Annotated in this window: 114 protein-coding genes and 1 tRNA gene (1 of these 115 cut by a window edge); 51 read left to right on the top strand and 64 right to left on the bottom strand. The window is 64.3% G+C overall.

Annotation, left to right across the window (positions count from 1 at the left end; genetic code table 11):
* Positions 1-31: 31 nt before the first annotated feature.
* The 3 genes from ACWAT4_RS15870 to ACWAT4_RS15860 form a co-directional block, all read right to left on the bottom strand.
* Positions 32-1,009 carry an NADPH:quinone oxidoreductase family protein gene (locus ACWAT4_RS15870; RefSeq protein ID WP_449730883.1) on the bottom strand — a complete coding sequence of 326 codons (978 nt, stop codon included), beginning with the start codon at positions 1,007-1,009 and terminating at the stop codon, positions 32-34.
* Entirely contained in the window at positions 1,009-1,617 is a 609-nt protein-coding gene (locus ACWAT4_RS15865) for a 2-hydroxychromene-2-carboxylate isomerase (RefSeq protein ID WP_449730882.1), read from the bottom strand. The genes ACWAT4_RS15870 and ACWAT4_RS15865 overlap by 1 nt, the downstream gene beginning before the upstream one ends.
* Positions 1,618-1,745: 128 nt before the next feature.
* Positions 1,746-2,447: a glutathione binding-like protein gene (locus ACWAT4_RS15860; protein ID WP_212301782.1), complete on the bottom strand. Its 702-nt coding sequence runs from the start codon at positions 2,445-2,447 to the stop codon at positions 1,746-1,748.
* Positions 2,448-2,593: 146 nt separating this feature from the next.
* Here ACWAT4_RS15860 and ACWAT4_RS15855 point away from each other — a divergent pair, with 146 nt between their 5' ends.
* Positions 2,594-3,616: a methionine synthase gene (locus tag ACWAT4_RS15855; RefSeq protein WP_212425210.1), complete on the top strand. Its 1,023-nt coding sequence runs from the start codon at positions 2,594-2,596 to the stop codon at positions 3,614-3,616.
* A 16-nt stretch (positions 3,617-3,632) separates the two neighbouring features.
* Here ACWAT4_RS15855 and ACWAT4_RS15850 read toward each other — a convergent pair whose 3' ends face one another.
* The 4 genes from ACWAT4_RS15850 to ACWAT4_RS15835 all read right to left on the bottom strand — a co-directional run bounded on the left by ACWAT4_RS15850 (position 3,633) and on the right by ACWAT4_RS15835 (position 6,366).
* Positions 3,633-4,250 (bottom strand): hypothetical protein, encoded by a 618-nt coding sequence (locus ACWAT4_RS15850; RefSeq protein WP_449730881.1) that lies wholly within the window; start codon positions 4,248-4,250, stop codon positions 3,633-3,635.
* Positions 4,250-4,918 (bottom strand): class II aldolase/adducin family protein, encoded by a 669-nt coding sequence (locus ACWAT4_RS15845; RefSeq protein WP_449731213.1) that lies wholly within the window; start codon positions 4,916-4,918, stop codon positions 4,250-4,252. Before ACWAT4_RS15845 ends, ACWAT4_RS15850 begins: the two co-directional genes overlap by 1 nt.
* Before the next feature lie 144 nt (positions 4,919-5,062).
* Positions 5,063-5,590 (bottom strand): xanthine phosphoribosyltransferase, encoded by a 528-nt coding sequence (gene gpt, locus ACWAT4_RS15840; RefSeq protein WP_212301785.1) that lies wholly within the window; start codon positions 5,588-5,590, stop codon positions 5,063-5,065.
* A gap of 38 nt (positions 5,591-5,628) precedes the next feature.
* The gene (locus tag ACWAT4_RS15835; protein ID WP_212425213.1) at positions 5,629-6,366 is read right to left on the bottom strand and encodes a competence/damage-inducible protein A; all 738 of its coding nucleotides are present in this window, start codon (positions 6,364-6,366) and stop codon (positions 5,629-5,631) included.
* A 280-nt stretch (positions 6,367-6,646) separates the two neighbouring features.
* Between ACWAT4_RS15835 and ACWAT4_RS15830 the strand changes: the two genes are divergently transcribed.
* From ACWAT4_RS15830 to ACWAT4_RS15810, 5 genes are all read left to right on the top strand, one after another.
* Complete coding sequence (locus ACWAT4_RS15830; RefSeq protein WP_212301787.1) at positions 6,647-8,065, top strand: circularly permuted type 2 ATP-grasp protein; 1,419 nt, start codon at positions 6,647-6,649, stop codon at positions 8,063-8,065.
* A 4-nt stretch (positions 8,066-8,069) separates the two neighbouring features.
* A complete protein-coding gene (locus tag ACWAT4_RS15825) occupies positions 8,070-9,014 on the top strand; it encodes an alpha-E domain-containing protein (RefSeq protein ID WP_212301788.1) in 945 nt (314 codons plus the stop codon).
* A 151-nt stretch (positions 9,015-9,165) separates the two neighbouring features.
* Entirely contained in the window at positions 9,166-10,014 is an 849-nt protein-coding gene (locus ACWAT4_RS15820; RefSeq protein WP_212301789.1) for a transglutaminase family protein, read from the top strand.
* 116 nt (positions 10,015-10,130) lie between these two features.
* The gene (locus tag ACWAT4_RS15815; RefSeq protein WP_212301790.1) at positions 10,131-10,889 is read left to right on the top strand and encodes a proteasome-type protease; all 759 of its coding nucleotides are present in this window, start codon (positions 10,131-10,133) and stop codon (positions 10,887-10,889) included.
* A 24-nt stretch (positions 10,890-10,913) separates the two neighbouring features.
* On the top strand, positions 10,914-11,672 hold the full coding sequence (locus ACWAT4_RS15810) for an SDR family oxidoreductase (RefSeq protein WP_212301791.1): 759 nt from the start codon (positions 10,914-10,916) through the stop codon (positions 11,670-11,672).
* A gap of 147 nt (positions 11,673-11,819) precedes the next feature.
* Here ACWAT4_RS15810 and ACWAT4_RS15805 read toward each other — a convergent pair whose 3' ends face one another.
* Complete coding sequence (locus ACWAT4_RS15805; RefSeq protein WP_212444353.1) at positions 11,820-13,058, bottom strand: MFS transporter; 1,239 nt, start codon at positions 13,056-13,058, stop codon at positions 11,820-11,822.
* A 155-nt stretch (positions 13,059-13,213) separates the two neighbouring features.
* Here ACWAT4_RS15805 and ACWAT4_RS15800 point away from each other — a divergent pair, with 155 nt between their 5' ends.
* Complete coding sequence (locus ACWAT4_RS15800) at positions 13,214-14,464, top strand: NupC/NupG family nucleoside CNT transporter (protein ID WP_212425215.1); 1,251 nt, start codon at positions 13,214-13,216, stop codon at positions 14,462-14,464.
* 55 nt (positions 14,465-14,519) lie between these two features.
* Here ACWAT4_RS15800 and ACWAT4_RS15795 read toward each other — a convergent pair whose 3' ends face one another.
* The 3 genes from ACWAT4_RS15795 to ACWAT4_RS15785 all read right to left on the bottom strand — a co-directional run bounded on the left by ACWAT4_RS15795 (position 14,520) and on the right by ACWAT4_RS15785 (position 17,033).
* The gene (locus tag ACWAT4_RS15795; RefSeq protein WP_249154244.1) at positions 14,520-15,644 is read right to left on the bottom strand and encodes a rhomboid family intramembrane serine protease; all 1,125 of its coding nucleotides are present in this window, start codon (positions 15,642-15,644) and stop codon (positions 14,520-14,522) included.
* 361 nt (positions 15,645-16,005) lie between these two features.
* Positions 16,006-16,557: a cupin domain-containing protein gene (locus tag ACWAT4_RS15790; RefSeq protein ID WP_212301795.1), complete on the bottom strand. Its 552-nt coding sequence runs from the start codon at positions 16,555-16,557 to the stop codon at positions 16,006-16,008.
* A 188-nt stretch (positions 16,558-16,745) separates the two neighbouring features.
* Positions 16,746-17,033 (bottom strand): usg protein, encoded by a 288-nt coding sequence (locus ACWAT4_RS15785; protein ID WP_212301796.1) that lies wholly within the window; start codon positions 17,031-17,033, stop codon positions 16,746-16,748.
* Positions 17,034-17,413: 380 nt separating this feature from the next.
* Between ACWAT4_RS15785 and ACWAT4_RS15780 the strand changes: the two genes are divergently transcribed.
* The 3 genes from ACWAT4_RS15780 to ACWAT4_RS15770 are packed head-to-tail and all read left to right on the top strand — an operon-like array spanning position 17,414 to position 19,704.
* A complete protein-coding gene (locus ACWAT4_RS15780; protein ID WP_018322058.1) occupies positions 17,414-17,728 on the top strand; it encodes a co-chaperone GroES in 315 nt (104 codons plus the stop codon).
* A 46-nt stretch (positions 17,729-17,774) separates the two neighbouring features.
* On the top strand, positions 17,775-19,415 hold the full coding sequence (groL, locus tag ACWAT4_RS15775) for a chaperonin GroEL (RefSeq protein WP_128951015.1): 1,641 nt from the start codon (positions 17,775-17,777) through the stop codon (positions 19,413-19,415).
* Between the two features lie 37 nt (positions 19,416-19,452).
* Positions 19,453-19,704, top strand: coding sequence for a GIY-YIG nuclease family protein (locus ACWAT4_RS15770; protein WP_449730880.1), 252 nt, complete (start codon positions 19,453-19,455; stop codon positions 19,702-19,704).
* A gap of 87 nt (positions 19,705-19,791) precedes the next feature.
* Here ACWAT4_RS15770 and lepB read toward each other — a convergent pair whose 3' ends face one another.
* Positions 19,792-20,538: a signal peptidase I gene (lepB, locus tag ACWAT4_RS15765; RefSeq protein WP_449730879.1), complete on the bottom strand. Its 747-nt coding sequence runs from the start codon at positions 20,536-20,538 to the stop codon at positions 19,792-19,794.
* A gap of 153 nt (positions 20,539-20,691) precedes the next feature.
* The gene (locus tag ACWAT4_RS15760) at positions 20,692-21,654 is read right to left on the bottom strand and encodes a helix-turn-helix transcriptional regulator (RefSeq protein ID WP_449730878.1); all 963 of its coding nucleotides are present in this window, start codon (positions 21,652-21,654) and stop codon (positions 20,692-20,694) included.
* Between the two features lie 248 nt (positions 21,655-21,902).
* On the opposite strand from ACWAT4_RS15760, the gene ACWAT4_RS15755 reads away from it, so the two are divergent.
* Positions 21,903-25,322: an autotransporter outer membrane beta-barrel domain-containing protein gene (locus ACWAT4_RS15755; protein ID WP_449730877.1), complete on the top strand. Its 3,420-nt coding sequence runs from the start codon at positions 21,903-21,905 to the stop codon at positions 25,320-25,322.
* Positions 25,323-25,357: 35 nt separating this feature from the next.
* On the opposite strand, the gene ACWAT4_RS15750 is transcribed toward ACWAT4_RS15755, so the two are convergent.
* The 3 genes from ACWAT4_RS15750 to ACWAT4_RS15740 all read right to left on the bottom strand — a co-directional run bounded on the left by ACWAT4_RS15750 (position 25,358) and on the right by ACWAT4_RS15740 (position 28,030).
* The gene (locus ACWAT4_RS15750; RefSeq protein ID WP_212444361.1) at positions 25,358-26,521 is read right to left on the bottom strand and encodes a slipin family protein; all 1,164 of its coding nucleotides are present in this window, start codon (positions 26,519-26,521) and stop codon (positions 25,358-25,360) included.
* Between the two features lie 411 nt (positions 26,522-26,932).
* Positions 26,933-27,004: transfer RNA gene (locus tag ACWAT4_RS15745), tRNA-OTHER, on the bottom strand.
* A gap of 192 nt (positions 27,005-27,196) precedes the next feature.
* Positions 27,197-28,030 (bottom strand): LysR family transcriptional regulator, encoded by an 834-nt coding sequence (locus ACWAT4_RS15740; protein ID WP_212303094.1) that lies wholly within the window; start codon positions 28,028-28,030, stop codon positions 27,197-27,199.
* Between the two features lie 127 nt (positions 28,031-28,157).
* Here ACWAT4_RS15740 and ACWAT4_RS15735 point away from each other — a divergent pair, with 127 nt between their 5' ends.
* Both ACWAT4_RS15735 and ACWAT4_RS15730 read left to right on the top strand, forming a co-directional pair.
* Positions 28,158-28,751, top strand: coding sequence for a cysteine hydrolase family protein (locus ACWAT4_RS15735; protein WP_212444362.1), 594 nt, complete (start codon positions 28,158-28,160; stop codon positions 28,749-28,751).
* A 12-nt stretch (positions 28,752-28,763) separates the two neighbouring features.
* Positions 28,764-29,393 (top strand): glutathione S-transferase N-terminal domain-containing protein, encoded by a 630-nt coding sequence (locus tag ACWAT4_RS15730; protein WP_212444363.1) that lies wholly within the window; start codon positions 28,764-28,766, stop codon positions 29,391-29,393.
* Positions 29,394-29,401: 8 nt separating this feature from the next.
* Here ACWAT4_RS15730 and ACWAT4_RS15725 read toward each other — a convergent pair whose 3' ends face one another.
* Positions 29,402-30,487, bottom strand: a complete 1,086-nt coding sequence (locus ACWAT4_RS15725) for a DUF2778 domain-containing protein (protein ID WP_212425224.1) — start codon at positions 30,485-30,487, stop codon at positions 29,402-29,404.
* A 700-nt stretch (positions 30,488-31,187) separates the two neighbouring features.
* On the opposite strand from ACWAT4_RS15725, the gene ACWAT4_RS15720 reads away from it, so the two are divergent.
* Both ACWAT4_RS15720 and ACWAT4_RS15715 read left to right on the top strand, forming a co-directional pair.
* Positions 31,188-31,715: a FecR domain-containing protein gene (locus ACWAT4_RS15720; RefSeq protein ID WP_212425225.1), complete on the top strand. Its 528-nt coding sequence runs from the start codon at positions 31,188-31,190 to the stop codon at positions 31,713-31,715.
* A 92-nt stretch (positions 31,716-31,807) separates the two neighbouring features.
* Positions 31,808-33,694 (top strand): CHASE2 domain-containing protein, encoded by a 1,887-nt coding sequence (locus ACWAT4_RS15715; RefSeq protein ID WP_449730876.1) that lies wholly within the window; start codon positions 31,808-31,810, stop codon positions 33,692-33,694.
* A 63-nt stretch (positions 33,695-33,757) separates the two neighbouring features.
* On the opposite strand, the gene ACWAT4_RS15710 is transcribed toward ACWAT4_RS15715, so the two are convergent.
* Complete coding sequence (locus tag ACWAT4_RS15710; protein ID WP_449730875.1) at positions 33,758-35,569, bottom strand: glycosyltransferase; 1,812 nt, start codon at positions 35,567-35,569, stop codon at positions 33,758-33,760.
* Positions 35,570-35,592: 23 nt separating this feature from the next.
* Between ACWAT4_RS15710 and ACWAT4_RS15705 the strand changes: the two genes are divergently transcribed.
* Complete coding sequence (locus tag ACWAT4_RS15705) at positions 35,593-36,708, top strand: glycosyltransferase family 25 protein (protein ID WP_449730874.1); 1,116 nt, start codon at positions 35,593-35,595, stop codon at positions 36,706-36,708.
* 13 nt (positions 36,709-36,721) lie between these two features.
* Here ACWAT4_RS15705 and ACWAT4_RS15700 read toward each other — a convergent pair whose 3' ends face one another.
* The 4 genes from ACWAT4_RS15700 to ACWAT4_RS15685 form a co-directional block, all read right to left on the bottom strand.
* On the bottom strand, positions 36,722-38,227 hold the full coding sequence (locus ACWAT4_RS15700) for a glycosyltransferase family 39 protein (protein ID WP_449730873.1): 1,506 nt from the start codon (positions 38,225-38,227) through the stop codon (positions 36,722-36,724).
* A 30-nt stretch (positions 38,228-38,257) separates the two neighbouring features.
* On the bottom strand, positions 38,258-39,385 hold the full coding sequence (locus tag ACWAT4_RS15695) for a glycosyltransferase (RefSeq protein WP_212444369.1): 1,128 nt from the start codon (positions 39,383-39,385) through the stop codon (positions 38,258-38,260).
* A gap of 258 nt (positions 39,386-39,643) precedes the next feature.
* A complete protein-coding gene (locus ACWAT4_RS15690; protein WP_212303084.1) occupies positions 39,644-39,850 on the bottom strand; it encodes a hypothetical protein in 207 nt (68 codons plus the stop codon).
* A gap of 147 nt (positions 39,851-39,997) precedes the next feature.
* The gene (locus ACWAT4_RS15685; protein WP_212303083.1) at positions 39,998-40,378 is read right to left on the bottom strand and encodes a hypothetical protein; all 381 of its coding nucleotides are present in this window, start codon (positions 40,376-40,378) and stop codon (positions 39,998-40,000) included.
* A 120-nt stretch (positions 40,379-40,498) separates the two neighbouring features.
* Between ACWAT4_RS15685 and ACWAT4_RS15680 the strand changes: the two genes are divergently transcribed.
* On the top strand, positions 40,499-41,320 hold the full coding sequence (locus ACWAT4_RS15680; RefSeq protein ID WP_449730872.1) for a DUF72 domain-containing protein: 822 nt from the start codon (positions 40,499-40,501) through the stop codon (positions 41,318-41,320).
* A 9-nt stretch (positions 41,321-41,329) separates the two neighbouring features.
* Positions 41,330-41,791 (top strand): DUF488 domain-containing protein, encoded by a 462-nt coding sequence (locus ACWAT4_RS15675; protein WP_449730871.1) that lies wholly within the window; start codon positions 41,330-41,332, stop codon positions 41,789-41,791.
* Between the two features lie 33 nt (positions 41,792-41,824).
* Here ACWAT4_RS15675 and ACWAT4_RS15670 read toward each other — a convergent pair whose 3' ends face one another.
* The 10 genes from ACWAT4_RS15670 to ACWAT4_RS15625 form a co-directional block, all read right to left on the bottom strand.
* Positions 41,825-42,739, bottom strand: coding sequence for a PhzF family phenazine biosynthesis protein (locus tag ACWAT4_RS15670; RefSeq protein ID WP_212425234.1), 915 nt, complete (start codon positions 42,737-42,739; stop codon positions 41,825-41,827).
* A 119-nt stretch (positions 42,740-42,858) separates the two neighbouring features.
* Entirely contained in the window at positions 42,859-43,752 is an 894-nt protein-coding gene (locus ACWAT4_RS15665) for an amidohydrolase family protein (RefSeq protein ID WP_449730870.1), read from the bottom strand.
* Between the two features lie 22 nt (positions 43,753-43,774).
* Complete coding sequence (locus ACWAT4_RS15660; protein WP_212444374.1) at positions 43,775-45,019, bottom strand: MFS transporter; 1,245 nt, start codon at positions 45,017-45,019, stop codon at positions 43,775-43,777.
* A gap of 51 nt (positions 45,020-45,070) precedes the next feature.
* Positions 45,071-45,802, bottom strand: a complete 732-nt coding sequence (locus tag ACWAT4_RS15655) for a GntR family transcriptional regulator (RefSeq protein WP_212303077.1) — start codon at positions 45,800-45,802, stop codon at positions 45,071-45,073.
* Positions 45,803-45,920: 118 nt separating this feature from the next.
* Positions 45,921-46,121: a hypothetical protein gene (locus ACWAT4_RS15650; protein WP_449730869.1), complete on the bottom strand. Its 201-nt coding sequence runs from the start codon at positions 46,119-46,121 to the stop codon at positions 45,921-45,923.
* Positions 46,122-46,235: 114 nt separating this feature from the next.
* Positions 46,236-47,543 carry an adenylate/guanylate cyclase domain-containing protein gene (locus tag ACWAT4_RS15645; protein WP_212303075.1) on the bottom strand — a complete coding sequence of 436 codons (1,308 nt, stop codon included), beginning with the start codon at positions 47,541-47,543 and terminating at the stop codon, positions 46,236-46,238.
* Between the two features lie 130 nt (positions 47,544-47,673).
* Positions 47,674-48,837: an ABC transporter permease gene (locus tag ACWAT4_RS15640; protein WP_212303074.1), complete on the bottom strand. Its 1,164-nt coding sequence runs from the start codon at positions 48,835-48,837 to the stop codon at positions 47,674-47,676.
* The gene (locus ACWAT4_RS15635; RefSeq protein WP_212303073.1) at positions 48,834-49,763 is read right to left on the bottom strand and encodes an ABC transporter ATP-binding protein; all 930 of its coding nucleotides are present in this window, start codon (positions 49,761-49,763) and stop codon (positions 48,834-48,836) included. Before ACWAT4_RS15635 ends, ACWAT4_RS15640 begins: the two co-directional genes overlap by 4 nt.
* Positions 49,760-50,548 (bottom strand): HlyD family secretion protein, encoded by a 789-nt coding sequence (locus ACWAT4_RS15630; protein ID WP_212303072.1) that lies wholly within the window; start codon positions 50,546-50,548, stop codon positions 49,760-49,762. The genes ACWAT4_RS15635 and ACWAT4_RS15630 overlap by 4 nt, the downstream gene beginning before the upstream one ends.
* Entirely contained in the window at positions 50,545-51,228 is a 684-nt protein-coding gene (locus ACWAT4_RS15625) for a TetR/AcrR family transcriptional regulator (protein ID WP_249148899.1), read from the bottom strand. Before ACWAT4_RS15625 ends, ACWAT4_RS15630 begins: the two co-directional genes overlap by 4 nt.
* A gap of 107 nt (positions 51,229-51,335) precedes the next feature.
* On the opposite strand from ACWAT4_RS15625, the gene ACWAT4_RS15620 reads away from it, so the two are divergent.
* The 3 genes from ACWAT4_RS15620 to ACWAT4_RS15610 are packed head-to-tail and all read left to right on the top strand — an operon-like array spanning position 51,336 to position 52,558.
* On the top strand, positions 51,336-51,671 hold the full coding sequence (locus ACWAT4_RS15620; RefSeq protein ID WP_212303070.1) for an ArsR/SmtB family transcription factor: 336 nt from the start codon (positions 51,336-51,338) through the stop codon (positions 51,669-51,671).
* Positions 51,668-52,132 (top strand): SRPBCC family protein, encoded by a 465-nt coding sequence (locus ACWAT4_RS15615; protein ID WP_449730868.1) that lies wholly within the window; start codon positions 51,668-51,670, stop codon positions 52,130-52,132. The genes ACWAT4_RS15620 and ACWAT4_RS15615 overlap by 4 nt, the downstream gene beginning before the upstream one ends.
* A 12-nt stretch (positions 52,133-52,144) precedes the next feature.
* Positions 52,145-52,558 (top strand): GFA family protein, encoded by a 414-nt coding sequence (locus tag ACWAT4_RS15610; protein ID WP_212425240.1) that lies wholly within the window; start codon positions 52,145-52,147, stop codon positions 52,556-52,558.
* 10 nt (positions 52,559-52,568) lie between these two features.
* On the opposite strand, the gene adhP is transcribed toward ACWAT4_RS15610, so the two are convergent.
* Complete coding sequence (adhP, locus tag ACWAT4_RS15605) at positions 52,569-53,594, bottom strand: alcohol dehydrogenase AdhP (protein WP_212303067.1); 1,026 nt, start codon at positions 53,592-53,594, stop codon at positions 52,569-52,571.
* 142 nt (positions 53,595-53,736) lie between these two features.
* The gene (locus tag ACWAT4_RS15600; protein ID WP_212425241.1) at positions 53,737-54,147 is read right to left on the bottom strand and encodes a DUF2000 family protein; all 411 of its coding nucleotides are present in this window, start codon (positions 54,145-54,147) and stop codon (positions 53,737-53,739) included.
* A 200-nt stretch (positions 54,148-54,347) separates the two neighbouring features.
* Here ACWAT4_RS15600 and ACWAT4_RS15595 point away from each other — a divergent pair, with 200 nt between their 5' ends.
* Positions 54,348-56,138 (top strand): CYTH and CHAD domain-containing protein, encoded by a 1,791-nt coding sequence (locus tag ACWAT4_RS15595; protein ID WP_449730867.1) that lies wholly within the window; start codon positions 54,348-54,350, stop codon positions 56,136-56,138.
* A 20-nt stretch (positions 56,139-56,158) separates the two neighbouring features.
* Here the strand turns inward: ACWAT4_RS15595 and ACWAT4_RS15590 are convergent, their stop codons facing one another.
* The 9 genes from ACWAT4_RS15590 to ACWAT4_RS15550 form a co-directional block, all read right to left on the bottom strand.
* Positions 56,159-56,548, bottom strand: coding sequence for a DUF4189 domain-containing protein (locus ACWAT4_RS15590; RefSeq protein WP_212303064.1), 390 nt, complete (start codon positions 56,546-56,548; stop codon positions 56,159-56,161).
* Between the two features lie 238 nt (positions 56,549-56,786).
* Positions 56,787-58,391, bottom strand: a complete 1,605-nt coding sequence (locus ACWAT4_RS15585) for an NTP transferase domain-containing protein (protein ID WP_212425244.1) — start codon at positions 58,389-58,391, stop codon at positions 56,787-56,789.
* On the bottom strand, positions 58,388-59,089 hold the full coding sequence (locus tag ACWAT4_RS15580) for an XdhC family protein (protein ID WP_212425245.1): 702 nt from the start codon (positions 59,087-59,089) through the stop codon (positions 58,388-58,390). The genes ACWAT4_RS15585 and ACWAT4_RS15580 overlap by 4 nt, the downstream gene beginning before the upstream one ends.
* Before the next feature lie 2 nt (positions 59,090-59,091).
* The gene (locus tag ACWAT4_RS15575) at positions 59,092-59,415 is read right to left on the bottom strand and encodes an XdhC family protein (protein ID WP_008564652.1); all 324 of its coding nucleotides are present in this window, start codon (positions 59,413-59,415) and stop codon (positions 59,092-59,094) included.
* A 10-nt stretch (positions 59,416-59,425) separates the two neighbouring features.
* Positions 59,426-60,628, bottom strand: a complete 1,203-nt coding sequence (locus tag ACWAT4_RS15570) for a vWA domain-containing protein (RefSeq protein WP_212444378.1) — start codon at positions 60,626-60,628, stop codon at positions 59,426-59,428.
* 139 nt (positions 60,629-60,767) lie between these two features.
* Positions 60,768-61,676 carry an AAA family ATPase gene (locus ACWAT4_RS15565; RefSeq protein WP_188095444.1) on the bottom strand — a complete coding sequence of 303 codons (909 nt, stop codon included), beginning with the start codon at positions 61,674-61,676 and terminating at the stop codon, positions 60,768-60,770.
* Positions 61,677-61,736: 60 nt separating this feature from the next.
* Complete coding sequence (locus tag ACWAT4_RS15560; RefSeq protein WP_212303060.1) at positions 61,737-62,543, bottom strand: FAD binding domain-containing protein; 807 nt, start codon at positions 62,541-62,543, stop codon at positions 61,737-61,739.
* Positions 62,544-62,576: 33 nt separating this feature from the next.
* Entirely contained in the window at positions 62,577-63,062 is a 486-nt protein-coding gene (locus ACWAT4_RS15555; RefSeq protein WP_212303059.1) for a (2Fe-2S)-binding protein, read from the bottom strand.
* Between the two features lie 138 nt (positions 63,063-63,200).
* A complete protein-coding gene (locus ACWAT4_RS15550; RefSeq protein ID WP_212303058.1) occupies positions 63,201-63,647 on the bottom strand; it encodes a CoxG family protein in 447 nt (148 codons plus the stop codon).
* 169 nt (positions 63,648-63,816) lie between these two features.
* Between ACWAT4_RS15550 and ACWAT4_RS15545 the strand changes: the two genes are divergently transcribed.
* The 3 genes from ACWAT4_RS15545 to ACWAT4_RS15535 all read left to right on the top strand — a co-directional run bounded on the left by ACWAT4_RS15545 (position 63,817) and on the right by ACWAT4_RS15535 (position 66,495).
* Positions 63,817-65,172 carry a 3-carboxy-cis,cis-muconate cycloisomerase gene (locus tag ACWAT4_RS15545; RefSeq protein ID WP_212303057.1) on the top strand — a complete coding sequence of 452 codons (1,356 nt, stop codon included), beginning with the start codon at positions 63,817-63,819 and terminating at the stop codon, positions 65,170-65,172.
* A 17-nt stretch (positions 65,173-65,189) separates the two neighbouring features.
* Positions 65,190-65,972: a 3-oxoadipate enol-lactonase gene (pcaD, locus tag ACWAT4_RS15540; protein ID WP_212303056.1), complete on the top strand. Its 783-nt coding sequence runs from the start codon at positions 65,190-65,192 to the stop codon at positions 65,970-65,972.
* A 130-nt stretch (positions 65,973-66,102) separates the two neighbouring features.
* Positions 66,103-66,495 (top strand): carboxymuconolactone decarboxylase family protein, encoded by a 393-nt coding sequence (locus ACWAT4_RS15535; RefSeq protein ID WP_212303055.1) that lies wholly within the window; start codon positions 66,103-66,105, stop codon positions 66,493-66,495.
* Here ACWAT4_RS15535 and ACWAT4_RS15530 read toward each other — a convergent pair.
* The gene (locus ACWAT4_RS15530; RefSeq protein ID WP_449730866.1) at positions 66,457-66,987 is read right to left on the bottom strand and encodes a hypothetical protein; all 531 of its coding nucleotides are present in this window, start codon (positions 66,985-66,987) and stop codon (positions 66,457-66,459) included. The genes ACWAT4_RS15535 and ACWAT4_RS15530 overlap by 39 nt on opposite strands.
* Before the next feature lie 180 nt (positions 66,988-67,167).
* On the bottom strand, positions 67,168-67,356 hold the full coding sequence (locus tag ACWAT4_RS15525) for a hypothetical protein (protein WP_212425249.1): 189 nt from the start codon (positions 67,354-67,356) through the stop codon (positions 67,168-67,170).
* A gap of 286 nt (positions 67,357-67,642) precedes the next feature.
* Between ACWAT4_RS15525 and ACWAT4_RS15520 the strand changes: the two genes are divergently transcribed.
* From ACWAT4_RS15520 to ACWAT4_RS15500, 5 genes are all read left to right on the top strand, one after another.
* Positions 67,643-68,560, top strand: a complete 918-nt coding sequence (locus ACWAT4_RS15520) for an ABC transporter permease subunit (protein ID WP_212303052.1) — start codon at positions 67,643-67,645, stop codon at positions 68,558-68,560.
* A gap of 13 nt (positions 68,561-68,573) precedes the next feature.
* Positions 68,574-69,899 carry a high-affinity branched-chain amino acid ABC transporter permease LivM gene (gene livM / locus ACWAT4_RS15515; RefSeq protein ID WP_349629491.1) on the top strand — a complete coding sequence of 442 codons (1,326 nt, stop codon included), beginning with the start codon at positions 68,574-68,576 and terminating at the stop codon, positions 69,897-69,899.
* The gene (locus ACWAT4_RS15510) at positions 69,896-70,729 is read left to right on the top strand and encodes an ABC transporter ATP-binding protein (RefSeq protein WP_212303051.1); all 834 of its coding nucleotides are present in this window, start codon (positions 69,896-69,898) and stop codon (positions 70,727-70,729) included. The genes livM and ACWAT4_RS15510 overlap by 4 nt, the downstream gene beginning before the upstream one ends.
* Positions 70,726-71,469, top strand: a complete 744-nt coding sequence (locus ACWAT4_RS15505; protein WP_212303050.1) for an ABC transporter ATP-binding protein — start codon at positions 70,726-70,728, stop codon at positions 71,467-71,469. Before ACWAT4_RS15510 ends, ACWAT4_RS15505 begins: the two co-directional genes overlap by 4 nt.
* A gap of 166 nt (positions 71,470-71,635) precedes the next feature.
* Complete coding sequence (locus ACWAT4_RS15500; RefSeq protein WP_212303049.1) at positions 71,636-72,754, top strand: branched-chain amino acid ABC transporter substrate-binding protein; 1,119 nt, start codon at positions 71,636-71,638, stop codon at positions 72,752-72,754.
* A 72-nt stretch (positions 72,755-72,826) separates the two neighbouring features.
* Here ACWAT4_RS15500 and ACWAT4_RS15495 read toward each other — a convergent pair whose 3' ends face one another.
* Positions 72,827-73,213: a response regulator gene (locus ACWAT4_RS15495; protein ID WP_212303048.1), complete on the bottom strand. Its 387-nt coding sequence runs from the start codon at positions 73,211-73,213 to the stop codon at positions 72,827-72,829.
* Positions 73,214-73,453: 240 nt separating this feature from the next.
* On the opposite strand from ACWAT4_RS15495, the gene ACWAT4_RS15490 reads away from it, so the two are divergent.
* Positions 73,454-76,258 (top strand): PAS domain S-box protein, encoded by a 2,805-nt coding sequence (locus ACWAT4_RS15490; RefSeq protein ID WP_212303047.1) that lies wholly within the window; start codon positions 73,454-73,456, stop codon positions 76,256-76,258.
* A 55-nt stretch (positions 76,259-76,313) separates the two neighbouring features.
* Complete coding sequence (locus tag ACWAT4_RS15485) at positions 76,314-77,309, top strand: P1 family peptidase (protein ID WP_212303046.1); 996 nt, start codon at positions 76,314-76,316, stop codon at positions 77,307-77,309.
* A gap of 71 nt (positions 77,310-77,380) precedes the next feature.
* Here the strand turns inward: ACWAT4_RS15485 and ACWAT4_RS15480 are convergent, their stop codons facing one another.
* Positions 77,381-78,196, bottom strand: a complete 816-nt coding sequence (locus tag ACWAT4_RS15480; RefSeq protein ID WP_449730865.1) for an EF-hand domain-containing protein — start codon at positions 78,194-78,196, stop codon at positions 77,381-77,383.
* Positions 78,197-78,450: 254 nt separating this feature from the next.
* On the opposite strand from ACWAT4_RS15480, the gene rpe reads away from it, so the two are divergent.
* From rpe to ACWAT4_RS15460, 4 genes are all read left to right on the top strand, one after another.
* A complete protein-coding gene (rpe, locus tag ACWAT4_RS15475; RefSeq protein ID WP_449730864.1) occupies positions 78,451-79,152 on the top strand; it encodes a ribulose-phosphate 3-epimerase in 702 nt (233 codons plus the stop codon).
* Between the two features lie 159 nt (positions 79,153-79,311).
* The gene (locus ACWAT4_RS15470; RefSeq protein WP_449730863.1) at positions 79,312-79,446 is read left to right on the top strand and encodes a hypothetical protein; all 135 of its coding nucleotides are present in this window, start codon (positions 79,312-79,314) and stop codon (positions 79,444-79,446) included.
* Positions 79,447-79,450: 4 nt separating this feature from the next.
* Positions 79,451-79,630, top strand: a complete 180-nt coding sequence (locus ACWAT4_RS15465; protein ID WP_212444383.1) for a hypothetical protein — start codon at positions 79,451-79,453, stop codon at positions 79,628-79,630.
* 25 nt (positions 79,631-79,655) lie between these two features.
* On the top strand, positions 79,656-79,847 hold the full coding sequence (locus ACWAT4_RS15460) for a hypothetical protein (protein WP_212444384.1): 192 nt from the start codon (positions 79,656-79,658) through the stop codon (positions 79,845-79,847).
* 120 nt (positions 79,848-79,967) lie between these two features.
* Here the strand turns inward: ACWAT4_RS15460 and ACWAT4_RS15455 are convergent, their stop codons facing one another.
* The 5 genes from ACWAT4_RS15455 to ACWAT4_RS15435 form a co-directional block, all read right to left on the bottom strand.
* Entirely contained in the window at positions 79,968-81,407 is a 1,440-nt protein-coding gene (locus ACWAT4_RS15455; RefSeq protein ID WP_212444385.1) for a serine/threonine protein kinase, read from the bottom strand.
* A complete protein-coding gene (locus ACWAT4_RS15450; RefSeq protein WP_212303040.1) occupies positions 81,408-82,148 on the bottom strand; it encodes a metallophosphoesterase family protein in 741 nt (246 codons plus the stop codon).
* Between the two features lie 117 nt (positions 82,149-82,265).
* A complete protein-coding gene (locus ACWAT4_RS15445) occupies positions 82,266-82,871 on the bottom strand; it encodes a hypothetical protein (RefSeq protein ID WP_212444386.1) in 606 nt (201 codons plus the stop codon).
* The gene (locus tag ACWAT4_RS15440; RefSeq protein ID WP_212444387.1) at positions 82,864-83,550 is read right to left on the bottom strand and encodes a hypothetical protein; all 687 of its coding nucleotides are present in this window, start codon (positions 83,548-83,550) and stop codon (positions 82,864-82,866) included. The genes ACWAT4_RS15445 and ACWAT4_RS15440 overlap by 8 nt, the downstream gene beginning before the upstream one ends.
* The gene (locus ACWAT4_RS15435) at positions 83,547-84,317 is read right to left on the bottom strand and encodes a MotA/TolQ/ExbB proton channel family protein (RefSeq protein WP_212303037.1); all 771 of its coding nucleotides are present in this window, start codon (positions 84,315-84,317) and stop codon (positions 83,547-83,549) included. Before ACWAT4_RS15435 ends, ACWAT4_RS15440 begins: the two co-directional genes overlap by 4 nt.
* 197 nt (positions 84,318-84,514) lie before the next feature.
* Between ACWAT4_RS15435 and ACWAT4_RS15430 the strand changes: the two genes are divergently transcribed.
* The 3 genes from ACWAT4_RS15430 (at position 84,515) to ACWAT4_RS15420 (ending at position 86,961) form a co-directional block, all read left to right on the top strand.
* Positions 84,515-85,885, top strand: coding sequence for a sensor histidine kinase (locus ACWAT4_RS15430; RefSeq protein WP_212303036.1), 1,371 nt, complete (start codon positions 84,515-84,517; stop codon positions 85,883-85,885).
* A 7-nt stretch (positions 85,886-85,892) separates the two neighbouring features.
* Entirely contained in the window at positions 85,893-86,546 is a 654-nt protein-coding gene (locus ACWAT4_RS15425; protein ID WP_212303035.1) for a response regulator, read from the top strand.
* Between the two features lie 109 nt (positions 86,547-86,655).
* The gene (locus ACWAT4_RS15420) at positions 86,656-86,961 is read left to right on the top strand and encodes a hypothetical protein (RefSeq protein ID WP_212303034.1); all 306 of its coding nucleotides are present in this window, start codon (positions 86,656-86,658) and stop codon (positions 86,959-86,961) included.
* A 30-nt stretch (positions 86,962-86,991) separates the two neighbouring features.
* Here the strand turns inward: ACWAT4_RS15420 and ACWAT4_RS15415 are convergent, their stop codons facing one another.
* Positions 86,992-87,579 carry a TetR family transcriptional regulator gene (locus tag ACWAT4_RS15415; RefSeq protein WP_212303033.1) on the bottom strand — a complete coding sequence of 196 codons (588 nt, stop codon included), beginning with the start codon at positions 87,577-87,579 and terminating at the stop codon, positions 86,992-86,994.
* 527 nt (positions 87,580-88,106) lie between these two features.
* Between ACWAT4_RS15415 and ACWAT4_RS15410 the strand changes: the two genes are divergently transcribed.
* Complete coding sequence (locus ACWAT4_RS15410; protein ID WP_212303032.1) at positions 88,107-89,279, top strand: M20 aminoacylase family protein; 1,173 nt, start codon at positions 88,107-88,109, stop codon at positions 89,277-89,279.
* A 113-nt stretch (positions 89,280-89,392) separates the two neighbouring features.
* On the opposite strand, the gene ACWAT4_RS15405 is transcribed toward ACWAT4_RS15410, so the two are convergent.
* Positions 89,393-91,300 carry an acyl-CoA synthetase gene (locus tag ACWAT4_RS15405; RefSeq protein WP_449730862.1) on the bottom strand — a complete coding sequence of 636 codons (1,908 nt, stop codon included), beginning with the start codon at positions 91,298-91,300 and terminating at the stop codon, positions 89,393-89,395.
* 247 nt (positions 91,301-91,547) lie between these two features.
* Here ACWAT4_RS15405 and ACWAT4_RS15400 point away from each other — a divergent pair, with 247 nt between their 5' ends.
* A complete protein-coding gene (locus ACWAT4_RS15400) occupies positions 91,548-92,630 on the top strand; it encodes a SecDF P1 head subdomain-containing protein (RefSeq protein WP_212444392.1) in 1,083 nt (360 codons plus the stop codon).
* A gap of 260 nt (positions 92,631-92,890) precedes the next feature.
* A complete protein-coding gene (locus ACWAT4_RS15395) occupies positions 92,891-93,697 on the top strand; it encodes a Crp/Fnr family transcriptional regulator (RefSeq protein WP_212303029.1) in 807 nt (268 codons plus the stop codon).
* Between the two features lie 7 nt (positions 93,698-93,704).
* Here ACWAT4_RS15395 and ACWAT4_RS15390 read toward each other — a convergent pair whose 3' ends face one another.
* Both ACWAT4_RS15390 and ACWAT4_RS15385 read right to left on the bottom strand, forming a co-directional pair.
* Complete coding sequence (locus tag ACWAT4_RS15390; RefSeq protein ID WP_212444476.1) at positions 93,705-94,346, bottom strand: glutathione S-transferase family protein; 642 nt, start codon at positions 94,344-94,346, stop codon at positions 93,705-93,707.
* A 40-nt stretch (positions 94,347-94,386) separates the two neighbouring features.
* Positions 94,387-94,929 (bottom strand): cytochrome b, encoded by a 543-nt coding sequence (locus tag ACWAT4_RS15385; RefSeq protein WP_449730861.1) that lies wholly within the window; start codon positions 94,927-94,929, stop codon positions 94,387-94,389.
* 170 nt (positions 94,930-95,099) lie between these two features.
* On the opposite strand from ACWAT4_RS15385, the gene murI reads away from it, so the two are divergent.
* The 5 genes from murI (at position 95,100) to ACWAT4_RS15360 (ending at position 99,836) form a co-directional block, all read left to right on the top strand.
* Positions 95,100-95,897 (top strand): glutamate racemase, encoded by a 798-nt coding sequence (murI, locus tag ACWAT4_RS15380; RefSeq protein WP_212444394.1) that lies wholly within the window; start codon positions 95,100-95,102, stop codon positions 95,895-95,897.
* Positions 95,898-95,959: 62 nt separating this feature from the next.
* The gene (locus ACWAT4_RS15375; RefSeq protein ID WP_212444395.1) at positions 95,960-96,733 is read left to right on the top strand and encodes an HpcH/HpaI aldolase family protein; all 774 of its coding nucleotides are present in this window, start codon (positions 95,960-95,962) and stop codon (positions 96,731-96,733) included.
* Positions 96,734-96,992: 259 nt separating this feature from the next.
* On the top strand, positions 96,993-97,760 hold the full coding sequence (locus tag ACWAT4_RS15370; RefSeq protein WP_449730860.1) for an acyltransferase: 768 nt from the start codon (positions 96,993-96,995) through the stop codon (positions 97,758-97,760).
* A 302-nt stretch (positions 97,761-98,062) separates the two neighbouring features.
* Complete coding sequence (rpsD, locus tag ACWAT4_RS15365) at positions 98,063-98,680, top strand: 30S ribosomal protein S4 (protein WP_212303024.1); 618 nt, start codon at positions 98,063-98,065, stop codon at positions 98,678-98,680.
* An 88-nt stretch (positions 98,681-98,768) separates the two neighbouring features.
* Positions 98,769-99,836 carry a threonine aldolase family protein gene (locus ACWAT4_RS15360; protein WP_449730859.1) on the top strand — a complete coding sequence of 356 codons (1,068 nt, stop codon included), beginning with the start codon at positions 98,769-98,771 and terminating at the stop codon, positions 99,834-99,836.
* 62 nt (positions 99,837-99,898) lie between these two features.
* Here ACWAT4_RS15360 and ACWAT4_RS15355 read toward each other — a convergent pair whose 3' ends face one another.
* From ACWAT4_RS15355 to grxD, 4 genes are read right to left on the bottom strand one after another with little or no spacing between them, the layout of a single operon-like run.
* Positions 99,899-101,161, bottom strand: coding sequence for a serine hydrolase domain-containing protein (locus tag ACWAT4_RS15355; protein ID WP_212444397.1), 1,263 nt, complete (start codon positions 101,159-101,161; stop codon positions 99,899-99,901).
* Position 101,162: 1 nt separating this feature from the next.
* Positions 101,163-102,449 (bottom strand): serine hydrolase domain-containing protein, encoded by a 1,287-nt coding sequence (locus tag ACWAT4_RS15350; protein WP_212303021.1) that lies wholly within the window; start codon positions 102,447-102,449, stop codon positions 101,163-101,165.
* Positions 102,450-102,495: 46 nt separating this feature from the next.
* Positions 102,496-103,047: an O-acetyl-ADP-ribose deacetylase gene (locus ACWAT4_RS15345; RefSeq protein WP_212444398.1), complete on the bottom strand. Its 552-nt coding sequence runs from the start codon at positions 103,045-103,047 to the stop codon at positions 102,496-102,498.
* Between the two features lie 3 nt (positions 103,048-103,050).
* A complete protein-coding gene (grxD, locus tag ACWAT4_RS15340; protein WP_128926634.1) occupies positions 103,051-103,377 on the bottom strand; it encodes a Grx4 family monothiol glutaredoxin in 327 nt (108 codons plus the stop codon).
* A 240-nt stretch (positions 103,378-103,617) separates the two neighbouring features.
* Between grxD and egtB the strand changes: the two genes are divergently transcribed.
* Positions 103,618-104,916, top strand: a complete 1,299-nt coding sequence (egtB, locus tag ACWAT4_RS15335; protein ID WP_212444477.1) for an ergothioneine biosynthesis protein EgtB — start codon at positions 103,618-103,620, stop codon at positions 104,914-104,916.
* A gap of 51 nt (positions 104,917-104,967) precedes the next feature.
* The gene (gene egtD, locus ACWAT4_RS15330; RefSeq protein WP_212444399.1) at positions 104,968-105,939 is read left to right on the top strand and encodes an L-histidine N(alpha)-methyltransferase; all 972 of its coding nucleotides are present in this window, start codon (positions 104,968-104,970) and stop codon (positions 105,937-105,939) included.
* A 13-nt stretch (positions 105,940-105,952) separates the two neighbouring features.
* Here the strand turns inward: egtD and ACWAT4_RS15325 are convergent, their stop codons facing one another.
* Together ACWAT4_RS15325 and ACWAT4_RS15320 are read right to left on the bottom strand one after the other, a co-directional pair.
* The gene (locus ACWAT4_RS15325; RefSeq protein WP_212444478.1) at positions 105,953-107,146 is read right to left on the bottom strand and encodes a low temperature requirement protein A; all 1,194 of its coding nucleotides are present in this window, start codon (positions 107,144-107,146) and stop codon (positions 105,953-105,955) included.
* A gap of 23 nt (positions 107,147-107,169) precedes the next feature.
* Positions 107,170-107,406 carry a BolA/IbaG family iron-sulfur metabolism protein gene (locus ACWAT4_RS15320; protein ID WP_212444400.1) on the bottom strand — a complete coding sequence of 79 codons (237 nt, stop codon included), beginning with the start codon at positions 107,404-107,406 and terminating at the stop codon, positions 107,170-107,172.
* Between the two features lie 193 nt (positions 107,407-107,599).
* Between ACWAT4_RS15320 and ACWAT4_RS15315 the strand changes: the two genes are divergently transcribed.
* The gene (locus tag ACWAT4_RS15315) at positions 107,600-107,959 is read left to right on the top strand and encodes a DUF427 domain-containing protein (protein ID WP_212444401.1); all 360 of its coding nucleotides are present in this window, start codon (positions 107,600-107,602) and stop codon (positions 107,957-107,959) included.
* 99 nt (positions 107,960-108,058) lie between these two features.
* Here the strand turns inward: ACWAT4_RS15315 and ACWAT4_RS15310 are convergent, their stop codons facing one another.
* Positions 108,059-108,232: a DUF1328 domain-containing protein gene (locus tag ACWAT4_RS15310; RefSeq protein ID WP_007612121.1), complete on the bottom strand. Its 174-nt coding sequence runs from the start codon at positions 108,230-108,232 to the stop codon at positions 108,059-108,061.
* Positions 108,233-108,414: 182 nt separating this feature from the next.
* On the opposite strand from ACWAT4_RS15310, the gene ACWAT4_RS15305 reads away from it, so the two are divergent.
* A complete protein-coding gene (locus ACWAT4_RS15305; RefSeq protein WP_212303017.1) occupies positions 108,415-109,605 on the top strand; it encodes an acyltransferase family protein in 1,191 nt (396 codons plus the stop codon).
* A 15-nt stretch (positions 109,606-109,620) separates the two neighbouring features.
* On the opposite strand, the gene purL is transcribed toward ACWAT4_RS15305, so the two are convergent.
* A protein-coding gene (gene purL, locus ACWAT4_RS15300) for a phosphoribosylformylglycinamidine synthase subunit PurL (RefSeq protein ID WP_212444403.1) crosses the window boundary here: on the bottom strand, positions 109,621-110,022 show its 3' portion. 1,809 nt of this gene lie beyond the right edge of the window; only the last 402 of its 2,211 coding nucleotides appear in the window; its start codon lies beyond the right edge, outside the window; its stop codon occupies positions 109,621-109,623.

The following is a 110,022-nucleotide window of genomic DNA, read 5'->3' as shown; positions in this document are numbered from 1 at the left end:
TTCGGGCGCCCCGGAATGACGGTGGTGAGGATCACTCCATCACCAGCGCCACCCGCCCGATCGCCTTGCGGTCGAGCAACAGCCGCATCGCCTTGGCGCAGTCTTCCAGCGGCAGGCGGTGCGAGATGTTCGGGCGCAGCTTGCCCTGCTCCGCCCATTGCAGCAGCGCCTTCAGGCGGACCTCGCCCAGCGCAGGATTCTTTCGCACGGCCTCGCCTGCGCGGACGCCGAGCACGCTGGCGCCCTTGATCAACAAGAGATTGGTCTTCGCCGAGCCGATGCCGCCGGTGAACCCAATCACCAGCAGCCTTGCCCCCCAAGCGATACAGCGCATCGAATTCTCAAACACCTCGCCGCCGACGGGATCGAACACGACGTCGGCGCCGCGGCCGTCAGTGATGCGCTTGACGGCGTCGCGGAACGGCTCGCGGTCGTAGCGCACGAGATGATCGGCACCGCGAGACTTCGCAATCGCAAGCTTCGCGTCGCTGGACGCGGTTGCGATCACGGTGGCGCCCAGCAACTTGCCGATCTCTACCGCCGCAAGGCCGACGCCGCCGCCGGCGCCATGCACCAGCAGCACCTCGCCCTGTTCGACCCGGCCGCGGTCAATCAGCGCATGATAGGCGGTGCCGTGGCCGGCGAGATAAGTCGCGGCCTCCGCATAGTCGAAGGTGGACGGCATCGGCGTAAGCTGCGACGGCGTGACGACGGCCTCGTCAGTAAAGGCCCCGTGGCGCATCTTGACGATGACCTTGTCGCCGACTACGACGCCGCCCGTCTCCGCACCCACCTCGGTCACGTCACCGGCAGCTTCCATGCCGGGCGTAAACGGCAACTCCGGCTTGAGCTGATATTCGCCGGCCGCCATCAGCACATCAGGGAAGTTCAAGCCAGCAGCGCGGATCGCGACCCTCACCTCGCCGGGCTCCAAGGCGCGCGACGGAAACTCTTCCAGCCGCAACGTTTCTGGCGCACCGAGCGCACGACAGACGACCGCGCGCACCATCAGGCCGCGCTCGCCTTGCTGCGCTTGAGCGCTTCGCGGATCAGCGGCAGGCGGTCATTGCCGAAGTACATGTCGGTCTTGCCCACGAAGATCGTCGGCGAGCCGAAGCCGCCGCGCGCGACGACCTCCTCCGTGTTGGCCTTGAGCTGATCCTTGATGCTCTGCTCGGAAATGCCGGCAAAGAACTTCTGCTCGTCAACCCCAACCTTCCTGCAGATCTCGGCCAGCACCGTGTCCTGCGAGATGTCCTTGTCGTCGCCCCAATAGGCCTCGAACAATGCGGTCGCGAACGGCACCATCTCCTGTCCCAACCGGATGCAGCCGCGCATCGCCTTCACGCTGTTCACCGGAAACACCGTCGGCGGCATCTTGATCGCAAGGCCGGCCGAGCGCGCCCAATCCTGCAAATCCTTCTTCATGTAGCGCGCCTTCAGCGGCACCGGCTTTTCGCGCTGCGCGTAGACGCTGGGGTTCACGGTGTTGAAGATGCCGCCGACCAGGATCGGTCGCCAGGTGATGTCGGCGCCAAGTTCCTTGGCCAGCGGCTGAATGTTGTGAAAGGCGAGATAGGTCCAGGGGCTGGAACAGTCGAAGAAGAATTCGATCATGGGGTTTTCCTTGTTTGTTGGTCATTCCGGGATGCGCCGCAGGCGCAGGCCCGGAATCCATTTCGCCACCGACGCTGCGGTCCGATGGATTCCGGGCTCGCGACTTCGTCGCGCCCCGGAATGACAGCTTACTTCCTTCCCAGCACTTCCTTAGCCCTCTGGCCGAACATCATCTTGCGTGATTCCTCGTCGAACGGCTCTTTCACGAATTTGCCGATCGCAAGCCCGGCCTGCACCTGTGGCCGGGCGCGCACCTCGGCGTACCAGCGCTTCACATGCGGATAGTCGTCGAGCGTAAAGCCCTGCGCCTTGTGGGTCATGGTCCAGGGGAAGCAGGCGATGTCGGCGATGGAATAGTCGCCGGCTACGTAAGCGCCGGTCTTGGCGAGCTGCCGATCCAGCACACCATAGAGCCGCGCCGCCTCGTCGCGGTAGCGCTCGATTGCGTAAGGAATCTTCTCCGCTGCGTAGAGCGCGAAATGGCCGTGCTGACCGAGCATCGGTCCGAGCCCTGCCATCTGCCACATCACCCACTGGATCGTGGTGGAGCGGCCGCGCAAGTCAATGGGGAGAAAGCGGCCGGTTTTCTCCGCCAGATAGATCAGGATCGCACCGGTCTCGAACACCGGAAACGGTGCGCCGCCGTCGGCGGGTTCGTGATCGACGATCGCGGGAATCCGGTTGTTGGGCGAGATCGCCAGAAACTCAGGGGCGAACTGCTGGCCGGCGCGGATGTTGACGGGCTTCACGGTGTAGGGAAGCCCGAGCTCCTCCAGCATGATCGAGATTTTCCAGCCGTTCGGCGTCGGCGCATAATGGAGATCGATCACGATCTTTCCTCGGGCCTTTCCGTTGGCCCTTCCTATGGGCCTTCCCTGTCGTCGCCGCTGGAATAGTGAGCGACTTTGGTTGTTCTGTACCTCGACGTTAAGACATGGCAGACAGAGGCGCAATCACAACCCGCCGGGAGGGACCCATGCTGTTTCCAACGACGATCGCCGGCTCCTTGCCCAAGCCCGAATGGCTCGCCGAGCCCAACATGCTCTGGGCTCCCTGGAAGTCGCAAGGCGACGAGCTTCTCCACGCCAAGCGCGACGCGACGCTGATCTGGCTGAAGATCCAGGAAGACGCCGGCATCGACATCCTCACCGAGGGCGAGCAGGCCCGCCAGCATTTCGTGCACGGTTTTCTGGAGAAGATCGAGGGCATCGATTTCGCCCACAAGGTCGAGATGGGCATCCGCAAGGACCGTTACAAGGCGATGGTGCCGCAGGTGGTCGCGCCGCTCCGGCTGAAGGGCCGCGTCCATGCCTTTGAGGCGCAAGCGGCGCGTACGCATACGAAGAAGAAGCTGAAATTCACCCTGCCCGGCCCGATGACCATCATCGACACCATCGCCGACCGCTACTATGGCGACCGCGTCAAGATGGCCTTCGCCTTCGCCGAGTTGCTCAACGAGGAAGCCAAGGCGTTGCAGGCAGACGGCATCGATCTCGTCCAGTTCGACGAGCCCGCCTTCAACGTCTACATGGACGAAGTCAACGACTGGGGCATCAAGGCGCTGGAGCGCGCTGCGCAAGGGCTGACCTGCGCCACCGCCGTGCACATCTGCTACGGCTACGGCATCAAGGCCAACACCGACTGGAAGGAGACGTTAGGCAGCCAGTGGCGGCAGTACGAGCAGATCTTTCCGGCGATCGACGCGAGCCCGATACGGCAGGTCGCGATCGAATGCCGCAATTCGAAGGTTCCGCTCGATCTGCTCGCGCTGCTCAAGACCAAGATCGTGCAAGCCGGCGTGATCGACGTCGCCAGCGACACGGTCGAGACCGCCGAGGACGTCGTCAAGGTGATCGATGCGGTGTCGAAATTCGTACCCAAGAGCAACATCATCGCCACCACCAATTGCGGCATGGCGCCGATGCGGCGCGAGATCGCCGAAGCCAAGCTGATGGCGCTCGGTGCCGGCGCCGCGCTGGCGCGCGAGAAGCTGGGGTGATGGCCGTGATCCGGCGCTAGGACTGCGCGGTCGGATGCAGCACAGGCCGATAGCCGGCCTGCAGTGTGCGGAGTGTCGAGGGCGGCGTGAGCAGCATTACGTCGCCGGCGAGCTGCTCCGCCGCGGTGTATCCCGCCGGCGACCACAGCAGCGCCCTGCCGTGGGTCACCAGAAAGCTGTCCTCGCCCTGCTGCACCATGGCGCCCTCGGGCAACTGGTCGAGCGGCGCCGGCAGCGCGTGCAGCCGCTTCTTGCCGTGGTCGAGCCGCTCGTGGTGCAGCACCGTGTCGATGTCGTGCATGCGCACGTCGTGAACGCGGTTGCCCTTCTCCCATGCAGCGCGGAAACGATTGGCATCGTCGCGGCGGCAGTAGAAGCAGGGGCGATGTCCGGCGGCGAGCGCGGTGGCCTCATCCAGGAAGAACAACTCGGTCCAGCTTCGCTGCGCCATCACCTCGCGGCGACGGCCGCGGAATTCGCAGGTGCAGGTGAGCCAGGCCGGCGATGACCAGCGCTTTTTCAGCAGCGTCTTCGTCGCGGGATCATGGATGATACCGCGATTGCCGGTGAACATGCCCCGATGCGGGGTGACGATGATCTCGCCGGTCGGCGTGACGCGGTTTTGCAGCGGCATTATTTTGGCGGCGTTGCGCTGACGCGCATCTTCCAGAGGTTCCAGACGCGATCGAGCACCTGGACGTTGACCGCATCGGCCTTCGTCGCTTCAGCCGGGGTCAGATAATTCACCTCGCCGCCGAGTGCCAGCGCCTGCGACTGAAGCCGCGCATCGACGTCGGTGTAGTAGGCGCGGAACACCGCGAGCTTCACGGAGGGGCCGACCGTCGCATCACCATGACCGCGCATCAGCACCACCGATTTGTCGCCAAGCGCGAGCGCGAGGCCCCTGCCGATCACAGCGTTGCGCACCAGCATATCGGTCTCGCCGAACTCCTTGCGGATATCCCAGACCGGCGCCCCCGCGCCAAGAAACGCAGCGTTGTGGAAGACGGGTCGCAAGCTCACCTGGCTGATCGTGAACGGAATCACGCCGGGCGAGTGCGTATGCACCACCGCCATGACGTCCGGCCGCGCCTTGTAGATTTCGCTGTGGATGAAGCGCTCGAGGAAGATGGTGCGGCCCCTGGCATCGATCGCATTGCCGTCGAGATCGAACTCCATGACGTCATCCGCGGTGACCAGCGCCGGCGCCAGCGAACGCGACATCAGAAAATGATTGGGATTGTTGGGATCACGCGCGCTGACATGGCCGAATGCATCGACCACGCCGAATTCGGCTAGCACACGGCTGCCGACCACGATGTCGTCGATGACAGACGCACGATCCTGGCTTCGCGCCTCGGCCGTCAGGACCATCGCCGCGAGCGCGACGATGAAGCCACAAAGTGCCGATCGCGCGCGTCCAGCCATGGCCATCAGCCTCTGTGCTTATGCCGCGCCGTCGCGCAGCGGCGGGTGGTAGGACAGCGCGGTGTCCCAGGGGAAGAAGATCCAGGTGTCCTGCGAGACTTCCGTGATGAAGGTATCGACCAGCGGGCGCCCCTTCGGCTTGGCGTAGACGGTGGCGAAATGCGCGTCCGGCAGCATCTCGCGGACCAGCTTGCCGGTCTTGCCGGTGTCGACGAGGTCGTCGACGATCAAGAGCCCTTTGCCGGTGCCGCCACCGAGCTTCATCGCCTGTTCTGAAATACCCTTGAGGACCTGAAGCTCGCCCTGCTTGTCATGGTCGTAGCTGGCGATGCAGACCGTATCGATCACGCGCACGCCCAGCTCGCGCGCCACGATCGCGGCCGGCACCAGGCCTCCGCGGGTGATCGCGATGACGGCGTGAAACGGACCGACCTCGTTGAGCCGCCAGGTCAGCGCCCGGCAATCCCGATGGAACTGGTCCCACGACACCGGAAAGGGCCGACCCGCCCGTTCCTGCGCGTTCAGTTCCGGTGCTTCACCAGCCATCGTCGTCTCCTGCATTCGTCTGCCGGCGGCATCATCTGCTACCGAGTGATGTTCAATCCCGCCAGCATTTCCTTCACCGCCGCCATCGCGGATGCGAGCTTGTCCGCATCGCGCGAGCGCACCACCAGATTGGTGTTGGGTTTCGAGTCCTCGTCCATGAAGGGATAGCTGCCGATGATGGTGTCGGGGTGGGCGGCAGCGATCGCGCGCAAGGGGCTGCCGATGTCGCCTTCCCGCGCATTGGCGCGGACCGATTCGGACAGCATGCGCACGCCGGATTTCAGCTTGGGCGAGACGATGTCCATCATCGCCTGCATGATCGAGGGCACGCCGGCCATGACGATGACATTGCCGATCTTGAAGCCGGGGGCGAGGATGGTCGCGCTCTGGATCAGCTCGGCGCCGTCGGGGATGCGGGCCATGCGCAGACGCGCCTCGTTGAGGTCCTGCTCGCTCCAGCGCTCGCGAAAGCGGGCGACCACTTCGGGGTGATGGTCGATGCCGACACCAAACGCCTTGGCGACGCTGTCGGCGGTGATGTCGTCGTGGGTCGGCCCGATGCCGCCGGTGGTGAAGACATAGGTGTAGCGTTGCCGCAGTGCATTCAACGCGGCGATGATGTCGTCCTCGTCGTCGGAGACGACCCGGACTTCCTTCAGGTCGATGCCGATATTGGTCAGGTATTCGGCGATGAAGCCAATATTCTTGTCCTTGGTCCGGCCGGACAGAATTTCATCCCCGATGACCAGAATGCCCGCCGTGACGATATCGCTCATAACTTAAGTCCCTCACCTCTGGTCCCGACTTTGCCGAGGTAACGCGTTGAAGTCACGCGGTTTTGCTGCCGAAATAAGCAGTCCTCAGCCATTTTTTCAGGCACCTTGCCGGCCATAGCAGGCAAATGCCCTCTCTCCATGCTTATCGCGCTGGCCCGCCCCTTGCTACCTCCTCAGAGTCATGCACTCTTGCCGCATGGCCACAGGACGTTGCGGTCTGCACCAGGACCTCTGCGGCCTGACCGTTGGCGCAACGCCTGGGAGAGACAAGTCGGGATCTATGGCAGTCGCGTTTGATGAAATGAATATTCCGGGTGGGGACCTTCGCCCCGCCTATCAGGAGCTGGCACGCTGGCTCAAGGAGACGCCTCCCGAGGCGCTCGAATATCGCCGCCAGGAAGCCGAGCTCCTGTTCCGCCGCATCGGCATCACCTTCGCGGTCTATGGGGACTCCGAATCCACCGAGCGCCTGATCCCGTTCGACGTGATCCCGCGGATCATGTCCGGCAAGGAATGGGCGGTGCTGGAAAAGGGACTGAAGCAGCGCGTGAAGGCGCTGAACATGTTCCTGCGCGACATCTATCACGGCCGCGACATTCTCCGCGCCGAGATTGTGCCCGACGATCTGATCTTCCAGAATCCGGTGTTCCGGCCCGAGATGAACGGCCAGCAGGTGCCGCACGACGTCTACGTGCACATCGCCGGCATCGACATCGTCCGGGTCGACGCCGAGGACTTCATCGTGCTGGAGGACAATGCGCGCACGCCCTCGGGCGTCTCGTACATGCTGGAAAACCGCGAGATCATGATGCGGCTGTTTCCGGATCTGTTCGCGCGCCACAGGGTGGCACCGGTTGAGCGCTATCCGGACGAGTTGCTCTCTGCCTTGCGCTCTGTCGCGCCGCATAGCGCTTCGGGCGAGCCGACGGTCGCCCTGCTCACGCCGGGCGTCTACAATTCGGCCTATTACGAGCACTCCTTCCTCGCCGACAAGCTCGGCATCGAGCTCGTCGAAGGGCGCGACCTCATCGTCAAGAACAACGAAGTGTTCATGCGCACGACCGAGGGCGTAAAACGGGTCGACGTGATCTACCGCCGCGTCGACGACGATTTCCTCGATCCTCTCACCTTCCGTCCCGACTCTGCGCTCGGCGTGCCCGGGCTGATGTCGGCCTACGCGGCCGGCAACATCACGCTCGCCAACGCGGTCGGCACCGGCATCGCCGACGACAAGGCAATCTACTCCTACATGCCGGACATCGTGAAATTCTACCTCGGCGAGGAGCCGATCCTGAAGAACGTGCCGACCTGGCGCTGTCGCGAGCCGAAGGATCTGGCTTATGTGCTGGATAATCTCGGCGAGCTCGTCGTCAAGGAAGTGCATGGCTCCGGCGGCTACGGCATGCTGATCGGCCCCGCCGCCACCAAAGCGACGATCGAAGCCTTCCGCGAAAAGCTCAAGCGCGAGCCGGAAGGGTTCATCGCGCAGCCGACGCTGGCGCTCTCGACCTGCCCGACCTGCACGGCCTCCGGCCTCGCGCCGCGCCATGTCGATCTGCGGCCCTTCGTGCTGACCGGCAGCAAGAGCACGACGATCGTGCCCGGCGGGCTCACCCGCGTCGCATTGAAGGAAGGCTCTCTGGTGGTGAATTCGAGCCAGGGCGGCGGGACCAAAGACACCTGGATTTTGGACGAGTAGAGAGATGCTGTCGCGCACCGCCGAAAACCTCTACTGGCTCGCCCGCTACGTCGAACGGGCCGAATATCTCGCACGCACCATCGATGCGACGTTGCGCGTCACCGCGCTTCCCGCCGCCTATATCGGCAAGACCAACGAATGGGACTCCGCGCTGCTGACCGCCGGCGTCGCGGAAAGCTTCTATCGGACCCACGAGGAAGCCAACGAGCACAACGTCGTCGACTACCTCTCGTTCTCGGCCGACAATCCGTCCTCGATCAAGAACTGCATCGAGGCGGCGCGGCTGAACTCGCGCTCGGTGCGGACCGCGCTGACCAGCGAGATGTGGGACACCATCAATTCGGCCTGGATCGAGCTTCAGGCCGTGTGGAGCAAGGGCACCTCGACCCGCGAGGACCTCGCAAAATTCCTGCGCTTCGTGCAGGAGACCTCGCTGCGCTTCGACGGCTCAGCCTACCGGACCATGCTGCGCAACGATGCCTATTGGTTCTCGCGCCTCGGCCTGCATCTGGAGCGCGCCGACAACACGGCACGCATTCTCGACGTGAAGTATCACGTGCTGCTGCCCGAGGAGGAGCACGTCGGCGGCCCGCTCGACTTCTATCAATGGAGCTCGATCCTGCGCTCGGTGTCGGCGCTGACGGCCTATCACTGGGTCTACCGCGAGACGCTGAAGCCTTGGCTGGTCGCGGATCTGCTCATCCTCAACGGCACGCTGCCGCGCTCGCTGGCGAGCTGCTACGACAATCTCGTCCGGAACCTCGACCAGATCGGCGTCGCCTATGGCCGCCAGGGCCCGGCCCAACGCCACGCCCGTGGCATTCGCAACCGGCTGGAACACAGCAATATGAACGACATTTTCCAGCATGGCGTGCATGAATTCATTCAGGAGTTCATCGCCGACAATTCCAGGCTGGGCGAAATCATCACGAAGCAGTATTTGATCTGACCCACGCTGTCGTTCGGGGGCGCACAACAGGCGAACCCCAATTCGCAATTGCGAATTGTGGAACCTCGAGATTCTCAGGTGCGCAATTGCGCACCAGAGTTCGGCTCTTCGAGCCGCCCCGGAATGACGACGTAAAACACAACGGTCCACCATGCGCCTGCGAATCCTGCACACCACGACCTATCGCTACGAGCCGCAGGCCACGAGCGTGATCCAGATCCTGCGCATGACGCCGTGCAGCCATGACGGACAATACGTGGCGGAATGGCAGATCGACGTGTCGACCGACACCAAGCTCGACATGCACGAAGATGCGTTCGGCAACGTGACCCATGTGCTGTCCTGCGGCCCTGTCAGCGACATCAAGATCACCGCCGAGGGGCTGATCGAGACCCACGATACCGGCGGCGTGCTGCGCGGCGCCGACGAGCGTTTTCCGGCCGGCATGTTCCTGCGCCCCACCGACCTCACCTCCGTGAACCCGGCGATGTCAGCGGTCGCGCGGCAGCTGCGCAACGAGGCCGAGAGCGATACGCTCGGCTTCCTGCACACGCTGATGTCGCAAATCAGCGACCACATGACCTTCGACGAGGATCCCACCAATAGCGGCACCTCGGCAGCCGAAGCGTTCACGCTCAAGCGCGGCGTCTGTCAGGACTACGCGCATATCTTCATCGCCTGCGCCCGCGCCGGGGGCGTGCCGGCGCGCTTCGTCTCCGGCCAGTTTTTGCGCTCCGACGGCACCGTTCATCAGGATGCCGGGCATGCCTGGGCGGAAGCCTTTGTCCCCGATCTCGGCTGGGTCGGCTTCGATCCCGCCAACTCCATCTGCACCACCGACGCCCATGTCCGCGTTGCGATCGGGCTCGATTATCTCGGCGCGGCTCCCGTGCGCGGCACCCGCTATGGCGGCGGCGCGGAGACGCTGACGGTCGCGGTCCAGGTCGAGCAGGCCGGCCGCGGCGGGCAGTCGCAATCGCAGTCGCAGCGGCAGAGCTGAACGGCGCCCGCGTTCCTTCCCCTTCCTTATCGTAAGGCTCTCCACCGCCAATCGGGGGTTGGAGCGGCCTCCGAAATTGGCTAGTAATTCCGCGCAAACGCGTTCGGGGACTGGAAATGACCTATTGTTGCGGAATCCTGGTTCGGGACGGTCTGGTGATGATCGCCGACACCCGCACCAATGCCGGCCTCGACAATGTCTCGACCTTCCGCAAGCTGCACATCTTCTCCAAACCCGGCGACCGCATCATGGCGATCGCCAGCGCGGGCAATCTCGCCATCAGCCAGTCGGTGCTGTCGACGCTAACCGAGGGCCTGGAAGACCCCAACACGGGTGAGGTCGAGACGCTGATGAACGCGCCGACCATGTTCCAGGCCGCCCAGCGCATCGGCCGGGCCATCCGCGCCGTGCATGCGACCGAAGGCCCGGCGCTGAAGTCCGAGGACGTGTCCTTCGACGTCTCCTTCCTGTTCGGCGGCCAGATCAAGGGCGCGCGGATGCGCCTGTTCATGGTCTACACCGCCGGCAATTTCATCGAGTGCACGACCGATACGCCGTACCTGCAGATCGGCGAGCACAAATACGGCAAGCCGGTGCTCGACCGCGCCATGCATTATGATGTCGAGCTCTACGAGGCGCTGAAGACCGGCCTGATCTCGATGGACTCGACGATGCGCTCCAACCTCGGCGTCGGCCTGCCGATCGACGTGCTGGTGGTGCGTAGCGATGCCTGCGATGCCGATCTCAACCACCGCATCGAGGCGGGCGAGCCCTATTTCCACGACCTGCGCTCGCGCTGGTCGGCGGCCTTGCGCGCCGCGCATCAGAACATTCCGCGGCCGCCCTACAAGAACGAAAAAGAACCCAAAACCTGACAACTGAAGAAAAGGCAGGAAACGATGAGTGAAGCGAAAAAGATCGCATTGGTGACGGGCGCCGGCACCGGAGTCGGGCGCGCCGCCGCACTGGCGCTGATGAACACCGGCTTCACCGTGGTGCTGGTCGGGCGCCGGATGGAGATGCTCGAGGAGACCGCAAAGCTCGGGCCCGCGGGCAAGAGCCTGTGCGTCACCGCCGACATGACCAAGCCGGACTCCATTGCGGCGCTGTTCGACAAGGTGAAGGCGACCTATGGCCGCCTCGACGTGCTCTTCAACAATGCCGGCATGGGCGCGCCCGCCGTCAACTTCGAGGACCTCAGCCTCGAGCAGTGGCAGGCCGTGGTGAACACCAACCTCACCGGCCCGTTCCTCTGCACCCAGCATGCCTTCCGTATCATGAAGGACCAAAGCCCGCGCGGCGGCCGCATCATCAACAACGGCTCGATCTCGGCACACGCGCCGCGGCCGTTCTCGGCGGCCTACACCTCGACCAAGCACGCCATCACGGGCCTGACCAAGGCTAGCAACCTCGACGGCCGCATGTACGACATCGCGGTTGGACAGGTCGATATCGGCAATGCCGCGACCCCGATGACCGACCGCATGGTCAACGGCCCCGGCGTGCTGCAACCCGACGGCACCACCAAGCACGAGCCGCGCATGGATGCAAAGGCCGTCGGCGATGCCGTCGCCTACATGGCCGGCCTGCCGCTCGACGCCAACGTGCTGACCATGACGGTGATGGCGACCAAGATGCCGTTCGTGGGTCGGGGCTGAACTCAAAACTGCGAAAACAACCCCATGCACAGTAGGCGTCGAGAGGCGCCTGCTGCTGCCAGGGTGCGGAGACTCCCCTCACCCGGAATCCGGGCTACGCGCGCATTCCGACCTCTCCCCGCAAGCGGGGCGAGGTGAAGAAGCCCCCTACTCCAGGCTCTCCACCTGGCGCAGGCTGGGGAACAGCTTCATCCACAATAGCGCCACCGCAACCGTGCAGACGCCGCCGAGCACGGCGGCGGGCATGGCGCCGAACAGGGCGGCCGTCAGGCCGCTTTCGAACTGGCCGAGCTGGTTCGAGGCGTTGATGAAGAGGAAGTTCACCGCGCCGACGCGGCCGCGCATCTCGTCGGGCGTCGAGAGCTGCACCAGCGAGAAGCGGATCACGACACTGATCGTGTCGGCTGCGCCGAGAACGGCGAGCGACAGCACCGACAGCCACATCCAGGACGACAGCGCGAACACGATCGTGGCGATTCCGAACACGATCACCGCCTGGAACATGCGCAAACCCACATGACGCGTGATGGCGTGACGCGCCAGCACCATGGTCATCAGCAGTGCGCCGACCGCCGGCGCCGCGCGCAGCACGCCGAGCCCGACCGGGCCGGCCTGGAGGATGTCGCGGGCATAGATCGGCAATAGTGCGGTGACGCCGCCGAACAGCACCGCGAACAGGTCGAGCGAGATGGTGCCGAGGATCGCCGGATTGCTGCGGATGAAACGGACACCGGCAAAGATGTTGTCCGCGTCGTCCATGTCCTTGGCGACCGCCTGCGGGCGCGGCTGGATGAATCCGGTCAGGATCATCCCAAGAATCCAGAACAGCAGCATGACGGCATAGGCGAGATGTGGCGCGATCGCGTAGGCAAAGCCGCCGAGCGCAGGCCCGGTGATGGTCGCGACCTGGCCTGCGCCGCTCGCAACCGCTGTCGCGCGCTGCAGCGAGCCTTGCGGCGCGATCAGCGGCAGCAGCGCCGCGGTGGTCGGGCTCTCGAAGGCGCCGGCAATGCCGAGCACGAAGGTCGCCACGAAAATCTGCACCTCGCTGACCAGGCCGAGATAGGTGATGACGGCGAGATAGAGCGCGGTCGCGGCTTCCACGAGCTGGCAGAGCTGGACCACGCGCTTGCGCTCGTAGCGGTCGGCGGCGTGGCCGGCGACGAAGACGAGCAGCGCGGTGGGCGCAAATTGCACCAGCCCGACCATGCCGAGGTCGAAGGCCGAGCCCGTGAGGTCGTAGATCTGCCAGCCAATCGCCACCGCCGCGATCTGGCTGGAGAAGCGCGACAGGCTGCGCGAAAGCAGGAAGAACAGGAAGGCGCGATGGCGGAGAAGCTCACCGGCGCTGGCCGGCGGACTGACGGATACTGGCTCTTCTGGCATCGCCTGTTCGGTCACGCTCGGAAAATAGGCCCCTGTCGATCCGACCCGCGTGGCCGACGCAGGCGAGCTTGTCAACAGCACGGCCACCAGCAACATTCTCGGCATTGCGTTTGCAACGCACGCGCGGCCATAATCATTGGGGGATTGGGGACATCATGCTACGGCTGCAATCGACACTCGGCGTTTTCGCATTGCTGCTGATCGCCTTCGCGCTGGCGGAGAATCGCCGCGCAGTCTCGTTGCGCCAGGCGCTGGTCGGCCTCGTTGTCACCTTCGCCACTGCGATCGTGCTCCTGAAGGTGCCGATCGTGGCCCACGCTTTCGGCGCCATCAACGACGCGGTCGGCGCCATCTCGGCGGCCTCGCGCGCCGGCTCGTCCTTCGTGTTCGGCTATGTCGGCGGCGGCCCCCTGCCCTTCGACCTGAAGGCGCCCGGCGCGGATTTCATCCTGGCGTTCCAGGCGCTGCCGATCGTGCTGGTCATGAGCGTGCTGACGACGCTGCTGTTCTATTGGCGCGTGCTGCCGCCGATCGTGCGGGGCATGGCCTGGCTGCTCGAACGCACGCTCGGGGTCGGCGGCGCGGTCGGGCTCTCGACCGCCGCCAACATCTTCCTCGGCATGGTCGAGGCACCGCTGTTCGTACGGCCGTACCTGACGCAGATGAGCCGCAGCGAATTGTTTCTGGTGATGACCGGCGGCATGGCCGGCATCGCCGGCACGGTGCTGGTGCTCTATGCGACGCTGCTGGCGCCCCTCATTCCTGACGCAGCCGCGCATTTCGTCATCGCCTCGGTGCTGGGCGCACCGGCCGCGATCCTCGTCAGCCTGATCATGATCCCTGAAACCTCCGACAAGCGCACCGGCGGCTCGCTGGAGGACCCCGAGATGGCAGTCTCCGGCACGATGGATGCGATCGTGAAAGGTACGAGCGCGGGCATCGAGCTGCTGATCAACATCGTCGCCATGCTCTTGGTGCTGGTGGCGCTGGTCTATCTCGTCAATGCGATCCTCGGCTTGCTGCCCAATTTCGGCGGCGCCGCGATCTCGCTGCAGCGCGTGCTCGGTCTCCTGATGGCGCCGGTGTGCTGGCTGATGGGACTGCCGTGGGATCAGGCGGTGACCGCCGGCGGCCTGATGGGCACCAAGACCGTGCTCAACGAGCTGATCGCCTATGTCGACTTCTCGAAGCTCCCGCCCGATACGCTCGATCCGCGCTCGCGCCTCATCATGCTCTACGCGATGTGCGGCTTCGCCAATTTCGCCAGCCTCGGCATCATGATCGGCGGCTTAGGGGTGATGGCGCCGGAGCGGCGCGACGAGATCAATGCGCTGGGGCTGAAGTCGATCGTGTCGGGGACGCTGACGACGTGTCTGATGGGCGCGATCGTGGGGGTGTTGACGTAAGCACTCTCTGCTCGTCGTTCCGCGGCGCGCACAGCGCGAGCCCGGAATGACACCGTCAGCCGCACAACTTCGTCTTGTCCAACATGCGACGCACCTCGCCCAGCTTGGCGCGGCACGGTTCGACCGCCATGGCTTTCGCCTCGCTGGACCGTCCTCGCGCGAACAGCAACTGCGCCAGCACGGCCTGCGCCGCTGATCGCACCGGCCCGCCCGCGACATCCGACGCGGCAAGCGAGATGACGGTTTGCACTTCGGTCTCAGCGGAATTGAGGCTGTTTTGTTCAACGAAGAAGATCGCACGGAACAGATGAGCCCGCGGATCCCTGGGGTAGCGCGTGACCAGATCGAGCGAACGGCTGGCCATCTCGCGCGTATTCGCCGGCATTTCCGACGCGCGGATAAACTGCCTGGCATCGGCCATGTAGGACCGATAATGCGCAGCGGCGAAGCCCGTGCAGATCAGAGATCCGGCGCAGCCTGCGAGCAACGTCATGCTCGCGCTCCGCGGCAGGCTGTCATACGACCAGAAGACGAGCCACGGCATGAGGGCAAGCGCGCCGCCGGCCAACGCACCACCCGCATGGGCAAAATAATCGGTGTTGCCGGAGGCGCCAAAGGCAAGCGGCAGCAGTGCGGGAACACCGAAGAAGAGCGACGTCTTCAGTCGCGAGATGGTTAGATCTGCGTCCGCTTCGGGATCGAAGCTCGCGACAAACAGCGCGGCGATGAGCCCGGTAATGGCGCCTGACGCACCGACGCCTGGCACGCCATGGGCATTGCCCAGGAGCGAGCCCGCCTCGCCGACCAGCGCACTGGCAACAAAGATCAGCGAAAACCAGCCACGGCCGATCAGAGGCTCCAACCGGACTCCGACGATGAACAGCGCAATGCAGTTGCCTATGAGGTGCCAATCGCTGCCATGCAGAAGCGGCGCAAGGCCGATCCGCCACCACTCTCCTCTTCCGACAACCAGATCGTAGCTGGTCGCGCCATAAGCGATCAGCGAGCGGACATCGAGGGAGCCGTCCCGCGCAATATCGATGGCCAGATTGCGTTGCAGCGCGAAGATCAGAAACAGACCGAAGATCAAGCCGATGGTGAGGAAAGGGATATCGGAGAGAAGCTTGTTGTCGCGAAAGAGCGAACCCTCACTGGACGCGGGCCCATCGTCGTCGCGCATGACAACGGGAGCGGCCGGCGCGACGGCCGGTTGAAACGAGGCTCTTGAGGTTGGCGCTACGACGCCGCGTCGGCCAAAAGTCGCCATGAAGGCATTCCCGCATGTTCACAGCCTTGAGTTGACGCGAGGAATCTTTTCGACGGGTTAGCGGCCACCCTGCAGGCGGCGAAAACCATCTGACTGGTAGTTGCCCGGTTTCCCGGATCGAGCGCATTTTAGAGATTGCGGAATGTCATTCCGGGGCGCGACGAAGTCGCGAGCCCGGAATCCATTTCGTCACACGTATTGCCGTTCGATGGATTCTCAGGTGCGCAATTGCGCACCGTAACTCGCGCTGCGCGCGTCCCGGAATGACGACAAGCTACGCCTTCAATTCCACCGTCCGAAACTCCGCCGGCAGGATCACCTCCAGCAGTTCGACATCATCCGAATAATCCAAAATCATGTGCTTGATCTTGGGCGGCTGGGTCCAGGCGCTGCCTTGCTGCATCAAGGTCTCGCCCTGCCCGTCCATGTAGGTCTTCACCCAGCCCTTGAGCACGTAGACCATCTGGAAGTCGACGTCGTGGAAGTGCAGTTTTGAGACTTCGGCGGGATCGCAGGGGCCCTGCAGGCGGATCACATGGGCTTGCGCGAGGCCGTGACTGGCAGCGGCGATGCCGAGGTCGCGGTATTTGGCGTAAGCGCGCAGGCCGTCGGCCTTGAAGTCTTCCTCGCGGTGATGGCTGATGGCGATGCGCTGCTTCGGGCGCGCCGGCTTTTTTGCCGAGGTTTTTGCCGTTGTCGGGCGCGCCTTCGCCTTCACCGCCTTGCGTGCGGAGGATCGCGCGGCGGACTTGGCGCCGCTCCGCTTCTTCGCCGCGGTCTGGACCGCGCTACGCGATTTTGCTTTTTTGCTTGTTTTCTTGGCCATGAGCCGTCTCCCGATGTTGTTATGGGAGAGGCTAACACGGAAACAGATCTCGTAGGGTGGGCAAAGCCAAGCGTGCCCACCATTGCCAGATCCGATCGCGAAGAGATCGTGGGCACGGCGCGCGAAGTGCGGGCGCCCTTGCCCCCCCCTACGAGAGCTGCGCTCGCTACGAGAACCGGTGCTCTATCTCAATTCAACCGGAACACACCGTCCACGGCGCGGAGTTCGGCCGGCTTGATGAGCTTCGAATGCGCCACCGTCACCGAATGCAGCGGACCGTCGAGCTTTTCCTGCCAGAACGCCAGGAAGTCGGTAAGCGCGGGGAATTTCGGAAACATGTCGTAGTTCTGCCAGACATAGGTCTGAAGCAGCGAGGGATGATCCGGCATCCGGTAGAGAATTTGGGCGGTCGTCAGCCCGTAGCCCAGCATCTGTTTCCGGAAGTCCTCGGAAACGCCCCCAACCCGCAGTCCCATGCCAACCTCCTTTGCAGGAGCGCATTCAGGGGGTGGCTTGGTCCGGTACGCTTCTTGACGAGCCACCCGGCGACGATGCGCTCACATGATAGAAATGTGACGCAAACTGACAACCCATCTCAAGCCCAAAAGTTTAACAAGCTGTTGAAATTCAATGCGTTAGCAGCAGTGCCGGCTCCGTGCTAATACGGTCCGGCCATTCGGTTAACGATGGTAAAGAGATTTGGCACTTGGGCCTTCAGAGTGCCGAATTTTCTGCTAGAAGCCCTTGCCCCCGCAAAATTCCTGTCCTATCTCAGCTCGGCCTGTGCTGGCACTCGCTGGCACAGATTGCTAACACGTTGAAATCATCAACTCGTGCAAATGCTTAGGAGAGCTGCATGAAATTCCGTCCGCTTCACGACCGCGTCGTGGTCAAGCGCATCGACGCAGAAGAGAAGACCGCCGGCGGCATCATCATCCCCGACACTGCCAAGGAAAAGCCCTCCCAGGGTGAAGTCGTCGCCGTCGGCCCGGGTGGCCGCGACGAAGCCGGCAAGCTGATCCCGATCGACCTCAAGGTCGGCGACCGCGTGCTGTTCGGCAAGTGGTCCGGCACCGAAGTCAAGATCGACAGCCAGGATCTGCTGATCATGAAGGAAAGCGACATCATGGGCGTTCTCGACGTCCCCGCTTCCAAGAAGAAGGCGGCCTAAGCGCCCCCCTCTCCCTCCAGTCATACATCTCAAGGAAAAAATCCAGATGGCAGCCAAAGAAGTCAAATTCTCGGTTGAAGCGCGCGACAAGATGCTGCGCGGCGTCGACGTTCTCGCCAACGCGGTGAAGGTCACGCTCGGTCCGAAGGGCCGCAACGTCGTGCTCGACAAGTCGTTCGGCGCTCCCCGCATCACCAAGGACGGCGTCACCGTCGCCAAGGAGATCGAGCTCGAGGACAAGTTCGAGAACATGGGCGCCCAGATGGTGCGCGAAGTCGCCTCCAAGTCCGCTGACGCGGCCGGCGACGGCACCACCACCGCCACCGTGCTCGCCCAGGCGATCGTGAAGGAAGGCGCCAAGTCGGTTGCCGCCGGCATGAACCCGATGGACCTCAAGCGCGGTATCGACCTCGCGGTCGAAGCCGTCGTTGCGGACCTGCAGAAGAACTCCAAGAAGGTCACCTCGAACGACGAAATCGCCCAGGTCGGCACCATCTCGGCCAACGGCGACCAGGAGATCGGCAAGTTCCTCTCCGACGCCATGAAGAAGGTCGGCAACGAGGGTGTCATCACCGTCGAGGAAGCCAAGTCGCTCGAGACCGAGCTCGACGTCGTCGAGGGCATGCAGTTCGACCGCGGCTACATCTCGCCCTACTTCGTCACCAACGCCGACAAGATGCGCGTTGAGATGGACGACGCCTACATCCTCATCAACGAGAAGAAGCTCTCCTCGCTGAACGAGCTGCTGCCGCTGCTCGAGGCCGTGGTGCAGACCGGCAAGCCGCTGGTCATCGTCGCCGAGGACGTCGAAGGTGAAGCGCTCGCGACCCTGGTCGTGAACCGCCTCCGCGGCGGCCTGAAGGTCGCGGCCGTCAAGGCTCCGGGCTTCGGCGATCGCCGCAAGGCCATGCTGCAGGACATCGCGATCCTGACCGGCGGCCAGGCGATCTCGGAAGATCTCGGCATCAAGCTCGAGAACGTCACGCTCAACATGCTCGGTCGCGCCAAGAAGGTGATGATCGACAAGGAGAACACCACGATCGTCAACGGCGCCGGCAAGAAAGCCGACATCGAGGCGCGCGTGGCCCAGATCAAGGCGCAGATCGAGGAAACCACCTCGGACTACGACCGCGAGAAGCTCCAGGAGCGTCTCGCCAAGCTCGCTGGCGGCGTCGCGGTGATCCGCGTCGGCGGCGCGACCGAGGTCGAGGTGAAGGAGCGCAAGGATCGCGTTGATGACGCGATGCATGCGACCCGCGCGGCTGTCGAGGAAGGCATCGTCCCGGGCGGCGGCGTCGCCCTGCTCCGTGCTTCCGAGCAGCTCAAGGGCCTGCGCACCAAGAACGACGACCAGAAGACCGGCGTCGAGATCGTTCGCAAGGCTCTGTCGGCTCCCGCTCGCCAGATCGCGATCAACGCCGGTGAAGACGGCTCGGTGATCGTCGGCAAGATCCTGGAGAACAAGGCCTACGCTTACGGCTTCGACTCCCAGACCGGCGAATATGCCGACCTCGTCAAGAAGGGCATCATCGACCCGACCAAGGTGGTCCGCACCGCGATCCAGAACGCAGCTTCGGTTGCGGCGCTGCTGATCACCACGGAAGCCATGGTCGCCGAGCTGCCCAAGAAGGGCGGCGCAGGTCCCGCGATGCCCCCGGGCGGCGGCATGGGCGGCATGGACTTCTAAGTCCAACCACCTCAAGAACTACGAAACCCCGGCAGCGATGCCGGGGTTTTTGTTATTCAACGATGCACTCTATGGCAGTATTCTTCTCTCGTCATTCCGGGGCGGCGCGGAGCGCTTCAGTAAGAAATATTCCGTCGACAAACTGGCCTGGTACGAGATCTACGATGATCCGGTGACCGCCATCACCCGCGAGAAGGAACTCAAAAAATGGCGCCGCGATTGGAAGATCCGGCTCATTGAGAAGCAGAATCCGCAGTGGATCGATTTATATCCACAAATCACGGTCTAAGCTTGCAGATCGATGCATTCCGGGCTCGGCGCTTCGCGCCGCCCCGGAATGACGGCAGGACAGACGGGCCCGGGACCACGGGCGCCCTCACCCCACCTTCCCCATCCGGTCCGGGCGCAGACCGCCTCTGGAGTCGAGCGACCAGAAGATCCGCGTCACCTTGCCGACGAGATTGTCCATCGGGATGAAGCCCATCACAGACATGAAGCGGCTGTCGGTCGAGTTGTCGCGGTTGTCGCCCATCGCAAAGAAGTGGCCTGGAGGTACGGTGTAGACTTCGGTGTTGTCGGCAAAGCCGTTGTCGACACAGTCATAGGTGATATAGCTCGCCCCATTCGGCATGGTCTCGCGCCAGCGCTTGGCCCTTGCACCGACCTCGCCGCCGCAGGCGGCGCTCGCGGACACGTCCTTCAGCGCGACGCGCGTGACCGGCTTGTCGTTGAGGAAGAGCTGCCCCTGCCGCATCTGGATGCGATCGCCGGGCAGGCCCACGACGCGCTTGACGTAATCGGTCTTCGTGTCCCTCGGCGAGCGGAATATGACGACGTCGCCGTAGGCGGGATCGGCGGCACGGAAACGGCCGGAGATGAATGACGGCGCAAAGGGAAAAGAATAGCGGCCGTAACCATAGGTGTATTTGGCAGCGAAGACGTAGTCACCGACGACGAGCGTCGGCATCATCGAGCCGGACGGAATGTTGAACGGCTGAAACAGCACGTAGCGAAACAGGATCAGCGGCGACCACAGCACGGGGACCAGCAGGATCAGGATGACGATCGCTCTCCATTCGCTGGATTTGGCCCGCGGCCGGATGGTGCTCTCAAGAGTGGTCATCGCCTGCCCCGCCGGAGACTATCGCCGCCACAGGATTGCGCAACCTGTGGGCGCGCGCAATCCCGGACCTGCATGACTTGGTCGTCCGGTTGTCGGCCTACGTTCAACCCGTCTCCGCGGCGGCAGTCGCCGGATGCATCCCGTGCAAGTCGGTCAGCGGCTCCGAAAATCGTTCGGCGCGCTGCCGAAGCGGCGGCGGAAGCTGCGGTTGAAATAGGAGATGTCGCTGAAGCCGCAGGCGAGCGCGATGTCGCTGACCTTGAGGGCGTCGTTGCGCCGGTCTGCCAGCATGGCGCGGGCCTTGGCCAGCCTGAGCTCAAGCACGCGCTCGGTGAAGCTTTGCCCGCTCTCGTGCAGCAGCTTCTGGATATAGCCCGGCGACACGCCGATCGTCGTGGCAAGGCGCTGCACCGAGAAGGCGGGATCGGCAAAGCCTCTTGCGATCAACGCAGTGATCTCGGCATGGCGCGCCGAGCGCATGCCGCGCATCTGCGCCATCACTTGCGCATCGCCGGAGGCGCCGAGTGCCAGCACCACCAGATCCTCGACCGTGTCGAGCACGTGATCGGCCAGCGCCGGATCGTCGGTCGCCATATCGGGCTCGTCCAGCAGGCAGAGATAGCGGCGAAGATGCCGCAGCGCCGGCAGCTCCCCGTCGAGCGAACGGCCGACGAGCGCCTCGGCGCGGGCACCGAGCGCACCGAGCATGCGCCGGGGAAACGCCATCACGACATAATCGCTGGCGCCGACATAGCCGTAGGCCTCGTCGGCACGATAGAGCAGCGGTTGCGAGTCCGGCACGACGGTCTCTCTGCCGCGCTGGAAAAACCGATGCGTGGTCTTTGCGAGGTTGAAGCCGATGCTGAGCTTCTCGTCGCCTGACGTCGCGATCTGCTGGGTTTCGCGCTGCCCCGCATGTGGCGTGCCGCGAAACCGGCACATGCCGAAATCACCGATGCGGGTAAAGCTCCAGTGGCCGGTGAAGGGATCGCTCGACAACCTCTTGAGGTCGTCGATCCGCCCGCAATAGGTCTCCTGCCAGAGCCTGAAGCGCGCCTCCTCGTCGTGATGGGTTGAATGCCCATCCGTCGAAACCGCAAATTTCTGGATCGTCAAACCTAGCCCCGATCGCCCATTCAAGCCCTCACATTTGTCCGGCCCGCGGCAAAAGGGTTCAAGCAATAATCTCCCCTCGCCTTCATGCCCCCGAGAGCGCCCCGTCCCGTGGCAGAAAGGCGACAAGCCGGCCAAATCGGCACGAGGCGGCCCTAGTCCAAATCCAGTCTAGTCCAGAACAAGACAGCCCCGGCAGCCCATGCAAATTGGCCAAGTGACTTGATTCACTTGCTAATTCTGGGTGAGACGTGAAACTCCTGTCTGCGTATCGATCCTCGCTGCTGGCCTCTTCGACGCTTCTGACCGTCCCGTTCCTCGGCATGACGCAGGCCATGGCCTGCGTCGCCAATGGCACGACGACGGTCACCATCAACTGCGCGTCCGACACCGCCACGACGAACACCACCAACACATCCAGCGCCAATACCAATACCGACGATCGCATCCAGTCATTCGATGCCAACCTCGTCGGCACCATTCCGACCGGGCTCGGCTCCGGGGTCATCGTCGCCGGCGCGGGGTTCGAGTTGAAGGCGGCAGGCACGACACCGCACACCATCTACATGACCAACAACGGCGCGGTCAGCGTCCCCCTTGCCGGCGTGACGACCGGTGCCCTGCAACTCGACGGCAATGGCGGTGCGATCACCTATGGCGGCTCGGGAACGGTGGCCGGCGGCAGCAACAATATCGGACTCTACATCGCCAACGCCGCGGGCGACATCACCTTCAACGGCACCGGCAAGATCTCCTCTGGCTTTGGGTCCGGCATCTATACGCAAACCACAGGCAGCGGCGTCACCACGCTGAACATCGCCAATGACGTGACCGGCGCCGGCGTGTTCTTCGGCGCGATCGCGGCCTTCGGCGTCAACGGCCTGACCACCATCAACATGACCGGCGGGACGGTGAGCGGAAACACCGCCGCAATCGAAGCCCACTCGAACCTCAATGGCGGCGTCACGGTCAACATGACCGGCGGTTCGCTCGGGGCGTCGGCGGCGGCGCCCGCCGGCAACATCGGCATTTTTGCGCAGAGCGCCGGCGCCTTCGGCGACGTGTCCGTCACGTCGGGCCAGATCTTTGCGAAATACACCGGCATCTTTGCGGGGAACACCAACACTTCGGGCCTCGGTAACATCAAGGTCGACGTCAACGGAGCTGTCGTCGTCACCACGGCTCCGGTCGCCATCAACCAGGGCGCCGTTGTCGCGAACCATGCCGGCAGAGGCAACGTCACCGTCAACGTCAACGCTCCCGTCACGGCACTGGTCAACGACGCCATCGGCGTCAGCGCGACGAGCACGGGAACCGGCTCGGTCACCGTCAATGTCAACGCCGACATCAACGCCGGCACCAACATCAACGGCCGCGGCGTGACCGCGGGCGCCACCGGCGGCTACACGAATATCGTCATGACATCAGGCACGATCCAGAGCGGCGGCGACGGCCTGCGCGCGGCCGCGCTTGGCGCCTTCAGCGTCAACGTCGCCATGACGGGCGGCCAGATCGGTGGCCCCGGCGGTCCCGGCGTCGCTCAATCGGTCGGCGGCAGCGGTATCGTCGCATCGAACCTGACGGGAGCCACCGGCAGCATCAACATCATCTCCGGCAAGATCTACGCCGACACGATGGGCGTCGTCTCCACGATCGGCAACGCCGCGAACAACTACAACACCGTCATCACCGCGAACGGCGCGATCAGGGCTGGCTCCTTCGGCATCAGCGCGAGCACCGCCGGCACGGGCGCGATCCTCGCGACCACCAACGCCAGCGTCGTCGGCAGCACCGGTGTCGCGTTCTCCGGCGGCTCCGCCAACAGCCTGACCAATTCGGCGACCGGCAACATCTCGACGCTCACCGGCGTCAACGGCTACGCCGTGCTCGGCGGAACCGGCAACGAGACCGTGAGCAATCTCGGCACGATCACCGGTCAGGTCGATCTCGGCGGCGGCACCAACAGTCTCACCAACCAGAGCACGGGCCTGCTCAATTCCGGCACGCTGGTCGCGGTCGGCACCGGCAACAGTTTCACCAACAAGGGCAGCTATGCGCCCGGCGGTGCCGGAACGGTGATGACCACGAACCTCACCGGCAATTTCATCCAGACGAGCAGCGGCGTCTATATGGTCGACGTCACCCCTGCGACTTCCGACAAGACGTCCGTGAGTGGCACGGCCAGCCTGGCGGGCACCGTGCAGGCGACCTTCATGCCGGGCAACTATGTTGCGAAATCCTATACGCTGCTCTCGTCGGGCGGACGCTCCGGCACGTTTGCGACCCTGAACACGATCGGGCTGCCATCGGGCTTCACGGCCAGCCTGTCCTATAACGCAACCGATGCGAAGCTCGACCTCATCGCGACGCTTGGCGGCACCGGTGGTGGTGGCGGCGGAGGCGGAGGTGGCGGGACCGGAGGCGGCGGAGGTGGTGGCGGCGGGACCGGAGGTGGTGGCGGCGGCAGCATCAGCACAGCCCTGACCACAAACCAGTCCGCCGTGGCGACGTCGCTGAACAATTATTTCAACGCCGGCAACGGGCTGCCAGCGCAATTTATCCCGCTGTTCGGCCTGAACGGCACGTCGCTCGGAAACGGCCTCGATCAGATCTCCGGCGAAGTCGCGACCGGTGCACCGGCCGCAGGATTTCGCCTGACGGATTCATTCCTCAACATGATGCTGGATCCGTTCCTGGAAACCCAGCTCGGCGAAGGACCAGCACGGCCGCGCGCGATTGGCTATGCATCGGAGCCCGCGCTTCCGCTGGCAGTTGCGGCCGCCAACAACGCCATGGGCATGGCGTCGGCGCTCGACACGGTCGAGCGACGCTGGGGCACCTGGGCTGCGGCCTATGGCGCGCAGGCCAGGCGCAGCGCCGACACGGTGATCGGCAGCCATGCGCTCGACGCACGCAATGGCGGCGGCGCGGCCGGTGTCGACTATCGCGTCTCCGCGAACACCGTCATCGGCGCCGCGATCTCGGGCGGCTTCACCAATTGGGGTGTGGACACGCTCGGCTCGGGCCGCGGCGAGACGTTCCAGGCCGGGCTCTATTCCTCGACGCAGCTCGGCAATGGTTACGTGTCGGCGGCAGCCGTCTATGGCTGGCACGACCTCAGCACAAATCGCACCGTGATGCTGCCGGGCGCCTTCGATCGGCTGGACGCCAGCTTCAAGGCGCAAAACTACGGCGGCCGCATCGAGGCCGGTTATCGCATCGCGCTGATGAATTTCGGCATCACGCCCTATGTCGCCGGACAGGCCCAGAGCTTTCACACGCCCGCCTACACCGAGACCGGCGTCGCCGGTGCCGGCGGCTTTGCCCTCGCCTACGCGGCACAAACCTCGACGCAGGTTCGCAGCGAGCTCGGATCGCGTTTCGACAGCCGCTTCCTGCTGGACGGCGGCGCCGAGCTGATCCTGCGCGGCCGCGCAGCCTGGCTGCACGATTACTCCGACCGGATCACGTCAACGGCAGCCTTCCAGGTGCTGCCGGGAACGGAGCTCACCGTGACCGGCGCTGCACCGGTTCGCGATGCGGCACTCGTCTCGCTCGGCAGCGAATTGCGCTTCGCACGCGGCTTCTCGCTCGCTGCGAAGGCCGATGCCGAGCTGTTCGGTCGCGGCAACGCCTACTCCGGAACGGCGACGCTGCGCTACGGCTGGTAGAAGCGTGAAGGGCCGCCCGTGGGCGGCCCTTCTGTTTACGCGCTCTCGGGCGCCTTGAGGCGCACGAGCCGGGTCAGGAGGGCATCGAGGCCCTCACCGCTCGTGGCATGGAGGTCGATGCGGCCGACCTTCTCGACCAGCCGCTCCAGCGACTCCAGCTCCTTGAGCCGAAGCAGCAGGGGGTTCTCCTCCATCAGGCGGGCGGTGTTCAGGAGCGACCGCGTCGCCGCCGTCTCCTCCTGCCGGCGGATCAGGTTCGCCTTGGCGACCCGCTCCGCCTCCACCACCTTGTTCACCAGCTCCCGGATCTCGCCGGGCAGGATCACGTCCTTGACGCCGAGCTCGGTCACCTCGACACCGGACTCCGCGACGCGTGCACGCACATAGTCGCGCAGCTCCGCATCCAGCGCCGCCTTCGCAGACAGCACCTCGTCCAGCGTCCGGCCCGCGACCGCCTCGCGGATCGCGAACTGCACCAGGCGGTACAGCCACGCATCCACGTCGGGCACGGTCGCAACCGTGCGCTCGGGATCGACGATCCGGCGGAACGCCGTCAGCGTCACCCGCAGCGCGATGCGATCCTTGGTCAGCATCTCCTGCGCGGTGATCTCGACCGCCTGGGGCCGCAGGTCGAGGCGCTTCACCTCGATCTTGCGGCCGACGGTCCAGAAGGCGTGCCGGCCGGGCGCGAGCCGCTCCACGAGCCGGCCCTCGACATAGAGCAGGCCCGCCTCGTGGTTCTCGACCACGGTCTCCGACGTCACGGTCGAGCGGTTGCGCTCGATCATGGTCAAGTGCCGCGCGTCGACACGGGGATCGTGCGACACATCGATGCGCTCGACATCGATGCGGGTTGCGACCTTCCAGTAGACACGCACCTGCCAAGGCGTCATCAAATGCACGGGCCGGCCGTCGAGGCTGACGATCGCAATCTCGTCCGCCCCGGTCTCGACCGCCTCGAACAGCTCGGCGGCAAGATCCGGCCGCGCGGCCTTGAGCACCGCGTAGCGATCCGTGGGGAATTCGGTACCCACGACGTTGTACACAGTGGCCGTCAGCTCGTTGCGCAGGTCGAACAGCCGATGCCGACCGGGCGCGAGCACACGCTCGAGCTGGCCGTTCCGCGTGAGTAGCGCGCGCTCACCGTCCTTCACGGTGATGGCGGTGGTCAGCAAATGCCAAGTCTTCTGGGTCGTCACGACACGCCTCCTTCGTTTGCCGCCGGCCCGTAGGCCATGCAGCAGGTTTTCAAATTGCAAAGGACGTGAGGACGCGGACGACGCTTCCCGGGAAATCGGCGGACCGGGGTTTGAGCTTGCGCGATGACGGGCGCACGCGCGCGATCGCTCGACGCGTGTCGAGCGTTCATGCGGAGCCACCCGGCATCGACGCAAGCGGTATCTACCCGCGGCGCAAAGCCGGTCTCACAGTGTCTAGGTTCGGACGGAAAGCCTTGCGGCAAAACGGCCGGACTGCGACTGAAGCGCGCGTCCGGTCCTCGTCAGAGGTATCAGCTTTTCAGGCTGAAACGGAGCGCTTGGAGCGGGATTCGAACCCGCGACCCGATGATTTTAACGTCACCTGCTCTACCCCAACTGAGCTATCCTTTGTGGGACAAGAGACCGGAATCGAACCGATGCCTTCGGGTTTCAGCCCGACGCTCTCCATGAGCTACATCCTGCTTTTGCCTTCATTCGGCGGAACACGAAACCGGAAACCGGCCCGCGCCAGCCGGGATCTCAGAGAGCCCGGACACATGGCCTAGCGAAGGAGCGCGCTAATAGACGAAGCACGTTCGGGTTGCAAGGGGGCAAGCGAAAGAATTTCATCACGCGCCTTGCGCTGTGACGCGCTGAGCACATCCAGACATCTCCTCACTCTCGCGACATGTCCTGGAAACACGCCCTCACCCAGTCGATCGTCACGCGCGCTGCGGCGTCGCGCTTGAGATGATTTTGCACGAGCAGCCAGACGTCGCGCCGCTTCGGCAGCAGCGTGGCGCGCAGGCGGCGATCGCCGAGCAGGTCCGCGCAACTATACTCCGGCAACACGCCGGCGCTCTGATGCGCGCAGATCAGATTGCGAATGACACGGACATTGTCGGTGACGCAGCGCGCCCGGACTTTCCGGGTGCGCAGGAACTGCATCTCGGGAATGGTCCCGAGTTCATCCGGATAAGCGCACAGCACCGGCTCGCTCTCGGTTGCGACCGGTTCAAAATAATAAAGTTTGATGTCGGCGAGCTTCGAGATCGCAAAGTCGCCCTTGTCCGGCTTGCGCAGGCGGATGGCGAGATCAGCTTCCCAGCGCGCGAACTTGACATTCTCGCTCGACGTCAGGAATTGCAACGTCAGCCCGGGATTGGCGCGCAGGAAATCGCTCGCGCGCGGCGACAGCACCTGCTCGGCAACCGTGTTGGTGGAGGCGATGCGCAGGCGCCCCACCGGACCTGCCAAACTCTCACCGACGCGGCCGATCTCGGCGGCGTGGGCGGCCATCGCCTCGACATGCGCCAGCACCGCCTCGCATTGCCGCGTCGGCTTGCGGACGCCGTCGGCGGCCTCGAACAGGCGCAGGCCGAGCGCGCGCTCAATGCGCGACAGCCTGCGTCCGACCGTGGTCTCGTCGATGCGCAGGCGTACGCTGGCGCCGGCATAAGTGCCCTCGTCCCTGACGGCAGCGATGATACGGAGGTCGTCCCAATTCATGGATTGAGGCTACATCGGCTGCGCCAAGCCTGCAATATCGCAGCCACCCGCTGCAATATCCCTGCATATCGGCAGGCGGCGCCGGCGCTATGTTTGCAGGAGCTCTCGCCTCGGAGATTCCTGAACCATGACGACCGCAAAGACCCTGCTGCAGCTCGCCGGCGCCGACCTCACCCCGCCACGTCTTTCCAACGCCGCGCTGGTGCTGATCGACATCCAGAACGAATATCTCGCAGGCCCCCTCGCCTTGCCCAATGCCCGGCCCGCGATCGCGCGCGCGGCTGCGCTCTTGGCGCGGGCCCGCGAAGCGGGAGCTGCGATCATCCATATCGCCCATCGCGGCAAGGCGGGCGGCCTGTTCGATCGTAGCGCCGACCGCGGCGCCATCGTCGCAGAACTCACGCCGCGCGACGGCGAACTGGTGATCGAGAAGGAGCTGCCCAATTCGTTTGCCGGTACCGATCTCAAGGCGGGTCTTCACGCGACCGACCGCAAGAACATCGTGCTGGCCGGCTTCATGACGCACATGTGCGTCAGCTCGACCGCGCGCGCGGCGCTCGACCTCGGCTTTCGCACGACCATCGATGCAGATGCCTGCGCGACGCGCGATCTTCCGGACGGGCGCGGGGGCACGCTGGACGCCCGGACCGTCCACGAGGTTGCGCTGGCCGAGCTATCCGACCGCTTCGCGATCATCGCGCGCGGCGATGCGCTGAAATAACGGAGGAATGCGATGCTGCAACTCTATTTCTCGCCGATGGCCTGCTCGCTCGCGTGCCGCATGGCGCTGATGGAAGCGGGCCTGGATGCGCGCTATCATCAGGTGCATCTCTGGACCAAGAAGCTCGCGGAAGGCGACGGTGACTTTCGCGACATCGCGCCAAAGGGCGCAGTGCCGGTCCTGGTGCTGGAGAACGGCGAACGGCTGACGGAAAGCGCGTCGGTGCTGCAATACATCGCCGATGTGAAGCCCGAGAGCGGCCTTGCGCCGCCTGCGGGCGACGTTGATCGCTACCGCCTGCAGGAATGGCTGAGCTTCATCGGGACCGAGATCCACAAGGCGTTTCTGTTTCCGACCTTCTGGTACAAGGACGACGCCTCGCTCGCCAAGCCGCGTGCACGGATCGCGCAGACCTTGTCGGTGCCTTCAGCGCGTCTTGTAGATCGAGAATTCCTCGTTGGTCGATGCTTCACCGTCGCGGATGCGCATCTCACCTGGGCCCTGTTGCTGCTGCGTCCCGCAGGCGTCGATATCGCGCAATGGCCGTCATTGTCGGCCTATCTCGGACGCATGCAGGCGCGGCCCGCCGTGCGGGACGCGATCGCGACCGAGATGGCGCTGCGCAAGGCGATGGCGGCCTGAAGCGCGCCTTACTCGACCCGCGCCAGCACCGCAAGCTTGCGGATGCCCTTGTTGCGATAGGCGTCGAGGAACGCGTAGTAGTCCTTGAACGACACGCAGCCGTTGGAATCGCCGTTCGGCCCGAGCATGAAGGTGTGCGCGAGCAGGCCGTCGCGGCCGTAAATTGCGTTCTCGCCGCCGATCGGCGTCAGGCGCAGCGCCGGCACGCCGTGGAACAGCGCTTCGCGCGGCTTCAGATTGTAGATGTGCGGCGGCGTCACGCCGCGCATGCGGACTTTCGAGGAGCGCGGATCGTCGAGATTGGAGCCGAGGCCGGAATGCGCCTCGAGCTTGGTGCCGTCGGGCAGATACACGGTCTTGGCGGTGATGTCATACACTGCGGTGTCGCGCTCATAGGGCGCCGACCCGCCGAACATCGGGTTCTGCTCCTTCGGAGCGATCGCCGAGGTCACGCTGGCATCGGCGGAAGCATAGGCGAGCAAGCCGCCGGACGGCTCACGCTTGCCCCAGAGCTTCTCCACCATCGACTGGCGCGGACCGGTGATCGACATCACCGCGGCCTTGGCGCGATCGGCAAAGGTTTTGGGCTTCGCCTCGGGCGCCGGTACAATCTGGGCCGGATCGGCCGACGCGAGCTGCACCGGCGCGTCCGTGCCGCGCTTGGACTTCGCCACGTCCGCGACCTTGTCGGCGATTCTTTCAGAGACCTTGGCCGGACTCTTCAGCACTTCCGCGACCTTGGCCATGACCGTCGGCTTCGGAGTGGCCTCAGCGACCTTCGTCGCAGGCGCAGCGCTCGCCGCGTTGGAGTCCACACCCTGCGTCGCTGCTGCGGCAAAGCGCTCGTTGAACATCTCGCGCGAGATCGGTGCCGCCACCTGCAGCCGGTCGGGCAGCAGGGCGAACGTTTCCCGGATGGCCTCGCCCGCCTCGCGCAGCGCGACCTTGGGCGCGCGCTTGACCACGGGCTCGTCATAGCCGGAGCTGCCGACGGTCGGATAGACGCTGGCGGCGAAGATGTTGTTGTAGACGGTCCAGCCGGCAAGCACGACGCAGCCGATCACCGCGGCGCCAAGCACGTTTTGGGTGGTCATTTTCCGGGAAGACTTCCGATAGGAATGCTTCGAAGGATTCTTGGGCTTCCGTGCCGCGTAGCTCTGCGCAGCGATACTCGTACTCATTCGCCTTGCGTCCAGGACGGTGTCACTCAGTCCCCCTTCGAAGTGCCGCTGGCCACGTTCCGGAACCAGCATCTCGCAGAGGGTCGGAGCGTCATTAAGGCGACTTTTAGTTAAATGCAGATTAAGTTCGGGCGGTTGTAGGGCAACTCGTTAACGCTGTGCCATTTCGAGAAAAAGGCCCGCAGAACTACGGACTTAGGCAAGACTGTTAACCATAATTCTCCGCCGGTTCAGCACGCTCAGCGGACGTCTCCGGCCGCCTCTCTAAACGCACCAACCAAGTCCTTTTCGTGGTCATCAATACCCGGACGATAACGGTGAAACGTTGCGCGAGGCTGGTGCCTCCGGGCTCCACGAATACGTCTCTGACCGAATTCGCGGAAATTGCCCCTCACCTCACCCCTCTCAGCGCGGCCAAAGCTCACCGCGGTCCGTAAGGACGGCGAGAGGAGTGGACTGCACCCTGACCGAAAGTTGATCGCGCCGATCTGGAAATGGCCGCGGCGGGAAAATAGCTACGACCTCGGCACTTTTCAGCAGCCTCTGCGCGTGATACGGTACCGTATCAACAATCGCCTTGAACTGTGCCGAGCACGCAAAAACGGAGGCTGGCATGAGAAGGTTTTCGCGCGCAGGGTTTTGCGCCCTGGCGTGGTCATTCTTGTTGATCGGGTCTGCGACTGCACAGCCCGCCACGGATGCGGGCTGCACGGTATCGCCGTCCGCCGCCGGCACGCAGGTCTGGCGCTGCGACAACGGCATCACGATCGTCGCAGAAAACGGCGCGCGATTTGAACTCAAGGACACCAACCGCGACGGACATATTGACTCCGTGGAGTTGAGCAGCAAAGCGCTGCTGATCGAGGTTCCCAAGAAGCCCGGCGGCAATCCCTTCAAGGTGCTGACGCCGCAGGCGATTGCCGCTGTGCGCGGCACCAAATGGGCCGTCGATGTCGGCGAGGCGAAGACGTCCGTGTTCGTCGCCAACGGCCGCGTCGGCGTAACTCGCAGGTCGGCGCGCGAGCGCGGCGTCGTGCTCGGACCCGGCGAGGGCGTCGATGTGGAAGCGGCTGGTCCGCTGGCCATCAAGACATGGGGCCAGCCGCGCGTCGACGCCCTGATGGCAAGACTGGGTCAATAGGTCCAGCCAACAGGTCTGGATCAAGAAGGCCCGCACAATTCGACAAGGCCCGCGCGCCAAGACGCGGAAAGAACAGACAGCAGTACGACGTAATGAATAGACGCGTTCAGATCGTGATGGCCCTCGTCCTCGCGGCCCTGTGGGGCGCCGGCGTTTTCGCCGCCCACGCCGGCGGCCATCTGCGCTTTCTCGATCGGCTCGAGGCGACGCTGGCCGACCTGCGCACGCTTGCGCGCGGCGTGGTGCCGCCACCCGATCTCGTCACCATCGTCGCCATCGACGACACCGTGGTAAAACGCGGCGGCACCTATCCGTTGCCGCGCGCCGATCTCGCCCGCGTCGTCGACACGATCGTGCAGTTCAAGCCGAAGGTGGTCGCGATCGATCTGCTGCTGGTCGACCGCGGTGCCGCGATCGGCGACGCCACGCTGGCCAACACGCTTGCCACCGGGCCCATGGTGCTCGCCGGGGCGGCGATTTTCCCGAACGCGAGCGAGACCGTGGCGTCCGGCAGCGCCGGGCCGCTCGCCGCCCTGCCCGAGGCCGAGCGCTTCCTGCTGCCATTGCCGGCGTTCGCCGATCACGCCGATGTCGGGATCGTCAACGTCGCGACCGGACAATCGGGCTCTCCACTCTCGGTCCCCATGCTGTTCCGGACCGGCGACAAGGTCGAACTGTCGTTTCCGCTGCGGGTCGCAAGCCACGCCCTCGACAGGCCGCTGACGATCGCGCCCGACCATCTCATGCTCGGCGATCGCGCGGTGCCGACCGACACCGATTTTGCACTGCCGATCACCTATTATGGCCCGCGCCGCACCATCCGCACCGTGACCGCGCAGAGCATTTTCGACGGCACGCTCGACCGCAAGGCGATCGAGAACCGGATCGTGGTGATCGGCGCCTCCGTGGCCGGCGGCAGCGACTTCTTTCCAACGCCGTTCGATTCCCTGATGCCGGGCGTCGAGGTCATCTCGACCGCGATCACGCATCTCGTCGCCGGCGACAGCATCGTGCGCGACCGCAAGGTTCACATGGCTGATGCGCTGGTCGCGATCCTGCTGCCGATGCTGCTGGTGGGCCTGCTCGCCTGGCGGCGCAGCGCGCTCGGCTTCGTCGCGGCAGCCGCAGTGATGGCCGCCTGGGCGGGGCTCAACCTGTTCGCGTTCACACACGGCGTCTGGCTCGATGCCGCGACCACGCTCGCGGCCGTGGTGCCGCCGGTCGCCGTGTTCATCGGCGTACAATTGTGGGCGGGAGGCCGCCGCACCCAATATCTCGCCGCCAAGAGCCGGTCGCTCGCGAAGCTTCAGGCGCCCGCCGTGCAGGAATGGCTGGCCCGCGATCCCGACTTCCTGGCCAAGCCGGTCCGGCAGGATGCGGCCGTCGTCTTCATCGATCTGTCTGATTTCACTGCACTGAGCCAACGGATCGAACCCGACCAACTCCAGGACATGCTGAAGGCGTTCCATGCGCTGATCGACAAGGCAGCGGTTGATTGTGGCGGCATGATCACGAGCTTTCTCGGCGACGGCGCCATGATCCTGTTCGGCCTGCCCGGTGCGATGCCGGACGACGCGGCGCGTGCTCTGAAATGTGCGATCGACCTGCATCGCGGCGTCGAACGCTGGATCGCGTCGCTGCCATCGGCGATCGGCGGCCGGCTCGGATTCAAGATCGGCGCGCATTTCGGCCCGATCATCGCGTCGCGTCTCGGTGAGAGTCACCAGCACATCACGGCCAACGGCGATACCGTCAATCTCGCAAGCCGGCTGATGGAGGTCGCCGCGCAAAACCACGCGCGGCTCGCACTGAGCGAGGCATTGCTGGATGCGGCCGACTTCCACGGAGCTCCCGACGGTGTCCTGTCAGGCCCCCTGCTCACGCAGATCCGCGGCCGCTCCGGCGTCGTCACCGTCTGGTTCTGGAGCGATCAGGACAAGCCGAGCCAGGCGGCGGCCAAGGTCGAGATGATCGACTAGCTCCGCTGTCGTCCCGGTGGAGGCCCGGCCTTAGCCGGGACGACAGCTCAGAGCGGCAGCCCGCTAAACTTTGCGCCTCAGCACGCCCAGGCCGCCGAGCAGGCCGCGCGACATCAGTTCGCGGAAGCTGTCGTTGATCAGGATCTCGTCGACGTCGTCGGAGATCAATTTCGCTTCCGCCTCGGTCATGACATTGGACGTGAACACCCCGCTCTGCTTCATGGCGTTGAGCGCATCCTTGACCAGCGGCGCACCGCCCGACGGAATCTCCGGCGGCTGCCAGTCCAGATCCTCGATCACGAACAAGCCGCCCGGTTTCAGTGAGGGAAACAGCACGCCGAGCGTCAGGTGCTGGTGCACCGAGGCGTGAGAGCCGTCGTCGATGATGATGTCCAGCGGCTTTTCCCTGGCTGCAAGCTGCTCCAGCATGCTGCGGTCGCCTTGGTCGACGCGATGGATCCTGACGCGCGGGTGGGAGAACCAGCTGAAATCCTCGATGTCGACGCCGATGACCTCGGCATTCGGGAAGTAATCCAGCCACATTTGCAGCGAGGGCACTTGATCCTGAGCCCAGCCTTCGACCCGCCCCCGGCACAGACCGATTTCCAGGATACGAATGGGCTCGAGCGCCTTCGATCGGAACAGCTCGTGATAGACGCGCGTATAGTGATGAGCGAGATGCCCCTTGTAGACCGCGCCCTTATCCGAATCGTATTTCGCCGCAAGCTGCGTTAGCCAATTCGGATCGAGCACCAGCTTCTTGAGATAACCCGCCACGCTTTGGTCGGGCACGGCATCGAAGCGCAGCCCCCGCTCGGCCCACATCTTTCCCCAGAGATGGACACCCGTCACGCGGGGATCGCTCAAGAGATCGAAGCCGGCCCGGCCTTCGGCGGCGAACAGGTCCACCTCACGCCAGTCGATCGCATTGAAGGTCGTCGGCGGCAGGATCGAGGATTGGAGCTCCTCGTCGCCTGCCACGAGCAGATATTCGCTGAGCAGCAAAGGCCCCACCGCGCCGTATTCGACACGCTTCTCGCTGAAGAGCCGCTGAAGCGACAGGGCATAGAGATTGGCCATGTGAATCGAGCCCTTGGGCGCGCGCATCACGTCACCGACGCAGACATGCCCGTTCTCGACACCCGACCATTGCGCGGAAAACACGTGCTCCCGTCGAAAATCCAGGGGTTTCACGAGCACGATGTCCGTATCGAGCCACCATCCGCCGAATTCATGGAGAACGGCATAGCGGAAGATGTCGCTGAAATAGCGGATCTCGCTGTTCAGAACGGCATGCTGGTAGATCGCTCCCGGCACGAGGTTTGCGGCATCGGCGACCATCACCCCGGGCGGCACACGCGCCTGCATGGCGGCGACGTTGTCGTAGGTGTACAGCTTGACCGGATGACCCTGACGGACCATCGACTGCAGCGAGAGACGCGACATCTCGCTCAGCGGAGCGTTCGACCAGAAGCAATGGATGGGATCGCGGGCTTCTGCCGACCTTGCGCGGCTCCGAAGATGCGGATTGAATTCTCTCGTCAGCGCATTCCAGCCGTTGCGAGGGACAGAACGGCACGCGCCGAGAAACGGCAGTTTCTGATACGCGCGAGCGATCAAAAAGCAGAGGCTCGCCTGGTTGCCATGCCCTGCCCTGTTCAAGGCGTTGCCAAAGTTCTCCCAGATCGAGGGATCGACGGGATCGAGCGCGATCGCCCGCTGAAACGCTTCGAACGCCTGCTCCTGGAGTCCCTTGCCGAGCAGCGCCGTCCCGAACGTTGCGAGATAAGTCGCCTTCATCTCGTTCGTGAGAGCACGGCCGGCCCAGTTGATGGCGGCATCGTAATCCCCGTTGAGCAGCGACACACCGGCCATCAGATGAAGGAGGCCTGCATGGCTTGCGTCTGCTGCCAGCCCTTCCCGGCAACGGGCTTCGGCCAGCTCAAGCTCGCCCGTTTTCAGATGTCGAAGGCAGATCTGATAATATTCATCCCGCGTCAGCGAAGACGGCTCTGTCGAAGTCTCGTTTGCTCTTGCGAGAGTGCCGTCGTGATAATTCATCAGATACCATCCGGATCTTGAGAAAGCGGGGCGCAATCCGATTCCTGGGGCCGCAGGAAGGTTGCCACCGCACAATTATTCCTTGGAGCTTGCTTGAAGCTGGACAGCGCTTTCGCCTGGGTCCGCCGGCGCGTGGCGAATCAAGGGAGCCGTTGCTATGGCAGCGATCGGCACTCAGCGCGCTTGATCCGATTTTTGAAACCGGTCGTTGCATGAAGAACATTGTGGTCAACCTCAACCGCCAGCCGGAAAAGTACGAAAGCTTCCTGAGGCTCAACGCCGGGACCAAGATCACCTTCGAACGATTTCAGGCATCCGATGGCGCATCGCTTTCGCCGGAGGACGCGCTTGGCATGAACCTGGTTGTGCCGGGAGCACAATTCACTGCGGGTGCCGTCGGGTGTGCGGCCTCCCATGTCCGGATCTGGCAACAGACACTTCAATCCGGAATCCCGGCGCTCGTGTTCGAAGACGACGCGATCATCCGCCATGACATCACCGAGCGCCTGGACGTTCTTCGCGGCCTCAAGGACTGGGACTACGTCGCACTCGGCTACAACACCGACACCACCCTCGAAGTCGAACTGGCGCCCGGCTTCAAGACCACCATGATGTTCATGCCAAAACGGCCAACCGACGAAAGTGCGGCGGCGTTTCAAAGATCGACATCAGGCGTCGCCGCCTTGCGGCTCACCACCTGCTTCGGCACGGCAGGTTACGTGGTTTCGCCTCGCGGCGCGAAGAAACTCCTGGAGCTGTGCTTGCCGATGGAGAACCGCTTTCTGAAAATTCCGATGTTCAACCGCATGGTCCCGGTCCTGGGGATCGATGGCATGATGAACTTCATCTACGCCTCGATCGAGGCCTATGCCTGCCTCAGTCCGCTTGTCATTCCCGGAAACAACAACGCGGTCTCGACGACCGTTCCGACCGGCGAAATCCCCCGCTGGTAGGCAGCGGCCCGGTTCAGGGCTGGAGTTCGGGCGGCGGCGAGCGGTCCAGCACGTCGCCCTTGGCGTCCTCGAGCAGATCGATGCCGTAGGTCTCGACCACGAGCGGCCCGCGCTTGCGCTGCAACTCGCCGACCCGTGTCACCTTCGCGAAGAGGTCGTTCAGGAACGGATGACCGTCGGGACGCAGCTCGTCGACATAGAGCAGCTTGCCCGCGAGCAGCTTCGGATCGGGCTCGGGCATGTTGACCCAGCGGATGCGCTGGTTCTGCTGCACCACGCAGGTGCCGGGGGGCAGATAGAAGGCAAGCCAGCCCGTGGTGCCGTAATCCGGCGTGAGCACGCAGCGCGCGCCATTGCGGACGCGTTCCGCCTCGATCCCGGCGGCAAGCTCGCGCCAGCCTATCCCGACGCTGCGCACGGTGGCGTCGCGGCGATAGCCGGACAGCCAGCCCGTGTTGGCCTGCAGGATCAGCGCGGCAAACATCACGATGCCGGTGGGCGCCGCCCAGCGCAGGCAAAAATCGACCAGCCGTCGTGCAGGCGGTTTCCACTGCGCGAGGTTGGCTGCGGCTGCCGCCGCGATGACGAAGGGCGGATAGACCGGCGCGAACCAATTGGCCTCGACACGGGCATGCAGCGAATGCCAGACGAAATAGGCAACGATGGTCCAGAACATCGTCTCGATCAGCAAGCGCGAGGCCAGCGCACCGGCGCGGCGCCAGGTCAGCGCATGCAGCCCCATCGCGCCGAGGATGAAGACCAGCGGGGTTGCGAAGGCAAACTGCGTCGGGATCAGCTCGGCAATGAAGACCGGACGAAAGTCCTCGATCCTGGCGCGGCCGAGCTGCTTGACGAACGAGACCCAGTGATGATCCGCATTCCAGAGGATCACCGGCGAGAACAGCGCCAGCGCCACGAGGCCGCCGAGATAGGGCCAGGGTGAAAGGAACCAGCGCCGCAGCTTCGGCACGAAAGCGAGCCAGATCAGGATCGCGGCGCCAAAGAACATTGCGGTATATTTCGACAGCAGCGCGGCGCCGACCGCCGCGCCGACCGCGAGCCACCAGACGCCGCGGCCGGTCTCCAGCACCTTGGCGAGGAAGAACAGCACGAAGCTGGAGGCAACCAGCAGCGGCGCATCCGGCGTCACGATCAGCGTGCCGACGGAGGCCATCATCGTCACGTTGAGCAGGATGGCGCTGGTCGCCGCCACGCGGGCGCCGCCGAACAGGATCGCCGCCGTGCGATAGATCGCGTAACTCATCGGCAGCGCGAGCAGGATCGAGACCAGGCGGACGCCAAGCTCGGTATCGCCGGCGATCATGGTGCCGGCGCGGATGACGTAGGCGACCATCGGCGGGTGGTCGTAGTAACCGCCCGCGAGGTTCTTCGACCACATCCAGTAATAGGCTTCGTCGAAGGTGATCGGCGTGAAGGCGGCCGCGACCAGCCGCAATGCGACCAGCGCGAGGATCACCAGCGCCGTATTGCGGACGATCCGCGCGTCAGCCCCGCCCATACCGGTTTCCTTGGCTGTATCCCTGGCGCGCTATTTCTTGCGCCAGACGAACAGTCCGGACATCGCGTAATTCCACACCACGCCCATCAGCGCCCCGGCGAGGCCAGCCAGCCACCAGATCGGCTCCTGGTCGTAGACCGAGAAGGCGACGCCGACATTGGCGAGCAGGCCGACGCTGCACACGATGTAGAACATGATCAGGCCGCGCAGGATCCCGAACCCCTTCAGTCGCTGATCGCGATAGGTGAGGAAGTTGTTCATGATGAAGTTGGTCGTCATGGCGACGATCGCGCCCGCGGCCTGCGCCTCCGCGAACGGCACCTTGATCAGCTGAAGCGCGATGAACAGCGTGGTGAGATGCACCACGAGGCCGATGCCGCCGACCATCGCAAACAGGATGAAGCGGAGCGAGACGATGTCGTTGGTCAGCTTCGCGAGCACGAGGCCGAGGAAGTCCAGCGCGACCATGGAATCGAGCTTGCTCTCACCGTGCTGACGGGCGCCGAATGTGTAGGGAATTTCGACGGCGCGCAAATTGCCCTGCGCGGTCGCGACGAGATCGAGCAGGATCTTGAAACCGTGCACCGAGAGCTTCGGCGCCAATTGCTCGAAACGGTCGCGGCGGACCATGAAGAAGCCGCTCATGGGGTCGGCGATCTCGACCCGGAGCATTTTCTTGGCAACCTCGGTCGCCAGCGCGCTGGCGCCGGCGCGCTGCTTGTTGAAGCCTTCGCTCTTGTAGCCCTCGATGTAGCGGCTGCCGACGACGAGGTCGGCCTGATCGCTTGCGAGCAGCAGCAGCATCTTCGGCAGCTGCGTCTCGTCATGCTGGAGGTCGGCGTCGATGACGGCGGCGTAAGGCGCGCTCGATGCCAGGATGCCCTCGATGCAGGCCCCTGACAGGCCACGGCGCCCGATGCGGCGGATGCAGCGCACGCGGCTGTCCTTCAGAGCCAGCGCGCGCACGACGTCCCAGGTGCCGTCCGGCGAATTGTCGTCGACGAACACGACCTCCCAGGCGACGTTGACGAGCGTCGCCTCCAGCCGCCGGTACAACACCGTGACGTTGTCACGCTCGTTGAAGGTCGGGACGATGACCGACAGTTCCGGCCCCTCTTGAGCCTGATTGTCGATGCCCGGTCTGATCGCTTCATTCATAACGGCAGCGTATATCCGCCGCGTCCAGCGATGCCAAGTTCTTGAACCAATAAGCCGGGGATCCCTGGGGAACGGGCCAAAAGGGCCCCAAAATGCCAACGACCCCGGAACGGCGGACCGCGCGTACATCCGGCGCAAGCCCAAGCTATTCCAAGGTCGTCCCAGCGCCGGAGGTGACCCTCAACGTCGCCGTTAGAAGCTAGATAGGAATGCGAGATCGGCTTCGCAAGGGGGCGAAAGCGCCCTTTTTCAAACCCGTTACTGGTTTGGGACTTCCCGGATCACCGGGCCCCGAGGCGCCGGCGCCACCGGGGCTGCGGGTGCCATGGCGGCCGGAGCCGGCTCGACCTTGGCCGGCTTGGGGGGCTTCCCGTACTGCCCGATCGGTCCGAAGACGACGGCAACCGCCAGTGCGATCGCTGCGACGATCGCGCCACAAATGCCACCTACCGACTCAGACGCCATGCCGACCCGTCCCTGTTCCAAGAGCGGCCAATCATACCACGGATGAACGCGCGGCCGGAAGGGCTCCAAAACGGGCGAATACCGAATGGCGAGTAGCGAACAAAGCTGCCCCTCCTTCCCTATTCGCTATTGGCCATTCGCCACTCCCTATTTTGACGGCGGCCTGTGCTTGACGTAGGCGGTCACGATGTCCTTCTGCGCCGACTCCACCGCCCGGTTCGCGGTCGCGAGATGGGCGCCGGAATCGATGTTCGGATATTGCGTGGTGAGATAGTCGAGCAGCGCGACCCGGTAATATTGCCGCTCCGACGGGCAGGCGCCGGCGACCGAGCGGCCGAACTCCTGCTCCGACAGACCCTGATTGCTGTCGCGCGAATATTCCCGCGCCAGGCAATGCCAGTAATCGTCGCGGCCCTGCATGGCGAGCTTCTGGGCGCCCTTGGTGTTATCGTCATCCGCGATCGCAGAATATGTCGTGGCAGCAGATGTCATCATGACGAGCGTGGCTCCCAGCATCAGCATCCGCATCTTGTTCTCCTTTTTCCGCAGATCGCGGGCGGAAGCTTAGACAGGAAGCGACAACTGGCCAATCACTTCTGGTTTGAATAGAATGCAGTCTTCCCCTTCCCGTCGATACGAGATCCTCCCGTGGCCAAAGCAAAAACCGCGTCCAAAAAATCCGGCAACATCTTCATCGGTATCGGCGGCTGGACCTTCGAGCCGTGGCGCGGCGTGTTCTATCCGGAGAAGCTGACTCAAGCGAAGGAATTATCCTATGCCGCCTCGAAGCTGACCTCGATCGAGATCAACGGCACCTATTACGGCTCGCAGAAGCCGGAGAGCTTTCGCAAATGGGCGAGCGAGGTGCCTGAGGGCTTTGTGTTCTCGGTGAAGGGGCCGCGCTTTGCCACCAATCGTCGCGTGCTGGCCGAGGCCGGCGATTCCATCAAGCGGTTCTATGATTCCGGCGTACTGGAACTTGGCGATCATCTCGGGCCGGTGCTGTGGCAGTTCGCGCCGACCAAGAAGTTCGACGGCGCCGACTTCGGCAAGTTTCTGGAACTGTTGCCGCGCAAGCTCGAGGGACGTACGCTACGCCATGTCGTGGAGGTGCGCCATGACAGCTTCTGCACGCCGGACTTCATCGCGCTGATCCGCGAATTCGAGACGCCGGTCGTGTTCGCCGAGCACGGCAAATATCCGGCGATCGCCGACGTCGCCGGCGATTTCGTCTATGCCCGGCTGCAGAAAGGCAATGACGAGATCAAGACCTGCTATCCCCCAAAGCAGTTAGATGCCTGGGCCGAGCGCTTTCAGGCCTGGGCCGACGGCGGTGAACCCGACGACCTCCCGAAAGTCGACAAGGCGAAGCCGAAGAAGGAACCGCGCGACGTGTTCGCCTATGTCATTCACGAGGGCAAGGTGCGCGCACCGCACGGCGCCATGGAACTGATCGCGCGGATAAGCTGAGGATCATTGATGGCCAGGGCGAAGAAACTCTTCACCATCGGCTATGAGCAGACGCCGCCCAAGGCCGTGCTGGACGAGCTGGAGCAGGCCGGCGTCAAGCTCGTGGTCGACGTGCGCGCGGTGACGTCGTCGCGACGGCCGGGCTTTTCCAAGAAGCAGCTTGCCGCGGGCCTCGATGAGCGTGGCATCGCCTATGTTCATCTCGCTAGCCTCGGCACACCCAAAGAGGGACGGCTTGCGGCCCGCAGCGGACAATACGACGTGTTGGAGAAGATCTTCTCAAAGCACCTGAAGACGCCGGAAGCCCGAGAACAGATGGACGAGCTCTCGGCGCAGGTGAAGAAGGCCGGCCCCGTCTGCCTGCTTTGCTACGAGCGCGACCACACCCACTGCCACCGCCAGATGATCGCGGAGATCATCGAGGAGCGCGATGGCGTGGCGGTGAAGAATTTGGCGGGACGGCAGGTCTAAACGACGTTCTCCGTCATGGCCGGAGAGATCCGTCTACCCCTCGCCCGCGAGCCTAAACGTCCCCTCCATCATCTGCACGCAGCTGCCGCCGACATGAGCGGAGACGATCTTGCCGCCTTGCTTACGCACGCGTGTCAACAGCAGGCTCGGCCTGCCCATGTCAAAGCCCTGGCCGACCGTGAGCTTCAACTCGCCATCCCGGATAGGATCGAGGTCAGCGAACAGCGCGGCTGCGGCGACGGTGGCGCTACCGGTTGCGGGGTCCTCGGCGAGACCGCCTGCGCCGCGCATGAACATGCGCGCTTGTCGCTCGCTAGGCACCTCCGACGCGAGCACATCGCGGGTATAGAACCACACCGAGCGTGCGTCGTCGCGCGGCAAAACTCTGCCGAACGCGGCCGCATCGGGCCTTGCTCGCTTGAGCGCATCGCGCGAAAGCACCTCCGCCACTAGGAACGGCGTTCCGACGCCGACGACCTGCGGCGCATGATGATCGGTCCTGATGTCATCGGCCGTCAACGAGATGCAGGCCGCAACGTCAGCGGCGGAAACTTCTGCCAATCGGGACAGCGGCTGCGGTGCAGTGAGTTCGGTGCCGATGACCCTCCCCTGTTCCCGGAAAATGTCGACTGGCACGAGGCCCGCCTTCTCTTCGAACAGCAACCGCGGCTTCGGCTCCTTGGCGAGGTTCGCCAGCACGAAGGAGGTACCGACATTGGGATGCCCCGCAAACGGCATCTCCCTGACCGGCGTGAAGATGCGCACCTCGGCATCGTTGGCCTTGTCGCGCGGCGGCAGCACGAAGGTCGTCTCGGAATAGTTGAACTCGGTCGCGATCGCCTGCATCTGCTGCGTGGACAGCCCGGCGGCGTCGAGCACCACGGCGAGCTGGTTGCCGCCGAAGGCGCGGTCGGTGAACACATCGACGGTGACATAGCGGCGCTGCATGGTGCTTCCTCACGCAAATGGCGGCCGCGACCGGCCGCCTCGCGCAGCACTCTACAAGCTCAAAACATTGTCCGTCATGCCCCAAAATTCAGTGCAATCGGAGCAATCGCGACACCGCGTCAGAAGCGGAAGAGCGGCCGCGGCGATGCCAGCACCTGTGCACGCTCGCTCTTATCGACGATCAGCGTGTCAAGGAATTGCCGGTTCTTCGCGTAAGTCTGCGTCGCCTCAAACTGCGTGTGCGGCCAGTCGCTGCCCCACAGCAGACGATCGGAACCGTAAGCGCTACGCAGCAGTGGATAGGCGCCCCTGGCAAAATTCTCGCCGGCCGGGCCATTGCGATACGGCGCGGAGACCTTGACCCACACGGTCCGGCTCGCCCCGAGTTTCAGCACCGATTGAAAGCCGGGATCGGTGACCCCGAGCTTTGGATCGGGCAGCGCGTAATGATCGAGCACGACAGTGATTCCGTGATCGAGCAGCTGCGGCACGAGCACGGCGAGATCGGCCGCGTTGCGCTGGATCTCGACCTGCCAGCCCATCGCCTTCACGCCTGCGAGCAATCCGTTCCATTCGCTCGAAGCGAGATCGGGCAAAGGCTGGCCGACGAGATTGAGGCGAATGCCGACGACGCCCGCGCGATCGAGTTCACCTAGCTCGCCTGCAGAAATGACGGGATCGACGACGGCGATGCCGCGCAGGCGCCCCCCGGTTCGTTTCAGGCAGTCGACGAGATAGGAATTGTCGGTGCCGAGGAAGCTCGGCTGCACCAGCACCCCGTTGGTCATGCCGTTGCGATCGAGCTGCTCGAGATAGAGCGACAGCGGCGCGTCGTAATCGGGCGCGTAGCGCCGACCCGGCGCAAGCTTGAGGCCACGGTGAAACACATGGGCGTGCGTATCGATCGTTGGCAAGGCCGCCTCACTCCTGGCTGTCGTCGCGGTCGCCATGGCGAGCGACGCAACACCCGCACCAAACTGGCGGCGTGTCAGGCCGCGCTGGGGCAACGTCATGGTCATTTCTCCCCATCCGTCGTCAGGCGCGCGTCGCCGCGGCCTGCTCGAACACCTTGCCGCGGGTTTCGGGCAGGAGCAGCACCGCGATCAGCACTAGTGAATAAGCAAACGCCGCGTCGATGCCGATCGCGGGGCCGAGTCCGATGCGATCGCTGAGGAAGCCGACCAGGAAGGGAAACGCGGCGGAGACGACACGGCCGAAATTGTAGCAGAAGCCGACGCCGGTGCCGCGGACGCCCGCGGGATAGAGCTCGCTGAACAGCGCCGCCATGCTGGCGGGAATGCCAGCCGAGAAGAAGCCGAGCGGAAAGCCGAGCACCAGCATCTGGCCATTGGTCAGCGGCGCGAAGATGTAGATCAGCACAGTGGCGATGCAGGCGCTGGCAAACAGCGCGACATTGGCCCGGCGGCCGATCCGGTCGCTGACGATCCCGCTCGTGACACAGCCGCAGAAGAACGCAGCGATGATGACGGCGAGATAGCCGCTGGAGCCGAGCACCGACAAGTGCCGCACCTCGCGCAGATAAGTCGGCAGGAACGTCGTCAGTGCGGCATAGCCGCCATGGGCGCCGATGCCGAAGAGACCGCCGACCAAGGTCGAGCGCAGCACGTCACGATGGAATATGCCTGAGAGCGTGGCCAGGAATGGCGTCTCTGCATCCTTGGCAGCAGCGCGCGGCGGCTCCTTCAGCCCGCGGCGGATGAAGATGATGAGCAGCGCCGGCAGCAATCCGATCGCAAACAGGATTCGCCAGGCGATATCCGCCGGCGCGTAGGTGAAGATCAGCGCCGATAGCAGCACCGCCGCGCCCCAGCCGACCGCCCAAGCGCTCTGCACCGAACCCAGCGCCTTGCCGCGATGCTCGGGACGGATGATCTCGGCCATCAGCACCGCGCCGCAGGCCCATTCGGCGCCGAAGCCGAGGCCCTGGATCGCCTTGAGCACCAGGAGCTGAGTGTAGCTCATCGCAAATGCCGAGGCGAAAGTCGCAAGCGCAAAAGCCGCGACCGTGATCTGGAGCGCCTTGACGCGACCAAAACGATCGCCGAGCGCCCCGCCGAGCCAGCCGCCGAACGCGCCGAAGAACAGCGTGACCGAACCGAGCAGGCCGGCGTCCGCTTTGCTGATGCCGAAGGCCGCGATCAGCGCCGGGATGGCGAGGCCGAACATCTGGACGTCGAGCGCATCCAGCGCCCAGCCGCCAAAGCTTGCCCAGAACGTGCGCCGCTCCAGCGGCGAGCTTTCACTGTACCAGTTCGACATGTTTCCTACCCCTGTACGCGTTTATTGCTTGGTGTCGTTGGAAGGCCGCCGTCACCGGATCTCGGCGTGGTAGCGGAAGCGGTCCGCCGGCCCGCGCGAGCGGCGCCATTCGATCGGCCGCCGCTCCAGATCGAGCGCGAGGCGCTCGATCACGATCAGCGGTGCATGGGCCTCGAGCCTGAGCAGCCGCGCCTGCATCTCGTTGGCGATCTCGACCGTCAGGATTTCCTCGGCGGAGACCACGACCTCGCCGCAGCGCTCTTCGTAGAGCGGATAAAGCAAGTCGCCGAACTCGGCCGTGTCGATGTCCAGGATCTTCGCGAAGCGCGATTGCTGCAGCCAGATTTCTTCGGCGAGCAGCGGCACGTCGTCGATCAGGCGCAGGCGCGACAAGCTGATCACGGCTTCGCCGACCGGGATGCGCAGGGCTGATGCCACCGCTGATGTCGCGGGCACGCTTCTGCGCCGGATGATGCGGCTCTTCGGCACGCGCCGCTCGCCGCTCTCGGACTGGAAGCGGAAGAAGCGAAACAGCGAGGAGTTGAAGCGCGCCCTGCGCACGAAGGTGCCGCGGCCCTGCTGGCGCTCCAGCACGGCGTCCGCGACGAGCTGGTCGATCGCCTTGCGCACGGTGCCGATCGCGACGCCGTAATGGGCGCCCAGCTCGGCCTCCGACGGGATCGGCTCACCCGGCCGCCATTCGTTGCGGTTGATCCGCGCAGCGAGATCATCGCGCAGGCGCTGGTAGCGTGGCAGGCGGTCGTCGCGCGGGGCTGAATTCATCTAGTCATATAGATGACTACATGAAAGTGGAGTCAAGGACTACCATGATACCGTAACGCATCGAGATGCGGGGCCGGCGCCGCAGCTTCCGCCGGCCCGGCCCCGTCCGCTTCGATCGTCAGTTCGTGGTGTTCGGCATGCAGGGCGGCTCCTTGTAGGGCGCAGTGGCAAAGGCCCCCTCAGCTGGCGCCCTGACGCAACCCGCCGTCGCGTGCATCCCACCGCGCCGCGCAGGCGCAACGTCGCGGGCGGACGCAGCTTCGATTTGATAAACAGCAGCGGCAATCAGGGCGGCCGAGACAAGGCTCAATCGGATCATGGATTTTCTCCGCGTGGCAAACGGACATCGAAAGAATTTCGACGTCCTGAGTGCAAGAGCGGAGAACCAGCGAGGATATTTCGGTGCGCGCCTTCAAACAAACGCGAGCAGTCCTCATCCCAGCTGAAACACCGCCACCGGCTGCTCGTAACCGCGAACGGTGACCTCGCCGAGGGACACGGCATCCTCGCCGTCATCGCCGAGCGCTTCGCGCACGGTCGCCGAGATCAGAAGCTGGGTGCCGAACTCCTTGTTGAGCGCCTCGAGCCGGGAGGCGAAATTCACGGTATCACCGATCACAGTGTATTCCTTGCGCCGGGGCGAACCGATATTGCCGGCAACGACCTCGCCGAAATGGATGCCGATGCCGATCCTGAGCGGCCAGCTCGTCTGCGCATTGATGCGGTCCATTGCGCTCAGCATCTCGCGGCCTGCCGCGACAGATCGATGCGCGGCATCGGAGGCCTCCAGCGGGGCGCCGAACAGCGCGAGAAAGCCGTCGCCGAGAAACTTGTTCACGATGCCGCCGTGGCGGTCGAGAATATCGACCAGCACCGCGAAGGCACCGTCGAGCCGGTCGACGACCTCCTGCGGCGTGCGCGACTGCGCGCCTGCCGTAAAGCCGCGGAAATCGACGAACATCACGGCGACGCGGCGCAGATCACCGGCCGCGCTCGTCCCCTCCGCCATCAGCCGCTCGACCACTTGCGGCGACACATGCTGGCCGAACAGATTGGTCACCCGGTCGCGCGCCGTGGCCGCCGCGATGCTCGCGGCGAACTGTCGTCGCAACTGCGCGCCGACCGAACCCGCGAGCACGCCGCAGACCAGGATGACGGCGCTGCGCACCACGTGGAAGTAGATCAGGGGCTCGCCGGTGTCGCTGGCCGAATTGTAGTACAGCGCGACAGCCAGGAGCTCGGCGGCGGCGACAAATCCCGTAAAGGTGGACAGCCAGAAATCGAGCCGGAGCGTCGAGAGAATGACGAAGATGAAATAGACCAGCGGCAACACGAAGCCGAGCGCCTGGCTCGCGCCCATGCTGCGGATCTGGAGGATCAGGATGAGCGTCGGCAGCGATGTTTCGATGGTTGCACCGATATAGCGCCTGATCACCGGCAGGTCGCGATCGAGCTTCAGGTTTCGCCTGATCTGGCCATGAACCCAGACCTCGAAGAGCAGGAAGCCCGCCACGAGGACATATTCGCGGACCATGCCCTCCGTCCCGCGCCAGATCCGGTTCGAGATGGCGGGATCGATCACGAAGGTTGCCGTGAGCAGGACCATCATGACCAGGCCGGTGGCGATCAGCGCCTTCACCCGCAACAGCTCGGTGCGCAGCACTTCGCGCGTCAGCTCGCGCTCGAACTCCTCCGAGAGAACGGCGCCCCCGCGTCTCTTCCAATTCGTAAAGCCGACCATTCCGTCCCCCAGTCATTCCGGGGCGACGCGACGGGACCGCGAAACGCAGCCCGGAGCAGCGAACCCGGAATCTCGAGATTCCGGGTTCGCACTTCGTGCGCCCCGGAATGACGCCAGAGGACATTGTGCCTCAATCCAGCGTGCGGCGGAAGCGCGTCACGGCGATGGTCATGGCGACCAGCATCAGCGCAGCCAGCGCCAGCGCATCGAAGCGCAGATTTGGCATGGACGCGCCCTTCAGCATGATGGCGCGGACGATGCGGATGTAGTGCGTCAGCGGCAGGCATTCGCCGACATATTGCGCCCAATTCGGCATGCCCGCGAACGGGAACATGAATCCGGACAAGAGAATGCTTGGCAGAAAGAACATGAACGACATCTGTATCGCCTGCAGCTGATTCTGCGCGATGGTGGAGAACGTGTAGCCGATCGCGAGATTTGCGGCGATGAAAAGGGTCGAAAGTGCCGCCAGCAGAAACAGATTGCCGAGCACCGGAACGCCGAACAGGAACACTCCAATATTGACGATCAGGAAAGCCTGGATGAATCCGACCAGGATGTAGGGAACGATCTTGCCGATCATCACCTCGACCGGCTTGATCGGCATCGACAGGAGGCTCTCCATGGTGCCGCGTTCAATCTCGCGCGTCACCGACAGTGCCGTGAAGATCAGCATCGTCATGGTGAGGATGGTGCCGACCAGTCCCGGCACGATGTTGAGCCGCGATTCCGCGGCCGGATTGTAGCGCGCGTGCGCGCGTATCTCGAACGGCGGTGCCGGGGGGGCGCCGATGTAGAGATCGTGCGCGAGCGCGGTCTGCACGATCATGCCGAGCGAGCCGAGCGCGGAGCTTGCGGCGACCGGATCGGTCGCGTCGGCGGCGACCAGCAGCGCCGGCTTGTCGCCGCGCCGCACCGCGCGTTCGAAGCCGCGCGGGATCTCGACGCCGAATAGCACCTTGCCCGACTTCAGGAGATTGTCGAACTCGTCGACGTCGTGCACCTCGTAGATGAAGCGGAAATAGGCGGTATTCTCCAACGCCTTCAGGACCGAACGAGCGAGATCGGAGTCCTCCTGGAGCAGCACCGCGCTTGGCAGATGGTGCGGCGTGGTGTTGATGGCATAACCGAACAAGAGAAGCTGCATCACCGGAATCGCCACGATCATCGCAAACGAGACGCGGTCCCGCCGAAGCTGGATGAACTCCTTCGCCATCATGGCATAGGAGCGGCGCCAGAAGCCGAAGCGGCCGCGGATCTCCCCGATGGCGTCGGTTGTCCGGATTGTGCTCATTGGAAATTGTCCTTGGAGCGGCCCATCAGCTCGATGAAGACGTCTTCCAGCGATGGATGCGACTTCTGCCAGTGCAGGCCGCTCTTCTCGCGCCACGGCGCGATGCTGGCTTCGAGTGCCGCCAAGTCGCGGCCCGAGACGTGCAGCGAGGTGCCGAACGGGGCCACCATGTCGATCCCGGGCTTGCCGGCGAGCTCGGCGGCGAGGCCATTCAACTCGCCGGTGACGGTATAAGTCGCCAGCGCGGATTTCGCGATCACCTCATCGACGGTGCCGTGCGTCAAGAGATGGCCGTAAGCGATATAAGCGATCTCGTGACAGCGTTCGGCCTCGTCCATGTAATGGGTCGAGACCAGCACGGTGAGCCCTTCGGCCGCGAGCGCGTGGATCTCGTTCCAGAAATCGCGCCGCGCCTTCGGATCGACGCCGGCGGTCGGCTCGTCGAGCAGCAGCAGCTTTGGATTGGGCAGCGTGCAAGCCCCTAGCGCCAGCCGCTGCTTCCAGCCACCGGAGAGCTCGCCTGCGAGCTGATCCTCGCGACCCGAGAGCCCGAGCCGCTTGATCATGTCGCGCGCCGCGCCGCGCGCATCCGTGAGGCCGTAGAGCCGCGCGACGAATTCGAGATTCTCCCGCACCGAGAGGTCCTGATACAGGCTGAAACGCTGGGTCATGTAGCCGACCTGGCGCTTGATCTTTTCGGCGTCGCGCAGGATGTCGTAGCCGAGGCAGGTGCCCTCGCCGCTGTCGGGCGTCAGCAGGCCGCAGAGGATCCGGATGGTCGTGGTCTTGCCCGAGCCGTTCGGCCCAAGGAAGCCGTAGATCGAGCCACGCTTCACCTGCATCGACAGATCGTGCACGACCTCGCGGCCGCCGAACGATTTCGTCAGGCCCTTGACGTCGATCGCGATGTCATTGCCGGCGCTCATCGCTTGTCCGCCACCGGAGTCTTCGGGTTGAGATAGACGTCGATCGGTTGTCCGACCCGCAACGCGTCCGGCCGCGAGGGCCGCGCCTGGATCAGGTAGACGAGCTTGTTGCGCTCTTCGAGGCTGTAGATCACCGGTGGGGTGTATTCGGCCGAGGTCGCGATGAAATAGATCTTTGCGGTGAGATCGGCGGCGCAATTGTCGCAGGCCACCCGCACCTCGTCGCCGATCGACAGTTTCGGCAGCTCCGTCTCCGGCACGAAGAAGCGCAGCTTCATGTTGCCGGGCGGCATGATCGAGAGCACCGGTCGTTGCGCCGCCACCATCTCGCCCTCACGGAAATAGATCTGCTGGATGGTGCCTGCGACAGGCGCAAATCCCTTGCGCCGCGCCAGCCGCGTCTGCGAGGTCACCACCCGCGCCTGCGCAACCCGCAAGTCCGAGACCGCGGAATCGAGCGCGGCTTGCGTGCCTGAGCCGGTCTTGCGCAGGGAATCCGCGCGATCGAACACCTGTTGCGCATTGGCCAGCGTCGCCTTGGTCTGGTTGAGATCGGCAAGCTGGAGATCGTCATCGACCGAATACAAGGCGTCGCCAACCTTCACCACGTCGCCTTCGCGGATGTCCAGCTTGATCACCCGCCCGGCTTCGTCCGGGCTGACATAGATCATGTCGGCTTCGACCCAGCCCTGGAAGCCGGGATCGCGCTTCTCCTTGCAACCGGCAAGCGATGTTGCAAGCACGACGGCCAATACGATTGCAGATATCCTTTGCGACGACCTCATGTCGTCCTCCGTTCGCCAAAAATCAAGTCGAGATGGACACGCAGCATGTCCTGCGCGTCGAGCGGCGCGTACCGTGCAAACAGGCTCTGCCAGATCACGGCGATCATCGCCGGCGCAACCAGGATCTGCGGGAAGCGCGCAAGGTTCTTCTGGTGGATCTCGCCGCGGGCGATGCCGAGCTCGATCAGCGCGCGCATGCCGGCCATCCCGCGCGAGACCACCTCACGGTAGTAGAAGTCGGCAACGGCCGGAAAGCGCGGCCCCTCCGCCACGATCAGGCGGACGAGATCTCCGCGCCGCGTGCCCATCACCTCCTTGATGAAGTTGCCGGCAAACGCCTCGATCAGATCGCGTACCGAGCCCGTCGGCGGCGGCAGCGCATTCAGCCTCGCCACTACGGGCACGATCACCGTGCGCACCAGCTCCTCGAACATCGATTCCTTGTCCTTGAAGTGCAGATAGATCGTGCCCTTCGCGACGCCTGCGCGCCTGGCAATGTCGTCGAGCCGCGTCGCGGCAAAGCCGCGCGCAATGAATTCCTCCATCGCTGCCTCGACGATCGCCGCACGTCGTTCCGCCGCGCGCGCAGCGCGGCTCGACGCGGGAGCAGCCGCTTCCCCGCCAGCCTCGGGGGTGTGAGTTGCTGGCTTCGCAACCGCTCTGGTGGACTTCTTTGACATTGTTTATTTATGACTGACTAGTCAGTCATAGTCAATCAGCATCCATGCCCGAGACACGCAAACAAATTAGCATTGACTAATGAATTAGCGATTGCTAATTGATTAGCATGATCGAAGCCGTCCCCAATCCTGTCACCGCCGTGATGCGCGCCCTCGCCGATCCAACCCGCCGCGCGGTGTTCGAGCGCGTCTTCGACAGCAAGGAGATCAGCGTCGCCGAGCTGACGCGCGGCAGCGGCGTCACGCAGGGCGCGATCTCGCAACATTTGAAATCGCTGAAGCAGGCCGGCCTCGTCGCCGAGCGCGCCGAGGGCCGCAACGTCTATTACCGCGCCGCCCCGCAAGGCCTCGAACCGTTGGTGACCTGGATGGATCATTACGGCGTGTTCTGGCGCGAGCGCTTCCAGAACCTGCGTGACCTCTTGAAGGAGATCGACCCGTGAGTGCAGCTGCGTTGAAAACCGAGACCAAAGACATCGTCATCGATGAGGTGCTCCCTCATGCGCCGGAGACCGTCTGGAAGGTGCTGACCAATGCGCAACTGATCGCGCGCTGGCTGATGAAGCCGACCGGTTTCGAAGCCGTCGAAGGTACGGCTTTTACCTTTCAAACCACGCCGGGCGGCAATTGGGACGGCGTCATTCATTGCCGTGTTCTGGAGGTGGTGGCTGGCAGGCGTCTCGTCTACGCCTGGAAAGGCGGCCATGAGCGCAACACCGGCTATGGCGCACCGCTCGACACCGTCGTGACGTGGTCCCTCACCCCGGTCGAATCCGGCACGCGAATCCAGCTGATTCACGCGGGCTTCGTCATGCCCAGGAACGAGAGCGCGTACAGTGTCATGAGCGGCGGCTGGAAGAAGGTCGTCCGGCAGCTCGACGAGATCAGCGGCGAAGGCAGTTGAGGAGCCATCACCATGGACAAGCCCTATACCGGCGGCTGCGCCTGCGGCGCGATCCGCTATTCGATCACCGGCGAGCCTCTGTTCAGCAACCACTGCCAGTGCCGGGACTGCCAGCGTGAAAGCGGCACCGGCCATGGCTCGTACGCCACCTTCGCGCGCGCCGGGGTCACGGTGACGGGCAAGGCCAAGACATGGGACATGGTTGGCGACAGCGGCAACGTGAAGACGCGCGCCTTCTGCCCCGAGTGCGGCTTGCCGGTCTACATGACCTTTGCCGCCATGCCCGACATCTTCACCATCCGCGCCGCGAGCCTCGACGAGCCCGCGCGCTACAAGCCGCAAGTGGTCACCTACGCCGCGCGCGGGCATGACTGGGATCATCTCGATCCCGGCCTCGCCAAGTTCGAGACGATGCCGCCGGGCTGAGGCGAAGGCCTCAGCCAAAGTCGAGCACCATGCGGCCGTCGATCTTGCCGGCCTTCATCCGGTCGAAGACGTCGTTGATCTCAGCCAGCGGCACCTTCGCCACCTCAGCCTTGACCTTGCCGTCGGCGGCGAACGCGATGGCTTCGTCGAGATCCCGGCGCGTGCCGACGATGGAGCCACGCACGGTGATGCGCTTGAGCACGACGTCGAAGATCGGCGTCGGGAATTCGCCCGGCGGCAGGCCGACGAGGCTGACGGTGCCCTTCCGGCGCACCATCTTCAACGCCTGAGCGAAGGCAGCGGTCGAGACCGCCGTCACCAGCACGCCGTGCGCCCCGCCGCCGGTTGCCGCAAGGACATTGTCCACGGCGCCCGCCGCAAGCGCGTTGACCGCGAGATCGGCACCGGCCTCCCGCGCAAGCGCGAGCTTGTCCGCGGCGATGTCGACGGCTGCAACCTTGAGCCCCATCGCCTTGGCGTATTGGATCGCGACGTGGCCGAGGCCGCCGACCCCCGAGATCACGACCCACTCGCCGGGCCTGGCCTCGGTCTCCTTCAACCCCTTGTAGGTGGTGACGCCAGCGCACAGGATCGGCGCAATAGCGGCAAAATCGATCGTCGCCGGCAGCTTCGCCGCAAAGGCGGCGGAGGCAATGACGTATTCAGCAAAGCCGCCGTTCACGCTGTAGCCGGTGTTGTGCTGGTGCTCGCACAACGTCTCCCAGCCGGTCTCGCAATATTCGCAAGACATGCACGCGTCGTGCAGCCAGGCCACGCCCACGGCGTCGCCAACCTTCAGATTCTTCACGCCGGGCCCGAGGGCGGCGACGATGCCGGCGACTTCATGCCCGGGAATGAAGGGCGGAACCGGCTTCACCGGCCAGTCGCCGGTCGCGGCGTGCAGATCGGTGTGGCAGACGCCGCAGGCCTTCACCTTGACGAGAACCTCGCCCGGACCGGGCTCCGGCACCGCTACGTCCTCAATCACCAGCGGCTTGCCAAATTGTCTGACGACGGCGGCTTTCATGGTCGGCATCTGATCTGCTCCTTTGCATTGCGCGAGCAGACTAGCGAAGCCACACAGTCCCCGTTTGATTGGGGTCAAACCGCACAAACTTTACGCAGCGCGGTGTCCTCATCACGTCCTGGTGACGGCGCCACGATGGACGCTGCTGGCGTCAGCTATGGAACTTCAGACCATCGATAATCTTGTCAATCACCTTGCGCTCGGCGCGCATCGCAATGCCGACGAGATTGAGATCGGCACGCGCGACCGCCCTCACCGCCTCGCGATTGGCGGCGTCATGCGTGGTCTTGAACATGTCCTCGGTATAGACCGCTGGCATGACGTTGCGGGTGAGCGCACGGTCGAGTGCGCGCGACAGCGCCGGACCATCAGCACCATAGATCAGGATCGGCTGACCAATCAGCGCAAGATATTTCGTGCCCGAGGCATCCTCATAGGCATCGCCTATGCACTCCGGAAAGGCAGCCGCAATGCCGCTCGTCAGGAACGAGGCAACATTGAGCTTTTGCCAGACTTCCAGATCATTGCGGATGACGACGGCAATCTTGGTGTCGAACTGCATGAATTCTCCCAACACACATCCAAGCGCCGGGAAAGAAACGAAGATTCTGCGCGCACCGACGCTCGACATGAACGTAACCTGGATTGACCCATCGATCACAGCTCGGAAATTTCAACGGAGATGCGACCGGCTGCGCTTCTCCTCGCTGGCCAAGTCGGGTATACGTCGGCGCTCTGTCACTGAACTGTCATAAACCTTGCATGTCCGAAACTGGCGCGATCAAGCGAGCCCTCGAACCCGTGCAGCGGCTTGCGAAGGCCAACGGTCATCCGGTCCCGGACGACAGAAGGACATCTGGCACCTTCACCGTTCCGTCCGCGGGCGAGGCAACCGGTTCCGAACTCCCTGACAATGAATCTTCGCGTAACGAGTCTGTTCAGGCCGACCGCTCGACTGACGAAGCGCGCATAGCAACGGCCGCGCCGGAAATTGCTCCTTCCCGCGAGGTCGCGCCGCAAGCCAGCGAAATCGAGCTCAAGCTGCTGGTCGCCGCCGATCGCCTCGCCGATTTCGGCAACGCGCCCGTCATTGTCGCAAACGCGCGCAACAAAGGCTCGCGTAAGCACCTCAGGGCCGTCTACTACGATACGCCCAAGCGTGCGCTTCAACGTAACGGACTGAACTTTCGGGTTCGCCAGAGCGGTTCGCGCTTCACGCAAACGGTGAAGACCGAATCTGGCAACGATCCGCTGCGGCGCGGCGAATGGGAGGCGAGCGTGCCTTCCATGACACCCGACGTCGCGCTGGCGCTGCTCTTCCTCCCGGAGAAACTACGCGCCGATCTCGCGCGCCGTCCACTCGAAGCGGTCTTCAGCACCGACATTCGCCGGCATCAACGCATCGTCGACCTGCCGTCGGGCTCGGTCGAAATTGCCTTCGACCAGGGCCATCTGACCGCCGGCGATCGGTCGCTTCAGGTCAGCGAGATCGAACTCGAGCTCAAGGCTGGCAACCCGTCCGCCATCTGGGAGCTCGCACTCCGGCTTGCCGAGCATGGGCCGGCCAGGCCTTCCATTCGCAGCAAATCGGCGCGCGGCTTCGAGCTCGCGTCGGGCGTCCCGCCGGCCGTCAGAAAGCCGCGCAAGCTTCGGCTCGATCCATCCTCGTCGCTCGACGAGACTTTTGCCGCGATCCTGCGCGCCTGCCTGCATCATCTGCTCCAGTCGATTCCAGCCGCCGAGGATGGACGCGATCCGGAAGGCATCCACCAGCTTCGCGTCGCGCTGCGCCGCCTGCGGTCCGCGCTGGACCTGATGCGATCGGTGGTATCGCTGAACAAGCTCGACCTGTTGCGGTCGGAGGCCAGATGGCTGGCGCAAAATCTCTCGCCCGCGCGTGACTGGGACGTCTTTCAGCAAGACACATTGCGCATCGTCGCGAAAGGCTGCCCTTCGATCGCGGGCTTCGACACGCTTGAACACGCCGTCGAGCAGCGCCGGGTCGCGAGCTACGACAAAGTGCGCCAGGTGCTGGCCGATCGCCGCACGTCGTATTTCCTGATCGGCCTTGGCGGCTGGATCGAAGCGCGCGGATGGCGCAGCGACGTCGCGCCGGAACATCTGGGCCAACTGGCCGAGCCCGCGACCAATTTCGCCCAACGCATCCTTTCGGCCCACCACGCCAAGGTGCTCAAGCGCGGCCGCCGTTTCAAATCACGCAGCACGGAAGAGCGACACCGGGTCCGGCTTGCCGCGAAGAAACTACGCTACGTCGCTGATTTCCTGCTGCCGCTTTACGGCGAACGAAAATCCGCCAAGCGCTTTTCGAGCAAGCTCGCCGAACTGCAACAGCAGCTCGGCATCTACAATGACATGGCGACGACGGCGTCACTGCTCGCAGACATTGGTCCGGAGTCAGGCAGCAGCACTGCCGCAGCAGCCATCGCCGGCTGGCAGGCGCACGCCATGGTCGGCGTCGAGCCGCGCTTGAACAAGGCCTGGTCGGAGTTCGTCAGAACGAAGGTGCCCTGGTCGACCGGCGCCGGGGCCTGATCGGCCGCTTCAGCCCTTGATCAACCTTTGGCGTCGCAGGCCCAGGCGCGGATCACGCATTCCTTGCCGCCGTATTTGTAGCATTCGCGCGTGGCGGCATTGAGCGTGGCCGAGATCTTCGGCTTCACGGCGTAGCCATAGGCGCCGCAGGGGTTGGTCATATCGACCGACATCGCCGCACAGGCGCGCTTCATCGTTACGGTCGTGCAGTCGCCCTTGCACTGCTTCTGCGCAGCGGCACGCGCCTCATGCTCGGCACCGTAATCATAGGCCTGGCCGTAAGCGCCGCACTTGCCGACGGCAAATGCGCCGGCCGCGTGGGCTTCGGTGATATAACGGGCGCCGGCGACACCAACCGACAGCGCAAAGAAAAACATCGCGCAACGGCGCGCGACGACGTTCGAAGCCATGGAAAACCCCTCCCCCCAAGGCAGGTGGACGGGACTCTAAGCGGCGGTCGTTTCCAGATGGTGAACGAGTGGTTGAAATCAGTGATCTGGAATGTGTCACCACGGAAACGGTGCCGGTGGGCAAAGCGACTTGTCCGCCGTAGCTCGAAGAGCGAAAGCGGAAGCGTGCCCACCAATTCAACGAGCCTAGCGGAGAAGATGGTGAGACGGCGCTGTGCGCCTTTGCCCTACGGCAGCGTCACCCGCGTCTTGCGGCTTCCAGCGCTTGCGGGGTGTCGATATCGAGGAAGGCGCCCTCGCCATCTACAGGCACTTCGGCGACCGCTTCGGTGTGCTTGGCGATCAGGTGTCGCGCGCCGACGTCGCCGTCGAGCGTCATCAATTCCTTGAAGAAGCGGCGCGACCACAGCACGGGATTGCCGCGGCGCCCTTCGCTCACGGGCACGACGATGAGATTGCCGCGGTCCGGCGCAAAGCCGTCGATGAGACGGTCGATCAGGCCGGCGTCGATCAGCGGCATATCGCCGAGGCAAACCACCGCGCCGTCGCACGCGTCAGACACAGCCGCGATGCCGGCCTTCACCGAGCTTGCGATGCCGCCGGCGAAATCCGGATTCTTGACGAACCGCACCTTCAGGCCTTGCAGCGCTTGCTCGACCAGCTCGGTCTGATGGCCCGTGACGACGATTACCTCGGAGGCCTTGGACGCGAGCGCCTGCTCGGTCGCGATCCGCACCAGCTTCTTGCCGTCGAGCTCGGCGAGCAGCTTGTTCGGTCCGCCCATGCGGGTCGAGCGGCCCGCCGCGAGCACGATGGCCGCGACCTGGCTGTTGCCCTCGGTCTCGGGCTGCGCGCGCGGCTGTGGCCGCGTCACGATCTCCATCAACAGCCCGCCGACGCCCATGCCCATCAGTTCGGCGCGCGTCACCTTGATGCCGGCGAGCAGCCGCATCAACACCCAATCGAAGCCGTTCTCGACCGGTGATCTCGCGCAGCCCGGTGCGCCCAGCACCGGCACGCCATCGGCGCGCGCGATCAGCAAGAGATTGCCGGGATCGACCGGCATGCCGAAATGCTCGATCTCGCCGCCGATGCCCGTGACGGCTGCCGGGATCACGTCGCGGCGGTCGGCGATCGCCGATGCCCCGAACACGATGACGAGCTCGGCGCCAAGTCCGAGCAACTCCTTGATCGCAGCGGACAGCGCATGCTCGTCATGCTGGACGCGCCGCTCCGCGATGATGCTGGCGCCGGCTGGTGCGAGCCGTTCGGCGGTCACACGCAGCGTCTTGTCGATCACCTTGGACGACAGGCCCGGCAGCAACGTCGAGACCACGCCGACGCGCTTGATGACGTAAGGCGCGATCTTCAGCACGTCCTTGCCCGCGGCTTTCACCGCGGCATCGCGCAAGTCTCCTTCAACCCCGAACGGGATGATCTTGACGGTGCCGACCATCTCGCCTTCGACCACCGGCTTGTAGGCGGCGAGCGTCGCGAAGGTGATGGCTTCGTCAATATTGTTGATACGGTCGACCGCGGCGCGGTCGATCACCAGCAGACCCGGACGTGCGGCAAACAGATTGGCGCGGCCGGTGAAAGCACGCTCGACATGAATGCCCTCGCCGCCGATTGCAAGCGCGATGCTGGCGGCCGCGACGTCCTCGGAGACGTCGCCCGCCTCCATCCGCACCACGACGATATCCTTGATGCCGGCGCGCTCCAGCGCCTCGACTTCGGTGCGTCCGATCGTCGTGCCTTTCTTCAGCACCAGCGGACCCTGGCGCAGGGTGTGGACGGTCACCCCGCCGATCGCATCCCTGGGGTTCGCCGGGCCGAACTTCATGCCGCTACTTCTTTTTCTTTGGGTGGCAGCCGAAGCACCGCCGTGATCTCGGCCATGATCGCCACCGCGATCTCGGACGGCGAGACCGCGCCGATCGCAAGGCCAATGGGCGCATGGATGCGCGCGATATCGCTGTCCTTGGCGCCCTGCGCCCGCAGCCGGTCGCCGCGCTTGGCATGCGTCTTCCGCGAACCGAGCGCACCGATATAGAAGCAGTTGCGCTCGAAGGCGTGCAGCAGCGCGGGATCGTCGATCTTCGGATCGTGTGTCACCGCGACAAAAGCCGTGTAGGCATCGACGTTGAGCGGCGGCAGCGCCGTGTCGGGCCACTCGGCGACAAGCGGAATATCGGGGAAACGCTCGGCGCTCGCAAACGCCGTGCGCGGATCGACCACGGTAACGTCATAGCCGAGCGAGCGCGCCAGCGGGGCCAGCGCCTGGCTGATATGGACCGCGCCGACGATGACGAGCTTTGCGGTCGGCGCGTAGACATTGAGGAACAGCTTCTTGCCGCCGGCCTCGACATTGGCGCTTTTGCCCATGCGGAGTTGCTTGTCCAGCTCGGTGCGCAGCGGGTCTTTGGCAAAATCCGCAGCTTTCACCAGGCGCTGCTCGCCGCTCTCGGTGTCGGTCACCAGAATGGCGGGCCGGCGCGCGGCGCGCTCGGCGTTGAGTTCGTGCAGGATCGCGAGCTTCACGGCTAGCCAACCTTCTCGACGAAGACGCGGATGGTGCCGCCGCAGGACAGCCCGACGTTCCAGGCGGTCTCGTCGGCGACGCCAAACTCGAGCATTTTCGGCTTGCCGCTCTCGATCACGTCCATGGCCTCGGTGACCACGGCGCCCTCGACGCAGCCGCCGGAGACCGACCCCAGGAACGTGCCCTCGTCATTGATGACCAGGCTCGAGCCCGCCGGACGCGGCGCCGAGCCCCAGGTCTCCACAACCGTAGCCAGCGCGACGCCACGGCCGGCCTTCTGCCAGTCCTCCGCCGCCTTCAGGATATCCTCGTCGCGATCGAGCATGGTGGACCTCTCAAGCTGCGGAGCGGATCAGGCTGCGGTGATGCGGCGGCAACGGCCGGGAGAGCGTGCTGATCAGCTCGTGGATCGAACTCAAATTATGCACGGGCCGGAATTCGTCAACGTGCGGGAGCATCATTTTGATGCCCTGGGCCTTGGCCTCGAAGCCGCCGAACCGCAACAGCGGGTTGAGCCAGATCAGCCGCCGGCAGGAGCGGTGCAGCCGGTCCATCTCGAAGGCGAGCTTGGAATCGGCCTCCCGCTCCAGCCCGTCGGAAATCAGCAGCACGATGGCGCCCTGGCTCAAGACGCGCCGCGCCCACAACTTGTTGAAGTTGTGCAGCGAGGTCGCGATCCGCGTCCCGCCGGCCCAGTCCTCGACCGAGGCCGAGCAGCTCGCCAGCGCCTCGTCGGGATCTCGCTGTCGCAGCGCGCGGGTCACATTGGTGAGCCGGGTGCCGAACAGGAACACCGAGACGCGCTTGCGCGCGTCACCGATGGCATGCAGGAAATGCAGGAACAGGCGGGTGTACTCGCTCATCGAACCGGAGATGTCGAGCAGCGCTACGATCGGCGCCGGCTTCTCGATCCGTCCAAGACGATGGATGTCGATGATGTCGCCGCCGGTGCGCAAGGACGCGCGCAGCGTGCGGCGCATGTCGAGCCGCAGGCCGCGCGGATCGGGCTGGTGCCGGCGCGTCAGCAGCTCGGCTTGCGGCAGGCGCATCATCTCGATGGCCCGGAGTGCTTCGGTGATCTCGGCTGCGCTCATCTGCGCAAAATCCTTCTTCTGAAGGATCTCCTTGTCGGAGACCGACAGGCGCAGGTCCTGCTCCTGGTGCTGCGGCGTCTCGGTCATGCGCGGCTGCGACATCGCCTCCTGCACGCGGCGCGAGCCGGCCTGCGGCTTCTTCTTGGCCTGCTCCGGCAGCGGCACCGAATCCAGCATGTGCTTCCACTCTTCCGAGGCGCGGAAGAACAGGTTGAAGGCCTGCTTGAAAATCAGCGCGTGCTCGTGGCGCTTGACGAAGATCGCCTCCAGCGTGGTGAAGACGTCGGCGCGGTTGCCGATGTCGATCACCTGCAGCGCGCTCATGGCATCAATGACCGCCCCCGGTCCCACCGGCATGCCCGCAGAGCGCAGCGCGCGGGCGAAGCCGACGATGTTGTCGGCGAACTGTTCGGTTTGCTCGGGGGCGAGGTGATTGATGGCCATGGTGTTCAGCACTCTCAGTCGTCATTCCGGGGCGATGCAAAGCATCGAACCCGGAATCCATAACCACGATCGGGAGTATGGATTCCGGGCTCGCGCTACGCGCGCCCCGGAATGACGAGTTCGCTATGACGCACGGGCGTCAATTCTCGCTCGTCGCTTCCTTCAACACCTTCTGCAAGGTGTCGCCCTGCATCCGCGTGATGTCGTCCTGGTATTTGAGCAGTGCACCAAGCGTGTCGCCGACCACTTGCGGGGTCAGCGAGCGGGCGTCCAGCTCGGACAGCGCGGTCGCCCAGTCGATGGTCTCGGCAACGCCCGGCGACTTGTAGAAATCCTGGTTGCGCAGCGCCTGCACGAAGCGCACGACCTGCTGCGACAGTTTTGCCGAGATCCCGGGCACGCGCGTCTTGACGATCGCGAGCTCGCGCTCGGCGGCGGGATAGTCGACCCAGTGATAGAGACAGCGCCGCTTCAGCGCGTCGTGGATCTCGCGGGTACGGTTGGAGGTGATGATGACGATCGGCGGGTGCGGCGCTTTCACGGTGCCGAATTCGGGGATCGTCACCTGAAAATCGCTGAGGATTTCGAGCAGATAAGCCTCGAACGCCTCGTCGGCGCGGTCGAGCTCGTCGATCAACAGCACCGGCGGGCCGGCGACATCAGGCTCCAGTGCCTGGAGCAGCGGCCGCTTGATCATGTAGCGGTCGGCAAAAATGTCGCTCGAGAGCTGCTCACGATCGGTGTCGCCGGCAGCTTCCGCCATCCGGATCGCGATCATCTGCGCGGCGCTGTTCCATTCATAGACCGCGGAGGAGACATCGAGGCCTTCGTAGCACTGCAGGCGGATCAGCTTCCGCCCCAGCGCCGCCGACAGCACTTTTGCGATCTCGGTCTTGCCGACGCCGGCCTCGCCCTCCAGGAACAGCGGCCGGCCCATGCGCAGCGAGAGATACGTCACCGTCGCCAGCGACCGCTCGGCGAGATAGCCGCGCGAGGTCAGAAGTTCGAGCATCGCATCGACCGATGCCGGCAGGGTCGCTGAAGTCATGAGTAAGCCAGTCTCGCTACGCCCTCACCGGGACAAGTTTGGCCGAGGCGTGAGATTCACTCACTCCTTGGCGTTGGCGGCATCAACGGCCCGCCGCGTCAGCACGCCGATGAGATGCGCGCGGTATTCGGCGCTGCCATGGATGTCGCTGTTCAGCCCTTCCGCCGGCACCTCGATGCCGTCAAGCACTTTCGACGAGAATCGCTTCTTGAGCGCCTCCTCGAAAGCCTCGATTCGGAACACGCCGTCCGAGCCGGCGCCAGTCACGGCGACCCGCACGTCCGAGGGACGCCGCGCCACGAACACACCGACCAGCGCATAGCGCGAGGCCTGGTTACGGAACTTGATATAGGCGGCCTTCTTCGGCAGCGGGAACATCACCTTGGTGATGATCTCGTCGGCTTCCAGCGCGGTCGAGAACAGGCCCTGGAAATACTCTTCCGCCTTGAGACGACGCTTGTTGGTAACGATCGTCGCCCCCAACGCGAGCACCGCGGCCGGATAGTCCGCGGTCGGATCGTTGTTGGCGAGCGAGCCGCCGATCGTGCCCTTGTGGCGCACGGCGGGATCGCCGATTCCGCCGGCAAGGCTGGCGAGCGCCGGGATCGCCTCGCCGACGACGGCCGAGGTCGCGACCTCGGCGTGCTTGGCGGTGGCGCCGATCACCAGCGAACGGCCCTTCATCTCGATCGTGTTCAGCCCCTCGATATGGGAGAGGTCGACCAGATGCGGGGGACTTGCGAGCCGCTGCTTCATCACGGGAATCAGCGTGTGACCGCCGGCGATCACCTTGGCGTCCTCGTTCTTCACCAGGAGATTGGCGGCCTGCCGGACGGTCCCGGGCCGATGGTATTTGAATTCGTACATCTGGATGTCCTGATCGCGGGATGCGTGTGCGCTTTAGGCGAGATCGGAATTCGCCATCGCCTTTGCGCCGGCGGCGATCGAGGCGACGATGTTCTGGTAGCCGGTGCAACGGCAGAGATTGCCCTCTAGTTCTTCCCGGATCGTATGGTCGTCGAGCTCGTTGCCCTTGCGGTGAACGATGTCGATTGCGGTCATGATCATGCCGGGCGTGCAAAAACCGCACTGCAGGCCATGGTGCTCGCGGAAGGCCTCCTGCATCGGATGCAGCGGCGCACCGTCGGCGGCCAGCCCCTCGATGGTCTTCACCTCATGGCCGTCGGCCATCACAGCCAGCGTGGTGCAGGACTTCACGGCCTTGCCGTCGAGATGCACGACGCAGGCGCCGCACTGCGAGGTGTCGCAGCCGACATGGGTGCCGGTCAGGCGCAGATTCTCGCGCAGGAACTGCACCAGGAGCGTACGCGGGTCGACATTGGCCGTAACAGGATTGCCGTTCACGATGAGGGAGATTTTTGCCATAAGCACTCTCTATCAGCGCCCCGACGAGTCCCGTCGAAGCGGTTCTTTTTTATAATTATTCCAACCCATCATATGGGCCATTATGTCCGGGGGCAACATCACCCCAGGCGCACGCGGCCATGACGAAAGCGAGGGCGTTCAGCCCTGTACCGCCTTGGCGAAGTTCGCGAAAAATTCGTCGGCCAGCTTCTTGGCGGCGCCGTTGATCAGGCGCTGCCCGAGCTGCGCCAACTTGCCGCCGATCTGCGCCTCGACGTCATAGGAGAGCAGCGTACCGCCGTCCTTCTCGGCGAGCCTCACGGCCGCGCCGCCCTTGGCGAAGCCGGCCACCCCGCCCTCGCCTTCGCCCGAGATCTTGTAGCCGTTCGGCGGGTCGAGATCACTCAGCGTCACCTTGCCCTTGAAGCGCGCCGACACCGGCCCGACCTTCATTTTCGCGGTCGCACGAAATCCGCCGTCGTCGGTCCTCTCCAGCTCCTCGCAGCCGGGGATGCAGGCCTTCAGCACCGCGGGGTCGTTGAGCTTCTCCCACACGGCCTCACGCGGCGCCGCAAGCTGGACTTCGCCGTTCATTGTCATGGCCATGGGGTGCCTCCCGAGATCACCGAATAATATTGCTCAAGTAACGCACGAAGGCCGCAAAGGAAAGGGCAGCCTCCGGTCACGTGCAATGCACGTTCGCACCTGCAAAAAGTCTTGTGCGGCCGGTCAGGGATTGGCAGAGCCGGGGCATGGTGATTAGGTCCCGCGCAACATGAGCACAGCCCTCTCCCCCCTGCTTGCGCCGATGCTGTCGAGCGCGGCCATGCGCGCCGTCTGCGACGACCGGTCGACGCTGCAGAACATGCTCGATTTCGAGGCAGCCCTGGCCCGGGCCGAGGCCGCCATAGGTTTGATTCCGAAGGCGGCGGTGGGCCCGATTGAAGCAGCCTGTAAGGCCGATACCTTCGACATGACCGGCCTGGCGGAGGCCGCGACGCGATCCGGCAATCTCGCAATCCCCCTGGTCAAGGCACTGACCGCCAATGTCGGCAAGGCCGATTCCGAAGCCGCGCGCTACGTGCATTGGGGCGCGACCAGCCAGGATGTCATCGACACCGCCACCATGCTGGGCTTGCGCGCGGCAATCGAGGTGCTGGACGCCGACCTCAGCCGCGCCATCAAGGGCTTTGCGACACTTGCCCGCACCCATCGCAATACCGCGATGGTGGCGCGGACCTGGCTTCAGCACGCGCTCCCGATGCCGTTCGGGTTGAAGGCCGCCGAATACGCCGCGGGCCTCGCCCGTGCCCGCTGCCGCCTGCGTCGGCTCTCCCGCGAGGGTCTCGCGCTCCAATTCGGCGGTGCCGCCGGCACGCTCGCGGCCCTCGGCGACAAGGGGCTCGCGGTTGCCGAACGGCTGGCGCAGGAGCTGAACCTGCCGTTGCCGGAAGCGCCCTGGCACACCCATCGCGACCGCATCGCGGAGGCGGCTTCAAGCTTCGCGATTCTCGCCGGCACCTGCGGCAAGATCGCACGCGACGTCTCGCTGATGATGCAGACCGATGTCGGCGAAGCCTTCGAGCCCGCCGGCGAAGGCCGGGGCGGCTCCTCGACCATGCCGCACAAGCGCAACCCGGTCGCCGCCGCAAGCGCCCTTGGCTGCGCGACCATGGCCCCGCAGCTCGCCGCAACGATTTTGGCAGCCCAGGTGCAGGACCACGAGCGCAGCGCCGGGCCCTGGCATGCGGAATGGCCGACATTGCCGCAATTGATGCTGGTCACCTCGGGCGCGCTCGCCGCCATCGTCGACATCGCCGAAGGTCTCGACGTCGATGCCGCGCGCATGCGCAGCAATCTCGACGCGACGCACGGACTGATCATGGCGGAAGCGGTCACCTTTGCGCTCGCCGACAAGATCGGCAAGAGCGATGCGCATCATCTGATCGAGGCCGCGAGCAAGCGCGCGGTTGCCGAGAAGAAGCATCTGCGCGAGGTGCTCTCGGCCGATTCGCAGGTCACCGCGCATCTGACGCCGGAGAAAATTGCGGCATTGTTCGAGCCGATGGCCTATCAAGGAGCTTCTCAAGCTCTGATCGACCGGCTGCTCGACAGCCTAGAGCGCGAATAAATATACGGAGACGCCGCATGCCCATGATCGATGCCGACGGTTGCCTGATCAACGTCTCCGTCGAGGGCCGCGACGGCGGGCCGACCCTGATGCTTTCCAACTCGCTCGGCTGCACCTTGCAGATGTGGGAGCCGCAGATGAAAGCGCTGACGCAGGTGTTCCGCGTCATCCGCTACGACCGCCGCGGCCACGGCAAGTCAACCGTCGCCCCCGCGCCCTATACGATGGAGCGCTTCGGCCGCGACGTGCTGGCGATCCTCGACGATCTCAACATTGAGAAAGTGCATTGGTGCGGCCTGTCGATGGGCGGCATGGTCGGACAATGGCTGGGCGCCAACGCACCCGAACGATTCGGCAAGCTCATCCTCGCCAACACGTCTTGCTACTATGCCGAGCCGACCAAATGGCTGGAGCGCATCGACGCGGTGAAAAAGGGCGGCATCGCTGCGGTCGCCGACGGCGTGATCGCCGGCTGGCTCACCCAGGATTTTCGCGAGCGCGAACCTGAGATCACGGCAAAAATGAAATCGATGCTGCTCGCCACGCCCGTCGAAGGCTATCTCGCCTGCTGCGAGGCGCTGTCGACGCTGGACCAGCGCGCGCTGCTGCCGAAGATCAAGAGCCCGACGCTGGTGATCGCCGGCCGTCACGACGTGGCAACGCCGATCTCGGCGGGCGAGCTGATCCGCTCCAACATTCCCGGCGCGAGCATGACCATCATCGACGCCGCCCATATTTCCAATGTCGAGCAGCCGCATGCGTTCACCGACGCGGTGGTGGGATTCCTGACCCAGCGGTAACCGCCCTTACCGTCATTCCGGGGCGATGCGAAGCATCGAACCTGGAAACTCGATCTGCATTTTACCCGCTTCGAGATTCCGGGTTCGCCTCTTCGAGGCGCCCCGGAACGACCTCCTGGAGGAAAAGACTATGGACGACCAACAACGCCGCGATGCCGGCATGAACGTGCGCCGCAAGGTGCTGGGCAATGCCTGGGTCGACAAATCGATCGCAAACCGCAACGCGTTCAACACCGACTTCCAGGACATGATCACGCGCTACGCCTGGGGCGAGATCTGGACGCGGCCGCATTTCGACGAGCGCACACGGCGCGTGCTGGTGATCGGCACCATGGTCGCGCTCGGGCAATGGGACGAATTCCGCCTGCACGTGCGCGCGGCGCTTGCCGAGGGTGGCTTCACCCCCGACGACATCAAGGAGATCTTGCTGCAGCAGGCGATCTATTGCGGCGTGCCGGCGGCGAACCACGCCGTCAAGGAAGCCTCAGCGATTGTGCAGGAGCTCGGCCTTATCAAAGGCTAGCGGCGCGGTATCCGCGACGTCGACAATCTTCGGCGCTGCCACGGGCCGCTCGATCACCAGCACGATCGCAGCACCGAGCAGCAGCAGAAGCTCGGTGGCATGCAGCCGAAGCGCGGCCATCTCGCCGACCTTCGAGGCCATCACCATGCTCGCGAACGAGATCAGGCTGCCGATCGCAAGCGCAATGCCGAGCGCCTCGTCGCTGGCTCCGCTTTTCCGGGTGCGCGGAATGGCGAGCAGCGCGAGATAGATTGCAAAGAACGCCACCACGGTCAGCCGTCCGAGTGCCAGCAGCCAGGCGGCGCGCACCGTGCTCATGCCGGATATCTGGAGCTGATCGCTGAGGAACAGCGCCACCGCAATGCTCGGCCGCTCATAGAGGCCGTGCACCGGCGCCACAAAGATGTTGAAGGCGACCAGCGTCCAGGCCGGAATGAAATAAGCTGCCAGCAGCGCGCCGTTCACCGAGCCGATCCGCCAATTCCTGAACATGCCGCTTCCCGCTTCGTCTGCTACCCGCCTTCGACGGAAGGCTTTGCCGGGAGCTAACTCGCATCAGACTGTGGCGGCAATTTAAACCCTTTGTTTACCTTAATTGCCCGGGCGGCCGATTCATCCAAAGAAAAAGCCCCGCCTTTCGGCGGGGCCCACGCGACGCTACTCCCTGGGTGTTCAATCCAATTTATTGTCCTGCTGACCGCCCTGCTGCTGCCTGGACTTGTCGCCCTGGCGCATCGGATCGTGCTGCTGCTGCTGTCCGGGTTTCTGGCCGCCACCCTGCTGCCCTGGCTGCTGGCTTGGGCGCTGCTGGCCGGGACTCTGACTCTGCTGGCCCGGATTCTGGTTCTGCTGCTTCGTCATTGGGGAAAGCTCCCTTGTTGGACGTCAGTTGGGGATAACCGCCCATGCCTGATTTGGTTGCTCTGCGGAACCCGGTTCCTCGCAGTTGCGGAACCGGAAGATGACACCCGCCACCAAAATGACTCTGTACAAGCCTTTTTGCCGAGACATGGCCAGTTGCAGCCGCCAGTTCCCTCCTGTTACAAAATGGGAAGAACGCTCAAGGGCTGCCGGGGCCCGAGAAGAAACGTAAGCACTCTCTCGAAGACCTCCCTTCAGTCGCGTCAGGTTTGGGTAACGGCAGCGCATGGATTATTTCGCCCAGCAGCTCATCAACGGCCTCGTGCTCGGCTCCATCTATGGCCTGATCGCGATCGGCTACACGATGGTCTACGGCATCGTCGGCATGATCAATTTCGCCCATGGCGATATCTTCATGATCGGCGGCTTCATCGCACTGATCACCTTCCTGATCCTGATCTCGCTCGGACTGACCGCGATCCCGGTGATTCTGCTCGTGGTGCTGCTGGTCTCGATGGCGATCACCGCACTTTATGGCTGGACCATCGAGCGCATCGCCTATCGGCCGCTGCGCCACTCCTTCCGTCTCGCTCCGATGCTGTCTGCGATCGGCATGTCCTTCGTGCTGACCAATTACTCGCAGGTGGCGCAAGGAGCGCGCGTCAAGCCGATCCCTCCCTTCATCACCGGCGGCTACACGCTGCATGAGAGCGCGGACGGCTTCGTGATCCAGCTCTCCAACATCCAGATCATGGTGGTCATCACCACCATCGTGCTGCTGGCGATCTTCACCTGGCTGGTCTCGCGCACACGGCTCGGGCGCGACATGCGCGCCTGCGAGCAGGACCAGACCATGGCGGCGCTGCTTGGCGTCAATGTCGACCGCACCATCTCCATGACCTTCGTGATTGGTGCTGCGCTCGCGGCTGTCGCCGGCCTGATGTATCTGCTCTATTACGGACTGGTCGATTTCTTCATGGGCTTCGTCGCCGGCATCAAGGCGTTCACGGCCGCCGTGCTCGGTGGCATCGGCTCGCTGCCGGGCGCGATGCTCGGAGGCCTCGCGATCGGCCTGATCGAGACGTTCTGGTCGGCCTATTTCTCGGTCGAGTACAAGGATGTCGCGGCGTTCTCGATTCTGATCGTCGTGCTGATCTTCATGCCGACCGGCCTACTCGGCCGTCCCGAAGTCGAAAAAGTCTGACGGACCGCCCCGCGTGACAGCCACACCACACGAGACCAAGAACGCAAGTCGCACCGCCGGCATCCCCTTCCTTCTGAAGACCGCCTTCATCAACGCAGCGATCGCGCTGGTGCTGTTCTCGCTGATGGTCGGCATCCGCACCGAGGCCGGCTCCGACGGCCAGCTCACCTACTGGGCGCGCTTCGGCGATCTCGCTTCGCTCGTCGCCGCGGTGTTCGGCGGCTCGATCGTGATCGAGTTGCTGCGGCAATGGATCGGTCCGACCGGCACCGAGAAGCTGGTGCCGGCTTCGGTGCAGAGCAGCATGTCGTTCGTCGGCCGCTACCTTGCACCGGCGCTCCTGATCTTCACGCTGCTGGTGCCTGTCATCTTCTATAACCAGCGCTACATCCTCGACCTCGCGATCCTCGTGCTCACCTATGTCATGCTGGGCTGGGGCCTCAACGTCGTGGTTGGCCTCGCCGGCTTGCTCGATCTCGGCTACGTCGCCTTCTACGCGGTCGGCGCCTATTCCTACGGGCTGCTCGCCACCAATTTCGGCTTGTCGTTCTGGGTCTGCCTGCCGCTCGCGGGCATCCTCGCCGCGTTCTGGGGCGTGCTGCTGGGCTTCCCCGTGCTGCGCCTGCGCGGCGACTATCTCGCCATCGTGACGCTGGCCTTCGGCGAGATCATCCGCCTCGTCATCATCAACTGGCAGGATTTGACCGGCGGACCGAACGGCGTCTCCGGCATTCCCCGCCCCTCCTTCTTCGGCATTCCGCTCGACAACAGCGATGACGGGTTAGCGGCAAAGCTCGGCATCGAATATTCGCCGACCCATCGCATCGTGTTCCTGTTCTATCTGATCCTGGCGCTGGCGCTGCTCACAAATTGGGTGACGATCCGCCTGCGCCGCCTGCCGATCGGCCGCGCCTGGGAGGCGCTGCGCGAAGACGAGGTCGCCTGCCGCGCGCTCGGCATCAACACCACGACCACCAAGCTCACGGCATTCGCGACCGGCGCCATGTTCGGCGGCTTTGCCGGTGCGTTCTTCGCCACGCGCCAGGGCTTCATCAGCCCGGAATCCTTCACCTTCCAGGAATCGGCGCTGGTGCTCGCCATCGTCGTGCTCGGCGGCATGGGCTCGCAGCTCGGGGTCGCGCTCGCAGCCCTTGCCATGATCGGCGGCTTCGAGCTGTTCCGCAGCCTGGAGACCTACCGCATGCTGGTGTTCGGCATGGCCATGGTGCTGATCATGATCTGGCGGCCGCGCGGCCTGATCGGCCATCGCGCGCCGACCGTCTATCTGACCAAGGCGCAAACCATCTCCTCCGACCTCGTCAAGGAGGGACACGGATGAGCGGTGAGCCAATTCTCAGCGTCGACCGGCTCACCATGCGTTTCGGCGGCATCGTCGCCGTGCAGGACCTGTCGTTCGCCGCCGAACGGAAGAAGATCACCGCGCTGATCGGACCGAACGGCGCCGGCAAGACCACCGTCTTCAACTGCATCACCGGTTTCTACAAGCCGAGCGGCGGCGCCATCCGCCTCACCCATGACGATGGGCGCCAAATCGCGCTGGAACGGCTCAACGATTTCCGCATCGCCAAGCAGGCCAAGGTCGCCCGCACCTTCCAGAACATCCGGCTGTTTCCCGGCATGACCGCGCTGGAGAACCTGATGGTGGCGCAACACAATGCGTTGATGCTCGCATCGGGTTTCACGTTTCTCGGCCTGATCGGCGTCCCCACCTATCGCAACGCCGAAAAGCAGGCGATCGCGCTTGCCACCGACTGGCTCAAGCGGATCAATCTGCTCGACCGCGCCGACGACGCCGCCGGCAATCTCGCCTATGGCGACCAGCGCCGGCTCGAGATCGCGCGCGCAATGTGCACCGAGCCCGCGCTTCTCTGCCTGGACGAGCCCGCCGCAGGCCTCAACGCGCGGGAAAGCGCTGCGCTCAGCGAGCTTCTGCTCTCGATCCGCGACGAGCTCGGGACCTCGATCCTGCTGATCGAGCACGACATGTCGGTGGTGATGGAGATTTCCGACCACATCGTGGTGATGGACCACGGCGTGAAGATCGCGCAAGGCACGCCGCAGGAAGTGCGCGACGACCCGAAAGTGATCGCGGCCTATCTCGGTACCGATGAGGAAGAGGCTGCGGCGGTGATGGAGAGCGGGTCGTGACGTCAGTCCCCACTCCCCTGCTCGCGATCCGGTCCTTGCGCGCCGCCTACGGCAAGATCGAGGCGCTGAAGGGCGTCGATGTCGAGATCAATGCCGGCGAAATCGTTGCCCTGATCGGCGCCAACGGCGCCGGCAAGTCGACGCTGATGATGACGATCTTCGGCAAGCCGCGCGCCCGCGCCGGCCAGATTCTGTACGAAGGCCGCGACATCACCGACGTTCCGACCCATGAGATCGCCCATCTGCGCATCGCGCAGTCGCCGGAAGGCCGCCGCATCTTCCCGCGCATGAGCGTGGCGGAAAACCTCCAGATGGGCGCGGACGCGACCGAGTGCACCGATGCCGAGCGCGAGGCCACACTGGAGCGCGTATTCACGCTGTTTCCGCGGCTGAAGGAGCGCTACGTCCAGCGCGGCGGCACGCTGTCCGGCGGCGAGCAGCAGATGCTCGCGATCGGGCGCGCCCTGATGAGCCGCCCGCGCCTGCTCCTGCTCGACGAACCCTCACTCGGGCTGGCGCCACTGATCGCCCGCCAGATCTTCGACGCGATCCGGACCCTGAACAGGCAGGACGGCCTGACCGTCCTGATCGTCGAGCAGAACGCCAACCATGCGCTCAAGCTCGCACATCGCGGCTACGTCATGGTCAATGGCCTGATCACGCTGGCCGGAACCGGCACGGAGTTGCTGCAGCGCCCAGAAATTCGTGCCGCCTATCTGGAAGGCGGCCGGCACGGCTGAGCCGCCCAGGGTGAAGTTCGCCTCGAGCGCGGCGGAATGCGCCGAAATATCTGCGCTTATGCCCGTATTTTGCCGGTGACTTCTCCCAGGATTCAATCAAGAATGGCGCCGGTTTGAACCGGGCCAACCCGGCAACTTCCACAGGCGATCACCCACGAGGTATCTCATGAAATCACTGAAGCTCATCGGTCTGGCATTCGGCGCGTCGATCGCGCTGTCGAGCGCGGCATTCGCGCAGGATGTCACCATCGCAGTCGCAGGCCCGATGACAGGCACGGAGTCCGCATTCGGCCGGCAGATGAAGAACGGCGCCGAGATGGCCGTCGCCGATATCAACGCCGCCGGCGGCGTCAACGGCAAAAAGCTTGCGCTCAACATCGAGGACGATGCCTGCGATCCGAAACAGGCGCGCTCGGTCGCCGAGAAGATCGCTGGAGCCAAGATCCCGTTTGTGGCCGGGCATTATTGCTCGTCGTCGTCGATCCCGGCGTCGGAAGCCTATGCCGACGGCAACGTGCTCGAGATCACGCCAGCCTCGACCAACCCGCTCTTCACCGAGCGCAAGCTCTGGAACGTGGCGCGCGTCTGCGGCCGTGACGATCAGCAGGGCCTGATCGCGGCGCAGTACATCGCCAAGAACTTCAAGGGCAAGAACATCGCGATCCTCAACGACAAGACCACCTACGGCAAGGGTCTTGCGGACGAGACCAAGAAGGCGCTCAACAAGGCCGGCATCACCGAGAAGATGTACGAGTCCTACAACAAGGGCGACAAGGACTTCAACGCGATCGTCTCGCGCCTGAAGCGCGACAACATCGATCTGGTTTATGTCGGCGGCTACCACCAGGAAAGCGGCTTGATCCTGCGTCAGATGCGCGACCAGGGCCTCAAGACGATCCTGATGGCGGGCGACGCGCTCGCCGACAAGGAATATGCCTCCATCACCGGCCCCGCCGGCGAAGGCACGCTGTTCACCTTCGGTCCCGATCCGCGCGAGAAGCCGACCGCGAAGAAGATCGTCGACGCCTTCAAGGCCAAGAACATCGACCCTGAAGGCTACACGCTCTATACCTACGCGGCGATGCAGGTCTGGTCGCAGGCGGCCAAGAAGGCCGGCACCACCGACGCCAAGAAGGTCATGGAAGCGATGAAGGCCGGCAAGTGGGACACCGTGATCGGCCCGATCGAGTATGACGCCAAGGGCGACATCAAGCAGCTCGACTACGTCGTCTACAAGTGGGATGCCAAGGGCGGCTACGCCCAGATCAAGGGTAACGGCACCTGAGACAGGATGCCTGACCTTTCCATGCCACCGTTAACGCCCCGGTTCGCCGGGGCGTTTTCTTTTGCAATACCGTCAGACGGCTGCGGACAGTTCGCCGCCAGCTGCTTCCTGCGCCTTCCTGAGCGCTTGCAGCAGGTCGTTTGGCCGAAACGGCTTTTGCAGGCAGACGACCCCGTCAAGACCGGGCGCCTCGCCGATGAAATCCAGCGCCGTCATGCCGGACACGGCCACGATCGGAAATCCGGGAACCCGCTCGCGAATAGCGGCCATGACCTCGATACCGCTGGTGTCGGCCAGGAAAATGTCGACAATTACCGCGTCGAATACATCCTCGCTGAAGGCCTTCAAGCCGGCCGCGGCGGTGTCCGCTTCGACAACGTCATAACGGTTGACCCGAAGCACGATCGAGACCATCGCGCGCACGTCCTTCTGGTCATCGACAATGAGGACACGAGGCATGGGAACAACTCCCGGATTCATATCATTAATTGGTTCAATTCGACGGCGATGGGGCGCCACGTCAGTATGAGTCCGTCCAGTAAAGCCAATCTTACCGATTCCCTATTCCGATTCCCTGTCCAGGTTAAGTAAGCTGTAACCCTCGGTTGAGTCGCCGGGGCATCCCCTCGGGACACGGGCCCGGAGCGGGCTACCATGCAAGCCAAGGCAGCCGGCCAAACGAAGTCACGTGGACTGCCCATGCCGACCCAGCGAGAGGTCAACGTGCACGCAAAGAACGACCGAAGCACATTCCTTTCCACCTTACCGGCTACGCAGAGTGACCGCACTGCAGCATTGGCGATTGTCGGTGTTTCGGCGGTCCTGTTCGCACTGGCTGTCCCCTTCGCAGGGACCCCGCTGATCCAGGTGCCGGCCTTCGTGGCCAGCTACCAATCAGCTCTCGCGGTCAACGACATCATCACCGCGGTTCTGCTGCTGTCGCAATTCTCTGTCCTGCGCAGCCGGGCGCTGCTGCTGCTGTCGACGGGCTATCTGTTCACCGCAGCTGCGGCGGTGACCCACTCCCTCACCTTCCCGGGCCTGTTCGCGCCGACTGGACTGCTGGGCGCCGGCTCTCAGACCACCGTCTGGCTCTACATGATCTGGCACGGCGGGTTTCCGCTGTTCGTGCTGTCCTATGGGTGGCTCAAGGACGGCTACGGCGGCAGCAAAATCGAAGGACCAACCGTGCGCGCGATCGTGCTGACCGTCCTCGGCGTCCTGGCGGCGATGGCCGTCATTGCCTGGATCGTCACCGCGCAGCACGATCTGCTGCCGGTCTTGCTGAGAGACGGTCGCTATACCACCACCATGATCGGCGTGGTGTCGTTCGTCTGGTCCTTGAGTTTCGCCGCGCTGATCACGCTGTGGTTCCGCAAGCCGCATACGGTGATCGACATCTGGCTGATGGTCACGATGTGCGCCTGGCTGTTCGACATCGCGCTGTCGGCAATCGTCAATGTCGCTCGCTACGATCTCGGCTTCTACGCCGGCCGTCTCTATGGACTTTGCGCCGCAAGCTTCGTGCTCGCCGTGCTCTTGATCGAGAACGTCCGCCTCCAGGCAAGCACGATGGGCCTCCTCGGCCAGCTGCGCGAGCAATCGGCGTCCGAGCGAGATTACTATAACAAGCGCCTCGCGCTCTACGGCGCCGTCGTCGAGTCCTCCAACGATGCCATCATCACGAAGTCTCTCGATGGTATCATCACGGGCTGGAACAAAGCGGCCGAGCGCCTGTTCGGCTATTCCGCCGCGGAGGCGATCGGCCAGCCGATCGAGATGATCGTGCCGGAGGATCGCAAGGCCGAGGTCAGAAGCATCCTCAACCGTGTCACCAGCAACGAATCGATTGCCCAGCACGAGACTGTCCGAACACGAAAAGACGGTCACCCGATCGACCTCGTGCTCAACATCTCACCGCTGAAGTCAGTCAACGGCGAGATCATCGGCGTCTCCAAGATTGCCCACGACATCACCGAGGAGAAGCAGTCGCGAGAAAAGCTGCGCCGGGAGATCGAGGAACGCGAGCGCATTTTCGAGACATCGCAGGACCTGATCCTGGTCACCGACGGCTACGGCAATTTCATCCAGGTCAGCCCGAGCGTAAAGGACATCCTCGGCTTCAGCCCGGCGGATATGATCGGGCACAGCGCAACCGAGTTCATCCATCCCGATGACCTCGATAAGACCCGAGGCGAGATGCGCGCAGCGCGGCGTGGCGCGGTCAAGCGCAGCTTCGAGGCACGCTATTATCACTACGACGGCCACGAGGTGACGCTGAACTGGATGGGCACCTGGTCGGAGCCCGTCAAGCGCCATTTCTTCATCGGGCGCGACCTCACTGACAAGCAGGCTGCAGAGGCCCAGCTCCGGCAGGTCCAGAAGATGGATTCCATCGGCCAGTTGACCGGTGGCGTCGCCCACGATTTCAACAACGTGCTCACCGTCATCACCGGCACGATCGGCATCCTGGCGGACGCGGTCGCCGACCGGCCCGAGCTTGCCGCCATCACCAAGCTGATCGACGACGCCGCCGAACGCGGCGCGCAGCTGACCAAGCATCTGCTCGCCTTCGCCCGCAAGCAGCCGCTTCAGCCGCGCGAGATCGACGTCAACGCGTTGACGCTCGAGGCCGCCAAGCTGCTGCACCCGACACTCGGCGAGCAGATCACCATCATGCCGCAGCTCACCGAGGATGCCTGGCCTGCGCTGGTCGATCCGGGCCAGCTCTCCACCGCGATCCTCAATCTCGCACTGAACGCGCGCGATGCCATGCCCGACGGCGGCACGCTGGTGCTGGAGACCCGCAACATCTTCCTCGACGACGGCTACGCCAGCATGAATCCCGACGTCGTCGCCGGCAACTACGTGATGATCGCGGTCAGCGACACCGGCTCGGGGATTCCGGCCGCGCTGCTCGAGCGGGTGTTCGACCCCTTCTTCACCACCAAGGAGGTCGGCAAGGGCACGGGCCTCGGCCTCAGCATGGTGTTCGGCTTCGTCAAGCAGTCCGGCGGCCACATCAAGATCTACAGCGAGGAAGGCCACGGCACGAGCGTGAAGATCTACCTGCCGCGGTCCACCGGCGTGCAGGAGACCGAGTACGAACAGCTCCAGAACGTGCCCATCACCGGCGGCGACGAGAAGATCCTGATCGTCGAGGACGACGCGCTGGTCCGGCAGTATGTCGTAACCCAGGTCAAGAGCCTCGGCTATGCCGCGCTCGAAGCAGCCAACGCGGCCGAAGCCCTCGTCATCATCGACGCCGACAACGACATCGACCTGCTCTTCACCGACATCATCATGCCGGGCAACATGAACGGCCGTCAGCTCGCCGACGAGGCGGCGCGGCGGCGACCGGATCTGAAGACCCTGTTCACCTCCGGCTACACGGAGAACGCCATCGTCCATCACGGCCGGCTCGATTCCGGCGTGCTGCTGCTGGCCAAGCCCTACCGCAAGTCGGAGCTCGCCAAGATGCTCAGGACGGCGCTGGCGAGTTGAGCGGGCCGCTCACGTGCGCTATCGCTGAAGCTATGCAGCGCACGGAGTGTGGCTCTTGAAAAACCTCCTCACCGATATCGCCGGCGTCCGCGTCGGCCACGCCCATGACGCAAAGCTCGCCTCGGGCGCGACCGCGATCGTGTTCGACCAGCCGGCGGTCGCGGCGATCGACATTCGCGGCGGCGGCCCCGGCACGCGCGAGGACGCACTGCTCGATCCCGCCAACACGGTCGAACGCGTTGACGCGATCGCGCTGTCCGGCGGCTCCGCCTTCGGGATCGAGGCCGGCGGCGGCATCCAGGCCTGGCTTGCCGAGCAAGGCCGCGGCTTCCGCGTCCGCGAGGCGCTGATCCCGATCGTGCCGGGCGCGATCCTGTTCGATCTGCTCAACGGCGGCGACAAGGCCTGGGGCCGCTTCGCGCCCTATCGCGATCTCGGCTACGCCGCGGCGGTCGCGGCCGGGACGGAGTTTGCGCTCGGCAGCGTCGGCGCGGGCTTCGGGGCCACCACCGCGACATTCAAGGGCGGGCTCGGCTCGGCGTCCGCGCTCACCAGCAACGGCATCAAGGTCGCGGCGATCATCGCCGTCAATGCGGTCGGCAGCGCCACCGTCGGCGACGGTCCGTGGTTCTGGGCAGCGCCGTTCGAGGTCAACGGCGAGTTCGGCGGCCGCGGATTGCCTGACACGTTCACCGACGACATGCTCAAGATGCGGATCAAGGGCGGTCCTGCCGCGACCGAGCGTGAGAACACCACGATCGGCGTCGTCGTCACCGATGCGGTGCTGACCAAGCCTCAGGCCAAGCGGCTGGCGATGATCGCGCACACCGGCTTCGCCCGCGCGATCTATCCGGTGCATGCGCCGACCGATGGTGACGTGCTGTTCGCCGCCGCGACAGGTGCGAAGCCGGTCGATCCAATCGTCGGCATGACCGAACTCGGCATGGTCGCCGCCAACGTGGTCGCCCGCGCCATCGCCCGCGGCGTCCACAGTGCAACCGCGCTGCCGTTCCCGGGTGCGCAGCCCGCGTGGAAAGATCAGTTTGGTTAGCTTGCCCCCTCACCCGGATTGCATCTTCGATGCAATCCGCCCCCACAAGCGGGGCGAGGCAAGAGGCCGGCTTACACGCTCATCGACATCGATGAAGCCGCGGATCCCGCTGCGGTCTGAGCCTGGCGCTGCATCATCTGGCCGAACCAGTCGTAGGGCGAGTTGCCGCCGCCGTTCGCGTTTGACGAGCTGGAGGCACCCGGCACCGTCGTCGTCATCTTGAAGCCGTCGGCATAGGTGACGGTGGTGGTGGTCGAGCCGTCGGCGGCGGTCGTCGTGGTCGAGGTCGACCCGCCGCTCGACGATGACGCGGAGGAGTCCGAGCCACTGCCGGACGCGTCGCCCGAGCCGCTCGCGCCGTGCGCGTGATGGTGCCCGCCGTGATGGCCGCTGCCTTTCAGCGCCTTCGACATCTCGTCGAGGCTGACGCTGCCGTCGGAATTGCTATCGAGCTTGGAGAACACGTCATCGGCCTGCGCCAGATTGGTGCCTCCGGCACCCAGCGCGTTCTCGAACTCGGACTGGGTGATCTTGCCGTCGCCGTCCGCATCGATCTGCGAGAACAGGTCCTTCAACGCGGCGTCACGGCTCGTCGACGTCGAGGACGCCGAGCTGGACGATGTGGAGCTGGTCGTGCTGCTGGTCGAGTCCGTCGACTGGCTTTGCGCCGCGAGCAGCGCGCTCATCGTCTCCGGTGCGATCTGCGCGCAATTGCCGGAATTGACCGACGAGGTCGCACCGCTGGTCGTGCTGCCGCTGCCGATCGCGAACGGATTGTTGGTCGCGTTTTGCGACGATCCCGTCTTCTGCGTCGAGGACGATTTCGAGCCCGTCAGCGACTGAATGGCATCAAGCGCACTCGATACGGCGCCAAGCGCGAACAACATTGCACAACTCCAACCCATGCGGCATGCCGCGGCCAATGTTCCGGCGCTTGAGGTGAGCAAGCGTCGTGCCAGCGCGAAAAGCTCAATGAAATCCAGCCCGACCGTGCTTTGCAGGGTTCGGGAACATCGGCAATTCATGCCGCTGACGGCAGATTTTTCCGCCCACAGGAAGCTCACGCTCCCTGCATTGCCCGGCTGAGAGGCCCATGTTAGGCGAGGCCATTCGGCCCTATGCCGCCACGGGAAACAGCGCCATGACACAAGCCTTCGCCCCCCGCCCCCTGGCCATCGCGCCCTCGATCCTGGCCTCCGATTTCTCGAAGCTCGGCGAAGAGGTTCGTGCGGTTGATACCGCCGGGGCCGACTGGATTCATCTCGACGTCATGGACGGGCACTTCGTCCCCAACATCTCCTACGGCCCTGACGTCATCAAGGCGATGCGCCCGCACACCAGGAAGGTGTTCGACGCGCACCTGATGATCTCGCCCTGCGACCCCTATCTCGAAGCCTTCGCCAAGGCCGGCTGCGACCACATCACCGTGCATGCCGAGGCCGGCCCCCATCTGCACCGCTCGCTGCAGGCGATCCGCGCGCTCGGCAAGAAGGCCGGCGTCTCCCTTAATCCAGGCACGCCGATCAGCGTGCTCGAATACGTGCTCGACCTGGTCGATCTCGTGCTGGTGATGTCGGTCAATCCGGGCTTCGGCGGCCAGGCTTTCATTCACTCAGCGATCGGCAAGATCCGCGACATTCGCGCGATGACGGCCGGACGGCCGATCGACATCGAGGTCGATGGTGGCGTCGGCCCCGATGTCGCGGGCGCGCTCGCAGCTGCCGGCGCCAACGCCTTCGTTGCCGGCACCTCCGTGTTCAAGGGCGGCACGCTGGAAGCCTACAAGAACAATATTGCAGCGATCCGCAACGCTGCCGCGGGCGCTCGCGGCGAAGCGATCTGAGCTGCGCAAGGCTCCCCAAGAGCCGAAAACCTGCGGCTTTTACGGAGGCCGCCGCGCGCAATGCTTAAAATTGCAACCACGATCCGTACTCATCCGGACTTCACTGATTCGCGCAAATCATCGCTACTGGCTCCTGCCTGCTTGTGACGGGAGCACATCATGACAACGACCCTGATTTGGACTGGCGTGGCGTTGTGGATCGGTTTCAGTGCGTTCGTTGTGTTTGGCCCATCGGCCGAACCGGAGAAAGTCCCGGCGCGTTCCAGCCGCGTCATCCGCCGCGACCGGACCTGACGCCATGCAGATCGCCCTGGTCAAACGTCTGCCGAAGCGCCGCTGCCGCATTCCGCGTCGCCCGCATCCGAGTCTCGATTATTTCTTCGGCCGCCTCGAGCGCACCGATGGGGCGCGCGACGACGATGCGGGCCCCGATCATTCAGACCTCGATCATTCGTTCGCGTTGCAACGCCGCCATTGAGACTCCCTTTTTCCGGATTGAAACCATGAAACCGCACTGCCCCAACTGCCTCAAGGAAATGGCCAAGGCAGCCGCGTCGCGTAACCTCTTCGCCTGCGAACCCTGCCGCGAGATCATCCAGTATTTCGGCGGCCATGCCGAGCACGGCGAACCCGATCCCCGGTTCAATTGGCCGATCCGCCGCAGGCGCGCGAGCTACACCGCTCACGCAGCTTGATCCGCCTCTCGATACCCGGCGCCAAGAGCCCCGTTCCGATAGAATCGCAACGGGGCTCTAGATCCTAGTCTTGACGCATTTTCTTGACGCGAACCGGTTTCCAATTCGCTCGAAAACGCTCTAGCCCGCCGCCTCGCCGGCATCCGATTCAACTGCATCCGCAGCCATTCGCGGCGGCCGCACCACGGTGACGGTACAGGCTGCCTCCGCAGCCACTTTGGCGGAGACGCTGCCAAGCAGCGTACGCCTGAACGAGTTCTGCCGCGCGCCGATGATGACATGGTCGACCTGGTTGACCTCGGCGAATTCCAGCAGCGCAGCGGCGGGATCGACGGCCTCCAGCACATGAACCGACAGCCGGCTCTCGTCCAGCTTCAAGGGCGTCGCCCAGTGCCGGAGCGCGACGAGGCGATCGATGTGCTTGTTGGAGCCTTGCTCGTCCAGCGTCCGGTCGATCGCGATGCGGTTGAGCTTCAGCACGTTGACACAGGCAAGCCGGGCAGACGGCAGCGTCGCCAGGATGCGCTCCGTCGTCACGCGCAGCGCCTCGTTCAGTTCGGCTGCGCCTTCCACCGTGTCGAGCGCGACCGCCAGGATCGGGCTCGAAGCGATTTGCTCGGCAACATCCGACTTGGCCCGCGAAGGCTTGACGTCCTGGTTGAAGCGGCGGCGCCATGCGACGCTGAGGGGATCGCGCTTCATCCGCTCCGAACGCGCAGTCAGCTTGACCTGGTTCGGGTGGGCCAGATCGAAGGCGAGTTGCGCCGCGGTCGGATAGCGCCAGACCGGCTCGATCTCTAGGCACCGCAGCACCACCTCCTGGAGCCAGGGCGGATAGTCGGCGCGCAGGCTTCGCGGCGGATACGGATCGCGCCACAACCTCCGCCGCATCGCGCGCAGCGTCTCGCCCTCACCGAAGGGACGCTCGCCCGTGGTGAAGAAATAGAGCAGGACACCGAGCGAGAAAAGATCGCTGCGCGGGTCGTCGCGCACACCCAGAAGGCGCTCGGGCGCCATATAGGGAGCGGTGCCATAAGGCAGGCGAAATTCCTCCTGCAGCAAATCAGGCAGATGATCGTGATGCGACAGGCCGTAATCGATCAGCACCGCCTCGCCGCTCTCGCGGAACATGACGCTGCTCGGCTTGATGTCATGATGGATCACGTTCTGCCGGTGCAGATCGGCGAGCGCGGCCGCGATCTTCGCAACCAGCAGCCGCGCCTCCTCGTAGGGCAGCGGCAGGTCGGGCAGCCGCTTGTAAAGCGTCGTGCCCGGAATGCGCTCGATCACGGCGTAGGCCTGGTGCGCGAAATCGCCGGTACCGTAGCAGTGCGGCACGTGCGGACCGGCGAGCCGCGGCAGGATCATCATCTCCATCTCGAACGAGACGATCGCCGCAGGATCCTCGCCTTCCGAGGCCCGCGGGACCTTCATCAGCAGCGGCACCTCGATGCCGGGATGGGTGACGGTCCACAGCGTCGCCATGCCGCCGGCATGGACGCATTCGCCGATCGTGTAGCCGTCGATCACGGCGCCGAATTTGACCAGGGATTTGGGCATCTAGCGTCCCTGCGACAATCGGTCGGCCAGCCAGGGCGGCAGGCCGTTCTCGCGGATCTTGTTCGCCGCGCTCGCGATGTCATAGGGCACGCGGCAATAGGTGATCTGGCACGAGATCGTATCGAACAGCACGAAGGATGCAGACGGATCGCCATCGCGGGGCTGGCCGACCGAGCCGAGCACGGCAAGCCACTGCCGCCCGCGCAGGAGCTGCACCGGGACGTCGGTCTTGGGCACGAAGCTCGTCATCTTTGCCGTGACGGACATCGAATAGAGCGCGGGCCGGTGGATGTGGCCGCAGAAGGTGACGTGGGACGGCGTCGCGATCAGGCTCTTGGCGGCATCCGCGGTCGAGCGCACATAGTGCCAGCGCTTGGGACTCGATGCCTCCGCGTGCACGAACAGACGATCGCTGTCCTCCACCAGCATCGGCAGCTCGGCCAGGAACCGCCGCTGTGCCGCGTCGAGCCGTCCGCGGGTCCATTCGATCGCGATCTGGGCCTCGTTATTCATGCTCTCGGTCGTCGTGTTGACGGCTTCGTCATGGTTGCCGCGCACGGCCACGGCGCCATGGGCGACCAGATCCATGGCGGTCTCCACGACCCATTCCGGGTCGGCGCCATAGCCGACGAAATCGCCGAGCAGGATGAACCGCTCCGCGCCCTTGGCGCGGGCCACTTTCAGGCACGCCTCGAACGCCTGCCGGTTGCCGTGGATATCCGAGAAGACAGCGAGAAGCACGCACCCTCCACCCTCAAATTCTTATTGGAAGCCGATAAAGCCAATTTGAGGGAGGTCAACAAGATGCGCCAGCGCGGCGCGGTTTACCAGCGCCGTGCTCCCGCAATGGTGAAGAGCCTATTGCTCGTCTTTCGGGGGCATCCGGGGCGGCGGCAGCGGGGTGAACACAGCGCCTTGCGCGCCGGCCGGCGGAGCGATGAATTCGCCGGTCGAGGAATCGCCGCCGCTGGTCTCCATGATGGTCTTGGGCGTCACATATTCGCGGACCATGTCGATCAGGCTGCCGTCGCCGCCGCCGAAATCCGCGGCGCGGCCGCCTTGCGGGTGTCCCAGCGCGATCTCGTTCTCCGCCGCATGGGTCTTGTCGGCCAGGGTGTCGTTGTAGGGCACGCGGAAAGCGCGCGGAATGCCGCTCGGACGATGATCCTCGTCGAGTTCCTCGACCCAGAGATAGATCGAGCCGGGATCGCCCTCGAGGGAATGCGGCTCGACGATCCGCGCCTTGAGCAGCTTGAAGGTGGTCGGCAGCCTGTCCATGCTGGCCCAGCCCAGAAGCCCGCGCATCTCGCTGAAGCTGACGACGTAGAACGCGCTGGTCACGACCACCGCGATCGCCTTCAGCGACCAGTGCAGCCGCGCATAGACCAGCACGACCAGCAGCAGCGCGCCGATCACGGCATAGGCGACCGACAGCGTGAGGATGACCGTTTGCAGACTAGTCACGGCGCACCCTCGTTGCGTTCTTGCTCACGCCGGTCCTCGGGTCGAGATCGGCCCCATTGCGCCAGCTGCTGCGAAAAGTCTCCAGCAGCGATTTTGGCCGTTGGCTCACGTCGATGACCTTGCCCTCGGCATCGAGCCGGAACCGCACGGCAGTTTTCTCGTCACCGGTGTGATCGAGCGTGAACTTGTTGTCGAACACCACCTGCGCGGTCGGGTTCAGCTTCTGCACCTTCACATTGGCCGTGACGGGCTCGCCGGTCGTGGCGACAAAATGCGAGACGTTGACGGTGTATTCGCCGGCGACGATGCCACGCACCGTCACGATCTCCTCGCGAATGGGCGAAGCGATCTTCTTGCCGGCGACCATGATGAAGTCGTTGGCCCCGCCCCTGTCGTCGCGATCGAGCGTGAGGAAGCCGGCCTCGCGATGGCGATACCAGGCGATGTTGCCGGCGGGATCCTGCACGAACAGGTCGAGATCATCGGGGTGATTGTCCGGCCAGTCCAGCGTAATCATGAACTCGGCCTTGGAGTCGACCTTTCCGTCCTTGGCATCCGGCGAGATCGCGAGCAGCGCCAGGAAGAACAGGAAGGCGACCACCTGGAGCGCCTTGAACAGCATCACGCCCAGCGGATCGAACGGCTCCTCGCGCGGATAGAGACCGAAATCATCCATCATGACGGCGTTCCAGCGCCTTTGCGCTCCAGAACCGGCGTCACATAGGTCTCGGTCAGGACCACGGCATCCGAGAACACGCGCTGGGTCGCGGAATCCAGCATGTAATACTGGATGCGGACCAGGATGGAGCCCACGAGACCGGCCAGCGTCGTGTACATGGCAACCGCCATGCCGTCGCTCATCAGCCCCATCGAGGAGCGCATCGCGACCTTGTCGGCGGCATCCAGCCCCGCGATCGGCGCCAGCATGATGATGAAGCCGATGATGGTGCCGAGCAGCCCGAGCTTCATCAGCGTATCGGAAACGAAGGCACCGAACCCGTTGGAGCCGCGCAGGCGGTCGGCGAGCGTCCGCAGCAGCAGCGTCTGGTCGACGGGGCGGTAACCCTGCGCCGCGGCCTTCGTCACAAGGCTCTCGATATGATCGCGCACCAGCCCACGCGGCAGCGCAGGCGCGCTTGCATCCAGCACCTTGCTGCCGTCGGGCGCCGCCAGCACCGCGCGGCAGCGCCGCGCCGCCGCCCCTTCACGGGCAATCGCTCGTGTCCGCAGGAAGCAATGGCCGCAGGTGACGAGATAGAGCACCGCGATGACGCTCGAAATGTAGGTCCGATCCGAAGTCAGCATCAAATGGATCAGGCCGAACCGCCATAACAACACGATGGCGAAGATCGACAGCCCGGTGAAGATCATCCAGAACAGGAGCGCGCTGCGCTCGGATGGGTCGGTCGCGCTGCTCGCGATCGGTCCAATCGTCATCGAACTCATGCTGCGCTGCTCCTGACCTGCAGGGATTGGCCTGCAACGATTCCACGCGATTAGATCAAAGCCGCCGCGCCAGGTCCAAAGACCCATGCCCAATCCGGCTTGGGAAATTTGCCCGAGCTGCCATCCGGCCCAACCCCGCAATTGGCAAGGCGCGGCGGCGTTGTTAGGCTGAGCTTACCAAACTTTGGGGTGATCGCATGCGCCTCGTGCTTCAGCTTGTCGCCCGTCTGCTGCTCATCGTTGCGCTCTGCCTGGCAGCAGCGACCATATGGGCCACGTTCGACGCCTATCGTAGCGTCGACCGGGCGACGGCGGCGTCCGCGCAGCGGGTCGCGCAGGCGCTCCAGGGCCTGTACTGGCATGAGCTCTTGCTGCGCAGCAACAGAACGCGCGAGCAGCTTTTGCCGGTTCCGGAGTGGCGGACTCTGGAGACGATGAAGCTGATCTCCCCCGGCGTCTGCGTCGAGTTCCAACCGGCTGCCGCATTCGAGAAGCCGCTGTGCGGCCAAAGCCAGGGGATCGGAAGGACGCCGCCGCGCTGGTTCGCGTCGATCGTGCCGACCTTCCTCGGCAGCCACGCCGAGGTGGTGCGGCCCGTCAGTCCCCGCGCCGCCGCCGCCGGAACGGTGGTCGCGACGCCGGATCAAGCAGCCTCAATCTCGCTCGCCTGGGAGTACATTCTCAATGTAATCGACGTTGCGCTGCTCATGGCGGCGGCAATCGCACTGCTGGCCTCACTTGCGATCGCGCACGCGCTGGCGCCGGCGCGCGCCATCGTGCTTGCCCTGCAGCGCATGGCGCGCGGCCAGTATCGCACCAAGCTGCCGCGCTTCCGCTCCATGGAGCTGGCGATGATCGGCAATGCCGTCGGCGAGCTCGGCGGCCGGCTGGAAGAGGCCACCGAACAGCGCGCGGCGCTGACGCGGCGGCTGATCGAGATTCGCGACGACGAACGGCGCGCGCTCGCCCGCGAGCTGCACGACGAGTTCGGCCAAAATCTCTCCGCCATCCTCGCCTTCGCCAACACGATCGAGACGGCGAGCGCGAAGCAGAGCAAGGACAACGGCATCGCGCAGGATGCACGCATGATCTCGCAGGCCACCCATCATCTGATGGCCTCGCTGCGCGATGCGCTGAAGCGGCTGCGCAATCCCCTGCCCGAGGAGCTCGGGCTCGAAGCCAGCCTCGTCAACCTCGTCGACAGCTGGCGCTCGCAGAGCGCAACCCAGCCGATGATCCAGCTCGACCTCAGGGGCGACCTCACCGATGTGCGGGGACCTGCTGCCACCACCGCCTATCGCGTCGCCCAGGAATGCCTGACCAACGCACTCCGCCACGGTTCCGCGCGCGAGATCTCCTTGCGGATCGAGCGGCGCGCCGGTGACAACGATGCGCTCCTGATCCGTGTCGAGGACGACGGCGGTGGCGATGCGGAACGTGTCGCGCAATCGGCCGGCTTCGGCCTTACCGGCATCCGCGAGCGCGTCACGGCGGCCGGCGGGTCATTGTCGATCCTGCCCGCGCGCGGCGGCCTCAGCGTCGCCGCCACCATTCCGCTCGCCGCGTGAGGCCGGGATGACCGACGTCGCAGCAACAGGAATCTCCGTGCTGCTGGTGGACGACCACCCGATCGTCCGTCAGGGCTACCGTCGCGTGCTGGAAAGCCAGGGCGATCTGCATGTCGTGGCCGAGGCCGACAATGCCGCGGATGCCTACGGCGCCTTCAAGACGCACGATCCCGACGTCGTCGTGATGGACATCTCCATGCCCGGCGCCAGCGGGCTCGAGGCGATCCGCAACATCCGCGCACGCAGTCCGCGGGCGCGCGTCCTCGTTTTCACGATGCATAACGAGGCCGTGCTGGTGAAAGCCGCCTTCAGCGCCGGCGCCTCCGGCTTCGTCACCAAGAGCAGCGCGCCCTCCGCCGTCGTCAATGCCATCCGCGGCGTCGCGCGCGGCGAGCGCGCCATGAGCGACGACATCGCGCATATCTTGGCCGAGGACAGCCTGTCGCCGACCGGCTCGGCACTGGATCAATTGGGCGAGCGTGAGATCGAGATTTTGCGGCAGTTCGCCGGCGGCGCCACCACCGAGCAGATCGCGACGCATCTCAATCTCAGTATGAAAACGGTGCAGAACTATCACTACCTCATCAAGACCAAGACCGGCGCGCGCACGGACGCGCAACTGGTGCGGCTGGCCGCGGCTTGCGGGCTGACGCGGATTTAGCAGCAGAACTGCCGGATTACCTCGAATGACATGAAATTTCTCAATCTGCCGAGCGAAATGGAACGTAGACTATTCCATTGCGGTTATCGGCAGAGTGGAGGAGTAGGTCATGAGTAAGAGTCATCACAAGGCCGACGCCCATCCCGCGATCATCACGGTCGGCGATCTCATCGACGAGCTCTGCCGCCTGCCGGACACCGCCGTCGTCCACTTCCGCTGCCCGATGCTCGATCAGGAGCTGACATTCCATCGCCTTCGCAGGCGGTCGAAGGACGACGTCGAAATTGCGGTCAATGCATATCCGGATAGTCCGCCGGTCGTGCCCTCGTCTGCTCCCGCCTTCCACGCGCGGCGACGCTCAGGGTCTGCGCCGCCGGCTCACAATGGTAGCCTTCTTCACAAGACAAGTGATTGATCAGCGCGCTTTGAACAGCTGAGGGTTTGCCTATCCGGCCTTCAACCCGCGCAGCAACAGAGCGAGCGTCGCATCGACGCGCGCCGGCAGCTCGGCATCTTTCCATTCGTCGGCATGGGCCGGATGATGGAAACGGCAGGTCGCATCGAACAGCGCGCGTGCCGTCGTCTTGACGTCGGCCACAGCGAATACATCCTGCTTCACGCCGTCAAGCAGGATCGCCGCAATCTGGTCGATCATGGTGTCTTTGTGACACTTGACCGCCGCGCACGCTTCGCGCGCCAGCGTCAAATAGGTCTCGAACATCTCGGGGTCGTCGAGCACGCGCGAACGCTTCGCGGCGAACAGCGTGCGCAGCCATCGGTCGAGCCTGTCGGGCGCAGGGCCCTCCTCCTTGGCAATCGCCAGGAGTGGCGCGTCGATGCGGTCGAGCCAGCGTTTGGCGACGGCCTCGCGCAGCGAGGCCTTGCTCGGGAAATGGCGATAGACGCTGCCGTGGCTCACATCGAGCGCACGCGCAACGTCAACCACCGTGGCCTTGGCAAGTCCGTAGCGCCGCAAGACGTCCTCGGTGACTTCGAGGATCCGCTCCGGCGTCAAGACAACGGCTTCGTTCATGCCAGCACCATGTTCCCGTTCAGGGTCCAGTTACCCGGCGATGGATGCTTACCGAAGCGCCCATGCCGGTCGGTTCGGAAAGCTCTCGCCTAGAGCATGGTCCGGAAAAGTGTGTAGCGGTTTTCCGACCAGACCATGCTCAATTCTTAATGAGGCAGCTTTGCAGCCTGCGCCGCGATCTGGCGCGCAACCAGTAAATTGAGCCAATGCCCAATCGTCCCGGTGAAGTTGATGATTTCGGTCGTCATTCTCTTAAGTCTCCATTCGTCCGCGGTCCCCACCCCCAAACTACGCCCCTCGATCCGCAGACATTTCGGACCTTGGGTCCCCGGGAAGGATGACCACGGGACGCCCAATCGGAGCGTCCGGAAACGGATATACACGTCTCGCTGACAGATTTCAATATCTGTCAGTCAATGATCCGTGATTGACAGTTAATTTTTGAGAGGGACCCGCCTTTCACCCCGGCCTCGCGGCGGGCTACGCTTGTGCTGACTCGCCCTTCAAAAAAGAAACGGACCCCCTCCATGCCCATCGTCAACCGAATCGCCGCCCTCTCCGACGAAATGGCCGCCTGGCGCCATGACTTCCACGAGAACCCCGAGCTGCTCTACGAGGTCCACCGCACGGCAGGCATCGTCGCCGACAAGCTTCGCGAGTTCGGCTGCGACGAGGTGGTGACGGGCATCGGCCGCACCGGCGTCGTCGGCGTGATCCGTGGCCGCAAGTCGGCGTCCGGCAAGACGATCGGCCTGCGCGCCGACATGGACGCGCTGCCGATCATGGAAACCGCCGATGTACCCTACGCATCGAAGATTCCCGGCAAGATGCACGCCTGCGGCCATGACGGCCACACCGCGATGCTGCTGGGTGCCGCAAAGTACCTCGCCGAGACGCGCAATTTCGACGGTACCGCGATCCTGATCTTCCAGCCCGCGGAAGAGGGTGGCGGCGGCGGCAAGGCCATGGTCGAGGACGGGCTGATGACGCGCTGGAACGTCGACCAGGTCTACGGCATGCACAACATGCCCGGCCTGGCCGAGGGCCATTTCGCGACCACGGCGGGTCCGCTGCTCGCCTCCTCCGACAACATCCAGATCACCGTCCGCGGCAAGGGCGGCCATGCCGGCGCCACCCCGCACCAGGCGATCGACAGCGTCCTGATCGGCTCGCAGATCGTCAATGCACTGCAATCGATCGTCGCGCGCAACGTCAACCCGCTGCAGTCGGCGGTGATCTCGATCACGCAGTTCCACGCCGGTACCGCCTTCAACATCATCCCCGAGACCGCCGAGCTCAGCGGCACCGTGCGCACACTCGATCCTGATGTGCGCGATCTCGTCGAGCGCCGGATTGGCGAGGTCGCCGAGAGCGTCGCCCGTGCCTATGGCGGCTCGGCGGAGACGAAATACTCGCGGATGTATCCGGTAACCCTGAATCATGCGCGCGAAGCCGGCGTTGCTGCCGACGTCGCCCGTGACATCGTCGGTGCCGACCGCGTCAACGACAAAATCATCCCGATGATGGGCGCTGAGGATTTCTCGTTCATGCTGGAAGAACGCCCCGGCGCAATGATCCTGGTCGGCATGGGCGACAGCCCGGCATGCCACCATCCGGCCTACGTCTTCAACGACAACATCCTCGGCCACGGCGCCTCGTTCTGGGTGCGCCTGATCGAGACGGCAATGCCGGCGGGGTAGCCTCGATCTCGCAGGGTGGCAAAGCGTAGGCGTGCCCACCATGACGATCTCAATTGGCAAGGTGGGCACGGCGCCTTGCGCGTTTGCCCACCCTTGATCTTAGCAGCGCGCCACTACGCCTGCACCACCTCGTGCCGCATCACGAACGGCGCGAGCAATTTGTGCACCTCGCTGGCGACGACCTCGCGCTGGTCCGGGGGCAGCCCCGCGAGTGTCACGATCGCGATCGAGCCGTGGCTGCCATGTGCACCAACCTTCACCCTGCAATCGATGCCACGCGCGATGAGCGGCGCCAGAACTTTCGTGAACACGCGTTGCGCCGCGTCCCAACGCAGCTGCGGCTTGAACACCTTGCCGACGCCGGTCACCGGCATCGGATCGATCGGAATGACCTGCACCGGAACGGCGGCGCGCTCCGGCGTGCGCTCTCGCACCCACGCCTCGATCTCACCCGGCTCGACGGATGCGCCGGGCTTCAGCTGCACATAGCCCACAGGCAGCTCGCCGGCATAAGCGTCGGGCTGGCCGACCACCGCGGCGAAACCGACGGCGGGATGGCGGAACATGATTTCCTCGATCGGCGCCGGATCGATGTTGTGGCCGCCGCGGATCACGAGATCCTTGGCGCGACCGGTGATCCAGAGATAGCCGTCGGCATCGAGCCGGCCGAGATCGCCGGAATTGACCCAGACCTCGTCGACGAAGGCGCCCTTGTTGTGGGCGTCGTTGAGATAGCCACCGAACACACCGGGGCCGGCCATGATGACGACGCCGATCTCGTCCGGCTTGCAGTCGCGGATCAGGCGGCCATCGGCATCCAGCTGCACGATGCGGACACGCGCATAGGGCATGGGGAGCCCAACCGAGCCCAGCCGGATCGGTCGTGACGGATAGGCGAGCGTGTGCACGCTCGAGGTCTCCGTCATGCCATAGACCTCGACCACGGGAAGTTTCAGCTTCTCCTGGATCGTAGAGCCCACGGCAACCGGGATCGCCGAGCCGCCACCGGCTGCGTATTTCAGGCTGGAGATATCGGCATTCCCGGGCGGCACCGCGAGCGTTGCAGCCAGCACCGTCGGCACGCTCGACAGCGCTTCCGGCTTGAAGCGTTCGACCAGCCCCCAGATGTTCTTCACCGCGTTCGGATTGCGCCAGCCGCTCGGCGACAGCACGACGAGAGAGCCACCGCTCGACAGCGTCAGCAGCACTTGCGTCAGTGATCCCCCGACGTGAAACAGCGGCATGCCGAACAGCAAGTTGGCGCCGGGCTTCGACTTCAAGAGCAGGTTGAGCGCCCAGGCCTGATAGACCTGATTGGCGTGGGTATGCCGCACCAGCTTCGGCGTCCCGGTGGTGCCGCCGGTGTGAAAATAGGCGGCGATGTCGCTGCCCAAGATCTTGCGTCCGCTGATAAGTCGGTCGGCCGGCTGCTGCTTGATCAGGTCGTTGAACGCGAAAATTCCGTTGGCGGGATCGCCGCCGCCAGCCACCTGTACGATCGCCTTGAGATGCTTGAGCTGCGGGCGGATCTGCTCGACTTTCTGCCAGATGTCGGTACCCGGCATTGGCCCGAGCGCCACCAGGATCTTCGTATTCGCCGCTTCCAGAATTTCCGCGATCTGGTGCGGCTCGAGCAACGGGTTGACGGGATTGGCGATGCCTGCGGCCTCGGCGCCGAACAGCGTCACGAAGGCATCGGGCAGCAGCGGCAGCATGAAGGAGATGACGTCGCCCTTCTCTGCACCGAGCGCGTGAAACATGTTGGCGGCCTGCGTGACGCGCGCAATGAAGTCGCGGTAGGTGACCACGAGCGGCGTGTCGCCCGGGTCGGCGTTTTGCAGAAACTGAATCGCTGCCCCATCGGGATTGCGTGCGGCACCGAGCCTGATCGCATCATAGGTGCTGTCGGCCGCGACCCGATCGGCATAAGGGACCCGCTCGAAGGCCCGGACCTCCTCGTCCGTCAAAAGCTCCGGATAGTCATCGCCGATGAGCCGATCGAGCGTGTGGATGCCCGCCATGGAATACCGTCCTCCCTCAGATGCAGTCCCTCGCCGCCTGTCTTTTGACATTTGGTTCGGCGGGGCCTCGACCGATGGCCGGTCGAACGGGAATACAATGATGGATGATTGGGCGTTCGTCTATTGCCTACGGGCTGCGACGATCCACCTCGCCAGAACGGCCTTTGAACCTCTATGCCCGATCCGGGGACCAAGAACTGGCACAGGACTCATCTGCCAGCGCCCTGCCGCAAGACTTGAGGTGATCATGACTACGCCCCTGCGGGACCGCGCCACACGCTTGATCCTCGCGCTGGCCATGACGTCGGCCATTGCCCTGCCGCGCGCCGCGCTCGCCGAGGACAGTCAGTTCGACAAGATGCGCGCCAAGATCGCGGCCTTCGTCGGCGACAAGATGGAAAAGCTGGGTGGGTCGCGCATCGTCTACAAGGTGGACAGTGAAGGCTTGCGCGAGAGCGTCGTCACGGATTTGCGCGACGACGTCTACAAGAATCTGCACGACGGCCATATCGCCTTCTCCGGCCTTGCGATCCGCGAGGGCGGCGTCGAATTGAAGATCGCGGACGCAAAAGGCCGCGAACAGCTTGCACGCAAGCTCGCATCAGACGCGGAAGGGGTGCCATCGCATGCACTCGCCTTGACCAACGGCAGCGAAGGAGCGGTCAGGTTGGCGCCGACCGACGCGGCCTCGGCGGCGCGGCTGCGCGATCTCGTGGAAGATGCCGCCGCCATGATCGAGCAACGTCTCAAGGACGCCGGCGTCAAGCTTGCCAGCGTTGCCCCCGACGGGACCGACCGCATCCGCATCTTCCTGCCGGGCGTGACGGATCCCGAGCGCATCACCGCGATCTTCGCACGCAAGGTCAAGGTCAGCTTCCGCTCGATCGATACTTCGATGTCGGCGGAGCAGGCGCAATCCGGCACCCCACCCTCCGGCACGGAAGTCCTGCTCGGCTTCAAGGACAAGAAGCCCTATCTGGTCACCAAGGACAGCGCGCTCGATGGCGAGGACATCAACTATGCCGCGCCCGGCTTTGCGACCGGTACCAAGGACCCGATTGCCCAGTTCCGCTTCAACGGACGCGGCACGCGGCGCTTCGCCCACGTCACCGAAGAGAATGTCGGCAAACCCTTCGCCATCGTGCTCGACGACAGAGTGATCTCCGCCCCCGTGATCCGTGAGCCCATCACCAGCGGCTCGGTCCAGATCTCCGGCAATTTCAGCCTCGAGGAGGCCAACAGCGTCGCCATGCTGCTGCGCGCCGGCGCCCTGCCGGGGCACCTTACCCTCCTCGAGCAGCAGGTCGTCCAGCCCGGCGCCAAGCCGTAGGGCCCGCGGGGCCGCCTTGATCGCGCTGTCAGCCCTGTCCGGATGCCAAAGTCAGCCTGCGGCGCGCCCGCCCGAATCACAGGGCGCCCCAGGATCATGCGCACAACCAACGGGCAATTGCCGAAACCACCGATCAGGCTAAAATTTGCCCCTTGCGGCAGGACGACCGGAGCATTCATTTCAAGCGGTCGTCATTCGATTTCGGCTATAGGTGCCGCGGATACCGACCAGGACTGAAGGCCTTACGCGGGGTTAGTACCATGCCGTCCGGCAGCGCAGACATTTCGTCGATCCTCGACCGCATTCTGGATGCGGCGACGGACAACCTCAGGATCGCAAAGATCCTGGTCCAGATGGGCCTGGACCCCAACAACGTCACCTGGGATGCGATCTTCAACCGGCTGCTGGAGATCTTCGTCCACAACATCACGCTGGCCAACATGTTCGCCGCGGTCGGCGCCGGATTCTTCGTTGCCACCCTCCTGATGCGGACGATGGTGCCCCTGCGCGTCGCCAACATGATCGGCTGCGCCTTCTTCGCCCTTTTCGGCGCGCTGTCGGCCAACGTCTCGACGTTCCTGCTGTATCTGCTGTTGCTTCCGATCAACGCACTTCGGCTGCGGCAGATGCTCAAGCTGGTCAAGAAGGCGCGCCATGCGGCCGAAGGCGACATGTCGATCGAGTGGCTCAAGCCGTTCATGACCGAGCGCAAATACCGCCATGGCGACACGCTGTTCAAGCTGGGTGATCCCGCCAAGGAGATGCTGCTCACGGTCACGGGCAAATTCCTGGTCAAGGAGATCGGTGTCGAGATCGGGCCTGGAGCTCTCATGGGAGAGCTCGGCTTCCTGACGCCCGACAACCGGCGCACCGGAACGATCGAATGCATCGAGGACGGACAGGTGTTGACGATCACCTATGACCGGCTGCTCGAGATCTACTTTCAGGATCCGCAGTTCGGCTATTACTTCCTGGTGCTGACCAGCCAGCGCCTCTTGCAAAACATCGATCGCTTGCAGAAGCAGCTGGCCGCGGCACGGGCGGCGACCACAAACAAGATCGCCTGATCCCGGCTCAACTCAACAGCAGCGCCATGCCGGGGTCGCCCTTCTCCATCGCGCGCCGATAAGCCGCTCGCGCACCGATGCGGCCGAGATATTTGACCACGTTCGGGCAGCGCTGGAGATCATAGGGCTGGAAATAGCGCATCGTGGTGAGCGAGAAGCCCATCATGATGTCGGCCGTAGTGAAGGTGCTGCCGGCGAGATACTCGGCGTCGCGCACGCGTGCATCGACGAGATCGAAGGCACGGTCGACGCGCGCCCTGGTCGCGACCAGCATCGGATTGTCATCGGTGAGATTGAGCCGGTTCAGCATCATCAGCCGCCCCATGCCCGCTTGCAGCGTGCCGTTGGCGAAGTGAAACCAGTACAGGAATTGCGCGAAATCAGGGGCATCGGGGCCGAGCATCAGGCGGCCTTTGCCGTATTTGGCCATGATGTAGTCGACGATGGCGCCGGATTCGGCGAGCACGAGATCGCCGTCGGTGATCACCGGTGCGGCCCCGATCGGATGCAGCGCCTTGTAGTCAGGCGGCGCCAGCATGGTGACGGCATCGCGCGCATAACGCTTCAGCTCGTAGGGAATCCCGAGCTCCTCGCAGAGCCAGACGATGCGTTCGGATTGCGATTTGCCGAGATGATGGACGGTGAGCATGGAATCTCCTGCGGTGGCAAGCTGGATCAGTCGACCCATCTTACTCCGTCACCATCCGCGCCACCACGCGGTCGCGGCGGACGAAGTGGTGCCAGAGCGCGGCAACCACGTGGACCACGATCAAGGCCAGCAGCACATAGGCAAAGAAGATGTGGCGGTCCTCAAAGGCGTCCGCCGCTGCCTTGTCCGGAGAGGTGAATTGCGGCACATGAAACAGGCCGAAGAAGTCCGAATAGTTGGTCGCGCGCGCGCCGGAATGGGCCCAGCCGAGCATCGCGACCAGAATCACCACGAGATAGAGCGCGCCGTGGCTGAGGCGGGCCGCGATCTTCTGCCAGCGCAAGGACACGGCCGGCAGCGCCGGCGTCGGGTTGATGGCGCGCCAGGCCAGACGCAGCACCGTGAGCAGCAGGATCACATAGCCGATGTCGGCGTGGATCGAGCGGTAGAAGAACTTGTCGGCCCGCGCCGGGACATGATTCATCCACCAGCCGAAGCCGAGCATGCCGATGATCGCCAGCGCCAGGCCCCAGTGAAACCACCGGGCGACGCTGCCCCAGCCGGTTGACGTGTTTCTGATCATGTCGGCTCCCGAAATTTTGCGGATGTCCCAACCGCGGCGCAGCACGGCTGCAGATAGCGGGAACATGCGGCAAACGCGAAATTGAATCGCTCCAAACTGGTGACGGGCAGCTCCCGCCGCAAAACCGCCCCAAAAACCGAATGGTAACCATGACGGGCTAGGGTAGTGACGTGACCAATTCCCCGACGATCCTGGTATTCGATTCCGGTCTTGGCGGCCTCACCGTGCTGCGTGAGGTCGTGGCCGCGCGCCCGGACGCGCACTATACCTATGTCGCCGATGACGCCTTCTTCCCCTACGGTCATCACAGCGAGGACGAGATCATCGCCCGCGTCGTGCCGCTGATGGGGGAGCTGATCGGCACCCATGATCCGGACCTCGTCGTCATTGCCTGCAACACCGCCTCCACCCTGGTCCTATCGCATCTGCGCGCCGCTTATTCCGTGCCCTTCGTCGGCACCGTGCCGGCTATCAAGCCGGCCTGTGCCCGATCGAAGACCCGCCGCGTCTCGGTGCTCGGCACCAAGGGCACGGTGAAGCGCGAATACACCAAGGCGCTGATCCGCGATTTCGCGCTGGGATGCGAGGTGACGCTGGTCGGCTCGCCCGAACTTGCCTCGCTTGCCGAGCGCGAGCTCAGCGGCCAGGTGATCAGCGATGGCGACATCCTCGCCGAGCTCAGCCCCTGCTTCGTCGGTGACGCCGCCGACGCGGGCGCGCGCACCGATACCGTGGTGCTCGCCTGCACCCATTATCCGCTGCTGCTCGACCGGCTGGAGCGGCTGGCGCCCTGGCCGGTCGAGTGGATCGATCCCGCCCCGGCCATCGCCCGCCGCGTGTCGGATCTGCTCGGCTCGCGCGGCGGCGGCATCGCGCAATCGGGCGCCGAGATGATTTTCACGTCGAACCGCGTGCATGGGCTTGGCCCGGCTTTGACGCCGTTCTTCGGCGGCCGCGCGCTGGCCTGACTTCCGGCGCGCACAGTGCGCTGCTAGGCTCGCGCAGTCGTCATTTCGCGCAAGGTCATTCCATGTCGGTCCCCGCCAAGCCGCTCAATCGCCTCCGCCAATTGTGGAGCGAAGGCCACCCCGCCTTCGGCGCGATCGCGACGATGCCAAGCGTGCAGATGGTGCAGATCATGGCGCGCTCGCTCGACTGGATTATCGTCGACCTCGAGCATGGCCCGATCGGATTGACCGAAGCCCATGCGATGATCGCGGCGACGACGGGCACACCGTGCACGCCCTTGGTGCGGATCGCGGCGAACGAGCCGTGGCTTGCGAAAGCGCCGATGGACATCGGCGCTTTCGGTATCAATTTTCCGATGATCACCAATCGCGACGAGGCCGAGAAGGCGGTGCGCAGCGTGCGCTATCCGCCACGCGGCGACCGCCTCTGGGGTCCGTTCCACGCACCGTTCCGCTGGGGTCAGTCGATGCCGGATTACATGGCGTCAGCCGACGACGAGATGATCTGCATGGTCACCATCGAGCATGTCGATGCCGTCGACCGCATCGACGAGATCATGGCGACGCCGGGCATCGACGTTGCCGTCATCGGTCCCGGCGATCTTGCGACGTCCATCAACAAGCGAGGCCAGATGGACGACCCGGAATTGCGGGAGCTGATTGCCCGCGCCGAGGCCGGCATTCTCAAAAGCGGCGTTCCGATCGGTGGCGTGGCGCGCACCGCAGACCAGGCCAACCAACTGATCGACCGCGGCTACCGCGCCATCGCGCTCGGCTTCGACTGGTCCCTGTTCCAGCGCGGCATCATGGCGGCGTTCGACGGGATCAGGCGCTGAACAGGCCGATTGCCGCCTTGCCGAAAGCCGGCGATTCCGGTCAGGTTCTGGCTGGCGTCGCGCAGGAGGCTCGGAATCGCAACGACAAGCCATTGAAAATGCTTGCAGATTTAGACACCGACAAGACCAGACCGCTGGCCTCCGCGCCGGCCTGATGCGGCGAACCGACCGCCCCCAAACGGGTTGGTTCGTGCTAGAGCAGGCGCGAGCAGAAACCTGCTCGCTGCCCATATTTTCATCCGCGGGAACTGAAAGAGCGATGCGCGGGACGCCCAAGACCATTTCGCTGCCGCGTCGCCTGATTTGCGACCTCATGCGCGCGTCGATGGACGTGCCGTTCGTTTCGCTGTCCCGTTCACTCAATATCCGCCCCTTGCTGGACGCCCGTGCGGGCGCGATGACGCCGGCCGGCTGGGCAGCCATGTTCGTCAAGGCTTTCGCCCTGGTCGCAAGGGACGAGCCGGTCCTGCGCACGGTCTATGCCAAATGGCCCTGGCCATCGCTCTACGAGCTTCCAAAGAGCGTGGCGCTGGTCGCCATCGCCCGGGTCGAGGACGGCGAGGAATGCGTGATGCCGCAGCGAATCGCGGCCCCGGAGACCATGGCATTGGCAGCGGTCGATGCCGAAATCCGGCACGCCAAGTCCGCGCCGATCGATGACGTCCCGATGTTCCGTAAGATCATGCGGGCGACCCGCCTACCCCTGCCGCTACGGCGCCTGTCCTGGGCGATCGGCACGAATTTCGGCCGCCAGCGCGGAAATTGGTTCGGCAGCTTCGCCGTGAGCTCGGTGGCGGCCTACGGCGGCGGCGAGCTCCACCCCATCACGCCCGGGCCTTTCATCGTCAGCTATGGGGTGGTCGGACCCGATCAGACCATCCACGTCGTGATCCGCTGGGATCACCGGGTGACCGATGCCGCCCCCATTGCCCGGGTCCTGACCCGCCTGGAACAGGTCCTGAACACTGAAATCGCTACCGAATTACGGGCCGCCGACCCCAAGCCGATCCGGGCTGTCGGGTCTTAACCGCGCAGCGGTCACCCCGGGCGGTGTGCGAGCACCAAACCCGGGATCTCAAGGTTCCCAGGTGCGAAATAGCGCACCATGAGTTCGCCCTTCGCGCGCCCCGGAACGACCGTCTCGCATTGACAGCGAACCCCAAACTCCCCTAAAAGCCGCCTGCTCGCGGGCCGATTTCGGCCCGCGAAGCGTTTCGCGACCCGTGGTCCTCTCCCTTAAGCTTTGGGGATCGGACCTGTCGGTGCCGGGATCATCCCGTCACACAGGAGGGCGCGTTTCCTCATAACCATGTACCTGAAGAGGACGCGATGACTAAGCGCAGTGAGGCGAAGTACAAGATCGATCGCCGTATGGGCCAGAACATCTGGGGCCGCCCGAAGAGCCCCGTGAACCGCCGCGAGTACGGCCCGGGCCAGCACGGCCAGCGCCGCAAGGGCAAGCTCTCCGACTTCGGCGTGCAGCTGCGCGCCAAGCAGAAGCTGAAGGGCTACTACGCCAACATCAGCGAGCGTCAGTTCCACGGCATCTATGTCGAGGCCAGCCGCCTCAAGGGTGACACCGGCGAGAACCTGATCGGCCTGCTCGAGCGTCGTCTCGACGCGGTCGTGTACCGCGCCAAGTTCGTCTCCACGATCTTCGCCGCCCGCCAGTTCATCAATCACGGCCACATCAAGGTGAACGGCCGCAAGGTCAACATCTCGAGCTACCAGATCAAGGTCGGCGACGTGATCGAGGTGAAGGAAGCCTCCAAGCAGCTCGCCCACGTTCTCGAAGCGAGCCAGCTCCCCGAGCGCGACACCCCTGACTATCTCGAAGTCGACCACGGCAAGATGACCGCCAAGTACGTGCGCATCCCCGGCCTCTCCGACGTGCCGTTCCCGGTGCAGATGGAGCCCCATCTGGTCGTCGAATTCTATTCGCGCTAAGATCTGAATATGAAAAGGCCCCGGTTCGCCGGGGCCTTTTTGCTTAAGAGCCACACTTCAGTGGCCGCACTGCTTTAGGAGCCGTCGCATGCTCTACACCCCTCCCCCGATTGATCCCAAGGCGCCGCCGGTGCGCATCAATCTGCTCTCGGACACGCAGACCAAGCCGACGGCTGCGATGCGCGAAGCGATGGCGCGGGCCGAAGTTGGTGACGAGCAAGTCGGTGACGATCCGACCGTGAATGCGCTGTGCGAGCGCGTCGCCGATCTGATGGGCAAGGAGGCTGCGGTCTACATGCCCTCGGGAACGATGTGCAACGTCACCGCGACGCTGGTGCATTGCCGTCCCGGCGACGAGATTTTGGCGCACGAGACCGCGCACATCATCGCCCGCGAAGGCGGTGCGCATGCCGCAATCGGCGGCTTTCAGGTGATGCAGCTCAAGGGCCCCGACGGCCAGTTCACGCCGGAGACGTTTCGCGAGGCTCTGCATCCCCGCACACGCTATCAGCCGCCGCAGACGGTCGTCAGCGTCGAGCAGACCGCCAATATCGGCGGCGGCACGATCTGGAAGAAGGCGGCGCTCGACGAGATTGTCGCGATCGCCAAGCAACATGGCCTCGTCACCCACATGGACGGCGCGCGCCTGCTGAACGCGACCGTGGCAAGCGGCATCTCGCCGCGCGACATGACCGCAGGCTGGGATTCGGCCTGGATCGACTTCTCCAAGGGCCTGGGCGCGCCGATCGGCGGCGTGCTCGCGGGCAGCCGTGCCTTCATCGACGCGGTCTGGCAGTGGAAGCAGCGCCTCGGCGGCTCGATGCGGCAGGCCGGCATCTGCGCGGCCGCCTGCATCTACGCGCTCGACCACCACGTCGACCGCCTCGCCGACGACCACGCCAATGCGCGCGCGCTCGCCCGCGGACTGTCGCAGATCGCAGGCATCGAGGTGCAGGAGCCCGAGACCAATCTCGTGTTCTTCAAGCCCGACGGCGCCGGCGTTGCCGGCGACAAGATGGTCGCGGCGCTGCGCCAGCGCGGCGTGACGCTCGCAATGATGGACGGCCGCATCCGCGCCTGCACCCATCTCGACGTCAATACGAGCCAGGTCGAGGAGACGATCGGATACGTCAGGGAGATCGTGCGCGGGGCTTAGTCAAAGCGTTGCGAGCGAAGTGGATACCGGTTCGCGTAAAGAAAACGCGTCAAAACGAGAATCTACCGCCCCATCGCCTGATAGATCAGCCTCTTCAGTGCGAGTTGGATCCGCCCGCGCTGCGACGGGGTCTGCATCATGAAAATCCCGAACAGATCGTCTTCGGGATCGATGAAGAAGAAGGTGCCGCCGACGCCGTCCCAGCGATATTCGCCAAGCGGCCACGAGGTACCTGGCGGCACCGAGGTGCGCACGGCGACGCCGAGCCCATAGCCGGAGCTCTCGCCCGGGTAAAAGTTTTTGTCGCGCACGACGTGGGTTTCGGGACCGACATGATCCGATGCCATCAGAGCGATGGTCTCCGGCTTGAGATAGCGCCGGCCTTCGTAGGTGCCGCCATTGAGCAGCATCTGTGAGAAGCGCGCATAGTCGCCGATGGTGCCGACGAGGCCACTACCGCCCGACTCCCACCTCAGAGGTTTCCTGGGATCACGAACCTGCGTCATCGGGCTGATCGCGCGATCCTGCGGCATCGGCTCGGCGATGCGCGGCCATTTGGCGGGATCGGCGACATAGAATGCGGTGTCCATCATCCCGAGTGGATCAAACAGCCGCTCCTTCGCGAACTGCAGCAGCGATTTCCCCGATATCACCTCGATGATGCGGCCGAGCACGTCGGTGGAGAGGCCGTAGTCCCAGATCGTGCCGGGCTGTTCGGCGAGCGGCAGCGCAGTGATCTTCGCGACGAGTTCGGCATTGGTCAAAGCATCGCTGTCGAACAGACCGGCGTCGGCATAGACCTTGTTCACGATATCCCCGCCATAATAGCCGTAGGGGATTCCGGCGGTGTGGCGCATCAAATCCTCGATCGTCACCGGACGGTTGAGCGGCTCGAGCTCCAGCGAGAGCTTGTTGTCCCCGGCCTTCTTCTCGACGCCGACCTTCATGCCGGCAAAGGCCGGAATGTACTTCGAGACGGGATCGTGGATGGCGAGCCTGTCCTCCTCCACCAGCATCATCGCCAGGACAGAGGTGATCGGCTTCGACATCGAATAGAGCCGGAAGATCGTGCCTGCGCTCATCGAAATTTCGGTCGCGACGTCGCGGACGCCGAAATTCTCGTAATAGACCGGCTTGCCATGCTGCTGCAGCAAGAGGATCGCGCCGGGAATTTTGCCTGTTGCGATCTCGTTCCTGATGTAATCGGAGACTCTTGCCAGACCCTCGGGCGCAAACTCATGCGCGCGGCTCTCAGAGCCCGCCTTCGCACCGGCGACGCCGCACAGAAGAAAGAGCGCCGCGATCAGCGCGCGGCGCCCGAACATCTCAATTTTCCATGGCCTCATAAATCAACTGCTTCAATGTCCGTTGCACCCGCTGGCGCTCGGTCGGTGTCTGCTCCAGCAGCACAAAAAACATGTCCTGCTTGGGGTCGATCACGAAATAGCAGCCGGAGGCGCCATCCCATTTCAGTTCACCGAGATCGCCGGGCGGCGGCGGCTTGGCGTTGCCGGGATCGGTGCGGACCGCAAGTCCGAGGCCGAAACCGAAGCCGTCGCCGGGGAAATAGAAATAGTCGCGATCCACGCCCGAAGTCGGGCCGATCTGATCGGTCACCATCAACTTGAACGTCTCGGGCTTGAGGATCGTTTTGCCGTCGAGACTGCCGCCGTTGAGCAGCATCTGCGCAAAGCGCTCATAATCGGCCATAGTCGTCACCATGCCGCCGCTGGCGAACTGGATCTTCTTGACGACCGTCGGATCGTTGATCCGGCCGACGCGAAAATCACTGTCGTTCGGCACCGGCTGCGCCAGCAGCTTCTGCTTCTCGGGATCCGTGACGAAGAAGCCGGTATCGACCATGCCGAGCGGGCCGAGCAGCTTCTCCCGCTCGATATCGATCAGCGGCTTGCCAGCGGCGACTTCCATGACGCGCGCCAGGATGTCGGTGGAATGGCCGTATTGCCACAGTGCGCCCGGCTGATTGTGCAGCGGCAGCTTTGCGATGCGCTCGGCGAACTCGGCGAGATCGAAATCGCCGGCATAGATATTGGCGTCGCGATAAGCTTTACGGACCAGGCTGTCGCCATAGAAGCCATAAGTGACGCCCGAGGTGTGCGTCATCAGATCTTTTACCGTCATCGGCCGGTTCGGCGGCACCAGCTCGAGCGACTTGGTGCCGTCGTCTGCCTTCTTCTCGACGCCGACCTTCACGTTTGCGAAGGATGCAATGTATTTGGAGACGGGATCGTCCAGCTTGATCTTGCCATCCTCGACCAACTGCATCGCGGCGACGGACGTGATCGCCTTGCTCATCGAGAACAGGCGGAAGATCGTTTTGTCGGTGATCGGCGCCTTGCTGACCACATCCTGCACGCCGAAGGCTTCGTGATAGACCGGCTTGCCGTGCTGCTTGATCAGCACGGTGGCGCCGGCGATCTTGCCGGTCGCGACCTCGTTCTTGAAGAACTCGCTGATCTTCGCAAGCTTGTCCGGATTGAAATGCGCGCCGGCCGGAATCTCGTAGGTGCCCTCCGCGCGCGCGAGCGACATCGTGCCAAACGAGACAAGCGCGCCACAGACGAGCGCTCGCAGTCCAGATCGCAAAATCATATCCCCTCCCCGGAACATGGCCGGCCGGAGTGTACTGACGGCGCCATCAGGCACAAGGGCTGCCGCAGCGCGCCAAAACGTCCGTATGGAGGGCTGCGCTTGCCTCCGAAAAACAACAGAATATGACATGGCCGACCGACGGCGCAGCCGCCAGGGCATCAATGGTCGTATGGATCGCGATCTTCGCGGCCCGATCGGCAGGAAAGCGGAAAATGCCGGTCGAAATCGCGGGAAATGCCACCGAGGTCAGCTCGTGCTTGCCGCACAGCTCCATCGAACGGCGATAGCAGGAGGCGAGCAGATCGTCCTCGTTGAGGGTACCGCCGTTCCAGACCGGCCCGACGGTGTGGATCACATGGGCGGCCTTGAGCCGGTAGCCTTTGGTGATCTTGGCTTCACCCGTCTTGCAGCCGTGAAGCATGCGGCATTCGGCGACGAGGTCCGGTCCGGCAGCCCGGTGGATCGCGCCATCGACGCCGCCCCCACCAAGGAGCGACGAATTTGCGGCGTTGACGATGGCGTCAACGCCGAGGGTCGTGATGTTGGCGACGATGACCTCGAGGTCGGCGCCGCCGATGCGGCGCGTCAGCACCGTCACGGATCAGGCCGCGACGACAACGCCCTTCTCGGAGAAGAGCTGCTGCAATTCGCCGGCCTGGAACATCTCGCGGACGATGTCGCAGCCGCCGATGAACTCACCCTTCACGTAGAGCTGGGGGATGGTCGGCCAGTTCGAATATTCCTTGATGCCGTTGCGGAGTTCGGCGGATTCGAGAACGTTGAGGCCCTTATAGCCGACGCCGACGTGGTCGAGGATTTGGACGACCTGGCCCGAGAAACCGCACTGCGGAAATTGCGGGGTACCCTTCATGAACAGAACCACGTCGTTCGACTTCACTTCGTTGTCTATGAATTCCGCGATGCTCATATCCGTGTCCTTCTGGGGCAGAGCCCTCAACATTATCCTCGGGCCGGCTCAACCGATTTAACCCGATACCTGTCTATATATGTAGCCCAAACCGTTGTGCATCCAAAGTAAAATGGCGGCGAACAGGCCCGGACCGGCGGAACGGGACGGCCTTGGGCTCATTGCATGATGGCACGAATATCATCACCGGGGAGGACTTTCATACCGTAACGGAGCCCCTATCTAGGACGAACCTTGGTTTTGGAACCGGGTCTCGCCAATAACGTTCTCTTGTCCTGTCTGGAGAAAAACGTGACGAAACAAGCCTCCGCTACGGCCAGTCCGCCGCTTTCGTCACCCTCCCCCGACCAGGGTAGCCTCGCCCAACGGCTCGAGGTCGCCTTTCTCGCCGTCCGTAACGAGACCGAGCGTCGGGCTGCGCCGCTGTCGCCCGAGGACCAGCAGATCCAGTCCATGCCGGATGCGAGCCCAGCGAAATGGCATCGGGCGCATACCACCTGGTTCTGGGAGCAATTCTTGCTCGGCGAGCACGCGCCAGGCTACCGGCCCTTCCACCCCGATTTCGCGTTCCTGTTCAATTCCTATTACGTCAGTGCCGGCCCCCGCCACGCCCGCAATCATCGCGGCGACATCACCCGGCCCAGCGCCAGCGAAGTCGGCGCCTATCGCAGCTATGTCGATGCGGCCGTCGTCAAATTCTTCCGCGAGACCGGCGAGGACAAGCTGCGCGAGATTGCCCCGCTGATCGAGGTCGGGCTGAACCACGAGCAGCAGCATCAGGAATTGATGTACACCGACATCCTGCACGCTTTCGCGCAGAACCCGGTCTATCCGGCTTACGACACGGATTGGCGCTTTCCGGCCGCGACACGCACCGGCGACGATTGGATGACGCTGAACGAGGGCATCCACACCGTCGGTCACGTCGATGACAGCTTTCATTTCGACAACGAGAAGCCCGCACATCGCGCGCTCGTCGGCCCGGTCAAGATCGCCCGCAACCTCGTGACCAACGGTGAGTGGCTCGCCTTCATGCGCGACGGCGGTTACCGGACCGCGACGCTGTGGCTGATGGACGGCTTCGCCGCGGCCGGCAAGGAAGATTGGCAGGCGCCTGGCCATTGGCGCGAGGTCGATGGCGGATGGCAGGTGATGACGCTTGCCGGCCTCAAGCCGGTCGATCCCGACGCGCCCGTCTGTCATGTCAGCTATTACGAAGCCGATGCGTTCGCGCGCTGGGCCGGAAGGCACCTGCCGACCGAGATGGAGTGGGAGGTCGCCGCACGCGCTGGCCAGCTCAACGACGCCTTCGGCATCGTCTGGCAGTGGACGCGCAGCTCGTATTCCCCCTACCCCGGTTACCGCGCCGTCGAAGGCGCGCTCGGCGAGTACAACGGCAAGTTCATGGTCAACCAGCTGGTGCTGCGCGGCTCCTCGCTGGCGACACCTGATGGTCACAGCCGCGTCACATATCGCAACTTCTTCTATCCGCACCACCGCTGGCAATTCACGGGGTTGCGGCTCGCCGATTACGTCTGAAGTCTTATCCGACGACAACCGCGCGCCGGACAGCGCGTTCAGGAGAGTATCATGAATGTGCACGCCAGCGCTTTGGCCGAAGCCCATCTCCCCGACGAGCAGACCACCGCCTTCGCCCGCGAGGCCATCGAAGACCTCTCGCAGCAGCCGAAAAAGCTGTCGCCGAAATACTTCTATGACGCGACCGGCTCGGAGCTGTTCGAGGCGATCACGCGCCTGCCGGAATATTATCCGACCCGTACCGAGCTTGCGATCCTGAAGGAGCGCGGCAGCGAGATCGCGAAGATCATTCCGGAGCATGCGGCGCTGGTCGAGTTTGGCGCCGGCGCGACCACGAAGGTTCGTCTGCTGCTGAACCATTGCAAGTTCGCGGCCTATGTTCCGGTAGACATCTCCGGCGACTTCCTGAGGGCGCAGGCGAGCGGGCTGAAGCGCGACTATCCCGTGCTCGGCATCTATCCGGTGGCGGCCGACTTCACCACGCCGTTCGAGCTGCCCAAGGCGGTTGCGTCCATGCCCAAGGTCGGCTTCTTCCCGGGCTCGACCATCGGCAATTTCGAGCCGCATGAAGCGCAGGCCTTTCTGACGAGCGCCCGCCAGATCCTCGGCCGGGGCGCGCAGATGATCATCGGTGCCGACCTGGAGAAAGAGGAGCGCCTGCTCCACGCCGCCTACAACGATGCAGCCGGCGTCACCGCACGGTTCAACCTCAATGTGCTGGTGCGGATCAACCGCGAGCTCGGCGGCAATTTCGACCTCTCCGCCTTCACCCATCGCGCGATCTACAATCACGCACGGCACCGCATCGAGATGCACCTGATCAGCCGGAAGAGCCAGACCGTGCGCCTGCTCGGCACCAGCTTCACGTTCAAGCCGGGCGAGAGCATCCACACCGAGAACAGCTACAAATACAGCCTCGAGCGCTTTGCAGCGCTGGCGCAAGGCGCGGGCTGGCGCGTGCGCGAGAGCTGGACGGACGCAGCCGAGATGTTCTCGGTGCACGCGCTGGAGGCGGTGGAGTAAAAGCTCCGGCGTCTCAGCGCTCCCCGGCCTCTTCCGGCTTCGACCCTAGCGACACCGACTCCCACACCGCGACGACGATCATGATCACGCTGGTCGCGACCGACAGCCACAGCGGCGAGAGGTCGGCGGCGAACCACCACAGCGCCAGCAGCAGGATGATGCCGATGCCGTGGGAGAGCTGGAGGAAGCCGCGGATCGAGTGCTTGAACAGGATGGTGCCGACCAGAAACACCAGGGGACCGCCGATCGTGCTGACGATGGTGCGGACGTCGGAATGTCCGGTCGGATGTTTCAGCACCAGTTCGTCCGAGACAGCGGTCAGGATGATGCCGGCGACGATCGGCATGTGCAGATAGGTGTAGGCGAGCCGCGCCAGCCGACCGGATTCGGCGCTCTTCGAGATCCGCTCGGAGCCGGCCTCGGCGCCCTTGTGGAAATAGACCCACCACATCGCGATGCTGCCGACCAAGGCCGCGACGAAGGCGAGGATGTTATCCGCAGTCCAGTCCAGCTCGGCGAAGGTCGCGCCGTTGACGACGACGGCCTCGCCGAGCGCGATGATGATGAAGCCGGCGCAGCGCTCGGCCATGTGGCCGCCCTCGACGGCCCAGGCCTCAACCGACGAGAAGCCCAGCTTCGGCACCCAGAAGCGCACCGCGGGCGAGACGTATTCGATCGCGAGCGCCGCGATCCAGAACCACAGCCGCTCCTCGCCATGGGCCAGGCCGCCGAGGATCCAGAGCACCGCCGAGCAGCACAGCCAGACCAGAATGCGGATCGCGTTGTGCCGCACGGCGGTGCGATGACGCGGGGTCGCAAACAGCCAGAAGGCGGTCCGCCCGACCTGCATCACCGCATAGGCGATCGCAAACCAGAGGCCGCGGCCGTCGAACGCGCTCGGAATCGTCGTCGACAGCACGAGGCCGCCCAGCATCATCAGGAAGATCAGGATGCGGACCGGCGTCAGCTCGGGGTTGAGCCAGTTGGTGACCCAGGCGGTGTAGACCCACACCCACCACACGGCGAGAAACAGCAGCGTGACCTCGACCGCGCCGAGCGGCGTGAAGTGGTGCAGCAGCGTGTGCGAAATCTGCGTGACGGCGAAGACGAAGACGAGGTCGAAGAACAGCTCGGCATTGGTGACGCGGCTGGGTTGGTTCGGCACGATCACGCGAAACATCGCGCCGCGCTGATTGTCCGCAGCCATCATCACCCCGTCGTGCGATCAGGTCAGGTGCCGGGTACCCCGGTTTGCAGCGCCAACGCGTGCAGCACCCCGCCCATCTGACCTTCCAGGGACCGATAGACGATCTGGTGCTGCTGGACGCGGGATTTGCCGCGGAAGGATTCCGAGATCACGGTCGCGGCATAGTGATCGCCATCGCCGGCGAGGTCACGGATGGTCACCTCGGCATCGGGGATCGCTGCCTTGATCATCGCCTCGATATCGTGGGCGTCCATGGGCATTCGGGTCTTGCTCCTTGTGTCGGCTCTAAGCCTCGTCGTCGAATCGCTTGCCGGGGTCCCCTCACCGGCACGGCCAAACTTAGCGTGAACGGCCTTCTACGTCACGCTTTCCGGCACTATATCCCTGATCCCATCCGGATAAAGGCAAGACAAAGTGCCGCGCGCGGCAGAATGATCGAAAAGGCGTGAAATCATGAAGCTTCCAGGCCCCGACCACCCCATCGCGATCACCCAAAACCCCCGGCGCGTTCGCGTCACGGCGGGCGACATCGTGATTGCCGAAAGCACCAAGGCGCTGACGCTGAAAGAGGCCAAATATCCGGCGGTGCAATATGTGCCGCGGCAGGACGCCAACATGGCGTTGCTGGAGCGCACCGACCGCACCACCCACTGCCCCTACAAGGGGGACGCCAGCTATTACAGCATCAAGGCCAACGGCAAGACGCTCGACAACGCGATCTGGACCTACGAGACGCCCTTCCCCGCGATGACGGAGATCACCGGGCACCTCGCTTTTTATCCGGACAAGGTGAAAATCGAGGAGGTGGGGTAGTTGGAGTCCACGTCATTCCGGGATGGTCCGAAGGACCAGACCCGGAATCTCGAGATTCCTGGTTCGGTCCTGCGGACCGCCACGGAATGACTTATCAGGTTACGCTCTGAAGATCGTGAGCCCGAGGATCAGCAGCACCAGGAAGATCACGACGAAGACGTAGAACAGAAAGCGGGCGATATCGGCGGAGGCCGCCGATATTCCGGTGAAGCCGAGCACACCGGCCACGATCGAGACCAGCAGAAAGATCAGCGCCCATTTCAAGATCGTCATCGCCAGCTCCGCTGGTATCGGCCGCCGCGGCCGGCGGCGTCTCACTTCGGGATCGCTAACCGCATTGTGCGGAGCAGGTTCCTAAACGCACGACAGAAGGATTTTGCGGCGCAAACTGCGCTTGCTGAATCGGGTTCCCGGCGGCAGAGTCCGGCCGGAGGAGAAAGGCGACCGGGGCAGCCATGATTACGATGTCACAGTCTGCGCAGGGTGGCGCAGAGGCGCATGCCGAGCCGAAGGCAAAGGTGCGCAATATGTCGCTCGACCGTGCCCGCACCTTCCTCACACTGGTGGTGCTGCTGCATCACGCTGTCATTCCCTACACCTATTTCGGTCATACGGATCCGAAGTTCTTCTTCGGCTTCGACATGATCGTGCTCGCCACCGACAGCTTCTTCATGGCGATGTTCTTCTTCCTGTCCGGCTTGTTTGCGTGGTCAGGCATCGCCCGCAAGGGAGCGCAGAGCTATTTGACAGATCGCCTGCTGCGGCTTGGGCTGCCGTTCGTGATCTGCGCATTCACGATCATTCCGCTCGCCTATTACGCCATCGCGCTCCGGCAAAATCCCGAGATCGGCTTCGCGGAATACTGGTGGAACATGGTCACGAAGGGTCCCTGGCCGAGCGGGCCGATCTGGTTCCTCTGGGTCCTGCTCGCCTTCGACGTGGTTGCCTGCATCCTGCATCGACTGTCACCCAACCTGCTCGATCCGATCAATCGGCTGTCGCTGCACGGCCGCCGCCGGCCCGCGGTGTTCTTCGCGGTTATGCTCGCCATCACCGCAGCGTTCTATGTTCCGGGGCTGATGTATTTTGGGCCAAGCAGCTGGTTCGAGTTCGGGCCGTTCTCGGTGCAGCACGGGCGGGTGATGCTCTATGCGAGCTACTTCTTTTTCGGTGCCGGCATCGGCGTCGCGAATATGGACCGCGGACTGCTCGCGGCTGACGGCCGGATGGCGAAGGTCAGCTGGGACTGGATGGTCTTGGCGATCGTTCCGTATTGCCTGCTCTGGGTGCTGATCTTCATCAAGCGCGAAATACTGGGAAATCCGTCACCGCTGCCGAACTGGTATGAGGGCCTCTATGCCGTCTGCTTCGCTGTTTTCAGCGTAGCTATCATGTTTCTGATCCTGGCCTTCTTCCAGAGGTTCAAGCAATCGGGTTCGGCCAGACTCCTCGATCCGATGCAGGCGGACGCCTATGGCATGTTCTTGGTGCACTACCCGATCGCGCTTTGGCTGCAATACTGGCTGTTCGACTATGACCTGCCAGCGATCATCAAGATGACGGTCGGATTCGTGCTGACAATCGCTATCAGCTGGGCGCTGACGCGCGCCTTGCGCCAGATCCCCGGGGCAACGAAGGTGCTGTGAGCTCGTGAAGGCGGCCTACGCCGCCTTCCCGCCCATATACTCCGGCAGCCACCGCTCGAACGACTTGCGCAGCGCATCGATCGTCACGGGAGTTTCGCCGACGATCGCGATGGCGTCACCACCGGTGGTGCCGATCCGCACGCAGGGCACCTCGCAACCGCGCATCTTGGCGAGCACGCGGCCAGCCTCTGTCTCCGGCACGGTGACGAGATAGCGCGCCTGGTCCTCACCGAACCAGTACGCCTGCGAGACGAGCGAAGTCGGCGCAGCCAGCAGTCTTGCGCCGATGCCGCTCGCCATCGCCATCTCCGCGAGTGCGATCAAGAGGCCACCGTCGGAGAGATCGTGCACCGCAGTCGCGGTGCCCGCGTGAATCATGCCGCGCACGCAATCGCCGTTGCGCTTCTCGGCGGCGAG

It is taken from the genome of Bradyrhizobium sp. T-1, from assembly GCF_053592855.1.
This window is presented reverse-complemented; position numbering and strand designations above follow the sequence as displayed.

What these genes read in the sequence shown, in the direction of transcription:
- ACWAT4_RS15500 (WP_212303049.1), top strand. Translation starts at nt 71,636, where the DNA reads ATGAAATCACTGAAGCTCATCGGTCTGGCATTCGGCGCGTCGATCGCG.
- ACWAT4_RS15865 (WP_449730882.1), bottom strand. Translation starts at nt 1,617, where the DNA reads ATGATCGAATTCTTCTTCGACTGTTCCAGCCCCTGGACCTATCTCGCC.
- ACWAT4_RS15690 (WP_212303084.1), bottom strand. Translation starts at nt 39,850, where the DNA reads ATGGCGTCTGAGTCGGTAGGTGGCATTTGTGGCGCGATCGTCGCAGCG.
- ACWAT4_RS15780 (WP_018322058.1), top strand. Translation starts at nt 17,414, where the DNA reads ATGAAATTCCGTCCGCTTCACGACCGCGTCGTGGTCAAGCGCATCGAC.
- ACWAT4_RS15820 (WP_212301789.1), top strand. Translation starts at nt 9,166, where the DNA reads ATGCGCCTGCGAATCCTGCACACCACGACCTATCGCTACGAGCCGCAG.
- ACWAT4_RS15520 (WP_212303052.1), top strand. Translation starts at nt 67,643, where the DNA reads ATGGATTATTTCGCCCAGCAGCTCATCAACGGCCTCGTGCTCGGCTCC.
- ACWAT4_RS15360 (WP_449730859.1), top strand. Translation starts at nt 98,769, where the DNA reads ATGCTCTACACCCCTCCCCCGATTGATCCCAAGGCGCCGCCGGTGCGC.
- adhP (WP_212303067.1), bottom strand. Translation starts at nt 53,594, where the DNA reads ATGCCGACCATGAAAGCCGCCGTCGTCAGACAATTTGGCAAGCCGCTG.
- ACWAT4_RS15480 (WP_449730865.1), bottom strand. Translation starts at nt 78,196, where the DNA reads ATGTTGTTCGCGCTTGGCGCCGTATCGAGTGCGCTTGATGCCATTCAG.
- ACWAT4_RS15570 (WP_212444378.1), bottom strand. Translation starts at nt 60,628, where the DNA reads ATGGCCATCAATCACCTCGCCCCCGAGCAAACCGAACAGTTCGCCGAC.
- ACWAT4_RS15660 (WP_212444374.1), bottom strand. Translation starts at nt 45,019, where the DNA reads ATGTCGAACTGGTACAGTGAAAGCTCGCCGCTGGAGCGGCGCACGTTC.
- grxD (WP_128926634.1), bottom strand. Translation starts at nt 103,377, where the DNA reads ATGAGCATCGCGGAATTCATAGACAACGAAGTGAAGTCGAACGACGTG.
- ACWAT4_RS15670 (WP_212425234.1), bottom strand. Translation starts at nt 42,739, where the DNA reads ATGCAGCGCCGCTATGTCACCGTCGATGTGTTCACCGACCGCGCCTTC.
- ACWAT4_RS15675 (WP_449730871.1), top strand. Translation starts at nt 41,330, where the DNA reads ATGGCCAGGGCGAAGAAACTCTTCACCATCGGCTATGAGCAGACGCCG.
- ACWAT4_RS15455 (WP_212444385.1), bottom strand. Translation starts at nt 81,407, where the DNA reads ATGCCCAAATCCCTGGTCAAATTCGGCGCCGTGATCGACGGCTACACG.
- ACWAT4_RS15610 (WP_212425240.1), top strand. Translation starts at nt 52,145, where the DNA reads ATGGACAAGCCCTATACCGGCGGCTGCGCCTGCGGCGCGATCCGCTAT.
- ACWAT4_RS15545 (WP_212303057.1), top strand. Translation starts at nt 63,817, where the DNA reads ATGAGCACAGCCCTCTCCCCCCTGCTTGCGCCGATGCTGTCGAGCGCG.
- ACWAT4_RS15870 (WP_449730883.1), bottom strand. Translation starts at nt 1,009, where the DNA reads ATGGTGCGCGCGGTCGTCTGTCGTGCGCTCGGTGCGCCAGAAACGTTG.
- ACWAT4_RS15405 (WP_449730862.1), bottom strand. Translation starts at nt 91,300, where the DNA reads ATGGCGGGCATCCACACGCTCGATCGGCTCATCGGCGATGACTATCCG.
- ACWAT4_RS15470 (WP_449730863.1), top strand. Translation starts at nt 79,312, where the DNA reads ATGACAACGACCCTGATTTGGACTGGCGTGGCGTTGTGGATCGGTTTC.
- ACWAT4_RS15740 (WP_212303094.1), bottom strand. Translation starts at nt 28,030, where the DNA reads ATGAATTGGGACGACCTCCGTATCATCGCTGCCGTCAGGGACGAGGGC.
- ACWAT4_RS15620 (WP_212303070.1), top strand. Translation starts at nt 51,336, where the DNA reads ATGATCGAAGCCGTCCCCAATCCTGTCACCGCCGTGATGCGCGCCCTC.
- ACWAT4_RS15375 (WP_212444395.1), top strand. Translation starts at nt 95,960, where the DNA reads ATGTCGGTCCCCGCCAAGCCGCTCAATCGCCTCCGCCAATTGTGGAGC.
- ACWAT4_RS15315 (WP_212444401.1), top strand. Translation starts at nt 107,600, where the DNA reads ATGAAGCTTCCAGGCCCCGACCACCCCATCGCGATCACCCAAAACCCC.
- ACWAT4_RS15785 (WP_212301796.1), bottom strand. Translation starts at nt 17,033, where the DNA reads ATGGGACTGCGGGTTGGGGGCGTTTCCGAGGACTTCCGGAAACAGATG.
- ACWAT4_RS15390 (WP_212444476.1), bottom strand. Translation starts at nt 94,346, where the DNA reads ATGCTCACCGTCCATCATCTCGGCAAATCGCAATCCGAACGCATCGTC.
- ACWAT4_RS15725 (WP_212425224.1), bottom strand. Translation starts at nt 30,487, where the DNA reads ATGACCACCCAAAACGTGCTTGGCGCCGCGGTGATCGGCTGCGTCGTG.
- ACWAT4_RS15590 (WP_212303064.1), bottom strand. Translation starts at nt 56,548, where the DNA reads ATGGCTTCGAACGTCGTCGCGCGCCGTTGCGCGATGTTTTTCTTTGCG.
- ACWAT4_RS15410 (WP_212303032.1), top strand. Translation starts at nt 88,107, where the DNA reads ATGCCCATCGTCAACCGAATCGCCGCCCTCTCCGACGAAATGGCCGCC.
- ACWAT4_RS15695 (WP_212444369.1), bottom strand. Translation starts at nt 39,385, where the DNA reads ATGAATGAAGCGATCAGACCGGGCATCGACAATCAGGCTCAAGAGGGG.
- ACWAT4_RS15320 (WP_212444400.1), bottom strand. Translation starts at nt 107,406, where the DNA reads ATGCCCATGGACGCCCACGATATCGAGGCGATGATCAAGGCAGCGATC.
- ACWAT4_RS15525 (WP_212425249.1), bottom strand. Translation starts at nt 67,356, where the DNA reads ATGACGAAGCAGCAGAACCAGAATCCGGGCCAGCAGAGTCAGAGTCCC.
- ACWAT4_RS15395 (WP_212303029.1), top strand. Translation starts at nt 92,891, where the DNA reads ATGCCGTCCGGCAGCGCAGACATTTCGTCGATCCTCGACCGCATTCTG.
- ACWAT4_RS15830 (WP_212301787.1), top strand. Translation starts at nt 6,647, where the DNA reads ATGGCAGTCGCGTTTGATGAAATGAATATTCCGGGTGGGGACCTTCGC.
- ACWAT4_RS15565 (WP_188095444.1), bottom strand. Translation starts at nt 61,676, where the DNA reads ATGACTTCAGCGACCCTGCCGGCATCGGTCGATGCGATGCTCGAACTT.
- ACWAT4_RS15815 (WP_212301790.1), top strand. Translation starts at nt 10,131, where the DNA reads ATGACCTATTGTTGCGGAATCCTGGTTCGGGACGGTCTGGTGATGATC.
- rpe (WP_449730864.1), top strand. Translation starts at nt 78,451, where the DNA reads ATGACACAAGCCTTCGCCCCCCGCCCCCTGGCCATCGCGCCCTCGATC.
- ACWAT4_RS15645 (WP_212303075.1), bottom strand. Translation starts at nt 47,543, where the DNA reads ATGGTCGGCTTTACGAATTGGAAGAGACGCGGGGGCGCCGTTCTCTCG.
- ACWAT4_RS15855 (WP_212425210.1), top strand. Translation starts at nt 2,594, where the DNA reads ATGCTGTTTCCAACGACGATCGCCGGCTCCTTGCCCAAGCCCGAATGG.
- ACWAT4_RS15460 (WP_212444384.1), top strand. Translation starts at nt 79,656, where the DNA reads ATGAAACCGCACTGCCCCAACTGCCTCAAGGAAATGGCCAAGGCAGCC.
- ACWAT4_RS15730 (WP_212444363.1), top strand. Translation starts at nt 28,764, where the DNA reads ATGCTGCAACTCTATTTCTCGCCGATGGCCTGCTCGCTCGCGTGCCGC.
- ACWAT4_RS15685 (WP_212303083.1), bottom strand. Translation starts at nt 40,378, where the DNA reads ATGCGGATGCTGATGCTGGGAGCCACGCTCGTCATGATGACATCTGCT.
- ACWAT4_RS15535 (WP_212303055.1), top strand. Translation starts at nt 66,103, where the DNA reads ATGGACGACCAACAACGCCGCGATGCCGGCATGAACGTGCGCCGCAAG.
- ACWAT4_RS15305 (WP_212303017.1), top strand. Translation starts at nt 108,415, where the DNA reads ATGATTACGATGTCACAGTCTGCGCAGGGTGGCGCAGAGGCGCATGCC.
- ACWAT4_RS15770 (WP_449730880.1), top strand. Translation starts at nt 19,453, where the DNA reads ATGCCGGGGTTTTTGTTATTCAACGATGCACTCTATGGCAGTATTCTT.
- ACWAT4_RS15640 (WP_212303074.1), bottom strand. Translation starts at nt 48,837, where the DNA reads ATGAGCACAATCCGGACAACCGACGCCATCGGGGAGATCCGCGGCCGC.
- ACWAT4_RS15650 (WP_449730869.1), bottom strand. Translation starts at nt 46,121, where the DNA reads ATGATCCGATTGAGCCTTGTCTCGGCCGCCCTGATTGCCGCTGCTGTT.
- ACWAT4_RS15555 (WP_212303059.1), bottom strand. Translation starts at nt 63,062, where the DNA reads ATGGCAAAAATCTCCCTCATCGTGAACGGCAATCCTGTTACGGCCAAT.
- ACWAT4_RS15385 (WP_449730861.1), bottom strand. Translation starts at nt 94,929, where the DNA reads ATGATCAGAAACACGTCAACCGGCTGGGGCAGCGTCGCCCGGTGGTTT.
- ACWAT4_RS15595 (WP_449730867.1), top strand. Translation starts at nt 54,348, where the DNA reads ATGTCCGAAACTGGCGCGATCAAGCGAGCCCTCGAACCCGTGCAGCGG.
- ACWAT4_RS15425 (WP_212303035.1), top strand. Translation starts at nt 85,893, where the DNA reads ATGACCGACGTCGCAGCAACAGGAATCTCCGTGCTGCTGGTGGACGAC.
- ACWAT4_RS15415 (WP_212303033.1), bottom strand. Translation starts at nt 87,579, where the DNA reads ATGAACGAAGCCGTTGTCTTGACGCCGGAGCGGATCCTCGAAGTCACC.
- ACWAT4_RS15710 (WP_449730875.1), bottom strand. Translation starts at nt 35,569, where the DNA reads ATGGCCGGTGTGTCGCTGCTCAACGGGGATTACGATGCCGCCATCAAC.
- gpt (WP_212301785.1), bottom strand. Translation starts at nt 5,590, where the DNA reads ATGGCTGGTGAAGCACCGGAACTGAACGCGCAGGAACGGGCGGGTCGG.
- ACWAT4_RS15585 (WP_212425244.1), bottom strand. Translation starts at nt 58,391, where the DNA reads ATGAAGTTCGGCCCGGCGAACCCCAGGGATGCGATCGGCGGGGTGACC.
- egtD (WP_212444399.1), top strand. Translation starts at nt 104,968, where the DNA reads ATGAATGTGCACGCCAGCGCTTTGGCCGAAGCCCATCTCCCCGACGAG.
- ACWAT4_RS15355 (WP_212444397.1), bottom strand. Translation starts at nt 101,161, where the DNA reads ATGTTCGGGCGCCGCGCGCTGATCGCGGCGCTCTTTCTTCTGTGCGGC.
- ACWAT4_RS15560 (WP_212303060.1), bottom strand. Translation starts at nt 62,543, where the DNA reads ATGTACGAATTCAAATACCATCGGCCCGGGACCGTCCGGCAGGCCGCC.
- ACWAT4_RS15430 (WP_212303036.1), top strand. Translation starts at nt 84,515, where the DNA reads ATGCGCCTCGTGCTTCAGCTTGTCGCCCGTCTGCTGCTCATCGTTGCG.
- lepB (WP_449730879.1), bottom strand. Translation starts at nt 20,538, where the DNA reads ATGACCACTCTTGAGAGCACCATCCGGCCGCGGGCCAAATCCAGCGAA.
- ACWAT4_RS15310 (WP_007612121.1), bottom strand. Translation starts at nt 108,232, where the DNA reads ATGACGATCTTGAAATGGGCGCTGATCTTTCTGCTGGTCTCGATCGTG.
- ACWAT4_RS15325 (WP_212444478.1), bottom strand. Translation starts at nt 107,146, where the DNA reads ATGGCTGCGGACAATCAGCGCGGCGCGATGTTTCGCGTGATCGTGCCG.
- ACWAT4_RS15850 (WP_449730881.1), bottom strand. Translation starts at nt 4,250, where the DNA reads ATGCCGCTGCAAAACCGCGTCACGCCGACCGGCGAGATCATCGTCACC.
- pcaD (WP_212303056.1), top strand. Translation starts at nt 65,190, where the DNA reads ATGCCCATGATCGATGCCGACGGTTGCCTGATCAACGTCTCCGTCGAG.
- ACWAT4_RS15715 (WP_449730876.1), top strand. Translation starts at nt 31,808, where the DNA reads ATGAATAGACGCGTTCAGATCGTGATGGCCCTCGTCCTCGCGGCCCTG.
- ACWAT4_RS15700 (WP_449730873.1), bottom strand. Translation starts at nt 38,227, where the DNA reads ATGGGCGGGGCTGACGCGCGGATCGTCCGCAATACGGCGCTGGTGATC.
- ACWAT4_RS15400 (WP_212444392.1), top strand. Translation starts at nt 91,548, where the DNA reads ATGACTACGCCCCTGCGGGACCGCGCCACACGCTTGATCCTCGCGCTG.
- ACWAT4_RS15795 (WP_249154244.1), bottom strand. Translation starts at nt 15,644, where the DNA reads ATGCGCGACGACGATGGGCCCGCGTCCAGTGAGGGTTCGCTCTTTCGC.
- ACWAT4_RS15510 (WP_212303051.1), top strand. Translation starts at nt 69,896, where the DNA reads ATGAGCGGTGAGCCAATTCTCAGCGTCGACCGGCTCACCATGCGTTTC.
- rpsD (WP_212303024.1), top strand. Translation starts at nt 98,063, where the DNA reads ATGACTAAGCGCAGTGAGGCGAAGTACAAGATCGATCGCCGTATGGGC.
- ACWAT4_RS15600 (WP_212425241.1), bottom strand. Translation starts at nt 54,147, where the DNA reads ATGCAGTTCGACACCAAGATTGCCGTCGTCATCCGCAATGATCTGGAA.
- ACWAT4_RS15530 (WP_449730866.1), bottom strand. Translation starts at nt 66,987, where the DNA reads ATGTTCAGGAATTGGCGGATCGGCTCGGTGAACGGCGCGCTGCTGGCA.
- ACWAT4_RS15805 (WP_212444353.1), bottom strand. Translation starts at nt 13,058, where the DNA reads ATGCCAGAAGAGCCAGTATCCGTCAGTCCGCCGGCCAGCGCCGGTGAG.
- ACWAT4_RS15835 (WP_212425213.1), bottom strand. Translation starts at nt 6,366, where the DNA reads ATGAGCGATATCGTCACGGCGGGCATTCTGGTCATCGGGGATGAAATT.
- ACWAT4_RS15435 (WP_212303037.1), bottom strand. Translation starts at nt 84,317, where the DNA reads ATGAGTTCGATGACGATTGGACCGATCGCGAGCAGCGCGACCGACCCA.
- ACWAT4_RS15735 (WP_212444362.1), top strand. Translation starts at nt 28,158, where the DNA reads ATGACGACCGCAAAGACCCTGCTGCAGCTCGCCGGCGCCGACCTCACC.
- ACWAT4_RS15370 (WP_449730860.1), top strand. Translation starts at nt 96,993, where the DNA reads ATGCGCGGGACGCCCAAGACCATTTCGCTGCCGCGTCGCCTGATTTGC.
- ACWAT4_RS15625 (WP_249148899.1), bottom strand. Translation starts at nt 51,228, where the DNA reads ATGTCAAAGAAGTCCACCAGAGCGGTTGCGAAGCCAGCAACTCACACC.
- ACWAT4_RS15720 (WP_212425225.1), top strand. Translation starts at nt 31,188, where the DNA reads ATGAGAAGGTTTTCGCGCGCAGGGTTTTGCGCCCTGGCGTGGTCATTC.
- ACWAT4_RS15550 (WP_212303058.1), bottom strand. Translation starts at nt 63,647, where the DNA reads ATGGCCATGACAATGAACGGCGAAGTCCAGCTTGCGGCGCCGCGTGAG.
- ACWAT4_RS15440 (WP_212444387.1), bottom strand. Translation starts at nt 83,550, where the DNA reads ATGATGGATGATTTCGGTCTCTATCCGCGCGAGGAGCCGTTCGATCCG.
- ACWAT4_RS15630 (WP_212303072.1), bottom strand. Translation starts at nt 50,548, where the DNA reads ATGAGGTCGTCGCAAAGGATATCTGCAATCGTATTGGCCGTCGTGCTT.
- ACWAT4_RS15635 (WP_212303073.1), bottom strand. Translation starts at nt 49,763, where the DNA reads ATGAGCGCCGGCAATGACATCGCGATCGACGTCAAGGGCCTGACGAAA.
- ACWAT4_RS15420 (WP_212303034.1), top strand. Translation starts at nt 86,656, where the DNA reads ATGAGTAAGAGTCATCACAAGGCCGACGCCCATCCCGCGATCATCACG.
- groL (WP_128951015.1), top strand. Translation starts at nt 17,775, where the DNA reads ATGGCAGCCAAAGAAGTCAAATTCTCGGTTGAAGCGCGCGACAAGATG.
- ACWAT4_RS15655 (WP_212303077.1), bottom strand. Translation starts at nt 45,802, where the DNA reads ATGAATTCAGCCCCGCGCGACGACCGCCTGCCACGCTACCAGCGCCTG.
- ACWAT4_RS15665 (WP_449730870.1), bottom strand. Translation starts at nt 43,752, where the DNA reads ATGACGTTGCCCCAGCGCGGCCTGACACGCCGCCAGTTTGGTGCGGGT.
- ACWAT4_RS15495 (WP_212303048.1), bottom strand. Translation starts at nt 73,213, where the DNA reads ATGCCTCGTGTCCTCATTGTCGATGACCAGAAGGACGTGCGCGCGATG.
- ACWAT4_RS15800 (WP_212425215.1), top strand. Translation starts at nt 13,214, where the DNA reads ATGCTACGGCTGCAATCGACACTCGGCGTTTTCGCATTGCTGCTGATC.
- ACWAT4_RS15490 (WP_212303047.1), top strand. Translation starts at nt 73,454, where the DNA reads ATGCCGACCCAGCGAGAGGTCAACGTGCACGCAAAGAACGACCGAAGC.
- ACWAT4_RS15575 (WP_008564652.1), bottom strand. Translation starts at nt 59,415, where the DNA reads ATGCTCGATCGCGACGAGGATATCCTGAAGGCGGCGGAGGACTGGCAG.
- ACWAT4_RS15790 (WP_212301795.1), bottom strand. Translation starts at nt 16,557, where the DNA reads ATGGCCAAGAAAACAAGCAAAAAAGCAAAATCGCGTAGCGCGGTCCAG.
- ACWAT4_RS15825 (WP_212301788.1), top strand. Translation starts at nt 8,070, where the DNA reads ATGCTGTCGCGCACCGCCGAAAACCTCTACTGGCTCGCCCGCTACGTC.
- ACWAT4_RS15810 (WP_212301791.1), top strand. Translation starts at nt 10,914, where the DNA reads ATGAGTGAAGCGAAAAAGATCGCATTGGTGACGGGCGCCGGCACCGGA.
- ACWAT4_RS15465 (WP_212444383.1), top strand. Translation starts at nt 79,451, where the DNA reads ATGCAGATCGCCCTGGTCAAACGTCTGCCGAAGCGCCGCTGCCGCATT.
- ACWAT4_RS15350 (WP_212303021.1), bottom strand. Translation starts at nt 102,449, where the DNA reads ATGATTTTGCGATCTGGACTGCGAGCGCTCGTCTGTGGCGCGCTTGTC.